Source organism: Acidaminococcus sp. (genome assembly GCA_022482815.1).
Classification (GTDB): Bacteria; Bacillota; Negativicutes; order Acidaminococcales; family Acidaminococcaceae; genus Acidaminococcus.
The window spans coordinates 1,095,760-1,211,102 of record JAKVOM010000001.1; the positions used below are offsets into that span (position 1 = coordinate 1,095,760).

Below are 115,343 nucleotides of genomic sequence, written 5' to 3' on the forward strand. Positions count from 1 at the left end.
TGTGACATTTTCTGGAATTCGGTAAATTGTCGTGAAATAGGAAAAAATTCATTTGTTATTATGATAAATTTGTTATATACTATAGGAGATTAGGGAGACTGTAGATGACGAAATCGTTCGTCATTCATAGTCATTTATCTAAGAAAGAGGGGCTTTGAACAATGTCTAAAAAGCAAATGAAGACGATGGATGGTAACACCGCCGCTGCGTATACTTCCTACGCATTCAGTGATGTTGCAGCAATCTATCCTATCACTCCTTCTTCCCCGATGGCAGAAGTCAGTGATGAATGGGCTTCCCATGGTAAGAAAAACATCTTTGGGCGTCCTGTAAAGATCATGGAAATGCAGTCCGAAGCTGGTGCTTCCGGTGCTGTACACGGCTCCCTGGCCGCTGGCGCACTGACCACCACTTATACTGCTTCTCAGGGCCTGCTGCTGATGATCCCGAACATGTACAAGATCGCCGGCGAACTGCTTCCTGGCGTATTCGATGTAGCTGCTCGTGCTCTGGCAACCAGCTCCCTGAACATTTTCGGTGACCACAGTGACGTTATGGCTTGCCGTCAGACCGGCTTCGCTATGCTCTGCGAAAGCGGCGTACAGGAAGTTATGGATTTGACTGCTGTTGCCCATCTGTCCGCTATCAAAGGCCATGTTCCTTTCCTGAACTTCTTTGATGGTTTCCGTACTTCTCATGAAATTCAGAAGATTGAACTTCTGGACTATGATGATCTGGCAAAACTGGTTGATTACGATGAACTCGAAAAGTTCCGTAAGCATGCTCTGAACCCGGATAACCCTGTTATTCGCGGTACCGCTCAGAACCCGGACATTTACTTCCAGACTCGTGAAGCTGTAAACAAATACTATGATGCACTGCCTGATATCGTTGCTGACTACATGGATAAGATCAGCAAGCTGACCGGCCGTGACTATAAGCTCTTCAACTACACTGGTGCTCCTGATGCTGAAAACGTTATCGTTATGATGGGCAGCGGCACTCAGACTGCTGAAGAAGTTGCCAAGATCCTGTGCGCACAGGGCGAAAAGGTTGGTGTCCTGAACGTTCACCTCTTCCGTCCGTTCTCCCTGAAGTACTTCATGGCTGCTATGCCTAAGACTGTTAAGAGAATTGCTGTTCTCGACAGAACGAAGGAAGCTGGCTCCGAAGGCGAACCTCTGTACCTGGATGTTCGCAGCGCTTACTACACTGCAGATGAAAAACCGATGATTATCGGCGGCCGTTACGGCTTAGGTTCCAAGGAATTCTATCCTGGCGATGCACTGGCTGTATTCGACAACCTGAAAGCTGCTGAACCGAAACCTCGCTTCACCGTTGGTATTACCGATGATGTTACCAACCTTTCCCTGCCGAAGGAAAAGACTCTGGACATCACCCCGAAGGGCACCACGAGCTGCATGTTCTGGGGCCTGGGCTCCGATGGTACCGTTGGTGCTAACAAGAGCGCTATCAAGATTATCGGTGATAAGACTGATATGTACGCTCAGGGCTACTTCGCTTATGACTCCAAGAAGTCCGGCGGCGTAACCATTTCCCACCTGCGTTTCGGACCGGAACCGATTCATATGCCGTTCCTCATCAACTTCGCTGACTATGTAGCTGTACATAACGCTTCTTATGTACGTCGTTACAACGTAGCTAACGGCCTGAAGGAAGGCGGCACCTTCCTGCTGAACTGCCCGTGGAGCGATGCAGAACTCGATAAGGAACTGCCGGGACAACTGAAACGTTATCTGGCTACCAAGAAGATTAACTTCTACACCATTGATGCTGTTAAGATTGCTGCAGGCATTGGCCTGGGCGGCCGCATCAACATGATTATGCAGTCCGCATTCTTCAAGCTGACTGAAATCATCCCTGTAGATGACGCTATCAAATATCTGAAGGAATCCATTGTTAAGTCCTATGGTAAGAAGGGCCAGAACGTTGTTGATATGAACAACAAGGCCGTTGACGAAGGTGTCAATGCTATCCATAAGGTTGAAATCCCTGCTTCCTGGGCTACGGCTGAGGACGAAGTTCTCTATCCGAAGACTGGCAATGACTGGGTTGATGAAGTAATGGTTCCGATGAACGAACAGGAAGGCGCAAAGCTGCCGATCAGCAAACTGATGGGTCAGGTAGATGGTACGTTCCCGTCCGGCACCGCTGCTTACGAAAAACGTGGTATTGCTATCAACGTTCCTGAATGGAACATTGACAAGTGCATCCAGTGCAACCAGTGCGCTATTATGTGTCCGCATGCCGCTATTCGTCCTGTTCTGCTGAGCGATGAAGAAGCTAAGGCTGCTCCTGCTGAACTGAAGACCAAACCGGCTACCGGCGCTAAGGGCCTGAACTTCCGCATTATGGTTTCCCCGATGGACTGCCAAGGCTGCAGCAACTGCGTTGATGCTTGCCCTGTAAAGGCCCTCGAAATGAAACCGTTTGCTACTCAGGAACATCTGAGAGACGCTTGGGATTATGCTCAGAAGAACGTAACTCCGAAAGTCAACCCGATGAACAAGTTCAGCGTAAAGGGTTCTCAGTTCGAACAACCGCTGCTCGAGTTCTCCGGCGCATGCGCAGGCTGCGGCGAAACTCCGTATGCTAAACTGGTAACCCAGCTGTTTGGTGATCGCATGATGGTTGCTAACGCAACGGGCTGCTCCTCCATTTGGGGTGCATCTGCTCCTTCCATGCCGTACACCAAGAACCACAAGGGTCATGGTCCTGCTTGGGCTAACTCCCTGTTCGAAGATAACGCTGAATATGGCTTAGGCATGTACCTCGGCGTTAAGGCTTGCCGCGATCGTCTGGCTGGTCTGATGGAAGCTGCTAAGGACAACTGCTCTGCAGATCTGAAGGCTGCTATGGAAGATTGGCTGGCTCATCAGGAAGATGGCGACGGCTCTCGTGAACGCGCTGATAAGCTGGTTGCTCTCCTCGAAGCTGAAAAGGCTGGTAAGCCTGAACTGGAAGAAATTTACGATGCAAAGCAATTCTTCGTAAAACGTTCTCAGTGGATCTTCGGTGGCGATGGCTGGTCCTATGATATCGGTTACGGCGGATTGGATCACGTCCTGGCTTCCGGTGACGATGTCAACGTAATGGTATTCGATACCGAAGTTTACTCCAACACCGGCGGACAGTCCTCTAAGTCCACTCCTGAAGCTGCTGTAGCTAAGTTCGCTGCCAGCGGTAAGAGAACCAAGAAGAAGGATCTGGGCATGATGGCTATGAGCTATGGTTATGTATATGTAGCTCAAATCAACCTGGGTGCAGATAAGAACCAGGCTCTGAAGGCTCTGAAGGAAGCTGAAGCTTACCATGGTCCTTCCCTGATCATCTGCTATTCTCCTTGCATCAACCACGGTATCAAACGCGGCATGCAGCACTCCTTCCTGGAAGCTAAGGCTGCCGTTGAATGCGGTTACTGGTCTTGCTACCGTTACAACCCTGAACTGAAGGCTGTTGGCAAGAAGAGCTTCTTCCTGGATTCCACGAAGACTCCGAAGTTCGATACTTTCGAAGACTTCCTGAAGGGCGAAGTTCGTTACGCTTCTCTGGCAAAATCCTTCCCGGATATTGCAGAAGAACTGTATGCTAAGACCAAGAAAGATGCTGAAGAACGTCTGGCTGGCTATGTAAAGCTGGATGCTGAATAAGCTTCTTTGAATCGGTAATTCGGTTCTCAAAGGGGCTGTCGCAAGTGACCGATTTTTAATCCCTGAAATAACTTGCTAAAGGCCCCAATTTGCCTTACTTTTTAGTTGAATATGTTTTGAGATGAAAAAAGGGCGCACGAAATTAAGCAACCCTAAGTTGCTTTTTTCGAGCGCTCTTTTTGTAGGTTCTTTTAGGCCTCTTTTTTCAGCGGATATAAGTGCAAATCCTCTTTGCCGTCTTGAACTTTGTGATGAACCTTCAGGACATTCCGTGCCATGGCACATATTCCCACTGTTACCAGGGCATTTCCTTTGCCTCGGGTTTCTAGTCTTCTGACGTTTAATGAATCCTTGAGATCCGCAAAGGCTCCTTCTGCCTGTATACTGCGGTTCATCCTCAGTTCCTTACCATATTCGGAAGTAATGTTCTTCAGGGATTCTGCCCTCAATGCAGCAAAATTCTTCGAGACCACTAATTTCTTGTTTCTTTTCTCCATGGGTGTCCTGCAATTGTTCCCATGGATGCACTGTTCCTTGTAGGGACAACCGCTGCAGTCCTTACATTCGTAATATGTTTTCTCTGACACATATCCTGACCGGTTCTTTACCTGGGTTACTTTGCTGACTTTCAGCAGTCTCCTACCTTTACAGATATACATGTCTTGCTCAGGCAAATATGTCATGTTTTCTGCTTTGCCGATGTCGTTCTTATACTTTTTCCTCTTGCTTCTTTCATAATTGTTAGGCTTGATATATGAAGTATACTGATTCTTCTTCAGCCAGACCAAGTTCTCTTCGCTTTCATAGCCTGCATCGGCTACAATGTTTGCAAATTTCTGACCGAAGTGGGCTTCAAATCCTTCAAGAAAAGGAATGAGTGTCCGCATATCTGTGGGATGCGCACTCACATCTGCAAACAAGGTAAAACCGGAATTGTTTGCATATTGGACATTGTATCCCGGCTTTAAGGTGCCATTAAGCATGGCGTCTTCTTTCATCCTCATAAAGGTAGCATCCGGGTCTGTTTTGGCAAAGCTGTTCCGTTCCCCACAGATATGAAGCTGCTTCGTATACACCTTAAGGCGTTTGAGATAGTTAGCTAAAATCTCATAGTACTTCTGTAGGATGGTCTTTCTTTTCCCACATCCGTGAACAAACTCGATTCCCTCAGCCCGCTTTATGACAAGCAGTTTTTTTAGGAGCTTCTTTAAATGACGGATGTGGAAAGTGTTTCCGTAACAGACCTTGATCCCGAAACGTTCCTCGATTTCGGGAACCAGTTGCTCCAGTTTCTCTATGAGTTTGTTCTGGCTGCCTAAGATTCTGTTTTTCCAAACAAATTTGTATTTGTTTGCCACAGATTCAATTTTTGTCCCATCGATGAACAGGCTATCCAGCGTGATGAACCCGCGAGCCAGCAGCCATTTATCCATCTGAATCATGAGCTCCTTGATACATGGTTTTAGATGGAGGGAACAAAATCTTGCAATGGTTGCATTATCCGGAGCTTTTTTCCCATCTAAGAGGAACATGAAATGAGTGTCTCTTTTACAGGATTGCTCTATCTTACGCGAACCACGAATTCCTTCCATACATGCATAAATGACGATTTCCAGCAGCTGAATTGGTGACGTTAATTTATTCTCGACATGAGAATACGTGTCATACAATGCCTTTACATCCATCCCTTCTACCATGGCACGCACCAAGCGAACAGGATCGTCATTAGGGATTTGTACTTCAAAATTTAGAGGAAGAAAAAGTTGATAAGAACTGCCAATTTTTGTATAATCCTTTTGTGTAGGTTTGTTTTTTTGCATATTTAAATTCTACACCAAGGCGCGGTCTCATTCAATGAGGCCGCGCCTTGCTTTTACCTTGTTTTTGATACAAAAGGGGCCGTCGCAAAATGCGACAGCCCCTTTTTTAATTAAGGCAAACCGACGAAGGAGGTTTGCGATTCCACTGCCACCTCCTTCCACGAAGTCGGAAGGAGGATGGACCACGAAGTGGTGGAGGAAAGTTATTTGGTAAGCCAAGCGGAGTGCTTGGCTATCCTAGAAACCGACGAAGGAGGTTTGCGATTCCACTGTCACCTCCTTCCACGAAGTCGGAAGGAGGATGGACCACGAAGTGGTGGAGGAAAGCTTCTTTTTTCTTTTAAAACCACTTTGCGGCTTCGAAGAGGGGAACCCCATGCTGTGAAAGTAATGTATCTTATTTTCTTCTTAGATTTGGCTTCGTAGCTGCGTATTTGCCCCTTAGAATGCAGATACACGTTCTTATGAAGTTTGTCTTGTCTGCCGTTGAAAATCCATTGTAAAAAAGAATATGCGGATTAAAAAAGAGCTCTCCGTCCTGAGTCGGAGAGCTCTTTTTCGTTTCAATAAAACATAATAATACAGAAAATCCTGATTCTTAACTTCACTAAACACCAAATTGTGAAATTATTTTTAAAAGGCTTGAATCTTCAACCCTTTAGATTTACAATGAATTTATAAATTTTACGAAATTTTTACATTTAATTTATCTTTTGTTTAAATTAATAAACGTAGCTAAATTGGAATTGCCAATATGAGAAAGGGCGGGGAAGAATCATGAATAAAACTCAGAATGCAATTCCTTACGTCACTCTTTCTGAGGCAGATGTCTATGGAAAGGGAAGTCATAAGAAATGCTACTTGATGCCTGACAGGAGCGAGCTTTGCGTCAAGCTTCCTTACAACGATGGCGGCGTCAAGGATCTTGGCAGGGAAATCCGTTATATTCATGTAATGCAGCACCAGCACAAGGAATCATCGCTGCTGCCTAAGTACTATGGCGCTATTCAGACAAATTATGGGGAAGGCCATGTGTACGAAAGGATTACCAACGCTGATGGAAGCGAATGCCGTACGCTGGCTGAAGTGCTGACGGACTTGAAATTACTTGAAAAGTATTTTAAAGGTATCGTAGTACTGCTGCGCAAGATGCATGATGAACTGCTGCAGAAGAGAATCATCACGATGGGATTGTACCCGGAAAATGTTCTTTTTCAGGAAATGGGGGATGGTTCGTATCGCATCCGTCTTGTGAATGATATGGGCAGCAAGACGCTGATTCCTCTCGAGTATTTCTCAGAACATTTTGCTCATCGCCGTGTGGTAGAACGCTGGAAGGAATTCTTACATACCATTGTGAGAAAATACCCTTCTGCCATGGCAGAAAAACTTGTCAAAGAGATTGCATAATCAAATACTTTTAGCGTTAGATAGATGCTCCTTTGCATTCAGCAGGAAGCATCTATTTTGTATTTATAAAATTATCAGAATGAAGAACGTTTTTATTGCGATGCTCTCTATTCTGATAGTTTTTTTATTATGCTCTTTATTATAACAGTTTTCTTTTCCTTTGAATGATATTGAGTCGCTTTTTATCTTTCAATTTTTCTATCATTTGTCTGGAACACTTTTGGATTTTTTAGATTTCACCTGCATTTGCTTATGTGAACAATGCAAAATACCCTCTTCACCGGTTTGCCCAGTGAGGAGGGTATCTTTTGTATTCTTTTATTCCTTAACGATGTCAGTCTCCAACATTAGGAAGCGGACCACCCTGATTCTTTCTCTGCCACAGATAGCAGATAACCAGAATCACAACACCAGCGATATCGGTAACGGTACCAGGAATAATCAGGCACAGGCCGCCAATGAAGAATACAATTCTTTGAATGGCATTCAGCGGATGTTCACAGAACCCGATCATAGCAAGGGACAAGCCCCACATACCGATGATAGCGGTCACCATGGCAAGGATAATGGTCGGCGCCGTAGCGTTGATCATAAGCAGCTGAGGTGCCAGTACGAAAATGTATGGTACGACGAAAGCTGCAATAGCAAGCTTGGCAGCCGTGACACCGGTCTTCATCGGGTCGGAACCTGCGATACCGGAACCAGCATACGCAGCCAGCGCAACTGGCGGGGTTACGTCGGCAACGATGCCGAAGTAGAAAGCAAACATGTGGGCGGCAAGTACCGGCACATGCATCTGAATCAGAGCAGGCGCTGCAATAGTGGACGTAATGACGTAGTTAGCCGTTGTAGGAACGCCCATACCGAGAATCAGGGAAGTGATCATCGTAAAGAACATCGCCGGAATCAACTGGCCATGTGCCAGGTCAAGCAGAGCCGTGGCAAGCTTCAGACCAACACCGGTCTTGGTCACAACACCGATAATGATGCCGGCAGAAGCGCAGGCAATCAGAACGCCCAGTACGGACTGGGAACCATTGATCAAGCCGTCAACAAACTGACGGAAGGTGATGCGCGTATTTTTTCTCAGGCAGGCGCAGACAATCGTAAGGCCGATAGCATAGAGAGCAGCACGCATTGGCGTATAACCGGTAACAAGCAGATATACGATAACGATAAGAGGAATAGCCAGATGGCCTTTTTCCTTCAGCAGAGGACCAATTTTCGGTAATTCTTCACGCGGAGTTCCTTTCAGGCCATATTTTTTGGCCTCATAGTGAACGCTCAGCCAGATGCCGGTGTAGTAGAGGATAGCCGGAATAACAGCTGCTTTAACTACATCAATGTAAGGTACACCCACAAATTCTGCCATCAGGAAAGCTGCAGCACCCATGACAGGAGGCATCAGCTGACCGCCGGTAGAAGCGGCAGCTTCTACAGCTCCGGCAAAGGAAGGACGGTAACCTAACTTCTTCATCATAGGAATGGTGAAGGAACCGGTACCGGCAACGTTTGCTACAGAAGAACCGGAAACCGTGCCCATCAGGCCGGAAGAAAGTACGGCAACTTTTGCAGGACCGCCGACTGCCCAGCCCGCAATGGCGTTTGCCAGGTCAATAAAGAATTTGCCGAGGCCCGTTGCGTCAAGGTATGCACCAAACAGGATGAAGAGGTAAATGAAGGTGGACGATACGCCCATCGGTACCCCGAAGATTCCTTCGGTTGTGAAATACAGGTGACCGACAAGTTCATCGAACCCAACGCCTCTGTGCGCCAGTACGCCCGGCATATATGGCCCCAGAAAGGCGTAGGCCAAAAAGACCAGTGCGACAGTCAGCATCGGCCAGCCAACGGTGCGGCGGGTAGCTTCAAAGACGAGCAGGATACCAATAATACCCACAATAATATCCGTCTGTGTGTTCATACCGGCACGCGTAACAAGTTCCTTATAGTTAACGACCAGGTACATTGTCGCTCCGACAGAGAGTATTGCCAGGATTACATCCAGGGGATTCATCTTCTTGCGGGACCAGGATTTTCTGGCAGGGTACAATAAATAAATTAATGCAAGGCCGAAGCAAAGGTGGATGGCACGCTGCAAATGAGCGTCCAATACACCAAAGATGGCCGTATAAAGCTGGAAGACAGCGAAGAGGATACTTATGGCAGCAATAATATAATGCCACATCCCGCCAGGATTACGCTTATCCGATTCTTTATCGAACTTCTGCATGACCTCTTCCGCGGTCATTTCTGCTGGTTTTGTTTGTTTTTTTTCTTCAGTCATAAAATCACATCCTCCCATATCGTAAAACTTTACAGCATCCAGAATTCATATCGTTTCATGACTGTGACTTCAACCTTTGTGCCCTGTCCGTAGAGGCTGCACAAATCGTACGTCCGCCCATGATATGTGATGTTCGGCATGGCTTGTACAGCAGTCCGAAAAGTAACAGACTGATAAGGACGATTCATAATCATTTTGAACTTTCCTTCTTCCTTCAGACTGATAAACTCTCCTTCTGAAGCATCGTAGGGAAGCCCCACACCGAAAGATTCATAGATTGTATGAGTCATGGTCATATCGTGCGGACCATTGATACGAAAATATTCGTCGCAGGGAGTTTGTTGTACGGAATGCTTGTAATGATAGCGCCACTCCTCCCCAGGGTGGGTCTGCAGGACAATCGGTTCGCCCTTTTCAGGCAGGATCGTCAGGACATCCTGCGTTCCGTACCAGACCGCTCCGCAAAGCACAAAAATCAATAAGATAATGAGGACAGGTTTCTGAAAAAAAGACCGAACCCCACTGGAGGGTGGCGTTCGGTCTATCTGATTCAACATGGGTATATCACTCAGGATTCTTATTTCTCGTTGAAGAACTTTTCAGCGCCGCCGTTCAGAGGAATGGACATACCTTCCTTACCGGTTTCCTTCGAGATATACTTAGCGACGTTATGAGCTGCCTTCATGCGGTCGAGGTTGCTGTACAGGGCCTTAACCACCTGATAGCCCAGGTCATCGCTCATCTTGTCGGTGGTAACGAGCATGCATTTAACTGCTACAGTATCTACATCAGCATCTACCTTGTTGTAGGTCTTTGCCGGGATCTTGAACTTGGTATAATACGGATACTTCTTGATCAGCTTGTCAGCCATCGCTGCGTCTACCGGAACCAGGACTACGTCATGCTGAGTAGCCAGATCCTGAATGGCTGCGGTCGGTGCACCAGCCGTTAAGAAGGCAACATCTACGTTACCGTCTTTCAGAGCGGAAGACGCTTCGCCGAAGGACAGGTACTGCGGTTTGATATCATCGTACGTAATGCCTGCTTCTGCCAAAATCTGACGAGCGTTGGCTTCAGCACCGGAACCGGCAGCACCTACAGCGACGCGTTTGCCTTTGATATCGGCCAGCGTCTTAACACCGGTATTCTTCGTCGTTACAATCTGAACTGTCTCCGGATACAAGGTAGCCAGACCTTTCAGATTCTTGACGTCCTTGCCTTTGAACATTTCCATGCCCTTAACGGCATAGTAGGAAATATCGTTCTGGATAAAGGCAATATCTACTTTACCCTCTTTCAGGAGGTTGACGTTTGCAACGGAAGCACCAGTAGATTGTGCCGAAGCATTGGCACCTTTGACATTCTTGTTGAGAATATCAGCCAGCGCACCGCCCAGCGGATAATAAGCACCTGATGTACCGCCGGTTGCGATGTTGATGAACTTCTGTCCACCGCCGCTGCCGCTGCCACTGCCGGAAGAACTACCGCTTCCGCCGCATCCTGCCGCCAGGGAAGCTGCTGTAGCCATGGCCATCATTGCAAACAACAATTTTTTTGCTTTCATAGAACTCTCCTCCATCTGTAAAAAATTTAGGACATGATCAGAAGACCAAAAACATTAGCCGAACAATAGATTACGAGGAATTCTGATTCGTTCGATAAGAAAAGTATATCCTGTGCGTAACATTTTGTCAAGGAAATGACACATTCTCTGTAATGTAAAATTCATATCACAATTTGAAAATTAAATACGGTATACTGTATCCAATTAGCACTAAATTAGGATAAGAAAGAAGAACAAACTGAAAATTTTAAAGCTAAATGTGCTGAAAAATCAAATACTTACGAAAAGAATAGCCTTTGTAAAATGCGATTGTATAAGGGAAAACACGGGAAAAAGCGTGAAATTACGGACAGACAGAAATGATTTCTGAAAATTCGTTCGGAATGAACAACTATAATAGCGAACAATTAAACAAAAAATAGTAAGATAACTCAGAAAACGGACAACTTAGGGAAAAACGTAAAAAAGTACTGAAAAATAGATACAAATGTCCTTTATATAAAAACATAAAATTTTCTTTTGTTTTAAAAATTTCTCTTTTTCTTTTTTAATTTGATACGAAGAAATACACAAATAAGGCACTTATTGTTCGGTATAATTTCGAATAATCTACGTCGTAGTGACGATTTAGTGTAATAATAAGGTGATTTATTGCGCATTGTAAAAATTAGGTAAAATATTTCCGTGAAAAACGCATTGATTATGGATAGTACGTGTATTTTATGTTAAAATTTACACAAACGATACAAATGCGGATACATACAAATATATATTATCTTTCTGGCACGTGCGTCATAAACGGAGGAAATCGAATTGCTTCATTTATTTCTGTTTTTAGGCGGTATTTCTCTTTTCTTGTATGGCATGCAGCTCATGGGGAACGGGCTGCAGCAAGCCGCGGGAAGTAAACTGCAGCGGATTCTCGGCAAATTGACCAAAAAAACAATCTATGGTGTGGCTTTAGGAGCTGGTGTGACGGCCATACTGCAGTCTTCCAGTGCTACTACAGTCATGACGGTTGGTTTGGTCAACGCGGGTCTGATGAATCTTCAGCAGGCCTTTGGCATTGTCATGGGTGCCAATATCGGGACGACGATAACGGCTCAGCTCATTGCTTTCAAATTAACTGATTATATTACTTTAATACTTGCTATTGGTTTCCTGATCCAAACCGTTGCCAGAAAACGCAATATCCGTGATTTAGGGCAAGTTTTGATGGGCTTCGGCATTTTGATGCTCGGTATGGCAATGATGAGTGATTCGGTGGTGCCGCTCCGTCACAATAAAGCAATTGTAGGTTTTATATCCCGTTTTTCCTCACAACCCATCCTGGGGCTTCTGGTGGGTCTCTGCATGACAGTTGTCATTCAGTCTTCCAGTGCAACAGTCGGTATTCTGATGGCTATGGCCAGCCAGGGCGTGATCCCGCTGGAAGGCGCCGTTCCGGTGCTTCTGGGTGATAACATCGGTACTTGTATCACGGCTGTACTGGCTACGCTGCAGGCGAACATCGTGGCTAAGCGGGTTGCTCTTTCCCACGTGATGTTTAACCTTATCGGAAGTATTATTGCCCTTATCTTTATGCAGCAGTTCCTGCAGGTTGTTCTGGCGGTTTCGCCGGCTCATAATATTGCCCGTCAGATAGCCAATGCTCATACTACATTTAATGTAGTGAACACACTGCTTTTCCTCCCGTTTGCAACTAAGTTTACGCATTTTATTGAACGTCTTGTTCCTAAAAAGGGAGGAGAAATTTCTTATCAGCCTAAATTCCTTAATGAGAATATGCTGGGGACACCGGCTCTTGCACTCAGCCTTGCCAAAAAGGAAGTTATCCGTATGGGCAGTCTGGCTTTGGGAAATATCCGTCGTTCCTTTGCTTGTGTAAATAAGTATGAATCCAAAAAAGCCAAGTATATAACGGAACATGAACCTGTGATTGATAATCTTGAAGAAGCGATTACGGTGTATCTGACCAAGCTCTCCGAAAAGAAAATGAGCCCTGAGCTGACAGCTATGCACACGGGACTGCTGCATTGCTGCAGCGATATCGAACGTATCGGGGACCACGCAGAAACGATTGTTAAGCGTGTCAGATCAATGAATGAAGAAGGTATGAGCTTTTCTCCTCAGGCACAGAAGGAAATGAAAGAATTGGAAGACCTCGTCCTCGAAACGGCAGAAGGGGCCCTCCAGGCACTGGAAGACAATGACTTGATCCTGGCGCAGGAGGCTCTTGATAATTCGCATAAGGTGAGAAAAATGGAAAAAGCCATGCGCAAGAGCCATGTGGACCGTCTGAACAAAGGAATTTGTACGCCGGAGACCGGGTTTGTCATGCTTGAACTTTTGATCAACATGAAGCGTGTTTCCGACCATGCCCAAAACCTCTGCGAAGTAGTATTGGGAGAATTCTAAGTTTACAATATGATTCATTCCGGAAGCGTAAAAAAATTCCGGAATTTTTTTTATGTCTTTTTTCGCGTTATTTAATGCGCCTTCTGCCTTTTTTATGGAGGTTTACACGGTCTTGACGGAAGGAAAATATCCTGCTACCATAAAACACGAGACTTATACTAAATCTAGTGTCTTGTATGTAAGACTTATACAACATATTGAAAAAAGAGGAAAGGACGGGGTACGATGGACGAAATGGACTGGCTCGGCAAGGATAACCAACTGGGCCTTGATATCTGGCATAACAAGTACAAATATGACGGGGAGACATTTGATGAATGGCTTGATCGTGTCAGCGGTCATGATGGGGACGTGGCCGAACTCCTGAAAAGCAAAAAGTTTCTTTTCGGCGGACGTATTCTGGCAAACCGCGGTTTGGAAAACAAGGGAAAGAAAATTACACTGTCCAACTGCTACGTGGTAGAACCACCCGAAGATAATATCGAAAGTATTTTTGACCGCGCCGGGAAACTGGCCCGTACGTACAGTTATGGCGGCGGCTGTGGCATTGATATCTCCGGTCTCAGCCCGAAGGGGGCCCGCATTAACAATGCGGCAAAGGAAACGAGCGGATCTATTTCCTTTATGACGCTGTATTCTCTGGTTACCGAATTGATCGGGCAGAACGGACGCCGCGGTGCCCTGATGATTTCCCTCGACTGCACGCATCCGGATCTGATTGATTTCATTAAACTGAAGACCGACCTGGAAAAGGTGACGAAAGCCAATATTTCCATCCGCATCAATGATGAATTTATGAAGGCTGTGAAGGAACATAAAAAATTCCGTCTCCATTTTACGAGAAAGGAAACCGGTCAGGTTATTGAAAATCTGGTTGATGCGGCTGATGTATTCCATTTGATTGCTGAAACCAACTGGGATTATGCCGAACCGGGTGCTTTGTTCTGGGACCGCATCTGTTCATGGAACCTCTTGTCCAACACGAAGGAATTCCATTTTGCCGGCGTCAATCCCTGTGCGGAAGAACCGCTGCCGGCCGGCGGGTCCTGCCTCCTCGGCAGTATGAACCTGTCTGAGTTTGTAAAGAATCCGTTTACGCCCGAAGCGGCCTTCGATATGGATGAGTTTAAACGCTGCGTCCGGATTGCCGTGCGCGCACTGAATGATGTGTTGGAAGAAGGGCTGCCCCTGCATCCTCTGGAAGAACAGCGTGAAAGCGTTTCTAAGTGGCGTCAAATCGGGCTTGGAATTATGGGCCTCGGTGATATGCTCCTTAAAATGGGCATGACTTACGGCAGTGATGATGCTGTGGCGTTCTGTCACGAAATCGGCTTTACGATGGCTGATACCGCAATCGCCTCGTCTGCACTGCTTGCAAAGGAACGCGGGGCATATGAGATGTGCCATACGGAAGAAATCATGGAAACGCCGTTCTTTAAAGCCAATACGACTGATGAAACAGCGGCTCTCGTCAAGCAGTATGGCCTGCGTAATTCTCAGCTCCTGACTATTGCTCCGACAGGTACGCTTTCCACGATGCTCGGTATTTCCGGCGGCATTGAACCGATTTATGCAAACTACTATGAACGCAAGACCGAATCCCTTCATGCGGCAGACGTATACTACAAAGTTTATACGCCGATTGTAGCGCAGTACATGAAGCAGCATAATATTAAAGATGACTCCAAACTGCCGCCTTATTTTGTGACGGCTATGACGCTGAATTATCGTTCCCGTATCGCCATGCAGGCTGCCTGGCAGCAGCACATCGATGCTTCCATCAGTTCCACGGTCAACGTGCCGAACAGCTTTACGGTGGAAGATACGGAGAAACTTTATATGCTCGCCTATGACAGCGGCTGCAAGGGCGTCACGATTTTCCGTGACGGCTGCAAGCGTGCCGGAATTCTGTCCACTCATGTTGACGAGAAGGATTCTGTGCCTATCGCGGGAGAAGGACTGGCCCGCGGTGAAATTGTAGCGATTGACGATGATGTTATCGGAAAGAAGAGAAAGCTTGTCACGGGCTGCGGCAGCCTGCACTGCATGGCCTTCTTTGACCCGGTGACCGGTGCTCTCTTGGAAACGTACTTGAGCAAGGGCTCTACAGGCGGCTGCAATAACTTCATGATCGGTCTGTCCAGAATGATTTCCATCAGTGCGCGTGCCGGGATTGATATCTACACGATTTATGATCAGCTGAATTCCTGCGGCAACTGCCCGAGCTATGCTGTTCGCCGCACAACCCGCGGTGATACGAGCAAAGGTTCCTGCTGCCCGATGGCTGTCGGCAATGCGTTGATTGATATGTATAACGAGGTTCAAAAGGAACTTCACGCCGATGAGGAAGAACTTGCAAAAGAACCGAAGACCAAACCCGTAAAGCCAAAAGCAACGGACAAGGTTACGGCCGAAAATATTTTCTGCCCGCAGTGCGGGGAACCGCTTGTTTTTGAAGGCGGCTGCAACATCTGCAAGAACTGCGGCTGGAGTAAGTGCTATTGATTTTTTGTAAAATCCTTGACAGATATTCAAAAAATGAGTATACTGTCTGAGTGCTGCGGAAGTAGCTCAGTGGTAGAGCATCACCTTGCCAAGGTGGGGGTCGCGAGTTCGAATCTCGTTTTCCGCTCCAATTGAATATAAGGACTGTGAAAAGAAATTTTTCACAGTCCTTTTTTGTAGCTATGTTTATGATACGGGTCGTTAAGGAATTAGCTGCTTAATGGCCTATAAACTCTGCAGGCGGCTTGGATTAATTTCACCTTAATTATACAAGTGACTTTCTGTTAAGGCCTGTTTATTGAACTCTCATTTTTCTTTTTTGCTTGTAGAAAATACACTTTCATTGTATGATAAAATGATAGAAAAAATCCTGGGGGATACGGCTATGGACGAAATCACAATCGTATTGGCATCTGATGACAATTATGCGCAGCATACGGCCGTAGCAGCTGTTTCTATGCTAACCAACCATAAAGATGAACGGCCGCTTCATTTTTATATCCTGGATGATGGTATTTCCGAAGTCAAAGAGTCCGCCATTGCGGCGACAATTACTGCAAAAAAGGGAATTGTAACTTTTCTTCCGGTGAAACAAGTGGAAGTAAAAGCTTATACGAGCGGACATATTCACCGGGCAGCTTACCTGCGTCTCCTGATTCCGTCGCTGCTGCCGGAATCGATACATAAGGCACTGTATTTTGACACAGATCTCGTCGTGAATGACGATGTGAAGGAACTTTGGGAGTATCCTTTGGAAGGTCATCCTATCGGCGCTGTGAGGGATTTTGGTATTATGGCCTCAGCCCGGATGCGCCGTCAGAAAGCTGAAACGATCGGACTGCAGCCAGGGATGCCATACTTTAATTCCGGCGTTATGGTGATGGACCTGGATGCCTGGAGGGAAAAAGATTATACCGGGCAGGTCCAGGATTGTGTAACGAAAAATGATTACAGGCATCATGATCAGGATGGGCTGAACCATGTCTTCTTGGGAAACTGGGCTTCACTTCCTCTGCGTTGGAATGTAATCCCGCCGGTATTCGGCATGCCTCTGAAGGTACTTAAGGACGCGGCTATGCGCATTGATGCGATAGAAGCTCTGAAGCGTCCGGCGGTAATCCATTGGGCCGGGCGGTATAAACCCTGGGAATTCAAGCGGTCGGAGCACTTTAATAAATCTTATTATAAATATCTGGCGGAAACTGCCTTTCGGGATGCACCTATGCCGCAGCCGGGCAATATGCAGGGAAAGTCCCTGTTTCGTCAGGAAGTGCGGCTGAAACTTGCTAAATTTTGGCAAAAAATCTACGCTAAAAAATAAGTTTTGACACAGGCTGTAAGAAGGTTTTCAATGGGGAATAAATTAGATTCATTTATACTTTTTGTCAGTAATGTATTCTTTTTCTTTTTATGCAGTACCAAGTGGATGGCTGGCTATAATATCAGCGCAGGTCTTGCCGTTCTCACGATTTTGTGGATAAGATTCAAAATGAAGAGGAAGCTTTCATTTTTTCCTGCTCTTTTTTTCGTAGGATATGTTCTCTTCATGGGTGGTCTGCTGCTGGCTTCCTACTTGTCAGGAGATGAAGCCTCCATGCGCGTCGCATCCAAGTTCGTGAAGTATTCTATTTCCCTGTGGATTTGTTTCTTTTTGCTGCAGCAGGACATTTCGCTTGTGCCGGCTGCGCAGTGGGGGATGATAGCTGGAACCAATGTACTGAATATAACAGCAGTCCATGAAGTGTGGAAAGCTCAGAGACTGCAGAGGGTTTATGGATCTTTTGGTTCTCCTAACCATCTTGCCATGGTGATGGAAATTATTTTGCCGTTTTTATTGTTAAATACTTTTTTGACTGTCAAAAAAGTAAACCGTGAATCTCCCCGGCATCAAAAACTTCTTGCGGTTTTATCGGTAATTACCAGCATTCTGGCCATTGGCAGTATTGTATTATCTCAGTCTCGCGGTGGGATTGCAGGTTTTCTCTTGGGGGCTATTGTTGCTCTTAGCGCCGTGTTTCTGAGTCGTTACGGATTAACTATTACGAAAAAAATTTCCGCACTGTTCCTGGTTTTCATTTTATCCGGGGCCGTGGTTTTTGGATTTACGACGAACTATTTGAAACGCAGCTATGATTCGGAACGCATTCTTTTGCTGACTTCTGCTTACCGTATGTGGCAGGATCATAAATTATACGGCGTGGGCATTAGCCGGTGGAATGATATTTACCGGAAAAAGTATATTTTACCGGGAGCCAAGGAACCCACACTGACTCTGCCTCATAATAATATAGCAAACTTCTTTTCAGGTTCAGGTATCCTGGGAGGCGGTGGTTTTGTCATTTTCATGCTGAGTTCCCTCGTGTACTTAATTTTGACGATTCAGAAACGGAAGGAAAACAGATATTCTTACGCTATGCTCTGGGTCTGGATTGCCATTTCAGTGCATGGTATGGTTGATAACAGTATGTTTGGCCGTTATAATGACCGTTTATTCTTTGCCATGTGGGGACTTACGTTGGCTGCTATCCAGCAGGAGAAGCTTCGCCTTGCTGCAAAAAATCATCTGAATCAGCTTTAGAGGAGAAGGCATAGGTTTAGAATTAAGACGTAATCATAATGAGATCTTTTAAAAGTTAAAAATAGCTGCAGCATTGTATGATATACTCGTGTGTTGTACAGTCTGGACAGTGAATGTGGAGAGGGAGTTAATGGCGACAATGTACCATTTTGTAATCAGTTCTGCCAAAGCACCTGAACGGCGTAAGTCCGTTGAGGCTAACTTTGCCGCCCTGGGACTGGAGCCCTGTTTTTTTGAAGCAATTATGGGGGATGAGCTTTCAAAAAGTGAACTGAATAAAGCATCTAAAGCTGAGGGACTGCTGACTCTGGGGGAGATTGGCTGTGCATTGTCCCATCTGGGGATTTATAAGGAACTGCTGAAAAGTGAAGAACCCTATGTATTTGTATTTGAAGATGATGCCCGCCTGACACCGGAATTTGTTACGGCTGTGCCTAAAATCCAGGCTTTTATGGCGAGGCAGAACGCACCGACTGTGCTGAGTCTGCATCGAATTAGGGGCCGTGCACATTGTGTTTATCAGATTGCTGGGAATCAGTGGATTATGCACGCACTGGGCGGCTCTACCGGTCATGGATATGTCCTCAACCGCCGAGCGGCAGAGAATATACTGAAGGCCCAGACACCGGTCCGGTTTGAAATCGATGCGTGGGAAATTTACCAAAAGTTGTGCTATATTTCATTTTATACAACGAATTTCGATTTTATCCTCGTTGATCATGCACTCGCTTCTCAATCCCTCATAGATGGTATTTCTCCCAAACGTCACAATCTGGATGCAAAGATTGTGAAGCGCATCAAGGGCAGTATGGTGAGTGAGTTATATAATCAGAAAAGTTTGGGCGAAAAATTGCAGTGCCAGATGCATAGGCTGGGCCGGCACGTGAAAGAATTATATTATAAAGAACTATGAATCATACTATTTTAAAATAGTACCTTAAATCAAAAAGACGGCAGAAGGGATGAACAGTCCAATCTGCCGCCTTATGCGATACGATTGCAGTACGTATTGCATTGCAAAGGAAAGAGTGAACAACAATGAACGGGCACTATAAAATTTTTCTTGACGGAATTATGCACTTGGGCGATATTTTTATGTCTGCCTCCGTCATTCCCATTTTAAGACAGCAGTATCCCCAGGCAGAAATCCATTATCTGGTGAAAGACAATCTTGCCGGTGCAGCCGGGCTCTTGAGCGGTATCGACCGCATCATTCCCTACACCTATCAAAGCGGCGGTGGATATATGGATGTGTACCGGATGGGAAGAGAACTGGCAAAAGAACATTATGATTTGGGTATTTCCCTGGATCCGCGGGAACGAGTCACTTTAATGAAATGGTTTGCTCGGATTCCTGTACGGCTCAGCATGGAACGGGCTCTTGGCTGGGAGCTTGGATGGGAAAAATATTTCTACACGAATGATTTGCGTTTCAGGAAGCCATGGGATTATCGGGAACATCGCATGAGTGAAAGTTTCCAGCGCCTTATCCGCGATTATTTCGGAGACGATTCAGAGGAGTTCATTCCGCCTTCGGTACGACCCTCGACAGAGGCAGAACTCCGTGAGGCAGACGCCCTGCTGGCTCCGCTTCGTGACCGTGCTGTCAAAGTCGCTTTCAGTGTGGAGACTACGACGAAGACAAAAGACTGGCCGACCCGGAAATTTGCTGAAGCGGCAGACTGGCTTGTGGAAAACTATGGAGCCGGAATTGTCATGACGGGCATTGCTTCCCAAAAACCGCGGATAGCCGAAATTATGCAGCAGATGAAATATCCGGAAGCAGCAATCGATGTCGCCGGTAAGACGTCCCTCACCGTGCTCATTGCTTTGTTCCGGCGCATGAAGCTGCTGCTCACGCTCGATACGGGGTCAGCTCATATTGCAGCTGTGGCCGGCTGCCCGGTCATTACTATTTTTACACATAATTCGCCTGAGATTTACCGGGCTGCCAGTGCGGTCAGCCGGGCTGTCAGCGGCCATGTGCCCTGTTCGGGGAAACATACCTGCATCGGACCTTCCCGCTGCCAGAAAATGGACTGTGTGGACTGCATCAGCACCGATATGGTGAAGAAAGAACTTAAAGAGGTTATGGAGCTGTAACATGAAAACTTTTGAAAAGGGTTATTTTGTACCCGGACGTTTTCTGAAGGACTGCCGGGATTATGATTTTCGGCAGGATGGTGACAAACGTTCTGTCCGTCATGTAGCCTATAATATCAACGACGCGTATTTTCAGATTATGGGGGCGTCTCTCGTTTCTGTATTGGAAAACAATAAAGACATGAGTCTCATTTTCCATATTTTTACAGATGGATATTCTGAAGATAATGCCCAAAAGGTATCCGAACTGGCGAAGCGGTATCACTGCTGGTGCCGGCTCTACACGCTCGATATGGAACCTTTCCAGGATTTTCATGTCAAAGTGGAGCGCTTTTCCCGCATCACTTATGGCCGGACTGTAATGCCGCTTTTGCTGGAAGCTATGACAGATCGCTTTCTCTATCTGGATGCCGATACCATGGTGGTGCGTTCCCTTGAACCGCTGTGGCAGATGGACCTTGATGGATTCGCCATGGGTGCCGTTTCGGAACGGATGCCGGATGCCAAACGGCGGGGAGACTATCTGAAGCTGAAAAATGGCCGCTACTTTAATGATGGCATTATGATTGTCAATATTCCGGAATGGCAGAGACAGCATATCACGGAAAAAGCTTTTTCCCTTCAGAGAGAACCAAAGACTCGTTTTCTGGGACAAAGTCAGGATGTGCTGAATATTGTTTTTGACGGTACGAATTATTTTCTGCCTTCCATTTATAACGAATTCGGTGGCGGGGAAGACGACACGGGAGAGGGCGTCATTATTCACTGGACCGGGCGCCGGAAACCATGGCAGATGGTTCTGGCCGATTTCGATGCCCAGTGGCGTACCTATAACAAATTGTCCCCCTGGGAAACGATTACAAATATCAAGCCGATTGCCAAACCGGAAAACTATCATGATTTCAAGCAATGGGCTAAATTCCGCAAAAAGGACAGTACTGCGGATTATGTAAAAGGGATGGCCATGTATGCATGGCTGAAAATGCGATACAAACTTTTCCATTAAGGAGAAAGGACACCCCAATGACCAATTACCTTGCAGCAGCTATCCAAATGGATACCCAGTCGGACGTTACGATGAACCTCAAGGCAGCCGCTTCTCTTATCGGGGAAGCAGCCGCTCACGGTGCTAAGCTTGCCGTACTGCCGGAAACAATGAACTATCTCGGCCGGGATTTTGTCATGAATGCAGAGCCCGTGCCGGGTGGGACCACTTTTAATACACTGGCAGAACTTGCTGAAAGACATCATATGTGGCTGGTGGGAGGCAGTATTTACGAATGGAACCCGGAAGATACGGCCCGCCCTCTGAATACAGCTTTTTTGATTAACCCGGAAGGTCAGTTTGTGGCTAAATACAGTAAACTGCATCCTTTTGATGTAGTGCTGCCATCCGGAGTGACAAGCCGGGAATCCGATCAGGTACAGCCCGGAAAAAGAATTGTGACGGCTCAGGCAGGCGATAAGGGAACGCTGGGGCTTGCTGTCTGTTATGATATCCGTTTCGGCGAGATGTTTCGTCTGATGGCACTTCAGGGAGCACAGCTCTTTACGGTTCCTGCCAATTTTACCGAGGGAACCGGAAGAATGCACTGGGAAGTCCTTTTGCGGGCGCGGGCCATCGAAAACGAGTGCTATGTGATTGCTGCCAACCAGGTGGGAGAGAAGCCCCGTTTTACGGCTTACGGACATTCGATGATTATCGACCCCAGAGGGAAGGTTCTTGCAGAAGCTGACGGAAAAACGCCTGGCGTAATTTATGCGCCTATTGATCTTGACTTAGTGACCAAGGTACGGCAGGAAACATTTACACTGGACAATCGGCGGGAAGATGTTTATCGTCTGGAAGTTGTAAAATCTTAAATATGGCATTTAGCCTCATCTGCAGCATCTTGGTAAGACTTTTGAGTCAAATAAAAAAATAAAACCTAAAATTTAGCAGAAAACCTAAATTTTAGGTTTTATTTTTATAAGTTCGTAGAAAAATACCCTGGCAATTTTGCTTCCACGGGCGGCTAGCGACTGGCGACTTGCGTAAAAAGGAGCTGTGAAATCATGCACACGCATTATTTCACAGCTCCTTTTTTAGGGGAAAATCTTCTTCTTCCCATGAAGAGTGAGTGCTTCGTCGGGCGTGAGATTATACTGAGGAGATGTAAGTTGGTAGTTTTCGGAAAGTTCGTCATGATGGATTTGGAGAAGACCGGCTATGGTATCGAAGAGAAGATCATTCGTAAAGATTGCCTCTTTGTGCTGGCTGAGAGAAGCAGTAATCTTAGGATAGGTTTTCGTATATGCAGGGGAGAGGTAGATCCAAAAAGGGATATGAACCATATCTTCATAGAAAGGGCTGGATGTATGGGTATATTTCAGATTTTCACCATGGTCGGAACAATATATCATGCTCTGCAGATTGAGATAGGATGTACCGTATTCATAGATTTTTTTGAGAAGCGTATCCGTGTAGAATAAGGAACGCCGGTACCATTCTTTTTTATGATTTTTTGATAAAGGTGTCCATCCCTGTTCATGGGCAAAACTTGGAGAGACTCTCTTTTTCACCATGGTCGGAACAATATATCATGCTCTGCAGATTGAGATAGGATGTACCGTATTCATAGATTTTTTTGAGAAGCGTATCCGTGTAGAATAAGGAACGCCGGTACCATTCTTTTTTATGATTTTTTGATAAAGGTGTCCATCCCTGTTCATGGGCAAAACTTGGAGAGACTCTCTTGTCGTAGCGGAAGTGGCTGCCCATGAGATGAAGGATGATAAAGTTGTTTTGAGAAGCAGGGACTGATTCTAATAAGGATAGAAGTCCTTCGTCATATCCTCTGGTCCAGATGGCATGGTCGGCCTGTTTGGCAATCACCGTGATGGCTGAATCAGATACGCTGTTTTGAGACTGCGTAGAAAACCAGTAGGTGGTGTAACCGGCTTTTTTTGCAAGGGTCATGATATCGACTGCGTGACTGATGGGTTCATGATTATATTGGTTGACACTGGTCAATGCCTGGGTGAGCGCCATTATGGTATTTGGAAAATTTGCATAGGAGTGAGGGAAAAAATAGAACTGACTGTCTTTTGATTTTGAACGTTCCCACGGAGTTGTGTCGCAATCCATCGAGGTGAAAGCGGACATTTCATCCCGATTGGCACTTTCACCAAGAACCAGGATCACGGTACCGGGAAGCGTGTGGGGGAGGGCCGCAGTGCCGGAAATCGAGAATTGGGTACCATTTTTATCGATATTTCTTTCCAAATCAACGAAAGCGCGGATTGCTCCTTGTTTCTGCATAAGATGGAACAATTGATCTAAGGGAAAGACATTCGCTCCAAAATTGAATGTTCCATAACAGATGATGATAAGGGAAATCGGGAGAAGTCCTTTACGATGATGGTAAAGACATTCTGTGGAACGGGTTCCCTTCTGCAGGGCAGCAGCGAGGCCGATAATGATTCCCAAAGCGATGACCGTAAGGGTTATCATTTCAGCGCAAGCGGGAAAGAGGAAAGGTAGTTCCAGGCTTCCTGCGGTGTCGTTGCAATGACGCACAGCAGTGCATATTCATCGATAGTCTGCCCGTAGGAAAAGAAATAAAAGGCTGAGGCAAGCGACGAAAATAGGTAAAAACATACATAAAGAAAAAGAATTCCCTGTCCCAAGCGCTTTATCAGTGAGTTTCTTATGACAGAAAGGATGGACAACACACATAATAAAAATGCAAACAAGAATGGGGCAAAGATAAAGTAGTAGCCGCAGTCATCCTGGAAAAAACGTGGATTTCGGGAAAAAATCCACAGGTAGGGTATTCCCCACATAGCGGTAAGCAAAACGGAAAGTCGGGTACGAGTTCGAAAGGCCTCGGGCGGCAGCGGGGACGGTATACTAAAAAACTGGTACAACACCAGGATCACAAAGAGAAAAAGGGCTCCTCTGAAAAGCCGGATAGCGGTCATATGGTGCATGGGCAGAAAGGATGACGAAAAGAATAAGGCAAATCCCAGAAATAAAAGCGCATAGACGGCTCCAGTCCGGCAGAGCGCTTTTTTTAGAACAGTTATTGTTGTTTTGGCCATTATATTTTCCCCCATTGGGATGAGTGGGACATAAAAATGCCCTCCTACCGGGGTTTCCAGCAAAGAGGACACACGAATACCGTATCTTTGCTCCAGCGGTCCTGCAAAAGTTTTGCTTTTCTCATCCACTAAAATCATTAATTATTATAATCCTTTTTATTATGACACAACTAGTACAGGAAAGACAAAAATGATTCGGCTGGATAAATCTTTCTTTTCATCTGGAAATTCGTAGAAACAATTTGACGTACAGTTTTACAAAATTTTGCAAGAGTTAAAAGAAAAGCGCTGTGAAGAAATAACTGACAGAATTTCTTCACAACGCTCCTTTTATTTTCCTGATCCCTGGTCGGGATCATCTTCTAACGTCTTTTGACCGTGCTGCGTAAGGAGATTTTGACGGGTCATGTGGTAATCAGGGGAGAAAATACTGTAGGCTGATGATGTAAAAGGTGCATTTTGGATACCCAGAAGATCTATCATAGCATCATAAAGTAAATCGTTTGTCCATGGAGATGCGACATGACTTTTTGCAGTTTCGTAAAGTACCGGACGGCTTGCGGCATTAGACGGGGGCAGATAAATCATAAGGGGGATGTGAACCATTTGGTAGGTAAATTTGTCCGGCTGATGAGTACGCCCATCTTCCGGATGTTCTCCGTGATCCGGCATATAGATGAATCCTTTGAAATTTGGATACCGGCTTGTTTTTTCAAAAACACTCTTCAGTACCGAATCGACGTAGAGTATTGAATTGTCATAACCGTCGAGGCGGCGCCCCTTTCCTTTAAATACTTCAAAATTTTTCGGATAGCGGTCCGCATATTTTCCATGGTTTCCCATGATATGGAGGACAATCAGTGTGGGTGTATCCGGTATAGAATCAGGTAAATAGGAAACAAGGTCTTTATCGGGATAATTCGCTTCTGTCGGAGAGGAGGACCTGCCGTTCAGCCAGATTTGGTGGTCAGCCGTAGAGGCCATTTCAGATACCGGAGTTTCAGCTACACTGAAACGGGCCTGATTGCTGAGCCAATATGTTTCATAGCCGGCTGCTTTAGCGATTTCGATGATGGAATAGGCATCTTCAAGATTGACGTCATTGTATTGATTTTTGCCGCTGAGGGCATAAGTGAGGGCTGGGACGGTCTGACAATAATTGGCGTACGCTTTTTTGAATAAGGTCGTACCCGGGACCTCTTTCATCCGGTCCATCCAAGGCGTATTTTCTCTTTCATAGCCATAGGCGTGCATATGATCACGGGAAGCAGATTCACCGATGATAAGCACATAGGTTCCTTTTGCTTCCGGCAGAATGGTGAGATCAGTTAAATTCCGGAGCCTGTCGAGACGCTCCTTCTGATGCTTACGATAGCTTTTGTACGAATTCAGCGAGCGACGGGTGCTGACTATTGTATTAGCAAGATAATAGGTATGGAGTCTTGGTACGGAAGATTTGATATTTAGTATGAGAAGTGCACCTGTAACGACAATAGGAAGCCATTTCTGGACCGAAGCATTTTGCAGCATCTTGTGGGAAATCTTAACTTCCAGAAACAGAAAAAGAAAAAGAGCAAAAATGGCAACAGCCCAGCGTGAGAGCGGCTGGTCTTCGAGAAAAGCAATGGCTTCCCTGGGGTTTGTCTGAAATACGGCGAGAACCAGGTCGGAAGATAACGCGTTTCCGCCGCTGATAAAACCGTACCCCAGGCCGAGAAGCGGAATACCTGCCGTGATGATCATGCCGGCATAAAAAAGAAAAAGAAATACGCCATGCGTAAATTTATGCTTTAAAGAGACAGCAGCAGTGCCTAGAAGTGCAGACAGACTGAAGAGACTCGTTCCCAGTTCAATGGCTTCACTGGCCGCCAAACCGTTATTACTAAAATCTCGGAGCAGATATACAGAAAGCAGATACAATATCAAAATGATAATAAAGTGAATCAGATAGGTTTTATGATATTTCCATAGCGCCCACGTGACTGAAAAAGCAAGGGCACCATACAGCAAAATTTCATTAAAAAGCCGCTGTTCCAGCTGACCAGTCAGGCGGAACCCGAAAGCAATCCCCATGTGACAAAACAGGGCAGCGATAAAGAAGATGAGAGAACGATGGTTGATAGAGTGATTCATGACAAAACGGTAATCCTTTCTTAAATAGAGAATGAATAGATCTAGGTAATGGACTGTAAACCTTTTTATTCTAAATTATACTGAGTGCAAAAACAAATTATCTGTACTCATTATCTCTCAAAAAATGAAGATGGGTAGGGGCAGTCCTTTCGAGGTTTGCTCGCAGCCAATGAATTTTTTATAGTTCAGTGTTATAATGAAACGAGACTGCTCAGTCAGTCTTATGAATATTCACAGTCAGAGTGAAAAGGAGTGTGTCATTTTGGAAGCTCTCGACCAGAAAAAGATTTTGATCACCGGTGCGGCCGGTTTTATCGGGTATCATCTCTCAAAACGGGTTTTGGCTCATGGCGGCAGGGTTCATGGCCTGGATAATATGAACGCCTATTATGATGTGCAGCTCAAAAAGGATCGTTTGAAGCAATTGGAAACGTATCCCGGGTTCTCCTTTACGGAAGGCGACTTGAGCCATAAGGAAACCGTAGATGAGATTTTTAAGACCTTCCAGCCGGATATCGTGGTGAATTTGGCCGCTCAGGCAGGGGTACGTTACAGCATTGATCATCCGAGAGAATACATTGACTCCAATATCATTGGCTTTTTCAACATTCTGGAGGCTTGCCGGTATGCCAAACCGGAACATCTGATTTTTGCTTCCAGTTCCTCGGTTTACGGCAATCAGCAAAAGACACCGTTTTCCACGACAGATCCGGTGGACCATCCGATCAGCCTCTATGCAGCTACCAAAAAGTCCGATGAACTGATGGCTTATACATACAGTCATTTGTATGGAATTCCGGCTACGGGACTGCGTTTCTTTACGGTTTATGGTCCGTTTGGACGTCCTGATATGGCGTATTTTAAATTTGCTAATAAAATCATGAAGGATGAGCCCATTACGATTTACAACCATGGGGATATGTACCGTGATTTCACTTTTGTAGATGATATCGTAACCGGTGTTGAGAATATGCTGCTCCATCCTCCGGTAAACGGCTTTGGGGGAGATCCGTATAAGATTTATAACATTGGTAATAATAAACCTGTGAAGCTCATGACCTTTATTGAGACTTTGGAAAAGGTACTGGGCAGGACAGCAAAGAAGGAATATCTTCCGATGCAGCCCGGCGATGTGTATCAGACGTATGCCGATGTGACGGATTTGGAAAAAGATTTTGGTTTCAAACCGGCTACGACCATTGAACAGGGCCTCAAGAAGTTTGCCCAGTGGTATAAGGCTTATTACGGGATTGAATAAAATCAACAAAAAATAGTCCGCTGGCTTTCATCGAAGAGGCACAGCGGGCTATTTTATTACAGAGGGGAATACTCTGCAGTTTTGATATAAACTGTGGAAGTGAGCGCTTTGTACAGTTTGGAAAAATAAAGCAAACTGAGATAAATGAAGAGCTCAGCAAATTCTTCAATCGTTTCATCCGCGAAACTGTGCAGTAAAAGACCTTTGTCTCCTAACAGGGTCAGGACAGCTGCAAGAATGACAAGTACCATTACGCGGCGGCTCTGCTTTACGCATTGGAGAGCAGTATGCCAGCATACAGATTTTACGAGGAGCAAGATATCCATGCACATGTATAGACCAATGCATCTGTGGATGAACCGGTAATGGGGAATCGATTTCATACTCCAGAAAACAGGCCCCCTTTTCGTAATTTCCTTCAGAAGGAAAACTCTTCCCCAGCTGATTTCCCGGCCAAAAAGGAGCAGAAAAAATCCGGCAAGAAATAGCCATATTTTATTGCGCGAAACGGAAGAAGATCGGAAGTATGTATTAAGGTTCCAAAATACACCGAAAAGAAGCACCATATTTTGCGTCATTTCAATGGGACCATTCTCCCAGGCAATGCGTTCAGGAAGAATAAAGCTCAAGGGGAGAAACACGCAAAAATAAATAAGTGCCGCTTTTGGCCAGACGGTAACGAGGTCTTTGTCTTGTAAGGTCATCCTTTTCACTTCTTTACCATAATTGAATTTAGTAGAATATTTTCTCATTAACAAATTTAAGACTCGCTAGTCACACATAATAACGTACATCAATTTATAAAAAATTTCAAGAAAGTTTAAAATTTGTTTACAATTTGCTGCTTAATAAAGGAGCATGTGAAAAAATAAAAAGCGCTTTTGGCCTATGGCATTTAGCCTCATCTGCAGCAGTGTGTTAAAGCTTTTGATTCAAATAAAATATGATATAAAACCTGAAATTTAGCAGAAAACCTAAGTTTCAGGTTTTATTTTATAAGTTCGTAGAAAAAATACCTTAGTCATTTTTTATCCACAGGCGGAATGCGGGCTGCGGACAGCAGAAAGCGACAAGGGGGCCGTGAAATAATGCACACGCATTATTTCACGGCCCCCTTGTCGCAGCTTCCTTTATCTTTTCTTTAACGAGTCATATCCGGAGCGGCTTTCTCTTCGTGTTCTTTGAGCAGCTGCTGCATGCAGGCTGCGAGCGGCCATCCGAGTTTCCGGTGGAACCGGATGCATTCTGCGCAGTGGCCATGGCGTTTGCAGTTTTCTTCGCAGGGGCAGTCATAGAGAGCATTTTCGTCGGTCATAGGATTTTCCTCATTTCTCGAAATACGTAGCGATTTATTCTGCTGTCTCGCTTAACTTCTCCAAAAGAAATTCACGCAAAACGGCAGCGTTGTTATGAATGTCATCTTTTCTGGCATAGCAAAGAATTATTGGGCCCTTGTGCAGCTGCTTCCTGCAGTACACAATGAACTTTTCTGTTTCGGGATTGGCAATGAGTTCTTTCCGGTAACGGTCGCGAAATCCGGCAAAATCGTTGTTGTGCGCTTTGTACCAGTTGTGCAGCTCACGAGAGGGTGCAATCTCTTTGGCCCAGATGGGTACGGATTCTTTTTTCACGCCGCGCGGCCAGAGCCGGTCGACCAGAATCCTGGTTTCGGAAGGATCCAGGGACGGAGCGTAGATGCGCTCCGTCCGGATTTGTACTTCAGGCGCTGTCATTCTTCTGCCTTTTCGATAGCGCCTACAGGGCAGCCTTCCATAGCTTCCTGTGCGGCAGCTTCTTCACCGGCAGGAACTGTCTCTGCGGCGACAGCCTTGCCATCAGGGCCCATGGAGAACACAGCCGGGCAGGTTCCCGTGCACAGCGTGCAGCCGATACAACTTTCATTGACATGATACTTCATAAGAATCAGCTCCTTTTCTGTATTCAGGGAACCGAAGAATTTGGTTTTTGGTTCCTTGTTTTCTTTTCTGATTCTATTGTAGCCAAACTCAAATAGAATTTATGTTGTCATAACAACAAATGCAAAGAAAATAAAAAAGCGATGCGCGATTATTTTCGCGCATCGCTTTCCGAATCTTAATGTGAATCTTTGACTGCAGGATTTACTTCCAATAGTCGAGATTGCTCTCATCCAAACCGATATTCTTTGCTTTGAAGACCGGTTTCTTTCCTTCTGCGAGCTGACGGCCATAGTCTTTCATGACGGCAAATGCCGTACCGCCGAGGGCCATGATGGAAGGAATGTTGGTCAGGCACATGAAGGCCATCGTGATATCTGCAGCAGCCCAGGCGTTATCCATGGACATTCCGGCACCGACGAAGATAACGAGAGCCGCAATAATGCGGTAAACTTTCATGAAACCGGGGGAAGGGGTCTTCCCTTTAAGGTAAGCCAGGCAGTTGTCTACGTAGAACAGGTTGCCCAGAAGGGTCGTGAACGCAAAGAGTACCATGGCTACGGTAATCAGGACAGGACCGAAGGCACCGAAGTCAACCTGTGTAGCTTGCTGCACGAACGGAGCACCGGCCAGTTCCTTGGTAGGTGTTACACCGGAGAACATGCAGATCATAGCGGTGCAGGTGCAGAGCACCGTATCGATAAATACGGAAAGCATCTGTACAAGGCCCTGCTGAGCCGGGTGGGATACATCGGCAGAAGCAGCCGCGTTAGGTGCGGAACCAACACCGGCTTCGTTGGAGTACAGGCCACGTTTTACGCCGTACATCAGGCAGGAGGCACTGACACCGCCCATAATCTTCTGGAAGTTGAAGGCATCGGAAAATACCAGTCCGAGCACGTGAGGCAGCTCGCCGATGTGCATAATAATGATGGCAAGGGAAAGCAGTACGTACAGAACACCCATGATAGGAACGAGGGTACCCGTTACGTGAACAACACGTTTGCCGCCGCCCATGATGCAGTAGCCAACCAACAGAGCCAGGATTCCGCCGATGACCCAGGGAGTCGTACCCTTGTCATAGAAACTGTAAACGGAGAACGTGGACTGCAGATTGTAGGAAGCCAGCAGGTTAAAGCCGCCCGCATAGGTTACAATCAGAGCAATTGCAAAAGCACAGGCCAGCGTCTTGTTATGCAGCGCCGTTTCAATGTAGTAGGCAGGACCGCCATAGCTGTCGCCATTGGCATCTCTCCGTTTATAGACCTGAGCCAGGGTACTTTCAATAAAGGCGGTGGCACTGCCAATCATAGCAATGACCCACATCCAGAAAACGGAACCGAAACCGCCGAGACACAGGGCTGTGGAGATGCCGACGATGTTGCCGGTACCTACACGGGATGCTGTGGAAACCATCAAGGCCTGGAAGGAAGAAATGGAACCTTCTTTTTCCGGTTTTTCCATAACGACCTTGATGCTTTGGCCGAACCAGCGGAACTGTACGAAGCCTGTTCGCAGCGTAAAGTACACACCGGCAACGAGGAGGACGATGATCAGAATAGGATAATAGAGAACATCATCCAGGGTGGTGAGAATTTGTGACATGCAAATTGCCTCCTTTGTTTTGTTTTCAAGATTCACATTAGTCATCAAGACTATCCGTGTCTAATTATACCATTATGGGAATAAAAAAACAGTATAAAATAAAAATATGACAAAAATATGAAGAATTTAAAGAAATCTCTAGAAGTTTTGAAAACATCTGTTTTAAACAAGCTGAAGGATGGTATATGCTTAATCAGGAAGATAATTAGGGATGAAAAAAGGACCATAAAAACGGTAGGAAATAAACGCAGATAAAAGAAACTTTCATTTTCTATCATTTAATATAGTACAGTAAATCTCGCATTGCAGGACTTTATGCTGCAGAAAAAAGTAAACTAAAAGCTGCAAAGCGAAAATGAATTCATCGCGGACTATTATGACGACAGTATGGCAATAACAAAGAATCAAGGTCGATTTTCTCCCTTTTATTTGCGTATTTAGACCTTTTGTGCTATGCTATATGAGCGGTTTTTTAAGTAATTACAGATGGCATGTTTAGCAAGATAAAAATAGAATTCGCTGACAGCCTGTGAGGAGGATTTTTTTAATGAGCGTCTCTGTAGAAAGAAATGGAAATGATGCAACCCTGAAGATTACCCTGACGACAGAGGAAGTTGCTGAAGGCTTTAAAAAGGCAGTTGCCAGAGTTAACAAGCAAGTAACGATCCCTGGCTTCAGAAAGGGCAAGGCTCCCCGCCGCGTCCTTGAAATCCATGTAGGTAAGGATGCTATCAAAGACGAGGCTTTCCAGATTCTGGCAAATGGAGAATATAGAAAAGCAATCGAAGAAAACAAACTGATGCCTGTTGCTGATCCTGAACTGAAGGAACAAAAGTTCGAAGAAGGCCAGCCGATGGAAGTAACGCTGCTCGTCACGCTGCGTCCGGAACCGGAACTGGGCGAATATAAGAATCTTGACGTTGCTAAGAACGTAAAGAAGATTACCGACAAGGACGTTGACGAAGCTCTGGAAGCTCTGCAAAAGCGTGCAGCTAAGCTGGTTGCCGCTCCGGAAGGTAAAAAGCTGGAAAAGGGCGACATGGCTACGATTGACTTCACCGGTACTATTGATGGGAAACCTTTTGAAGGCGGCGAAGGTAAGGGCTATCCCCTGGAAATCGGCAGCGGTGCCTTCATTCCTGGTTTCGAAGATCAGCTGATTGGTGTCGGCAAGGGCGAATCCAAGGATGTCAATGTAACCTTCCCGGAAGATTACATGGCTAAAGAACTGGCCGGCAAAGCAGCTGTTTTCAAAGTGGATGTCAAGGACATTAAGGTTCGTGAAATCCCGGAAGTTACGGACGAACTTGTTGCTGCCAACTCCGACAGCAAGACTGTTGAAGAATATCGTAAGAAGACGGCTGAACGGATGCAAAAAGCTGAAGATGACCGTGCTGAAGAGCAGTACAGACGTGACCTGCTCAACAAGGCTATCGAAAATGCTAAGTTTGAAGTTCCGCAAGTCATGGTAGATCAGAGAGCGAACCAGATGATGGATGAACTGGCTATGAACCTGGAAGCTCATAAGATGAGCCTGCCGATGTACCTGCAGTATCTGGGCAAGGATGTCAAGACCTATCGCGACGAACAGAAGCCGGCTGCTTTGGAAAACATCAAGACGGATCTGGTTCTCGATGCAATTGCTGAAAAAGAAGGCCTGAAGGTTTCCGAAGAGGAAGCTGTAGCTGAAATGCAGCAGATTGCCGATGCTCAAGGTGCTACGCTGAGACAAGTTCAGAAGATTATCAAGGACAATAACTCCGTAGGTATTCTTTTGAGCAACATTCTGCGCCGCAAAGCCGCTCAGGTTATTTTCGACAATGCCAAGGGCGCTGAAAAGAAAGAAGAAACCAAGACCGAAGAAACCAAGACTGAAGAAGCTAAGGAAGATAAGTAATTATTGAATTACAGGAGGTGGACAGCGTGAGCTATGTCCCCATTGTCGTCGAACAGACCAGCAAGGGTGAGCGGAGCTATGATATTTATTCCCGGCTCCTTAAGGACCGTATCATCTTTGTGACCGGTGAAATTGAAGATCACATGGCTGATTTGATCATTGCCCAGCTGCTGTTCCTGGAATCAGAAGACCCGGACAAGGACATCCATCTCTACATCAACAGCCCCGGCGGCAGTGTAAGCGCCGGCCTGGCTATTTATGATACCATGCAGTATATCCGGCCGGACGTATCCACGATTTGCGTGGGTATGGCTGCCTCCATGGCGTCAGTCCTGCTTGCTGCAGGTAAAAAGGGCAAACGCTTTGCTCTGCCGCATTCCCGCGTGATGATTCATCAGCCGCTGGGAGGCGCTCAGGGACAAGCTTCGGATATTGCAATCCATGCTCGTGAAATCCTGCGCATTCGGGAAGAGATGAACCAGATCCTGTCCCAGCATACGGGTCAGAGTCCGGAAAAAATTCAGGCGGATACGGAAAGGGATTATTTTATGACCGCTGAAGAAGCAAAGGCTTATGGCCTTGTGGATGAGGTTGTCATCCCCGCCGCTGTTCGCTAATTGGGGTAAGACGACCGTCCTGCCCCGACAGATAGGAGGGGTGTCAGATGGCATTCGATGATCATCAAGGGCCTCACGATCAGGACTATACTTGTTCTTTCTGCGGCAAAAAGCAGAGTCAGGTAAAGAAACTGATTGCCGGCCATAATGTCTTTATTTGTGATGAATGTGTTGCCCTGTGCAACGAGATGCTTGCTCAGGAGATGTCGAAACCGGCGGGAGGAATGATTACTGATCTTCCTAAACCGAAAGACATCAAGAAAATCCTGGATGAGTATGTCATTGGACAGGAAGAAGCCAAGATTACCCTGTCCGTGGCAGTTTACAATCACTATAAGCGAATCAACTATGAGCAGCAGGCTCATCATCAGGACGTCGAACTGCAGAAGTCCAATATCCTGATGCTGGGGCCTACGGGCAGCGGCAAGACGCTGCTGGCCCAGACCCTGGCCAAAATCCTTAAGGTTCCTTTTGCCATTGCCGACGCTACGTCCCTGACGGAAGCCGGGTACGTGGGCGAGGATGTGGAGAATATCCTGCTGCGTCTGATTCAGAACGCGGATTACGATATTGCCGCAGCTGAACGCGGCATTGTCTATATCGATGAAATTGATAAAATTTCCAGAAAGTCGGAAAATCCGTCCATTACGCGGGATGTTTCCGGTGAAGGCGTGCAGCAGGCACTCCTGAAGATTCTGGAAGGTACGGTTGCTAATGTACCTCCTCAGGGAGGCCGTAAGCATCCACATCAGGAACTGATTCAGATTGATACGACAAATATTCTGTTTATCTGCGGCGGCGCTTTTGCCGGTCTGGAAAATGTAATCAATGCACGGACCGGTAAGAAGAGCATGGGCTTTGGTGCCGACATTATCACGGAAAAACAGAAAAAATCGATCAATCCGTTTAAACAGGTACTGCCTGAAGACTTTGTAAAGTATGGGCTGATTCCTGAATTTGTAGGACGTTTACCGGTAGTAGTCACGTTGGATCAGTTGGATGAAAAAGCCTTGATCCGTATTCTGACTGAACCGAAGAATGCACTGACAAAACAGTATGAATCATTCCTGGCCATGGACAACGTGGAACTTAGTTTTGAAGATGATGCCCTCAAGGCTATTGCCCATGAGGCATTGGAAAGAAAAGCCGGTGCCAGAGGGCTGCGTGCTATCATCGAAAATATCATGAAGCACGTAATGTATGAGATTCCGTCCCGTGAGGACGTTGAGAAATGCATCGTGACGGCAGATGTGGTAAAACACCATAAAGAGCCGAAACTGGTGCTGAAGACACAAAAACAAACGGACGAACGCAAGAAGGCATAGAGAAAAGGAAAAGGGGCGGGTCCCCTTTTCCCTTTTTCTCTATTTGATTGGATGGTGATGACTATGTTAGATGAATCGACCGTGAGATTACCACTGCTGCCATTACGCGGCGTTATCGTATTTCCCGGCATGATTATAAACCTTGATGTCGGCAGGGACCGATCTATCAAGGCAGTTGAAATGGCCATGGCTTCCACGAAGCGGATTCTTCTGGTATCTCAGAAATCCGCAGAAGAAGCTGATCCTACAGCTAAGAGTCTCTTCCCGTTTGGCGTTATTGCTGAAATCAAGCAAATGCTGAAAATGCCTAACGGAGCGATGAGAATCCTGGTCGAAGGCCTTACCCGTGTGGAAATTATTTCAGTGATTGACGCAGTGGGCTCTCCTTTTGAGGCACATGCGGAAATCCATGAAGATAAAAATGGCGATAGTACAGAAGTTGAAGCACTGAAAAGAATGCTTGTTGAGACTTTCGAGCAATGGGTTCTCGCCAGCAATAAAGTCAATTCCGAAGTCATGCTGACTTTTAAGGATCAGCCGAACGCAGGCCGTATCGCCGATATGATTGCCGGATACCTGACCATTGATATCAGCGATAAGGAAAAAATCCTTGAAGCCGTAGACGTCGGTGAACGGCTGAAACTGCTCTATAGTTTCCTGTGCAAAGAACTTGAAATCGTAAAAATTGAGAAGAATATTTCCCAACAGGTGCGCAAGCAAATTGAGCAGAACCAGCGGGAATATTACCTGCGCGAGCAGATGAAAGCAATCAGCAAAGAGCTGAACGAAGGCGACGAAAAACAGTCCGAAGTGGATGACTACAAAGCTAAGATGAAGGACATGAAGCTTCCGGACAACGTCAGAAAAATCCTCGATAAGGAACTTGACCGTCTGCTCAAGATGCCGCCGATGATGGCTGAAAGTGCCGTTATCCGGAATTATCTGGATACGGTGCTGTCGTTGCCGTGGGGCAAGATGACGCAGGATAATTATGACCTTAAAAAAGCGGCAGCCGTGCTGAACAAGGATCATTATGGCCTGAAAAAAGTCAAGGAACGGATCCTTGATTATCTGGCTGTCCGCGCCCTCACGAAGAGCAACCGCGGACCGATTATTTGCCTCGTCGGTCCTCCTGGTGTCGGCAAGACAAGCCTTGCCCAGAGTATTGCCCGGGCCATCAACCGCAAGTTTACGCGCGTTTCCCTGGGCGGTATTCGTGATGAAGCTGAAATTCGCGGCCATCGCCGTACCTACGTGGGAGCTATGCCGGGGCGCCTGATTCATGGACTGATTGAATGCGGTACTGACAACCCTGTTTTCCTGCTTGATGAAGTGGACAAGATGGGTGCTGACTTCCGCGGGGATCCTGCTTCTGCCTTACTGGAAGTGCTGGACCCGGAGCAGAACAATCATTTTAGCGACCACTACATTGAATTCCCTTATGATATGTCCAATGTATTCTGGATTGTTACGGCAAATACGATTGAGACCATTCCGCCGGCTCTGCTGGACCGTCTGGAAGTCATTCAGCTGAACAGCTATACTGATGAAGAGAAAATCAAGATTGCCCAGCTGCATCTCTTGCCGAAGGAACGGAAAAACAATGGCCTGACGGCAAAGAACCTGACGATTGGTCCCAAATGTATTGAACACATCATCCGCGACTATACGCGTGAAGCCGGTGTTCGTAACCTGGAACGCAAGATTGCAACCATCTGCCGCAAGGCAGCCCGCAAGATTGTTGAGGAACATGTAGAAAAAGTACCGGTGACGGTATCAAATCTGAAGAGTTTTCTGGGGCCTGTTATTTTCCTTGAAAGTGATATGACGGCCAAAGCGGCAGTCGGCGTCTGCACTGGGCTTGCCTGGACGAGCGTCGGCGGTGAGCTGCTGAAGATTGAAGTCGTTGTCTGCGAAGGCAAAGGAAAACTGGTTCTTACCGGCCAATTGGGAGATGTGATGAAAGAGTCCGCACAGGCTGCTTTCACGTACATTCGTTCCCGTGCCAAGGAACTGGGACTTGAACCTGATTTTAATGAAAAGGTAGATATCCATATCCACGTACCGGAAGGGGCTATTCCAAAGGATGGGCCTTCTGCCGGGATTACGATGGCTACGGCCATGGAATCGGCTCTGACGAAACGTAAGGTAAAGGCCAGCCTTGCTATGACCGGTGAAATTACGTTGACCGGCCAGGTACTGCCTATTGGCGGTCTCAAGGAAAAAGTGCTGGCGGCTGCCCGGTACCATATCAAGACAATCCTGCTGCCAAAGCAGAACATGCAGGATCTGGAGGAATTGCCGGATCATGTGAAGAAAGAAATGAAGTTTATCCCTGTCGAACATATGGACCAAGTCACTAAGTTAGCGCTGGAGGCGTAAATAATGGCAACAGCACAGTGGGATATTGTCAGTGGGGAATTTATCACTTCCGCTGTCAAGGCAACACAGTATCCGCAGGATACGATTGATGAAATTGCGTTTATCGGACGCAGCAATGTGGGCAAGTCTTCGCTTCTGAATTCGCTTGCAAGAAGGAAAGGACTGGCACGCGTCAGCAGCTCTCCCGGAAAAACGCAGACCATCAATTTCTATTCTTTCAAAGCGAAACGTAATGAAGGGGATAAACCACTGTGGCATACTTTTTACGCGGTGGATTTGCCGGGATACGGATTTGCCCGGACTTCCCAGGACAAGAAAAATGAATGGTCAGCATTCATCTGCAAGTATATGGAAGACCGCCGGGATTTGAAATTGGTGTGTATCCTCATGGACATCCGGCACGCTCCGATGGAAAGTGACATTGACTGCTATCAGTGGCTGCTTTCTTTAGGACTTCCGCTTTTGGTTATCCTGACTAAGTCAGATAAGCTGAATAAAAGTGCTGTAATTACCCAGACGGCACTTTACAAAAAGACATTTGGTCTGAGCGATGATAAGCTCATCACGTACACTTCAACGGCGCATACAAACCGGAAAGAATTGATTCAGCGGATCATGGGCTTTTTGGAAAAGTAAATAAAGGCAGGACTGTGGAGAAAGGGAATACCATTCTTCACAGTCCTGTTTTTTTGTACAATCTATTTTTGAATTTCAATATTATTGAATTATTAATTTTGAAAGTTCCGTTTGAATGAAATTAAAAAATTTGTTAGCATATAAAGTACAAAGGAGAACAACAATGCTTTGTGTCGCTTTCAAGATATACCCTTGATTACTGTTGTAAGGAGGAATTTTTCAATGCAGCGATTTGAACTTCTGTTGGAGGCAGAACAGTTTTCCGATTATGGCGGCTGGGTTCTGGATTCCCAGTTCGAAAACGAAATGGGTTCCCCTTATCTGCTCGCCCATGGTATTGGCACTCCTTGTGCTGATGCGTCTACTAAAATTATAATCCCTGAAGACGGAGAATACCGCGTATGGGTTCGTGCCAAAGACTGGGTTCCCGCTTATCATCCTGGAACCTTCCAGGTACTCTTTAATGATACGCCCGTGCCGACTACCTTCGGCGCCAACGGCAAAGACTGGTCCTGGGAGCTCGTCGAACATGTCCACCTGCCGGCTGGCACAGTGCAGGTAAAACTCCATGACTTGACCGGTTTTGATGGCCGCTGTGATGCCATTTACATCACTAACACGACCATTACACCACCAGAAAAACCGGACAGTGCTGCCCGGGCATGGCGGAAACGTCTGCTTCATCTGCCGCAGGAACCCGTTAACGCCGGCAGTTATGATGTTGTTGTCGTTGGTGGTGGTATTCCCGCCTGCTGCGCTGCCTATACGGCGGCAAAATTGGGATTGCAGGTTGCTATCATTCAGAACCGTCCCTGCCTCGGCGGAAATGGCAGCAAGGAACTGGGCCTCATTCCTGAAGGTGTTGCCGGCCCTATAGTCGATGCCATTACGGAACGTCAGGAGGACGGAGATATCGGTGCCACAGCTATATTGAATCATATGCCCAACGTTTCTGTATTCCTGGAAGAGGAAGTATATAACGTCGTTCTCGACGGAAGAAAAATCGTGGCCGTTGATAGCCGCAATGCCCGTACAAGCGTGGAACACCGTTATTTTGCTCCTACCTTTATTGACGGCAGCGGCAGGGCCCTGCTGGCTCTCCTTTCCGGTGCTGCCACGATGGGCGGAGAAGAAGCAAAATCTGATTTTGGTGAAAGCCTTGCTCCGGAAAAAGCCAGTGCTATGCATCATGGAAATACTATTTTCTTCCGCACCGAAGAAATGGATCAGCCCGTCTCTTTCCCTGACGTTCCCTGGGCTGTCGAAGTTGCCAAAGACCATATGGACCTCAGTGGTCAAATCGGGCAAGTCAGCAGCTGCTGCGGTCATGGCCCTTATGAAAACAAACCGGGCCCCTATATCGGCCCTGAGAAGCAGAAACCTCGCCGCCGTGAAGATGGCAGCTGGGAAAATCCCATGAGCCTGCCGAAGACGCATTTCTGGGAATACGGACAATGGCTTGACCAATATAGTGACGGCGAAGCTATCCGCGACCACCTGCTGCAGGCTATCATCGGTACTTATGATAATGTCCGCCGTAAAGATCCGAAGAAGTATGCCAACCTTAAGCTAACTCATCTTACCTATCAAGTGGCTACAGGTGCCTTCAGAAGTTATCTTGGTGACTATGTTCTCTCAGAAAAAGATATTCGGGAGCACAAATTCTTCCCCGATGCTGTCGTCATGAACGAAAGCGCCTTCTGTCTGCACTATCCGGGAAATCCCAAGTACGACTTCCGCCTGGGAAACTGGAAGTGGGATGAACGCGACGGAAAACCCTATAGTGTTCCGTTCCGCTGCCTCTATTCAGCCGATATCGACAATCTTTTCTGCTGCGGCAAGCACATCAGCGCTACCCACATTGCTTCCTCAAATCTGAAACTCATGGGCAATGGCGGCCAGCATGGTATCGCCGTAGGGGCGGCCGCGGCATTGTGCAAAAAATATAAAACCATGGCTCGTGGTATTTTGAACAATCATCTGGAAGAATTAAAAGAAGTCATTAAAAAGGTCAACCAGTAAAAATATATCCTGTTCTAAGGTGGTTTAGAGAAAAACTGAGCCTCTTTCTCACTGGGTAAGCTGTTGAGAGGGAGACTCATTTTTGTGCCTCTCAAGTCCTGCAACTGTACAAAGAACAAAATCGTTTCACAAAAAAATCACCATTTCAATGCACAAAAAATAAAAATAGGCAATATAATACAAAAAAGGTAATTTTAATACGTTTATTATGAATATTATGCTTATGATATTCAGTTCCTCATTGGAACATGAAATCCATCTGCCAGTGGCATTCCGGAGAACTCCGCTCGTTTTGCAGATAAAATAATTCAAGACATAAAAAATATTTATTGTAAAAACGGGAAAATAGCAAGGTATTTCTTATTTTATTTTACATGTATGCACCCCATATAATGAATAACACGTTGATCAGATTCTTTTCTTGTATCTTCGGATGACTGCCTGACACGGCCATGTCGATTTAATGAAGAACCTGATTTCTGTTTTTTTTGAAGTGGGGTGAAGATGATGAATGTGCTCATCATCACAAACTGGAAACATGTAGATGAAATTACAGGAGCCAATAAGGCTTTCTGCTCGCTTGCTTCTGCGCTTTCAGCGCACCATGAGGTAACGGCCCTGGTGCTTTCGGAAACGGGAGGGAAACCCATTTTTTCGATTGCACCTGAGGTGCATTTTAAAAATATTACAGGGTGCTATCATATCAAACAAAATCTCGGACACCGGCTGCTTCGAAGTTTGAAATTCAGTTCGGAGGCGCGGCATCGATATGACCAGCAGGTACAGGACCCAATCTGGATGCAGAAAATCGACCCGGTGCTTCAAGAAGTAAAACCTGACGTGATTATTGTTTTTACGCCGGACCTTGCCAGAATCCTGCTGATCCAGGGAAAGGTGAAGCAGCCTGTCATTCTGACACTGCGTCAGGCTGCCGATGTGCTGCTGACAAACCTGACTCCCGAAGGCATAGAAGCACTGCGCAAAGCGGCCTGCATCCACGTTCTTACACCGGACAATATTTCACGGACAAAGAAATTTTGCGATCATGTGGCCTGGATTCCAAACGGAATTGTTTCTTCAGGTCTCACGAGTACGTTGGGAAATCATCTGATTCTGCACTCCGGAAGGTTCAGTAAAAATCAAAAAAGGCAGCATCTTTTAATTGAGGCTTTCCATTTGCTGCAGTCTGATTTCCTGGATTGGAAGGTGGAATTTTGGGGAGAAGGGGACCCGGAACGGGATTCCTATGCCCATGACTGTCTGGAACTTGTCAAGAAGTATCACCTGGAGAACAATATTCACTTTTGCGGCAGCACGGATCAGATGGCGCGGCAGATGGCAAGAGCTTCTGTTTTTGCTTTCCCCAGTGCGACGGAAGGAATGAGCCAGGCTATGCTGGAAGCGATGGATATCGGCCTTCCCGTGGTGGGGTATCGGAGCTGTGCCTCCGTCAGCAGTTTGATTCAGGACGGCGTCAACGGAATTCTCTGTGAAGACGGTGTGGAACCTCTGGCAGAGGCGTTGCGGAAACTTATGAAGGACCCTGAACTGCGCAAGCGCATAGGGGCCGAGGCCCAGAAAGTCCGCGAGCAGTATGCAGCTGAGCAGAGCTGGGCAAAGTGGGAAAAACTGCTGGAGGATGTAGTAAAGCAGGGATAAAGTAAAATGGGCTGTGAAAAAATAAAAAGGCGCTTTTAATTTTTAGTTTATGCCATTTAGCATCGTCTGCAGCAGTGTGGTAAGATTTTTGATTCAAATAAAAAATAAAACCTGAAATTTAGCAGTTGATCTAAATTTCAGGTTTTATTTTTATAAGTTCAAAGAAAAATGCCCTGGCAATTTTTCTTCCACAAGCGGGATGCGGACGGCGGGCTGCGGAAAGCGTAAAAAGGAGCTGTGAAATCATGCACACGCATATTTCACAGCCTCTTTGTTCAATCTTCAATAATCTTAGTCGACCCTATCGGACAAGCAATCGTAGTTTTGATGCCCTGTTTTGCCGGGATGGTCGGGTCAGGGGAAACATGCACCATGCAGTGTTTGACGTTTGGGAAATTCTGTTCGATGGTATCGTGGACTTCGTCCGCCACGAGGTGAGCCTGGAACAAGGTCAGGTTACCGTCTGCCACAATATCGATATCGACATACATCTTGGCACCAAACATACGGGTACGAAGCGAATCAATGCCGGTAACACCGCATTGAGCCATGACAAGAGATTTCATACGTTCTTCTTCTTCCTGGCTGCAGGCATGGTCAACCAGTTTGTCAGAGGCATCATGGAAGATGCCAATGGAGGCATGAATGATCATAATACAGATAATGACGGAAGCCAGCGGATCCATGATTGGATATCCTGAACGGGCAGCAAAAATACCTACAAAGGAACCGATGGAGGAGAGAGCATCGCTTCTATGGTGCCAGGCCTCGGCGCGCAGAGCACCGGAGTTGATCTTTTTGGCAGCTTTGATGGTATACCAGAACATTCCTTCTTTAGTGACAATGGAAACGACAGCGGCAATCATGGCGATAAGCCCCGGTGCGGCTTTGGTCTTGTAACTGCCCGTCAGCATGGAGTCAACGCCTTCATAACCGATATAAAGACCGGTAAAGAGTAAAATAAAGGCCAGAAAGAGGGTAGCAATGTATTCTTGCTTTTCATGGCCGTACTGATGGTCCTCATCGGAAGAACGGCTGGAGAGGATGACTCCGAACATGGCAATCACAGTACCGAAGACATCCGATGCCGAATGGATGGCATCGGAAATCATAGCACTGGAACGCCCCAGGATACCGGCGATAAATTTACCGACGCTGAGAAATAGATTGATGACGATACTTACGTTGGAAACGTGCATCGCCAGATGGCTGTCATCATTGCCATAAAGCTTGCGCGTGATTTTCATATTCATAATGATTCCTCATTTCTATGGCAGTATTGTATAAAAAATGACACCCGTGGAAGATTGGTCCCACAGGTGTCATCATCATTCATCATCCTGTTGCCTATTCGGCCCGGTTCCTTTCGGAACTTGCTTTTAGTTTCCTATTATGATAAGGCTTTGCGTCTGCTTTGTCAAGAAAAAACTAATAAAATCCACTGCAGGTGGTATTTAGTTCGTACCATATGGAACGCTATTTGGCAGACGTAACTTACTTTTCAGTTAAAATTTCCCTCTATTCTCTTCTTAGTCAAATAGTGTAAAATAAGAACATCAACGATGAGGAGAATATCATATGGCAGAAAAGTATAAGGAAATTGGGCGCTTTGAGACGCTCTGGAAAGATCAGGAGCTGCGGCCTGACCGCAGTCTTCCCATTTGGGAATCAGCCGTGCTTTTGCCGCTCCTGAAGGGCAAAAACGGCTGGGAAATTCTTTTTGAAGTTCGTTCCCGTAAATTAAATTGGCAGCCCGGTGATATTTGTTTTCCCGGCGGGCACCGCGACGAGGGCGACCCCAGTCGGGAAGCAACGGCTGTGCGGGAAACACGGGAAGAACTCGGCCTTGCACGGGAGGATATCCAGGTGCTTGGGCCTTTGGAGTATTTTTATGCCCCTATGGGGCCCATCATTTTTCCCTATGCCGGAATCATCGCGGCAAAGTCCTCTTACCAGCTTAGTACGGGTGAAGTAGATGAAATTTTTACAGCACCTGTCAGGGAGCTGCTTGCCATCCAGCCCAGTACTGCAAAATCAACGATGGGTATCAAGTACGGGTCTGGATTTCCACCGCAGCTTGGTCATAAGGAAAATACAAATTGGCGGGAAACCTACCAGTATGACCTGCTTTTTTACCCCTACGAGGGTCATGTTATCTGGGGAATCACGGCGCGGGTGCTGCATAATTTTTTGAAGCGCCTGCAAGAGGCTGGTTTCTGATTTTATAAGAAGAGTCCTTTGATGAGGGCTCTTTTTTTTGTAATGTCTCCGGCATCCGGTAAAGTGTCGGAGAGGTACCGGGCTCACTAAGATAGGGGGTGAGAAAGATACAGACTTCCGTGCGGTTTTTATTGTGGGAACGAAATTTGAAAAGTTCTCCGAGCAGAGGAAGTTTGCTCAGGAGCGGAACCGCTTCAAAACGCTGCTGCTCTTCTTCACTGATAAGCCCGCCGATAACGAGAGTTTCTCGTTCTTTGAGACGAACATGAGTGTCAGCCGTGCGGCTTGTAATCCGGTAATTTTTTAGTTCGGAAATCAGGGTCGGCGTACTGACTTCTGTATGAACTTCGGCAGAAATGATGCCGTCATGGCTCACAAGCGGCTTACAGGCAAGACGGATGCCGGCATCGACGTATTCGGTGGAATACGTCGAACTGCCGCTGGTGATTTTTTCAGTGACTACAGGAATATGATCTCCAATAAAAATACTGCCTTCCTGCCCGGGGAGGGTGATGATACTCGGGGTTGCCAGCACTTTAGCCTTTCCCTCCTGGCAAAGGGCACTGAGCGCAGCCTGAAAATGAGTCCGGTACCCGTGTCCCAGATGGATAAGGCCTGCGTAACCGCTCTTAGCTTCGGAATCTGCCGGCAGGGTATCCCAGTTCCAGGTGAGCCCCAGTTCCCGGGAAGCCTCGTCCCGCAGGGAGAGAATGCAGGCTTCAAAGGTAACTTGTTTGGTGGGACGATCCATGGCGGTCAGAGCCTTTTTGATCTGGGCTTGTTCCCCTGGTGAACCGGTGACAAAGAGGGTGTTGCTCAGCGCATCAAAGGTAAGCGGCGATGTTGTCAGCGGCTTCAGTACGTTAGCCGCTGTTTCGGCACGGATATAATTTAACGGGTATACGGATAAAGTTCCAAAACTGCGGCTCATTTGCTCGGGAACCGCGGCATACAGTATGGTACCTTCGGTATGAATGGCTAATCCTTCGCTTTGGGCAATCAGCCGGACGGCTTTTTCAAAAGGAACGTCTGTCAGGGTCAGTGTGATTGGAGTATTTCCGCCCTGCGGCATCACGAGGCTGTAGCCGTTTGTATCGGCGAGTGTCTGCAATACGCTGCGGACCGTGGCATTTTGTACTGAAAACGAAACGGGAGCTGCCCATGCCTGAATCACAAAATTAAAAAAACAGCAGAAACAAAGGAAAGTTTTCAATGGAAGGTTCCTCCCAATTGAATTCTACCGGAATCAAGCATGATTTCTTTTAGAGTGATTTCCTGTATCGTTTTCCCGGAGATTACATCTCCTGTCTGGACAAGACGGGACGAGGTCCCGCTATGGAGAAGAGCCCTTCTGCCGCCCGGTGTCTCAAAAATGCCGACAAGCTGGAGTACAGGCTGGGATGAAGGAGCAGAAGGCTTGACGGGAACCGGATGCGTTGCAGATGCTACGGGCTTTCCCGGGATTTCTTTCGGATGCTGACTGAAATTGCGGAAGGGATCCCTGCGGGGATTTTTTAAGGTAAGGCGTGAAGCAGCCCCGCTTTCAGGAGTGGGAAGGAGCGGAGGTACTTCCGGGAGAGTCTTTGGGGATGGCGGCGTTTTGTCGCAGAACCATCCGGCCAGCAAAGAAATCAAGCCGAGGAAGAGCAGGATTAGGGGCTGTTTTCGGTGCTTTAGAAAAAATGGAATTGAGGGACGCTGCATAGCAAGTTTTCCTCCTCTGAAAAATGCAGATACTCCTTTACTATCATAAAAAGTCCATTCACGGTAGGGGGGACTAGTGTGAATGGACTTTTTATGATAGTAAAAGAGAAGAGGAGGCAAATTGGCATGGATTTTTCGTATCGGGATTATCTTCGGGAAGAGCCGGCGGGAATTGTGGCACAGCAGAAACGTAAAGATGAGGGACCGGTGATTCCGCTTGCCCGGCAGATTTTGCAGCAGTCCTTTGCCCTCGGTGCGAGTGATATCCATCTCGAACCCGGAAAGGAGCAGATGATGGTACGCTGCCGTGTAGACGGAGTGCTGCAGCAGCTTCTTAAAGTGCCCCGCAATTTGCAGGATAGTCTTATTTCCCGTTTTAAAATTATGGCGGCCATGGATATCGGAGAAAGGCGGCTGCCACAGGATGGCCGCATTCAGTCTCAGTGGGAGAACAGGCAGATTGATATCCGCGTTTCCTCTCTGCCGACGCTCTATGGAGAAAAGCTGGTTATGCGGCTGCTGGATCAGGAAAAAAGTAATTTCACTCTGGATGAAATGGGCTTCAGCACCAAAAATCGAAAGTGTCTTGAAAATATGATTCGGCAGCCTTATGGGCTCATCCTCATTACAGGGCCGACAGGGTCCGGAAAAACATCTACGCTGTATGCACTGATGCGGACGCTGCAGGACCCGGGGAAGAATATCATCACGGTGGAAGACCCGATTGAATATCAGATGGAAGGCGTCAGCCAGGTAGCCGTTCAGCCAAAAATCGGGCTGACTTTTGCACGGTGTCTGCGAACTATCCTGCGGCAGGATCCGGACCTCATTATGGTCGGGGAAATTCGTGACGGACAGACAGCGGCCATGAGCGTTCACGCAGCGCTGACCGGACACTTGGTACTGAGTACGCTTCATACCAATACAGCGGCAGGTGCCGTAAGCCGTCTGCTGGATCTCGGAACGGATCCTCATCTTTTGGCGGCAGCACTGCGCGGTGTGGTAGCTCAGCGGCTGGTACGAAGGCTTTGTGCAAAGTGCCGCCAGGCCTATCGTATTGATTCGGAATCCTGGGAAAGCAAATATTTTCTGAATTCTGGGGAAACACAGTTTACCTTATATCGGGCAGGAAAATGTGGGGCCTGCCGTCATTCCGGATATCATGGGCGGACTGCCATTCACGAAGTCCTTCCCTTCACGGAAAGCTGCAGACAGGCTGTTTCTCACGGAGCAGGGGAGTGGGAACTGACGCAATTGGCACGGAAAGAAGGCGTCCCTTCCTTGTTTCAGGACGGCCGGGAAAAGGTTCGGCTCGGCATCACTTCCGTCCGGGAATTGCTCCGTGTCTACGGACCTTTTGAATGATTTCATGAGGCAAGCAGGAGAAATAAAAAATTAAGATATCAGTTGCTCAAGAATGTTATTGTCTTTCCTCAGTGGATTCGTTATCATAGAGGAAGTGAAATCTTGAAGTCATAACAGAGGTAAAACAAAAGTAAGGAGATACACCCATGTGGCTATTCTGGAACTTATTCGATCTTGCAGGCACCCTTTCTTTTGCTGTGTCCGGTGCTATTGTCGGCACTTTGAGACATATGGATATTTTTGGAATATCCGTTCTTGCCGTGCTTACAGCCGTCGGCGGCGGAATTATCCGTGACGTCCTGGCAGGACGGATACCGCCGGTAGCCCTGAGAGACCCGACTGCCTTACTGCTGTCGGTAGCAACGGCACTGCTGCTTGCGGTCTATGTATCGCTCTACCGGATGCGCGGCATGAAGAAAAAACTGCTTTCAACGCTGTATGTAGCGGCTGATACTATCGGACTTGCTTCTTTTACCGTAACAGGAACTCTCGTCGGCCTGTCCAGCGGCGAACCGGATTCTTATGTCTTTCCCATTGTGCTGGGACTCCTTACTGCAGTGGGCGGAGGTGTCCTTCGGGATTTGATGGCCCAGCGCATTCCTGTTGTCCTCGTAGCCGATGTATACGCGACGGCTTCGATTTTTGGCAGCATGGTATTATGCGTATGCTGGCGCCTTGGTGCCCGGGACGCAGCCCCTTTTGTAGGTGCAGGTGTGGTCATCATTCTCCGGATATTAGCGCTGAAATATAAATGGCAGCTTTATCGGCCGTTATCCAGCAACGGGCGGAAGAGACATTAAAAAAGACTGTGGAACAGTGATTGTTCATTGTTTCACAGTCTTTTTTGCAGGTCGCTGACCTCGCGTTGCCAGTACTTTCTTACTTTTTATAGATAGCTGAGGTAAGTTGTATTAGTTTATTCTCTCCATTCTACAGCTTCTTCCAGCGATTTGCGCGGCCTTCTTGCCGGTGCTTCCGCCGGATAACCGAGTGCTAATGCAGCAACGAGTTCTCCCTTGGAATGGAGATAAGTACATAATTCCGGATAGGCAAAATAAGTGTTGGCTACCCAGAGACTTCCAAGCCCCAGATCAGTTGCCGCCAGTGTCATGTTTTCGATAGCAGCACCAATGGATTCGGCATTGCAAATCTCGGAAACGTGCTCATCCCGCGTGAGTGTTTTATTCAGACTATAACCCAGCTCATTCATGACAAAGATGAGGACCGGGGCCTGTTCCATGATCCGGACGGTAAAGAGCGCATCGCGAATATAGGGAGCACTTGCCGGCAGGTATGGCGTTTTGCGTTCCCGGTCAATTCCCGTCTTCATCGTCCGTACAGCTTCTTTTCTGGCTTCTCCGGTAACAACGATAAATTTCCAGGGCTGACGGTTTTTGGAGGAAGGGGCAAGGATGCCAGCCTTCAGGACTTCCTCAATCAGGGAGCGGGGAATGGGGTCTTGTTTATATTTGCGTATGCTTCGCCGGCGTAATATTGCATCAATCACTGAGATATGGCTCCTTTCAGTAAAAAATAGTTGGAAATGAAAAAAGACAGCAAAAGAGCGCTGCCCCGGATGACCGGCGCAGCGCTTTTCAATTTAGCGCATATTAATGAACTGCACGTCGATACCAAAATCCTGACTGCGGACAAGCTGAATGACAGCCTGCAGGTCATCTTTTTTAGGACCTGACACGCGAATCTGGTTATCCATTTGCTGCGTTGTAACCTTGATCTTGGAGGCTTTGATAGCACCAATAATTTTCTTTGCTGTTTCTCTGTCAATACCTTGCTTCAGGGCTACAGATTGGCGTACCGTGCCTTTGGCAGCCGGCTCAATCTTGCCTGGCTCAAGGCAGCGCAGGGAAAGGCCGCGTTTTGCCATCCGCTGACGCAGCATATCCAGAATGGCACCGAGCTTGTAATCGTCTTCGGCAGTGAGTTTCAGTGCGTCATCCACCAGTTCGATGCTGGCAGATGAACCACGAAAATCATAGCGTTGGGAAATTTCTTTGCGTGTTTGGTTCAGGGCGTTATCCAGTTCCTGCATGTCGATTTGCGATACGATGTCGAATGAGCTGTTCTTTGCCATAGCGTCCTCCTTAACGTACCCGGACGTCGACTTCAAACATCCGGTTCCAGGGAAATTCGAGAGTATATTTTACATTTCTGATGTCCGGTTCATCCGCGACATACTGCTTGAAGAGGCGATTTGTCCTCCCCAGGATTCGATTATAATATTTTCCCATATCATATTTCAACTTCCAATTGTAGCGGTCCATCTCAAGGGAGACACGGTACCGTACATTGGATTGGTAAATCCAGTCATCGAGGAGGCGGACACGAAGCAGACGATCACGATCCGCATCACTCATATATTTTGCAAGGATACCTTGGGAAAGAGCAAAACCGATGCTGTTATCCGCCGTGTTCCAGCCGGAGTAGGCGGTCAGCGGCAGCAGGGCCTTATTCATGGAAAGAGCCAGGATAAATCCGTTATCAGCACCGTTTGCGTAAGCAATATCTGCCAGAGCCACAGGTTTCTCCGTCTCGAGGCGGGCAATCTGGCGGGCAAATTGTTTATTGGCTTTGTTGCTGTAAGGAGCATTTTCATTATCCGTTGAATCCAGCGTTACGCCGTTATCCGGAGTATTGACGGCAAGTATGAGGTCTGCCTTGTCTTCGGAATTGGCGATGCGTCCGCCTACGGCTATAACCTGATTCTTGACGGAAGTGGCAGCAGTTTCGTCCGTGTAGAGGGGCACCGTGCTGCCGCCGACTCCAGGTGCGAAAATCGGATAAATTTCCGGCTTTTCGCCTTTTAATTCGTTAATGGCACGCGTTACAAGGAGCAGGCCAAGCTGATCTACACCGGGGATGATCTGGAATTGTTTCTTGCTCATGCCGCGGCCCAGAGCTTCGAGCTGACGAGCTTCCATGTGCGTACGGGAGTACGGTGCATTATCGTCTTTGCCCAGAGCAAGGAAATGGAAGTTGTCGCGCTGTGCCATGCGGATGAGACGGCGGTTGACCTGCAGGTTGACGAGCCGGCGGTTGCGCCAGTCCTGAAGGTATTCCGAAGGAATGGAAAGGGTCAGCCTGTTTTTTTCCATGTTTTCCTCTGCACTCAGACCGTCCATATCTTCTTTATCCATTAGTTGGGAGAGACGGAAAATCTGCGGGCCGTACGTTTCGTAGTATGCGGGTTCTACGGTTGCTACGCTTTGCTGGGGTGTCCGCATGATGGTACTGAAAGCGTAGATTTTAAGTCCCGGATTATTCTTTTTTAACGTATCCAGACGGAAAACCTGGCGCCTCAGGTATTTTTCCAGGTGATGATGCTTGCGGGAAGCTACGAGGCCGCCGTAATTCAGGCTGTCTGTGGCAATGATGGCTGCGTCGGCGTGCGGAGCTTCTTTTTCAAACCATTCCCATAGTTTTTCGTTGTTGCCGGTAGTTTTTGCTCCGGACAGGTATTCCCTCGGGGGAACTGTCAGGGGAAAACCGGCGGACTTGGCCGTATCTGTTGTATATTCCAGATTGACCGGCCGATTATCCAGAGGAATATAAATAATTTTGGAAGAAGCTGCGGCTGTGCCCATCCACAAAGATAATGCCGCGACACTCCCCACGAGCAGGGTCTTGAGAAACATTCTTCCTTAATCCTTTCTATAATTACTACTGCAAGTTAATATTATAAACGATTTTGCAACATTTTTGTGTAGAATTGAAGAGAAAAGTGAAATATTTTTTGTGAATTTGACTTTGCAGTCTATAAGTACCAAAAAATGTCACATTTTCAACAGGTGAAAATAAAAGTATAGTATTTTTGTGTGAATGCCGGCAGCCATCGGCAGTAAGCGATGAATCATCGTTTACGCGGGTATGATATAATAGTGCAAAACACTGTAAAGAGGAGGGGCATATGGAATTTCAACTGGAAGCGCCTTTTCAGCCTTCAGGCGATCAGCCGGAGGCAATTGAGGCTTTGACCGATGGGGTAAAAAAAGGCATGCGGACCCAGGTCCTTTTGGGAGCCACGGGAACCGGTAAAACCTATACCATTGCCCAGGTCATACAAAAAGTGCAGAAGCCAACCCTTGTCATTGCGCACAACAAGACACTGGCAGCTCAGCTCTGCAGTGAATTTAAAGCTTTTTTCCCGCATAACGCGGTCGAATATTTTGTTTCTTACTATGATTACTATCAGCCCGAGGCCTACATTCCGGCCACGGACACCTATATTGAAAAAGATTCCTCGATTAACGACGAAATCGATAAACTTCGCCACTCGGCTACGAGTGCCCTTTTTGAACGGCGTGATGTCATCATTGTGTCGTCCGTGTCCTGCATCTATGGTTTAGGTGCGCCGAAGGATTACTATGACAGCGTCCTTTCTCTGCGCGTAGGGCAGCAGGCCGATCGTGATGAAATCCTGAAAAAGCTGGTCAAGATTCGTTATACCCGCAACGACCTTGTCCTGGAGCGCGGCACGTTCCGGGCACGGGGAGACGTGATTGAAGTTATTCCTTCCAGTTACGGGGAAAAGGGAATCCGGATTGAACTTTTCGGGGACGAAGTGGACAGCATCATGGAAATTGATGTCCTGACCGGTGCAGTACTGGACCGGAGGACTCATGTCGCTATTTTCCCGGCGAGTCATTATGTGACGAGCGATGAAAATATGGAGCGCGCCAGAAATGACATCCGCAAGGAGCTGAAGGAGCGCCTCGACGAACTTAAAAAAGAAGGTAAGCTGCTTGAAGCGGAACGTTTGGAACAGCGGACGCGGTATGACCTCGAAATGATGGAAGAAATGGGGTACTGCAGCGGCATCGAAAATTATTCCCGCCATCTGACTGGACGTAAACCCGGGGAACCGCCGTTTACGCTCGTCAATTATTTCCCGAAAGATTTTCTTACCGTCGTGGATGAAAGTCACGTGACCCTGCCGCAGCTGCGGGCCATGTACGCCGGCGACCGGTCCCGCAAGGAACAGCTCGTGAAATACGGATTCCGCCTGCCGTCCGCCCTGGACAACCGCCCGCTGACATTTGATGAATTCCAAAAGGAACGCGGGCAGATTATCTATGTGTCCGCTACACCGGCCGAGTACGAACTGGGAGAAGCGGACCAGGTCGTAGAACAGATTATTCGTCCGACGGGCCTTCTGGATCCTAAAATCGAAGTGCGTCCCATTGCCGGACAGATTGATGATCTGATGGGTGAAATCCATAAAGTAACGGCCAACCATGAGCGTGTTCTTGTAACGACGCTGACGAAGAAGATGGCCGAAGATCTGACGGAATATCTGGCGTCCGAAGGCATCCGGGTGCGCTATCTCCATTCCGATATTGCGACCATTGACCGTGCGGAAATTATCCACGACCTGCGGGCCGGGGAATTTGACGTGCTCGTCGGAATCAACCTGCTGCGTGAAGGTCTCGATATGCCGGAAGTATCCCTTGTGGCCATTCTTGATGCCGATAAGGAAGGATTCCTGCGCAGTGACACGGCCATGATTCAGACTATTGGGCGTGCAGCCCGCAATGCGCACGGACGCGTCATTATGTATGCCGATGTGATTACGGGTTCCATGCAGCGGGCCATCGAGGAAACTGAACGGCGCCGCAAGAAACAGGAAGCCTATAATAAAGAGCACGGTATTGTACCGAAGACGATTCAGAAGAAGGTCGTGGACCTCATTAAATTGACAAAGCTCGACGACGATAAGGAACCGGCTAAGGCTGCTACCGGCAAGACGGCGAAGAAGATGAGCGACAAGGCACTGCAGAAGCAGATTAAACTTGTCGAAAAGAACATGAAAGCGGCTGCCAAGGAACTCGACTTCGAGCTTGCGGCAGAATACCGCGATCAGATGATTTTACTTAAAGGAGAGCTCAGCAAACGTCATGAACGAAGATGATATTGTCATTCAGGGTGCGCGTCAGCACAACCTCAAAAATATTTCTCTCCGTATTCCCCGCAACAAGCTTGTCGTGATTACGGGGCTTTCCGGGAGCGGAAAATCCTCCCTTGCTTTTGATACGATTTACGCGGAAGGACAGCGGCGCTATGTGGAATCCCTGTCAGCGTATGCCCGCCAGTTCCTGGGGCAGATGGACAAACCGGATGTAGATTATATTGGCGGTCTCAGCCCGGCTATTTCCATCGACCAGAAGACGACGAGCCATAACCCGCGTTCTACCGTCGGAACAGTTACGGAAATCTACGATTATCTGCGTCTGCTTTTTGCCCGCATCGGGATTCCGCACTGCCCGAACTGCGGCAAAGTCATTCAGCGGCAAAGCCCGCAGCAGATTGCTGATAAGATCATGGAACTGCCGGAAAGAACTAAATTTATGGTTATGGCACCCGTCATCTGGGGCCGCAAGGGCGAACACAAGGGCATTTTTGACCAGGCAAGGAAGAACGGGTTCGTCCGTGTGAAAGTAGATGGGGAAATCCATACACTTGATGAAGATATTGTCCTTGAAAAGAATAAGAAACATTATATTTCTGTGATCGTAGACCGCCTCGTAACGCGCCCCGGCATTGAGACCCGGCTTTCGGAATCTCTCGAAACGGCTCTGCGTCTCGGTGACGGCCGCGTGGAGGTAGAACAGATCGGGGGACCGACAGAGGTCTTCAGTGAAAAATTTGCCTGTCCGGACTGCGGCATCTCCCTTCCAGAAATCGAGCCGCGGCTTTTTTCCTTTAACGCTCCTTATGGCGCCTGCCCGGATTGTATGGGGCTGGGGATGCACATGGAATTTGATCCCGACCTTATTATTCCGGACAAAAAACGGCGCTTTGACGATGGGGCCATTGCTGCCGTAAGTTCCAATGTCAAATCATATTTTCTCTGCCAGTTTGCCGCAGTGCTGAAGGCCCGCGGACTGAGCTTGAAAAATTGCTGGAACGATGTGCCGAAAAAGGTGCAGAAGGAACTACTTGAAGGCATTCCGGATGAGCTTTTTACTTTTTCCTATGAAAATCTTATGGGCGAGACCCATTCCCATACGACGCCCTTTGAAGGTATCATTCCTATTTTGAAGCATCGTCTGAAGGACGCTATGAGTGAAGCTCAGCGCCTCGATTATGAGTCGTTTATGACAGCTATCGAATGCCCGACCTGCCATGGCGCCCGGCTGCGTCCGGAAGTACTTGCCATTACGGTAGGAGGCAAGAACATTAAGGAAGTCTGTGACCTGCCGGTACGGGAGTGCCTGGCTTTTTTTGAAAATCTGAAGCTTTCTGACCGGGAAGCTTTTATCGGCAAACAAATTCTGAAAGAAATCCGGGCCCGCCTGACGTTTCTCAATAACGTCGGTCTGGACTACCTGACTCTTAGTCGTTCTGCTACGACACTTTCGGGCGGCGAGGCCCAGCGCATCCGTTTGGCAACACAGATTGGGTCCGGCCTTGTCGGTGTGATTTATATTCTCGATGAACCGAGTATCGGGCTGCATCAGCGGGATAACGATAAATTGCTGGCAACTTTGAAGAATCTGCGCGATATGGGTAATACCCTCCTTGTGGTGGAACATGATGAGGACACTATGTATGCGGCGGACCAGATTATCGATATCGGTCCCGGTGCCGGCGAAAACGGGGGCCGCGTAGTCGCTCAGGGCACTGCGGAAGAAATCAAGAAAATTCCTGAATCCGTGACAGGTCAGTATTTGAGCGGACGCCGTAAGATTGAAATACCAAAGACGCGCCGCAAAGGCTCCGGGAAAAAGATTACCATCAAAGGTGCGGCCGAAAATAACTTAAAACATATCAATGTATCCATTCCGCTTGGTACACTTACCGTTGTCACCGGCGTAAGCGGCAGCGGCAAGAGTACCCTTGTCAACGATATTTTGTACCGGGCCCTGGCCAAGAAACTGATGGGTTCCCGGTTCCGGCCCGGTAAATATGATAAAATCCTGGGCGTGTCCAATATCGATAAGATTATTGATATCGATCAGAGCCCAATCGGCCGTACGCCGCGTTCCAATCCGGCTACCTATACAGGTGTGTTTGATCTCATTCGGACGCTCTTCAGCACGACGAATGAAGCTAAAGTGCGCGGATACAAACCGGGCCGCTTCAGCTTCAACGTGAAGGGCGGACGGTGCGAGGCCTGCCACGGAGACGGGCTGCTCAAGATTGAGATGAACTTCCTGCCCGATGTCTACGTGCCCTGTGAGGTTTGCCACGGCACGCGCTACAACCGGGATACGCTCGAAGTCAGATATAAAGGAAAGAACATTGCCGATGTGCTCAATATGACGGTCACGGAGGCCTGTGAATATTTCCGCAACCATCAGCGGATTCTTAAAAAACTGCAGGTCCTTGAAGATGTGGGGCTTGGTTACATCCGGCTGGGACAGGCTGCCACGACGCTTTCGGGCGGCGAAGCCCAACGCGTCAAATTGGCTGCGGAACTGTCGAAAGTCAATACGGGCCGTACTTTATACATCCTCGATGAACCAACGACGGGGCTGCATATGGCCGATGTTGACAAGCTCCTCCAGGTGCTGCAGCGTCTTGTCGATACGGGCAGTACCGTGGTTGTCATTGAACACAATCTCGATGTCATCAAGTCCGCTGATTATTTGATTGACCTGGGTCCGGAAGGCGGGGACCGCGGCGGTACCGTTATTGCCTGCGGAACACCGGAAGAAATTGCGGACGTTCCCGAATCCTATACGGGCCAGTATTTGAAAAAGGTGCTAGCAAAATGAATGAAAAGATTGCAGAAACCCTGAAAATCCTGCCTGACGCGCCGGGTGTGTACATTATGCATGACAAGACTGGCCGCGTCATTTACGTAGGCAAGGCGGTGATTTTGAAGAACCGGGTGCGCAGTTATTTCCGGCAGTCCAGTCAGGCTTCGCCGAAAGTGCGGGCCATCAATGCCCATGTGGATTCCATTGAAACCATCGTGACGGCAAGCGAGATGGAGGCCCTGATCCTCGAATGCAATCTCATCAAAAAATATAAGCCGCGGTACAACATCGACCTGAAGGATGATAAGACGTATCCGTATCTTAAAATCACAGTCGACGAAGCTTTTCCGCGGATGTATATTACGCGCCGCGTCCTGCACGACGGGGCAAAGTATTACGGACCTTATGCCGATGTGGGGGCCCTGCGGGATACAATGAAACTGATTCGTTCCATGTTTCCGCTCCGCCACTGCCGCAGCATGAAGGTGAAGCGCCCTTGTCTGCAGTATCACATGCATCGCTGCCTGGCGCCGTGCACAGGAAAGGTAAAACCTTCCGAGTACCGGCCGCTCGTGGATCAGGTACTCATGCTGATGGACGGTAAAATCGGGGATCTCGTCAAGGATTTGACCCGCAAAATGAATGAGGCATCCGAGCAGCTTGCTTACGAGAAAGCTGCTCACTACAGGGACCTCATTCGCAGCGTACGCAAGTTGGAGCAGGCCCAGAAGGCGACGACGGACAGCGGGGACCGTGATGTCATCGGACTCGTATCCAATGACACCGGTGTCTGTGTTCAGGTCTTCTTTATTCGCGGCGGCAAGATTCTGGGACGAGACAGCTTTTTCCTCGACAGCGAAAAAGGCGAGCCGGAAGGAGAAATCCTGGAGGGTTTCCTGAAACAGTATTACAACGAAATGCATCGCCCGCCGCGGGAAATCCTTGTGAGCCGTTCGCTTTCGGACAGCGAGCGCGTGCTTTTGGAAAAGTATCTGAGTACGCAGAGTGAAAAGAATGTGGCTCTTCTCGTGCCTCAGCGCGGGCTGAAACATGACCTTGTGCTGATGGCTGAAAACAATGCCCGCAAGAACCTTGATGAGCGGCTCAGACGCGGGCAGCTTTCCGCAAAAACAGACGAAGAAGCCGCCGAAGAGCTGCAGAAGGCGCTGGGACTTACGGAACCGCTCGACCGGATGGACTGCTTTGATATTTCTCATAACCAGGGCAGCGAGACAGTGGCTTCCATGGTTGTTTTCTGCAACGGGCGCCCGAGCAAGAAGGATTATCGGCGCTATAAACTGCGGTCTACCGAGGGCAAGCCCGACGATTTCAAGTCCATGCAGGAAGTAGTGTACCGGCGCTATAAGGACGCCGAGGATCTTCCGAGCCTTATCATCATCGATGGCGGCAAAGGACAACTTAGTTCGGCCCTGGAGGTCATCCGGGGACTTGGCCTTGCGGAGATTCCCGTGATCGGGCTCGCTAAGCGCGAAGAAGAAATCTTCAAGGAAGGTGCTCATACGAGTATTCTCCTGGACAAAACGTCGGCAGCGCTGCATTTGATTCAGCATATCCGGGATGAAGCACACCGCTTTGCTATTACGTATCACCGCAAGCGTCTGGCCAAGAAAAATCTGGTTTCCGTGCTTGACCATTTGGAGGGCGTGGGACCGGCCCGCAGGACAGCACTTTGGAAGCATTTTGCTTCACTGGACGAAATGAAAGCCGCCAGCATTGAGGAGCTGGCTTCGGTAGACGGCATGAACCATGCAGTAGCAGAACACGTCTTTGATTTCTTCCACGCACCGGAACAAGATAAAGAAAAATTCTTAAAATAAAATTTTTATTAAAAAGTTTCAAAAAACTATTGCATAGTGGTGTACGGTTTGTTATAATTCGCGTGTTGAATGATTCTATTTTTTTATGAGCGTAGAAAGAGGGATAAATCTAATGAAAAAATACGTTTGCAAGATTTGCGGATATGTGTATGACGAAGCTGCCGGTGATCCGGAACATAACATTGCACCGGGCACCAAGTTTGAAGACCTGCCTGATGATTGGACCTGCCCCCTGTGCGGCGTAGGCAAGGATCAGTTCGAAGAACAAGCTTAAGTGAAATAGAAAAAGGGGCTGTGAAACGATATTTCACAGTCTTTTTTTTGGTTCTTCACGGAAATTTGTGGACTAGAAGACATTTGACTATTGAAAAAGGACATTAACTCCTCCAAAATATAAGCGACGAAACCATACCTTGGGAGGAGAAAATGTCCTTTACTAATTACACTATTCAAAATAATGCAGAATGTCAAGATGTCTTTTACAATGTCTTCATGCCGGAAGACCCTTTTGATGACAGCCAGGAGATTGTTATTTGCAGTGAAAAGAAATATACCGACTTCCGTTGTCCTAAATGTGGTCAGAAAATGTATTCTTACGAGCCATTTTCTACCTACTTGAAAAGTTTTCCTGCGTATCCTGAGCATACCAGGATGATCCGCTTTGAAGGGCATCGCTTCCGTTGCTCCTGCTGCCATGCAACCATCACTGAGCCTATTCCCTTTAAATATCCCGGGACTCGCATTACCATGAGGGCTTCCCTTTGGATTGAGACGCTGCTTCGTAATGGAATCCCTGCCAATGCAATTGCCAAGATGTCAGGAATTCACTGGAGCACGATTCGCTATGTCCACAAACAGCTCATGGATGAATCTCTCGATAAATATGAAATGGAATTGGAGCTGACCTCTTACAAGCCCCGTTTTCTGGCCATCGATGAGTTTGCTATCCATAAGGGACACACTTATGCCACTTGCGTCATGGATTTAGCGACAGGTTATATTCTCTGGGTCGGCAGAGGTCGGGCGATAGCTGACTTCGAGCATTTCTTCAAGGAATATGATCAGACAAAGCTGACAGAGGTCAAGGCAGTCGCCATGGATATGAACGCTTCCTACAACAAGCTGGTACAAGAACATCTGCCGCAAGCTAAGGTCGTGTATGATCGTTACCACATGCAGGCTCAATTCGGGAAGGAAGTATTAGGTGTAGTAAGACTTGATGAGGCCAGAATGCATAGGGATAAAGCCAGAAACATGCAAGAAGCATTAAAAGACGCAAGCAATGAAGACAAGCCGGCTTTGAAAGAGCAGATATTCAATGAAAAGAAGAGCTACCACAAATTGAAGAAAGTCCGCTGGCCGTTACTCACCAATGAAGATAGGCTGAATCCTAAGAACAAAGAAGCGTTGCAGGCCATCTTTGCAGAGCACGAGGATCTGGCAATATGTTATTCCATGAAGGAAGAGATGGTAGCCCTCTATGAATTAAGGGACTATGACAAGGCTCTTGCAGGATGGAAGCGCTGGTTTAAAGCTGCACTAGGCAGCGGGATTCCGGCCCTGGTTAGGTTTGCTAAGATTAAGCTGCCAAGGATAGACGGTCTGGTGAACCATGCCCTGTACCCGATAAACACAGGGAAGCTTGAGGGTTTCAACAACAAGATTAAAGTGGCCAAAAGAAGAGCGTACGGATACAGAGATGATGAGTACTTTTTCACGTTAATTCGCTACCTCTCAATTCCGACCGTAAGAGGTATACTCCCGAAAAAAACGTGAAGAACCTTTTTTTTATGGCTTCGCCTGTTTTTCATATTTTTTTTCAAAATTATTCAGAAACTGGTACAATAGGGGCAGCATTCTGCAGCAAACAGGATGCTGTCTTTGATATTTATCTTGCGGGAGGTTTTACGCATGCCGATTAAAATGATTGCGATGGATCTTGATGGGACATTGCTGGACAGCGAAAAGAATATTGCTCCGGCGGATCTGGAGGCTGTGAAAAAAGCGGTGGCAGCAGGCTACGAAGTAACCCTTGCTACCGGAAGAATGTTTCGTTCTGCACTTCCCTATGCAAAGGAGCTGACCATCAAGAATCCTCTCATTGTATATAATGGCGCGTGGATTAAAGATCCTGTTACGGGCGATGAATTGGGAGAATGGTCCGTGCCGGTTGACGCCGCTCAGGCTGTCATTGACGAATGTATGGAGCGCGGCTTCTATATTCAGGCCTATATTGACGATACGCTGTGGGTGTATCAGGACTGTGAGGAAGCACGGTTTTATTCTCATTTTTCCCGTGTGCCCTACGAAATAAAGGGCGAACTTATGCATCATCTGCCCAAGGGTCCGCACAAGCTTCTTGTGATTGCCAAGGAAACGGGAGAATTGCGGAAAATCCTGGAAACGAAATTTGCAGGGCGCGTCAAGATCATGTCTTCTTCCAGCGGTTTCCTGGAAATTACGGCGCCTGAGGCAAGTAAATGGAAGGCTGTTCAATGCCTGGCTGCGAAAAAGGGGATTCGTGCCGAAGAAATTATGTGCGTCGGTGATTCTGAAAACGACCTGGAAATGATACAAAACTGCGGCTTCGGGGTAGCTATGGGTAATGCCAAGGATTTTGTCCTGAAGGCAGCTCGTGTCGTTACAGCACCAAATTCCCGGCAGGGAATCAGTGTGATTTTAAACAGCATCCTGACCCAACAGATCGAAGTGCCGGAAGAGTAAAATCTTGTACGATGGAGCCATGTCTTTTACGGCTGTATCTATTGCTGCGGTTGTAATGGATTTTATCCATGAACAAGGGACAACTACACATTATCTTTTAAAAACGATATAATAAAATAATATCGTTTACTATCTATCTAACGGGAGGCGAAGTAAATGACAAAAACGTTATTGATTACTGGAATGTCCGGCGCGGGGAAGACTCAGGTCATGAGAACCCTGGAGGATCTGGGGTATTTCTGCGTTGATAACCTGCCTCCGACCTTCATTCCGAAATTTATCGAGCTGTGCATGAAGAAGCAGGACGAATCGGATAAACTGGCACTTGCCGTTGATACCCGGGGAGGCAAGTTCTTCGGGGCTTTTGACGAGGTGCTGGACCAGCTGACCCAGGAAAAGATTCCTTACGAACTGCTTTTCCTGGATGCCAATGACAATACGTTGATTCGGCGTTATAAGGAAACACGCAGACGGCATCCGCTCGATGGAAAAAATGGGCTGAATGCCGATATTCAGCAGGAACGGGAAATCCTGAGTAAAGTCCGGACCCGTGCCACGACAATTATTGATACGAGTTCCACGACAACAAAGCAGCTGCGCAATAAAATCATTTCTCTTTACGGGACAAACGGCAGCCTGCCTGCAATGACCATCGTTGTGCAGTCATTCGGCTTCAAATTCGGACTGCCTATGGACTGTGACATGGTCTTTGATGTCAGGTTCCTGCCCAATCCTTTTTATTTGCCGGAACTTAAGGAGCAGTGTGGGAATGACCCCGATGTCGTCGCTTATCTGCAGAGCAAACCTGTGACGGGAAAATTTGAGAAAAAGCTGTACGATTTGATTCAATTCCTTCTCCCGCAATATGTGCAGGAAGGAAAGAGTCAGCTCATGATTGGCGTGGGCTGCACCGGTGGACGGCACCGTTCAGTCTATATCGCCAACAGCTTGGGGAGATTCATCGAATCCTGCGGGTATAAGGCACAAGTGATGCACAGGGATCTTCTTAAAAAATAAACAACGCATTGTTTCAGGAAAACATTCTGAAAGTAAGCAATGCTGTTATACTGGCGAAGGAGTTTTGTTATGAAATGGATTAAGTGGTTATATCCAGGCCTGAACCTGAAGCGGTGGCTCTTTCTTTTTGGGCTCGGCACGGTGCTGGCATGTGTTGGCGTCACTTTAATCTTCAACTATCAGTTTGTTGGTTTGATCGAGTCGCTGGTCTTTAACTTTATTGCCTATGTGGGCGGAGAGTACTACCAGTCAACGATTACGGCACTGGGACTGTTTAATGTCATTATTGGTATTGTCTTTATGTGCCTGGGGGCTGCCCATGTTGTAAAGACTGTTATCAATTCGGTCATGCCCGGGGAGAAGGAATCTCTCCGTGAATTGATTTTTACCCAGCAGAAATTGGACAAAGGCCCTTCCGTCGTAGTCATCGGGGGCGGTACCGGCCTTTCTGTGCTGCTGCGGGGAATCAAACTCATTACGAATAACTGCACGGCTGTTGTGACTACAGCCGATGACGGCGGATCTTCGGGACGACTGCGCCGTGAGATGGGCATCATTCCGCCGGGAGATATGCGTAACTGCCTCGTGGCGCTTGCAGATACAGAACCTGTCATGGAACGTGCCATGCAGTATCGTTTTCATGATAGTGAATCCTTGACCGGTCACAGTTTGGGAAACCTTTTTATTGCTGCCATGAGCGACTTGGAAGGCAGCGTGGAAGATGGACTGGCTTCCATCAGCCAGATTCTGAAGGTACATGGCCGTGTCTGGCCCAATACTTCGGAAAATATCCAGCTGAAAGCAATTATGGATGACGGAAGTACAGTTATTGGCGAATCGGCCATCACGGCATCTCCGCACAAAATTGTACGGCTCATGACGGAACCGGAAAATCCCAAGGCATCCCAGCGTGCTGTCGATGCTATTATGCATGCGGATGCTATTATCCTGGGACCGGGATCCCTTTATACGAGTGTCCTGGCAAGTCTTGTGGTACCGGGCATTCGTGACGCTGTAGTAAAATCCAAGGCAGTCAAGATTTATGTCTGCAATGTCATGACCCAGCCGGGCGAAACCGATGGCTACGGTGCCTATGAGCATGTGAAAGCGATTGTGGACCATATGGGTGTCCAGTGCCTTGACTACGTTGTGGTCAATGTGCAGAAGGCAACGCCGGATCAGATTGCCAAGTATAAAGAAGAAGGCGCTGAACTGATTTCTCCTGATATTGAAAAGATTGAAAAACTGGGTATTGAAGCTGTTCCGGCCAAACTTCTGAATGACAGTGACCTGGTTCGGCACGACCCACAGAAACTGGCGAAGACCATTATCGCGCTGATTTATCGGCTGCGTCTTTTTGGCAAAGGGATGCACTTCTTTGACTATTTCTTTGCGCGCCAGACAATGCAGGAGCTGCATAAAAAGAATAAAAAGAAAGGAGCCTAGTCATGTCGTTTTCCAGTGATGTGAAGAATGAAGTTGCTCGCTTGGAAGGCGAAGACCAGGAAACAGAATGCGCTGAATTGTTTGGACTGCTGCGTATCAGCGGATCCGTGTCCCTGAGCGGGCAGCGGGTGGGACTGCATTTTGCTACTGAAAATGCGGCTTTGGCCCGCCGTGTACTGCGCCTTCTGAAGAATAATTTTGCTGTTCAGACGGAAGTTATTGTTACGCGGTCCACGCGGCTCAAAAAGAACAACCGCTACCAAGTCCACGTGGTGCCTTCTGAGGAAGCGCGGGCGGCACTCAGCAAACTGCATATTTTGTCTCCCATTGCGGAAGCCGGAGCAGAACTGCTCAAAAAGAATGCCAGCCGCCGATCTTTCCTGCGCGGTGTTTTTTTGGCAGGCGGATCTGTCAGTAAGCCAATTGGCGACTATCATTTGGAAATTATCAGCGATAACCTTGACATGAGCCGGTATATTTGTAAAATAATGAAGGGATTTGATTTGCCGGCGCGGATTGTTGACCGTAAAAAGAACTTTATTGTGTACCTTAAAGAAGGAAATGCCATTGCAACGTTTCTTTCTCTCATTGGAGCGCACGGTTCCTACCTAGAATTTGAAAATGTACGGGTGCTGAAGGATATGCGCAATCAGGTCAATCGGGTTGTGAACTGTGAAACGGCTAACTTGAACAAAACTGTTCAGGCGGCGGTACGTCAGATAGCAGCTATCCGGGTCATTGAGCAGAAGAAGGGACTGGAAGCTCTGCCGGAGGCCCTGCAGGAAGCAGCGCGTCTGCGTCTCAATCATCAGGAGCTGTCAGTTGGGGAATTGGCAGCCTTGACCGAAGACCATATTGGTAAATCGGGCTTAAATCACCGGTTGAAAAAATTAGAAGAGTTAGCGGGAAAATTAAGAAAGGAAACCAATGAGTAAACACAAGTTTTGGAAAGTATTGGGAATCATCTGCGTCGTTTTAGTGGCATTCTGCGTCTGGGCATATCAGGACTTCAAGCAGTTCTGTGTCACGTCGGTGCCTATTTTTGCGTACCACCGGGTAGAGGAAAAAAAAGACCTGTACTCCATGCCGCCCGAGGATTTCAGGCAGCAGATGGCTTATCTCAAGGAAAAAGGTTATAAGACCCTTAAATTGGGAGAATATGCACAGCGCCGCAAAAAAGGTGATACCTTCCATAATGAGTGTGTACTCATTTTTGATGATGGATATGAAGACAACCTGACCATTGCCGCTCCCATCATGAAGGAATTTGGCTATATAGGCAACATGTACATGGCGGGAATGTACGAAGGATGGCCCGGTTATCTTACGTGGGACCAGGAAGTCGAATTGGCAAAGTGGGGCTGGGAACTGGGTTCCCATACGTTCATCCATAAGCCGATGACGACGCTGGAACCTGCCGAAAGACTGGCTGATCTTAAGAAATCCCACGACCACATGCTGGGACTTTATTATTCTAATAACGGAGTTACTCTGTCCTATCCTAACGGTGCCTGCAACGATGCCGTAGCAGAGGATGTAAAAAAAGCAGGATACGTGGCAGCCGTGACCGGTAAGATCGGTGTCAATACGGATGCTGATCCTCTTTTGCAGTTGCGTCGTGTCAATGTCTTCCATTTGAAGAGCAAGAATCTCGAACATTTTAAAAAGGGCCTTCTGAAAGCACAGCTGATCAGTTGGTTCTATTCAAAAACCGGTTATGATATGAACAAGTTCCTTATTTGGTACTATAGCAAAAAATAAAAATAAGAGGGCTTAGCCGCTTTTTTGGCAAACGTTCGGATTTTAACGTAAAATTTCCGTATTCTTGTTCCATTGCCCTTGCGTTATGAGGGAAAAACAGCTACAATAAAACGTAATCAAATATTTTATGATAAGTCAGGAGGGAATTTAACATGGCAAAGAGAATCAAGACTGTAAATAAAGAAATGCTGAAAAAGACCCTGCGCTGCGGCGGCTGCGGCGAATGCCCGGCTTCCTGCCAATCCGCTTGCAAGACTTCCTGCACGGTGGGCAATCAGGTCTGCGAAAAGGCTTAAGTTTTTTGAAGTTCGGCTCCCTGCTTCGCGGGGAGCTCTTTTCATGTAAATACATATACGAAAGGCGGAAGAATATTGTTGATTCATAGAATGCACCTGGACGACAATTACGTTGTCCTCGATGTCAACAGCGGAGCCGTTCACATCATTGATAAAATGATTTATGATCTGCTCGGCTTCTACGACGGAACGAATGCTGAAGCTACGAAAGCACATTTCAAGGGAAAATATCCTGATGCGGACATCGCAGAGGCACTGGATGAACTGAAGGAACTGCAGGATCAGGGACTGCTCTTCTCACCGGAATTTCCGGTACCTGAAACATTTAAGGAAGAACCGGTTTTGAAGTCGTTGTGTCTCCATGTGGCCCATGACTGTAACCTGCGCTGCGGCTACTGTTTTGCCGATACGGGCGATTTTGGGGGACATCGTGCCCTGATGAGCAAAGAAGTTGCTCAAAAGGCCATCGAATTTGCTATTAAAGGCAGTAAGAACCGCCATAACCTGGAACTTGATCTGTTTGGCGGCGAGCCGCTCATGAATATGCCCGTTGTGAAGTTTATCGTAGATTATGTCCGTAAACGCGAAAAAGAAACGGGGAAGAACATCAAACTGACGCTGACCACTAACGGGACGCTGCTTACCGATGAAATCATCAAGTACCTGAATGATAATCATGTCATGCTTGTCCTGAGCCTCGACGGCAGCAAGGAAACACACGACCGGATGCGTCCGTATCCCGGCCATGTAGGTTCTTACGATAAGGCCGTGGAAGGATTCCGGAAAGTTATTTCCTCCCGTCATAACCAGAATTATTATCTTCGCGGCACCTATACCCATTACAATACGCACTTTGTCGATGACGTGCTGGCCATGCTCGAGGTTGGTTCCGAGATTTCCATGGAGCCGGTGGTCGGGACCAATGAACCGTATGTTTTAACGGAAGATGACTGGAATGTTTTGGATAAAGAATATGAAAAATTAGCACGAATTTATTTGGAGAAAAGAAGAAAAGGGATTCCTTTTGATTTCTTCCATTTCAACGTGGCGCTCGATAACGGACCTTGTGTTGCCAAAAGACTCGCTGGCTGCGGTGCGGGCCATGAGTATTTTGCCATTACTCCGGAAGGGGATATCTATCCGTGCCACCAGTTTGTCGGCCGGGAAAAGTACAAGATGGGCACCCTTGACACGGGCATCGTGAAAAAAGATATGGTGCAGTATTTCCGTCAGATGCACGTGATGAAGAAACCAGACTGCAGGGAATGCTGGGCCCGTTTCTTCTGCAGCGGCGGCTGCCACGCTAATGCAGATCTGGCTAATGGAACAATAGAAAAGCCATATGCCTATGGCTGCCGTATCCAGAAGAAACGTCTGGAAATGGCAATCATCGTTCAGGCCCTCCTGACAGAAGATGTCAAAGAGGGTAAAAAGGACGAACGTCCGATCATCGATAACTTTAAATATCGTGTAGAAGAATAAGTTTTTCTGTACTGGCTGTGCAGTGATGAACAATCATGTGCCGCAGCCAGTTTTTTTAGTAGTGTACAGACCAGAGGATTTTTTGATGCTGCCTGGATAAAACGTGAGAAGTTGGCCAACCTGCAGGCAGAAATAAAAAAAGCTAATACTTTTTTTAAAAAGAGCTTGCAAAACAAATTCGAATCTGCTATAGTATATATCCGTCAGCGCTACGGAGTCCTTATTCCGGAGACAAGAGAACCAAAGGCCGGTGCCTTGTGGGACGTCTTCGAAAAAAGAATTTCAAAAAGGTGTTGACAGCACTTTTTAAAAGTGCTATATTATGAAAGTCGCCAATAGCGAAGAGCTAAAGGCGAAGGCAGAACCTTGAAAACTGAATATTGATTGACAGATGTGCGGGTCAAGTCACTTTTAGTGACGCGACCGAGTCACTTCGAGAAAACGAAGTAAAAAAACAAGAAGCTAGTATTTTAAGAGCCAAGCGGCTCTTCAAAATAATCCTATTTTGGAGAGTTTGATCCTGGCTCAGGACGAACGCTGGCGGCGTGCTTAACACATGCAAGTCGAACGAAGAACTTATTTCGGTAAGTTCTTAGTGGCGAACGGGTGAGTAACGCGTGGGTAACCTGCCCTCCAGTTGGGGACAACATTCCGAAAGGGATGCTAATACCGAATACGATCCCTCCACCGCATGGAGGAGGGATGAAAGATGGCCTCTGCTTGCAAGCTATCGCTGGAAGATGGACCCGCGTCTGATTAGCTAGTTGGTAAGGTAACGGCCTACCAAGGCGATGATCAGTAGCCGGTCTGAGAGGATGAACGGCCACATTGGGACTGAGACACGGCCCAAACTCCTACGGGAGGCAGCAGTGGGGAATCTTCCGCAATGGGCGAAAGCCTGACGGAGCAACGCCGCGTGAGTGATGAAGGTCTTCGGATTGTAAAACTCTGTTGTCAGGGACGAATGCACAGCGGATCAACAAGACATTGTGTTGACGGTACCTGACGAGGAAGCCACGGCTAACTACGTGCCAGCAGCCGCGGTAATACGTAGGTGGCAAGCGTTGTCCGGAATTATTGGGCGTAAAGAGCATGTAGGCGGGCTCTTAAGTCCGACGTGAAAATGCGGGGCTTAACCCCGTATGGCGTTGGATACTGGGAGTCTTGAGTGCAGGAGAGGAAAGGGGAATTCCCAGTGTAGCGGTGAAATGCGTAGATATTGGGAGGAACACCAGTGGCGAAGGCGCCTTTCTGGACTGTGTCTGACGCTGAGATGCGAAAGCCAGGGTAGCAAACGGGATTAGATACCCCGGTAGTCCTGGCCGTAAACGATGGATACTAGGTGTAGGAGGTATCGACCCCTTCTGTGCCGGAGTTAACGCAATAAGTATCCCGCCTGGGGACTACGATCGCAAGATTGAAACTCAAAGGAATTGACGGGGGCCCGCACAAGCGGTGGAGTATGTGGTTTAATTCGACGCAACGCGAAGAACCTTACCAAGGCTTGACATTGAGTGAAAGACTTAGAGATAAGTCCCTCCCTTCGGGGACACGAAAACAGGTGGTGCATGGCTGTCGTCAGCTCGTGTCGTGAGATATTGGGTTAAGTCCCGCAACGAGCGCAACCCTTATCCTATGTTACCAGCGCGTAATGGTGGGGACTCATAGGAGACTGCCAGGGATAACTTGGAGGAAGGCGGGGATGACGTCAAGTCATCATGCCCCTTATGTCTTGGGCTACACACGTACTACAATGGTCGGCAACAAAGGGCAGCGATACCGCGAGGTGGAGCAAATCCCATAAACCCGACCCCAGTTCGGATCGCAGGCTGCAACCCGCCTACGTGAAGTTGGAATCGCTAGTAATCGCAGGTCAGCATACTGCGGTGAATACGTTCCCGGGCCTTGTACACACCGCCCGTCACACCACGAAAGTTGGTAACACCCGAAGCCGGTGAGATAACCTTTTAGGAGTCAGCTGTCTAAGGTGGGGCCGATGATTGGGGTGAAGTCGTAACAAGGTAGCCGTTCGAGAACGAGCGGCTGGATCACCTCCTTTCTATGGAGAACCAATCAGGACGGAGGTCCTGGTTCAATCTCTCGTCGACGCACATCTGTCATAATCAATATTTGGTTTTGAGGGTTTCTGCCCTCACAATCAATGGGCCTATAGCTCAGCTGGTTAGAGCGCACGCCTGATAAGCGTGAGGTCAGAGGTCCGAGTCCTCTTAGGCCCACCAATTATTTTAATTGGACATTGATTGTATGTAATGCTGGGGGCGTAGCTCAGCTGGGAGAGCACCTGCCTTGCAAGCAGGGGGTCAGGAGTTCGATTCTCCTCGTCTCCACCACATTTCATGAACCCTGAAAACTTCATAGAAGAGACAAAAAAGTCTTGTATGTTGTGATGAACATGCAAGCACCTCTGATCTAAATGCGAATTTAGAAATGAGTTTAACGAGAAAAGAACCAAGGAACTGAAGTTCCTTAGTACTTGAACTCGCAAGAGAAATCTAGCGAGTTTTGCGAAGAGAAATCGATTCAATCCGCGAAGCGCGGGAGTGAGACGGATGAGATAATACCTTAGTATATCGATTCCGGCGAACGACCAAGCGACAAAGGAGTGAACGATTTATCGAAGCAAAAAAATAAGTCAAGCTACTAAGGGCATACGGTGGATGCCTTGGCACTAAGAGCCGATGAAGGACGCGGTAAGCTGCGAAAAGCCACGGGGAACCGCAAGCAGGTCTTGATCCGTGGATGTCCGAATGGGGAAACCCACCAGCCGTCATGGGCTGGTATCCTTCGGGAGGGGAACCCGGTGAACTGAAACATCTAAGTAGCCGGAGGAAGAGAAATCAAACGAGATGCCCACAGTAGCGGCGAGCGAAGAGGGCAGAGCCTAAACCGGTCATCTTCGGATGACCGGGGTTACGGACCTGCACAAACCGAGTCAGGCCCAGCCGAACTACCTGGAAAGGTAGGCCAGAGAGCATAAGAGCTGCGTAGGCGAAGGGCAGAGCGAGGCGGCAGGTATCCAGAGTACCACGAAGCACGAGGAATTTTGTGGGAAGTCGGGGGGACCACCCTCCAAGGCTAAACACTTCTTAGTGACCGATAGCGTATAGTACCGTGAGGGAAAGGTGAAAAGAACCGCGGGAGCGGAGTGAAAGAGAACCTGAAACCGTATGTCTACAAGCAGTCGGAGCGCAAGCGACGGCGTGCCTATTGAAGAATGAGCCAACGAGTTGCGGGCACTAGCGAGGTTAAGCAGGAAATGCGGAGCCGAAGCGAAAGCGAGTCTGAACAGGGCGGCTAGTTAGTGTTCGCAGACCCGAAACTGTAGTGATCTACCCATGATCAGGTTGAAACGCAGGTAAAAATGCGCGGAGGACCGCACCGGTGAGTGTTGAAAAACTTTCGGATGAATCGTGGGTAGCGGTGAAATTCCAATCGAACGCAGAGATAGCTGGTTCTCCTCGAAATAGCTTTAGGGCTAGCCTCAGGCAGTAAGCACAGGCGGTAGAGCACTGATCGGGATAGGGACCATAAAGGTTACCGAACCCTGTCAAACTACGAATGGTTGTGCTGCAGAGCCTGGGAGTCAGACTACGAGAGATAAGTCCCGTTGTCAAAAGGGAAACAGCCCAGACCATCAGCTAAGGTCCCCAATGCCATACTAAGTGGAAAAGGATGTGGGGTCTCACAAACAACCAGGATGTTGGCTCAGAAGCAGCCACCATTTAAAGAGTGCGTAATAGCTCACTGGTCGAGAGGCCCTGCGCCGAAGATTCCCGGGGCTAAAGTATGGAACCGAAGCTATGGATGCGGTACTTGTACCGCGTGGTAGAGGAGCGTTCCCATCGGGCTGAAGTCGTACTGTAAGGTACGGTGGACTGGTGGGAAGTGAGAATGTTGGCATGAGTAGCGAAAAGATAGGTGAGAATCCTATCCACCGAAAGCATAAGGATTCCTGAGCAACGATCGTCGTCTCAGGGTAAGTCGGGACCTAATCCGAGGCAAAAGGCGTAGGAGATGGACAACTGGTTGATATTCCAGTACCGGCTGCGATTGTTTGAGCAATGGAGTGACGCAGGAAGGCAGGTCCGCGCGAGAATGGTAGATCGCGTGCAAGCGTGCAGGCTGGTGCACAGGCAAATCCGTGCACTGAGGCCAAGGCGTGATGCGGAGGGAACTTGTTCCCGAAGGGGCTGGGCCTACGCTGCCGAGAAAAGCTTCTAGTGAGAGAGCAGCCGCCCGTACCGTAAACCGACACAGGTATGCGGGGAGAGGATCCTAAGGTGCGCGGGAGAACCCTCGTTAAGGAACTCGGCAAAATGTACCCGTAACTTCGGGATAAGGGTAGCCACAAGCGTGAAGCGACTTGCTCGCGGAGCGCGGTGTGGTCGCAGAGAAGAGGCCCAAGCGACTGTTAACCAGAAACACAGGTGCCTGCGAAAGAGAAATCTGATGTATAGGTGCTGACACCTGCCCAGTGCTGGAAGGTTAAAGAAGGATGTCCGGGTTCGACCCAAAGCATTTGACTGAAGCCCCAGTGAACGGCGGCCGTAACTATAACGGTCCTAAGGTAGCGAAATTCCTTGTCGGGTAAGTTCCGACCCGCACGAAAGGTGTAACGATTTGGGCACTGTCTCAACGAGGGACCCGGTGAAATTGAAATACCTGTGAAGATGCAGGTTACCCGCGACTGGACAGAAAGACCCCATGGAGCTTTACTGTAACCTAATATTGGGTTCTGATATTCGACGCACAGGATAGGTGGGAGACATGGATGCATGCCCTCCGGGGTATGCGGAGTCACCGTTGGGATACCACCCTTTGAATATCGGGATTCTAACCGCAGGAGCAACGATCCTCGGGACAGTGTTAGGCGGGCAGTTTGACTGGGGCGGTCGCCTCCTAAAGAGTAACGGAGGCGCCCAAAGGTTCCCTCAGCGCGGACGGAAACCGCGCGGCGAGTGTAAAGGCAGAAGGGAGCTTGACTGCGAGCCAAACACGGCGAGCAGGTACGAAAGTAGGGCTTAGTGATCCGGTGGCATCCTTGTGGAAGGGCCATCGCTCAACGGATAAAAGCTACCCTGGGGATAACAGGCTAATCTCTCCCAAGAGTCCATATCGACGGGGAGGTTTGGCACCTCGATGTCGGCTCATCACATCCTGGGGCTGAAGTCGGTCCCAAGGGCTGGGCTGTTCGCCCATTAAAGTGGTACGTGAGCTGGGTTCAGAACGTCGTGAGACAGTTCGGTCCCTATCCATCGCGGGCGTAAGAGATTTGAAGGGGGCTGCTCCTAGTACGAGAGGACCGGAGTGGACGGACCGCTGGTGTACCAATTATCCCGCCAGGGGTATAGTTGGGTAGCTACGTCCGGAACGGATAAACGCTGAAAGCATCTAAGCGTGAAACCATCCCTGAGATGAGATCTCTCACGGAGTGATCCGGTAAGACACCTTGAAGATTACAAGGTTGATAGGCAGGATGTGGAAGCACAGCAATGTGTTAAGCTGACCTGTACTAATATGTCGAGGGCTTGACTTAAGCTCGAGATAGAAGATGTGAAAGTCTCTTCATGAAGTTTTGAGGGCTCATGCCTTCAGAGAATCCGGTGATGATAGCCAAGGGGATCCACCTGTTCCCATGCCGAACACAGTAGTTAAGCCCTTGTACGCCGAAAGTACTCGACTGGAAACGGTCCGGGAGGATAGGGCGTTGCCGGTTGGATTGACTCCTGAATGACGTAATGTCGTTCAGGAGTTTTTCTTTTGCCTGCAAGATTCCGTAAATTTTGGTTCTTCACGTTTTTTTTCGGGAGTATACCTCTTACGGTTGGAATTGAGAGGTAGCGAATTAACGTGAAAAAGTACTCATCATCTCTGTATCCGTAAGCTCTTCTTTTGGCCACTTAATCTTAGCAAACCTAACCAGAGCTTCCATCCTGCAAGAGCCTTGTTATAGTCCCTTAATTCATAGAGGGCTGCCATCTCTTCCTTCATGTACGAAGCAGCGTCTCGATCCAAAGGGAAGCCCTCATGGTAATGCGAGTGCCAGGATATTTAAAGGGAATAAGCTTAGTGATGGTTGCATGGCAGCAGGAGCAGCGGAAGCGATGCCCTTCAAAGCGGATCATCCTGGTGTGCTCGGAATACGCAGGGAAGCTTTTCAAGTAGGTGGAAAATGGCTCGTAAGAATACATTTTCTGACCACATTTAGGACAACGGAAGTCGGTATATTTCTTTTCACTGCAAACAACTATTTCCTGGCTGTCATCAAAAGGGTCTTCCGGCATGAAGACTTTGTAAAAGGCATCTTGACATTCTGCACTATTTTGAATAATGTAATTAGTAAAGGACATTTTCTCCTCCCAAGGTATGGTTTCGACGATTATATTTTGGAGGAGTTAATGTCCTTTTTCAATCGTCAAATGTCTTTTAGTCCACAAATTTCCGTGAAGAATCTGTATTTCAACGACCACTTTTTATTCCTGGCAGCAGTCTTATCTCAACAGTTTTATACTCTGCTGTGATTGATCCGAAGAACGCCTCAAAATAGATTGCAATCGGGAAGCGGATAGTCTAGAAAATGGCTGCTGCATGATTATCCTATTCCCGTCGGTGAATCCTTGTGCCGCACATATAATAATCGTCATTCATAACCCAGGTCATGCTGCGGCAAGTAATCTACTTTCGTACTAGGATCTTGCATCGTTGTTTTTTTCTTTGAATCAATCACATATAAGCGTTTTCTAAGTGATATCTTTTTTCGTTCTCGGCATGTGCTGCCGAGTATTCCAATCTATTTTTCAAGTGTAGTACAAGTTATCTAGAGCTGTAGCGTTCAAATGTACCTGTTTCCCGTACGTTTAAGTAATAAAATTTATAATCCTTCGATATAAAAATTATTTTGTCCATTCCAAAAGTACATTTTTTTGAAGAATTGGCCGCTTTTACGCATAGATTGCTTGATTTCTCTTTTTTAGTGAAACCATGAAGGAATGCGAAACAACGTCATCATTATTAAAAATTCAGGCGTTTAAGATTAAATTTAAATGGGGTATTTTTTTACCACTTTTCTAAAAATAATTCTTTTAAAATTTAACGTTTTGAATAAATTTCCAGCTTATATTATCAAAACTTGTATTACATTTGTAAAATATGTCCATTTTTCTAATTTAAATTTTTTCCCCCGACTTGTGTGATAAGTGCTATAATAAACGCGTATGGGGACGTATTTCTTTTGCTTTTTTGCTCCCTTCAGGTTGTCTGATTTGGACTAAATTGAATATTTTTAATTAATATGTTCATTTTGTTACATTAATCGGATTTTATTCGTCTGTATTGGACTGAAAAAGGGAAATATTCGGAAAAAGCTTGCAAAAATTTTTAGTTGTATGATAATTAGAGGCGAGCGGTAATACAAGTAGAGACGAAAGAATACAGGATAGTAAATTCTAAAGAATCTAAAATTTCTACTTAATTAGAAAATAACCGCTTTTGTTGGAGAAAGTTGATTTACTTGCTCTCCAGCAAAGTATTGGGATGGTAGAATATGAACCTTGCTAAGACGAAAGAGAAGGTGTCCTTAACTGAAAGAATTACGCAAAAGCTACTTTCCATGATTAATGGTAAGGAGCTGTTAGTTGGGGAGAAATTACCATCCGAAAATGAACTTTGTGCGATGTTCGGAGCAAGCCGGACAAGCGTTCGGGCGGCGCTGCAGAAGCTCCAGGGCAGGGGCGTGATTTCCACGATTCAAGGTGTGGGTTCCTTTGTAAAGAGGGCTGATGATTTGCAGTACTCTGAACAGGGGCCTCACGAGACCAGCAGGAAGGTAACCCTGTCGAGCGAGGAATTCAAAGAATTTTTTGAGTTCAGACAAGCCATAGAGTTCCGTTCGATAGATTTCTTCGTACGACGTGCAAGTGCTGAAGATAAACAGCAGCTGCAGGCGGCCATTGATGGAATTCGGCTGGCCGGGAAAAAAGGCGATCGGGATCTCTTCAACAAGATGGATTACGAGTTCCATATGGCGGTGATCAAAGGCTCCCGCAACCACCTGTTTTATAATACGATGCAGGAACACGGAGTGATGTTCCGGCACTACTTATCCGAAATTACGAATGTGACAGATAAGCACTTGACAGTTTTGGTGAAGGAACACGAAAAGCTCTTCAATCTCTTGATGGACAAGAAAGCGAAGGAAGCAAAAGAATTCCTCTTTGCTGACAACATGTACTATTGGCTGGCCTATTTCAATAAATGGCTGGACGAGGTAAAGTAGCAGAAAAGACGGAATTCACTGAGGATTGGTTATTCATGAACTATTCATAATTCATGGACTAATAAAATTCATACATATCAGATGTAAGAATTCAAAGGAGGAGTTTAGAGATGAAGAAAAAAATGTTAGTGAGTGCTGCGTGCATGGCTCTGGCTGCTGCAACAGTTGCAGGGTGCGGCGGTAAGAGTGGTTCCGGCAGCGGGAGCAGCAGCAAGCCTGTTACGCTGAAAATGAACGTAACGACGAGTGAAAACTCCGTATGGCACGTAGCTGCTAAGGAATTCAAGAAGGAAGTTGAAGAGAAGACCAAAGGTAAGTACAAGATCAACATCTACGGCAACGAACAGCTCTCTTCCGGTGACCAGGCAAAGGGTGTTGAAATGGTCTTCAACGGCGCTACCGACTGCGACCTGCACTCCACGATGATCATTTCCAACGTAGTTCCTAAACTCGGTGTTGTTTCCATGCCTTGGCTGTTCCCGAACGGCTACAAGAGCGTAGATGAATATATCTTCAAAGATGGCAGCACTGGTTTCAAACTGATTCAGAAAGAAATGGAAGCTAAGGGTGTACATGCTCTGGCTGCTGGTGAAAACGGTTTCCGTCAGATTACCAACAACATTCGTCCGATTACCAAACCGGAAGACCTGAAGGGCATGAAGATCAGAATTCCGGCTATTTCCGTCCTGATGGATGTATTCAGAGCTTTGGATACCGACCCGACCCAGATGCCTTGGAGCGAATGCTTCACTGCACTGCAGCAGGGTGCTATTGATGGTCAGGAAAACCCGTACGATACCATTCGTTCCGCAAAGGTTAACGAAGTTCAGAAGTACATGACGATTTGGAACTATTCTTATGACCCGATTATCCTGAGCGTCAGCGACAAGACTTGGAAGAGACTGACTGATGACGAAAAGAAGATCTTCACGGAAGCAGCTAAGAATGCCTGCAAGAAACAGGTTGCTGAATCCCGTAAGCTCGATGCTTCTATCATTCAACAGTTCAAGGATGGCGGTATGCAGGTCAACGAACTGTCTCCTGAAGCTATCAACCAGATGAAGGAAGCTATGAAGCCGGTTTATGCTAAGTATAAGGATAAATTCGGTGCTGAGACCTTTGAAGCTTTCGGCTATAAGTTCTAATTTTTGAAGTGGCTGCATGAGAGGATAATGGAGGTGTTATCCTCTCATGCATCTGAATCTTTCAGCAGTGATGTTGATTGAGCGGGGTGAGGCAAGGTGAAGTTTTTATTGAATATCATCTCCCATATTGAGGAGATCCTGGTAGTCATTATGATGGCTTATATGACCATCATGAACTTCCTGAACGTAGTGTTTAGATCCGTCGCATCCATGTCGTTCTCCTTCACGGAAGAATTGACGGTAACGGTCTTCGTATGGGTTACCATGTTTGGTATCGCATTAGGGTTCAGGAAGAATGCTCATCTGGGCATGAGCTATTTTGTGGACCATTTTCATGGTAAAGCTAAAGCCATCCTGGTTATTTTCTCTGGTATTTGTTCTCTGGCTTTGATGGCTGGCCTGGTTTATTACGGTATCGAAATGGTTGAAGGTCAGGTAAAGATGGGTTCTACGACCCCTGTGCTGGGTATGCCTCAGTACGTACAGGGCCTTTCCATTCCTGTTGGTGCTTTCTTCGTTTGTATCCACGTTCTGGAAGCTACCATCATTGAAGCCAAAAAACTTTGGGGCGAGAATGGGGGTAGTGAAAAATGATGACATTGATTCTGTTCGGGTTATTCTTCCTGATGGTAATCCTGAACGTACCTATCGGTGCCGCATTGGGGATCGCTGCTTCGGCAGGTTTGATTTACGCGGACTTCCCGCTTTCCATTATTCCTGGCATCATGTATTCCGGCACTGCTAAATTTGCACTGCTCGCTATTCCGTTCTTCATTCTGGCCGGTGTCATTATGGAACACGCCGGTATTTCCAGACGTTTGGTTGATTTCGCAAATGCCTGCGTGGGCCACAGAAAAGGCGGCCTGATCGCAGTTGTAGTTATTGTAGCTTGCTTCTTTGCTGCTATTTCCGGTTCCGGTCCTGCAACCGTAGCCGCTATCGGGCCTATCCTGATTCCTGCAATGACTCAGGTTGGTTATGGCAAGAGCATGCCGTCCGCACTTGTTGCCGCGGCTGGTGCTATCGGTATCATTATTCCTCCGAGCATCGCGTTCGTTGTGTATGCATCTATCGCCGATGCTTCTGTTGGTAAGCTGTTCACCGCTGGTATCATTCCTGGTATCATCGTTGGTATCGCTTACTACTATGCAGCTAAATGGGAAAGCAGAAACAACCCGAATATTAAACTGCAGCCTCCTATGCCGATGAACCTTAGAATCAAAGCTTTTAAAGAAGCTGCGTGGGGCCTGTTTACTCCTGTTATCATCCTCGGCGGTATCTACGGCGGTATCTTTATTCCGACCGAAGCTGCTGGTGTAGCTGTTGTGTACGGCTTGTTTGTTGGTATGTTTGTCTACAAGGAAATCAAGTTTAAGGATTTGAAGGATATTTTCATTGAGTCCGCAATTTCTTCTGCAACGGTTATGTTCATTGTAGCAGCTGCAGCAGTCTATGCATGGATCCTGACGACTTCCAGCGTGGCTAAGGACCTGTCCGAATCCCTGCTGGCTGTCAGCGACAGTAAGACCGTCCTTCTGCTCCTCATCAACATCATTTTCCTGGTTGCAGGCTGCTTCCTGGATGCAAACTCTGCATACTTCATCCTGCTGCCGATTATCATTCCGGTACTGAAAGCACTGCATGTAGACCTGATTCACGCCGGTGTATTCCTGACCGTTAACATGGCTATCGGTCAGATTACCCCGCCTGTCGGCGTCAACCTCTATGTAGGATGTAACGTCGGCGGTGTATCTGTAACGGAAATCTGCAGAAAGATTGTTCCGTTCATTGTTGCTGGTATCGTTGCCTTGGCGGTTGTTACATATGTTCCTCAGCTTTCGCTGTTCCTGCCGAGCTTCATGAAGAAATAAGCTGATTATCTTCTCCCCCAATCGGGGGAGAGGATCATTTTGGAAGCGCGTGGCGAGGACAACCCAAAGGAAGGGTGTATGTTAGCATAGTTTTTTAAAACACTTGGGAGGGTGATTTAAGTGGCTGAAACGAAATTCACGAAAAAGATGCTTCTTGATCTGTATACCACGATGGTGCGTATCAGAGACTTCGAAGAAGCAGCTGCCGACTGCTTCATGAAGGGCATGCTCGCTGGTAACATCCATCTGAGCATTGGTCAGGAAGCCGTAGCAAGTGGTGCTTGCTATGCTATGGATAAGGAAGATTACATGACCACGACACACAGAGGCCATGGTCATTGCATCGCTAAAGGCGGCGACATGAATAAGATGTTCGCTGAACTGATGGGTAAAAAAACTGGTTACTGCAAAGGCAAGGGCGGTTCTATGCACATTGCTGATGTAGCAGGCCTGCATCACCTGGGCGCCAACGGTATCGTAGGCGGCGGTCTTGCTATCGCTACCGGTTCCGCACTGGCTTCCAAGATTTGGAAAGATAACCATGTTACGGTTTGCTTCTTCGGTGATGGCGCTTCCAACCAGGGCGTATTCCATGAATCTCTCAACATGGCTGCCGCCTGGAAGCTGCCGGTTGTCTATGTAATCGAAAGCAACCGCTATGCAGTATCTACTGAAGTTCATCGTGTAACCAATACGAAGTATTTGTCCGTACGTGCAAAGGCTTATGATATTCCGGGCGAAACCTTCGACGGCAACGATCCTACGATTGTTTACTCTGCTGTCAAGAAAGCTCTGGACTATGCTAGAAGCGGCAAGGGTCCGTATCTCCTTGAATTCGAAACCTACCGTCATCAGGGCCATTACTGCGGCGACCCTGCAACTTATCGTCCTGCTTCCTACATGGAAGAAGCTCACAAGAAGGATTGTATCGTTAATATGAGAGCTAAGCTCCTCAAAGATGGTACAGCTACGGAAGACGAACTGAAGGGCATTGAAGATGCAGCTAAGAATGAAGTTGCAGCTGCTTTGAAGTTTGCCGAGGATTCCGATTGGCCTGATCCTAGCGAAGCTACTACAGAAATGTACAGCTCTGATAATGAAAGGAGTGTAGCACGGTGAGCAAGAAATTAAGTGTAAGTAAAGCCATTGGTGAAGCCCTGCACGAGGAAATGGAAAGAGACAAGAACGTCATCATCCTCGGCGAAGATATGGGCGTTATGGGTAACGTTTTCGGTATTACCCGTGGTTTCCGTGATGAATTCGGTGCTGATAGAGTTATTGATACTCCTATTTCCGAATCTGGTTTTATCGGCATGTCCGTCGGCGCTGCTATGAGAGGTATGCGTCCGGTTGCTGAATTGATGTACAACGACTTCATGACCGTCTGCGCAGACCCGATCCTGAACCAGGCTGCTAAGATGCGTTACATGACCGGTGGTCAGCTGACCATTCCTATGGTTATCAGAATGCCTATGGGCTCCGGCAGAAGAAACGCCGGCCAGCATTCTCAGTCCCTGGAAAATATCTTCTGCCATATGCCTGGCCTGAAGGTTATTGCTCCGTGCTCCGCTAAGGATGCAAAGGGCCTGCTGAAGTCTGCTATCCGTGACAATGACCCGGTTATCTTCATGGAACATAAACTGCTTTATGCTCATAAAGAAGAGATTCCTGACGGCGAATATACGATTCCTATCGGTGAAGCCGAAGTGAAACGCGAAGGTACCGACCTGACCATTATTACCTGGTCCAGAGAAGTTAACTTCGCCCTGGAAGCTGCTGAAACCCTGGCTAAGGAAGGCATCAATGTAGAAGTTCTGGATCTGCGTACTCTGGTTCCTCTGGATTGGGATGCTATTGTGAAGTCCGTAAGCAAGACCCACAATGCAATCGTTGTATCCGAAGAATGCAAGAGAGGCAGCTATGCCGGTGAAATTTCCGCACAGATTGCAGAAGACCTGTTCGATGAACTGGATGCTCCTGTTAAACGTGTCTGCGGCCTGAATATTACCTCTCCGTTCAGCCCACCTCTGGAAGACGTGAACTTCCCTCATCCTGAAGATATCGTCAAAGCAGTCAAGGCTGTTCTGAATAAGTAATCTAGGAGGAGGAGAAAACATGGCTTACGAGGTAAGAATGCCCCAACTGGGTTTAACCATGGAAGAAGGTACTGTAACCACCTGGTTAAAGCATGAAGGGGACAAAGTTGAAGTTGGTGAACCTATCGTTGAGATCACCACGGATAAATTGACGAATGAAGTTAACAGTGAAGCTGCCGGCGTTCTCCTGAAGATTGTTGCTCAGGAAGGCGAAGATGTCCCTGTAAAGGGCCTGCTGGCTTATATTGGTGAACCGGGCGAAAAAGTTGGCGATGGCGCTGCTGCCGCAGCTCCTGCCGCTGAAGCTGCTCCTGCAGCTGCTGCTCCGGCCGCTGCTGAACCGGCTGCTCCGGCACCGGCTCCGAAGACGGTCAACGGTAAGAGAATCCGCATTTCTCCGCTGGCTAGAAAGACCGCTGCCAAGATGGGTGTAGACTACACCAATATCAAAGGTTCCGGTCCGCAGGGCCGTATCATCCAAAAGGATATCCTGGCTGCTGCCAAGAACCCGGCTCCTGCTGCCAAGAAGGAAGCGGCTGCCGCTCCTGCACCTGCTCCGGTAGTAGAACATACTGGTGCAGTGGAACTGATGGACGGCGATGTCGTCGAAAAGCTGACCGGCATGAGAAAAGTCGTTGGCAAGAGAATGCTGCAGTCTGTAACGGAATGCCCGACTGTTACTCAGAACGTCAAAGTCGATGTTACGGAACTGTTCAAGCTGCGTAAAGAAATCAATGAAAAAATGGGCGTGAAGTACTCCGTCAACGATTTCGTTCTGAAGGCAGTTGCCAAGGCTCTGAAGAACAACCGCTACATGCTGGTAGCTATTGATGGCCAGAACGTCATCAAGAGAGCTCATATCAACCTTGGTATGGCTGTAGCTCTGGATGATGGCCTGCTGACGCCGGTAATTCGTGACGCTGATAAGATGAGCCTGAGCGAAATCCATGATTGCGCTAAGGACCTCGCAACCCGCGCTAGAAACGGCAAGCTGGCTGTAGAAGAATATAAAGGCTCCACCTTTACGGTTTCCAACCTGGGTATGTTCGGTGTAGAAACGTTCAACCCGATTATTAATCAGCCTGACTCCAGTATCCTTGGTGTTTGCGCCGCTCAAGATGAATTGTACATGGACGACGACGGCAAGATTTCCAAGCACAAGGTAATGAGAATTTCCCATACCTTTGATCACAGATTGATTGATGGATCTGTGGCTGCTAAGTTTGAATGTGCTGTAAGAGACCTGCTGCAGAACCCGATGGAGATCCTGCTCTAAGCTGAGATCCAAAGACCTTCTTAGTTGGTGATCTTCTAAGAAGGTCTTTTTTAAAGAGTTGCCTGCAAGATAAATTTGTATTGGAGGAATTGTAGATGGCTTCTGAAATTATTATGCCTCAACTTGGTCTGACCATGGAGGAAGGCGAAGTTACGAAATGGCTGAAAAAAGAAGGGGACGCTGTCAAGGCCGGCGAACCGATTGTTGAAATCACGACCGATAAGCTGACGAACGAAGTCAACGCTGAAGTTGATGGTACCCTGATTAAGATTGTTGCCCAGGAAGGGGAAGATGTTCCTGTAAAGGGTCTGCTGGGCTACATTGGTAAACCGGGTGAAACTGTCGGCGGTGCTGCTGCCGCCGCTCCTGCTGCTGCACCGGCTGCTGCACCGGCTGCTGCCGCTGCTGCTCCGACTCAGCCCAAGAAGGATACGTCCATCGTGGTTATCGGCGCCGGCCCTGGCGGCTATGTAGCTGCTATTCGTGCTTCTCAGCTCGGTGCCAAGGTTACTGTTATTGATGAAAAGTATCTTGGCGGTACCTGCCTCAATATCGGCTGCATTCCGACCAAATGCCTGCTGCATTCTGCAGAATTGATTTCTGAAATTCAGGATCAAGGCAAGGAAATTGGTGTAGATGTAGATGGCGTGAAGGTCAACTTCCCGCAGGTTATTAAACATAAGAACGATATTTCCCATAAGCTGACTTCCGGTATCGGCGGTCTGTTCAAGGCCAATAAGATTAAACACATCGAAGGTTCTGCAAGCTTCGTGGACAGCAAGACGCTGGCTGTGAAGACCCCTGATGGCAAGACCGAGAACATGACGGCAGATGCTTTTGTCGTAGCTACGGGTTCTATTAACGCAGTTCCTCCGATTCCTGGTCTGAAAGAAAACCCGAACTGCATCGATTCTACCGGTGCTCTGTCTCTTGAAAAACTGCCGAAGTCCATGGTGGTTATCGGCGGCGGCGTAATTGGTCTGGAAATTGCCTGCGCTTATGCAGCATTCGGCACGAAGATTACTGTTGTTGAAGCTCTGGATCACGTACTGCCGATGCTCGATGGCGACCTGACCAAGATTGGTGTAGCTCATATGAAGAAGATGGGCATCGAATTCCATCTGGAATGCCCTGTCCAGTCTGTTGAGAACTCTCCTGTTGGCGCCAAGGTTGTATGCCTCGATAAGAAGACCAATAAGGAAGTTTCCTTCGAAGCTGAAAAGGTTCTGGTGGCTGTAGGCCGTCGTCCTAACACGAAGTCCATCAACCTGGAAGCTGCCGGCATTGAAAATCAGAAGGGCCGCATTGTGGTCAACGACCAAATGCAGACCAACGTTCCGAACATTTATGCTATCGGCGACTGTGTTCTGGGTAAGGCTCAGCTGGCCCATACGGCATCTGCCATGGGCGAAGTTGCTGTTGAAAACATCATGGGCATTCCTTCCGTCTATGATGAAAGAACGAACCCGACCTGCGTTTACATTGAACCGGAAGCTGCATCTGTCGGCCTGACCGAAGAAAAAGCCAAGGAAATGGGAATTGACTATATCGTCGGCAAGTTCCCGATGAGCGGCAACGGCAAGGCATTGATTATGAACGGCGGCGAAGGCATTGTCAAGATTATTGCCGGCAAGGAATACAATGAAGTCCTCGGCATGCACATCATTGGGCCACGTGCTTCCGACCTCATCTGCGAAGGTGCTCTGGCTATTGAAGCTGAACTGACGCTGGATGACCTGGTTGCTACGATTCACTCTCATCCGACTGTGACCGAAGCTATGAGAGAAGCTGCCCTGGATGGACTTGGCAGATGCATCCATATGCCGAACAAGAAAAAGAGAAAGTAAGCTTTTAGAAGTACAATGAGAAATACTGATTCAGCCCAGTTTTACGGTTGAATCAGTATTTCATCATGAAGAAGAAGGGGGCATTCGTATGAAGTATACTGTTGGATTCATTGGTCTTGGAAATATGGGCTTGCCGATGGCTGTCAATATACTTAAAAAGAGTGGTGGTCCGGTGCTGGGTGCGGATGTCATTCCCGCTTCTTTGGACAAATTCGAGAAAGCCGGCGGTACTCGTACCAAAGGAAATCAGGAAATTTACGAAAAATGTAATTTGATTTTCCTTTCTTTGCCGAAAAATGAAATCGTTGAATCGGTGATTAACGAAATCATTGCTGTAAAGAAGGAACATTGCATCATCGTGGATACGAGTTCTACTGCACCCTCGATTATCCGGAAGCTTTTCCCCAAAGCGAAAGCAAAGGGAATTGACATCCTTGATTCTCCGGTCAGCGGCGGTGTGTCAGGCGCTGAAGGCGGGACACTGGCCATCATGGTCGGAGGTGATAAGGCTGTATTTGATGATGTCAAGCCTTATCTGGAGTATATGGGTTCCAGTGTCACGTACATGGGAAGTACCGGCTGCGGCGATATTGCCAAACTGGCCAACAACATGATCGTGGGGATTCATCTGATTGCCATGGGTGAAGCTTTTGCTTTTGCCAAGAAAGCCGGGCTTGATCCGACAACGCTGTATAATGCCATTAAGGGCGGATTTGCACAAAGTGCAGTCCTTGACGGTAAGGCAATGAAGATGATCCACCGTGACTTTACGGCTTCGGCCCGCATTGCCGTCCACTATAAGGACATTAAGAACGCGAAAGCGCTTGCCGACGAGATGGGCGTTCCTGTCCCGGCTACGGATATTGTCCTGGACTATATGCGCCGCATGGACAAAGCAGGACTCATTAATGAGGACCAATGTGCCCTGGTCAAGGTTCCGGAAAAAGATATGAATGTAGTTGTGAAATGAAAAGGAGAGATCAACATGATTAGTATGGCATCAGGCGGTAAAATTAGCAGAGTAGTAGCAGCCAGAATGTCTCCCGGTGAAGATGTCCTGAAAGGTCTTGAAAGAATCTGTGCCGAAAACCATATCAATAACGGTTTTATCCTGAGCGGTATGGGCTCTCTGGCAAAAGTTGCTTTCTATGATCCGGTTGCTCTGCCTGATAAGAAGGCTGGATATGGCTACAGCACCCCGATTACCATGGACGGTCCGATTGAACTGCTCGGTATGACGGGTATGATTTGCCACAATACCAAAGGTGAATGCCTGCTGCATGTTCATTTCACCCTGTCTGACCAAAAAGGCAATGCCTTTGGCGGTCACGTCATTGAAGGCTGCAAGGTGCTTCTGACGACGGACATTCTGATTGGTGAAATCGAAGGCCTTGAAATGGGCCGTGAATATGATAAAGACTTGGAAGTCTTCATCTTTGGACCTAAGAACATTGAAAAGAAGTAATTTGTGATTTGTTATTACCACCCAAAGGTGTTCCCTTGGGTGGTAATTTTCTCATTTTCAGGAGCATGAACTATGGATGAAGGTAAGGCCGTATTATTAGGAAACTGCGGCGTTTATATACAATATGAGGGAACCCGCTTTCTGTTCGACGGTCTCTACAAAGATCTCAGCCACAGCTTTGTGCAGCTGCCGGATACCGTCTGGCGTGCCATGGCAGAAGGCAGGGGCTATCTTTCTAATATAGATTATCTGCTCTTTTCCCATTCTCATTTCGATCATTATTTCAGCAATTATTTATTTACCTACATGGCCCACAATCAGGTAAAGGGACTGGTATTGCCGGTACTGGACCAGACGACGGGCCTGAAGAGAGCGTATGAGGAATTTGGCGGTAAACTGCTTCACTTTAAGGAAGGGGAGGCAGAATTGGGAGAAGATATCAGACTGCGGCTTATTCGGACGCATCACCTGGATCCCCGGCACTTTTCTCTTCCCGTTTACGCGTATCTTCTGGCGTTAGGGAGAAAAAAACTCCTTGTCATGGCAGATGCCGATTATCAGGAAGCGGATTTTCGCTGCCTGGAAGGAATTGACATCGATTATGCCTTTGTGACACCTGTCTTTTATAACAATGCGGCAGGGCGCCGCATCCTTTTTGAGCAGCTGTCTATTCGTCAGCTTGTGCTCTATCATTTGCCGGATCCGGATAACGACCGTTTCCAGTATGGCCGTATGGCAGAAAATGATGTAAGAAAATATGGTCGGGAAAAACCGACTTTTATCTGGCGTGAATATGGCCAGTCGATTATACTGTAATTTGTAGAAATCCAGGAAGAAAGCACGGCAGACGACAGTGCTTCTTCACACGTTGGGAGAGATGATTCATGATTTATATCGAAAGTCCGAGTTTTAATCCGTATTTTAACCTCGCTTTGGAGCAGTACGTGTTTGACTGCATGGACCGCAGTCAGGAGTATTTTATGCTTTGGCGGAATGATAACACCATCGTGGTGGGCAAGAACCAGAACACGATTGCTGAAATCAACCAGGACTTTGTTGAGGAGCACCATATCAACGTTGTGCGTCGGCTTTCCGGCGGCGGGGCTGTATATCATGACCTGGGCAACCTGAACTTCACGATTATCGTTTCAAAGACCAACGATATGAGTGACTTTGATTTTTCCCGTTTTAACAAGCCCGTTGTGCGTGCACTTGCAAAACTCGGTGTTAAGGCGGAAATTTCCGGCCGCAATGATATTACCATCGACGGCAAGAAGTTTTCCGGCAACGCTCAGTACATCAAACAAGGACGTATCATGGATCATGGAGCTATTTTGTACAATGTCGACCTTACCGTGCTTTCCAAGGCCCTCAAGGTTTCCAAGGATAAAATTGAATCTAAGGGTGTCAAATCTGTCCGTGCCCATGTAACCAACGTACTGGACTGCATGGAAAAGAAGGTTCCCCTCGAAACTTTCATGAAGATGCTCGTGGAAGAAATGGCCGGATCCGAAGAGATTGTGCCGCATACGCTGACTGACGAGGAAATTGCGGCCGTTAAGAAACTGGAAGCTGAACGCTACGATAAATGGGAATGGAACTACGGATATTCTCCGAAGTATGATATCCAGAAGGAACGGTATCTGCCGGGCTGCGGCAAGTTCCAGATCCATATGAACGTCAAGGATGGACGCATTACTGACTTTGATATCTTTGGGGATTATTTTGGCAACAAGGAAAAGGATGAACTGAAACCGTATCTCATTGGTGCGCAGGTGAATAGGGAGGATCTGAATCGTGCATTGAAGGATGTCGATATTGAAGAATTCTTCCATAATCTGTCAAAGGATACGTTCATCGATATGCTGGTGAAGTAAGAAATTCATAGAGACTGGAAAACGTCCCGCTGCAGCGGCAGCAGGGTAATGTGGGTAATCAGGGTACACGCAGACAAAACAGCATGTACCCTGATTTTTGTATATTAGTATATGCTAATAGAGTGCGCGTTAATAAAATTCTCTCAAAATTTTCCTAATATTTACCATTCTGTCAACCTATCACTCGGGGCAGAAATAAGTACCCACTCTCAAGCATAAATTCACTGTTTGTGTGATATTTATTATTTTGTTTCACATGAACCGCTTTTATACAATAAATACAGAAATTAGAAAAAATAAAGGCAATTTTCAAAATTTTACAATCGCTTGACGGGAATTGTAGTATACTATTTTGTGACAGAGCACAAGGAGGGATTGTGCTCACAATTATATAAATATGGAAGGGAGTGAGTAAATTGACCGGATTTCCTCTTATGATTGCGTTCGTTATTGCTATCATTGTCATGATTGTCGCAATCTCCAAGTATCATGTGCATCCGTTCCTGTCAATTTTAGGTGTTTCTGTAATCTTTGGGCTGATTGGTGGTATTTCTCTCGTCAAGACGGGGAAGACGCTGGGCATTGCCGACGTCGTCAGCGCCGGCTTTTCCGGAACCTTCAACAGCATCGGTATTGTTATCATCATGGGTGCCCTTATCGGGACCCTGCTTGAAAAAACCGGTGCGGCTCTCAAGATGGCAGACTGTGTTGTCAAACTTGTGGGGAAGAACAATACGTCCCTGGCTGTCCTGATTATGGGCTGGATTGTTTCTATCCCTGTATTCTGCGACAGTGGGTTCGTTATTTTGAACCCGATTCGTAAAGCTCTGGTTCGCCGGACCCATGCTTCGGGTGTGGCTACGGCGGTAGCTATGTCCATGGGCCTTTACATTACCCACTGCTTCATTCCGCCTACACCGGGACCGATTGCGGCTGCTAACACGCTGTACGAAGGGCTGCACATGGAAACGAACCTGATTCTCGTTATTGCCATGGGTGCATGCGCTTCCATCCTGCCGATGATTGCGGCTTACTTCTATGCTAACTATATTGGTTCCCGCATCCAGACGAAGGAAGAAAAGAAAATGGCAGCAGAAGGGGCAGAAGCTACGGAACAGTCCTATGAAGAACTGATGGCAAGCTACGGCGAACTGCCGAGTGCGTTCATGAGCTTTGCTCCTATCATTGTCCCGATCATCCTGATGGCTCTCTCCAGTGCCATGAACATGGCTGGAAACAAGATTCCTATTATCACGTTCCTCGGCACTCCGATCATTGCTATCACGGTCGGTGTCATTCTCGGTGCAATGCTGTTCTTCTCCCGTCCGATGGAAGACAAGGTAAAGGTCTTCTATGAAATTACGAACGAAACGCTGAAGATTTGCGGCCCGATTCTTTTCATTACGGCTGCCGGCGGTGTACTTGGTAAGGTCATTGCTTCGACCAATATGGTGGCCTTCATCAAGGCCAATTCTTCCACACTGGCAGGACTCGGTATCTTCTTCCCGTTCCTGCTTTCGGCAATCCTCAAGACGGCTCAGGGCTCTTCCACCGTTGCCATTACGACGACGGCCGGTATTATGGCTCCGCTCATGACGACGCTGGGTCTGGGAACTCCGATCCTGGCTGCCGTGACCGTTATTGCTATCGGTGCCGGTGCCATGACCGTATCTCACGCCAACGACTCTTACTTCTGGGTTGTTACGAACTTTGGTGATATGGAAGTGGAAGACGGCTACAAGGCCCAGACGATGGGTACCCTCGTTACCGGTATTGCCGCCATTATCAACGTCTTCATTATTTACATGATCGTTAAATAAAAATAGCGTGTATTAAAGTAAGAGACTGTGAAACTACGATTGTCCGTCGTTTCACAGTCTCTTTTTTTCGCAGTCTGCCTTCCACTGTGCGGTGGGTGGCCAGTAGGATAACAGGAATTAGTTCGATAGAAACGCTGTTAAATCCACACCAATACCCCCAATAGGGGCAGTAGAGACCCTCTTCGACGTCGCTACGCGACCTTGAAGAGGGGGAACCGCAGGAAGGCCCGATGGTATCGGGACTTCCGGAAAGCGGTGGGTGATGGCCCATTCTGCCGAAGGCTGGCTGTCTTGAATACCCGCTGCAATCTTCCTCAAGAATCCGCCAAGAAAACTGCCCGCACGACAGTAGTGACCACTCTGTCCACTACCCACCAGCCACTCAGTCGTAGGCGAGGCCAAAAGCTAAATGCTATCTGCTAACAGCTACCTGCTTTGAGAATGCAAGTAACGAGGGTAAATTATCCTTCCAAACGTAAGTGCAAATTTCAGCTTATGATATTTCATAAAATACCCTTGTACTTTACTATGAAATTGACTATAATAATCCATGGCAATTAAGTAGGAAATTGAACTATGAAAAGATTTCCTGCCGAGCGTGTTTGTGACTGTCCATCAACTGTAATTATTCAATTGACAGATAAAAACAAACTGACTATAATAAATCATAGTAAAAAGCTAATAATTAGTCACTTCAGTATTAAGAGATTATAGGAGAGGATACCATGAGTGAACTGTTACGTGTCGAAGGCTTGAAAGTAGCTGTAGAAGGAAAAGAAATTTTAAAGGGCGTGGATCTTGTCATTAATAAAGGCGAAACTCACGTCATTATGGGCTCCAACGGGGCTGGTAAATCGACTTTGTTCAATGCGATAATGGGCAATCCTAAGTACGTAGTCACTGGCGGCAAGATTTATTTCGAAGGCCGTGAAATTACCGGAGAACCCGTTAACGAGCGGGCCAAAGCCGGTATTTTTATGGCCTTTCAGAACCCGATTTCCGTTCAGGGCATTACGGTCGAGAACTTCATCCGCAACGCCAAGAGCACCGTATCCGGATCAACGCAGCGCATCATGCCGTTCCGCAGAAAGCTTCACGCTATGATGGATACGCTGAAGATGGATCGCTCCTATGCACAGCGGTATGTCAATGAAGGGTTTTCCGGCGGCGAACGCAAGAAGAACGAAATTCTGCAGATGTGCATGCTGGAACCGAAACTGACCATGCTTGACGAAATCGACTCCGGCCTGGATGTCGACGCTGTCCGCATCGTATCGGAAGCAGTCAACAAATACCATAATGAAGAAAACGCACTGCTCATCATTACGCACCATAGCGAAATTCTGCAAAAACTGCATCCGGATGTGGTACATGTCTTGATTAAAGGCCGCATTGTAAAGACCGGAGATGCTTCCCTGATTGATGAAATCGAGAAGAACGGCTACGATTCCTTCCAGGAATAATTAGGCAGGTGATGACAATGACGGAAGATATGAAAGCAAAGGAGCGGAAGCTTAAAACGGAACAGGTCATTGATTCTCTGGATGATCTGCACAATATGTATGACTTTCGCAACGATTTTAAATATTCCTATCGTACGGATGCTGGCCTGACACCGGACATTGTCCGCGAGATTTCTGCCAAGAAGGACGAACCGAAGTGGATGCTGGATTTCCGGCTGAAGTCTCTGGACATTTTTAATAAGATGCCTTATCCGGAATGGGGTCCCGATATCAGCGGGCTCGATATGGATAACATCATCACGTATGTACGGCCGAATACCCAGATGCGTGCCAGTTGGGATGAAGTACCGGATGATATCAAGAATACCTTCGATCGTCTGGGCATTCCCGAAGCGGAAAAGAAATCTCTCGCCGGCGTCGGAGCGCAGTACGACTCCGAAGTCGTGTACCACAGCATCCAGGAAGACCTGGTCAAGCAGGGCGTTATCTACACGGATTTTGATACGGCCCTGAAACAATATGAAGACGTGGTACGGTCTCATTTCATGAAACTCGTGCCGCCGACAGATCACAAATTCGCGGCACTTCACGGCGCTGTCTGGTCCGGCGGTTCCTTCGTGTACGTACCGGAAGGCGTGGATGTCTCCATTCCGCTGCAAAGTTACTTCCGTTTGAACGCACCGGGGGCCGGCCAGTTTGAACATACCCTTATCATCGTGGAAAAAGGTGCTAAGGTGCATTTTATCGAAGGCTGCAGTGCTCCGAAATATAACGTGGCTAACCTTCATGCGGGCTGCGTGGAGCTCTTCGTCGGTGATGACGCAACGCTGACCTATTCGACGATTGAAAACTGGTCCAAGAACATGTATAACCTCAATACCAAGCGTGCCCTCGTCGGAAAGAACGGTACCATTAACTGGGTCACCGGTTCTTTCGGTTCCCACACGTCCTGCCTCTATCCGATGAGTATCCTGAACGGCGAAGGCGCCCACTGCGAATTTACGGGCGTAACGTTTGCCGGCAAGGGACAGTATCTTGATACGGGTTCCAAGGTCGTGCACAACGCACCGAATACGACGAGCAATATCAATTCCAAGTCCATCTCCAAGGACGGCGGCGTCTGCATCTACCGCGGCAGTGTCGTCATCAGCGAAAAAGCAGAGGGCTCCAAGGCCACCGTCAGCTGCGAATCCCTGATGCTGGACGAACAGTCCCAGTCCGATACGATTCCGGCTATCATTATCAAAAACGATAACGTCGACCTCGGACATGAAGCCAAGATCGGCCGCATTTCCGATGAGGCCATCTTCTACCTCATGAGCCGCGGCCTGAGCGAGGACGAAGCGAGAGCCATGCTGGTACGCGGTTTCGTCGACCCGGTATCCAAGGCTCTGCCGCTCGAATATGCCGTTGAAATGAACAACTTGATCAATCTGGAACTCAAGGGTTCCATTTAAGGAGGCGAGAGCAATGAAACAACAATTTAATGAACTCCCGCGTCCGACGTTTAAATGGATGAAAGTCAATCACCAGGAACTGGATGCACAGAAAGACGTCAAGCTCCAATCGACTATGATGCGGGAACGGCACGAAGGCGCTGCCGTGGTCCAATTCTATAACGGAAACCAGCTTCCGGACCTGGGGGATTTCCCCGGTGCCAATAAGGAGGTGCTGGCACAGGCCGTGAAGGGCGGCAATGTGAACTGCAAAATCACGGTTCCGGACGGCAAGAAGGGTGCCGTCTGGCTGGAATATCAGGTCACGGAGGCAGCTCCGAACCTTGTCGGGCAGCTTTATATCGAGACCGGCAAAAACAGTGATCTCCGCGTCTACACGCTCTTTGAAGGGGATGCACCGCACGGTTCCATCAATATCCTTCATTATGTAGCAGCCGGCGAGAAGTCCAACGTGACCGTGAGCAAGGTACAGGTCCAGGGTAGCCGCATCCGTCATATCGATCAGCGCCTCGTAAAGGATGGTGCGGGCAGCCATGTAAAATTTGTATCGGCTGAAATCGGCGGTCATGAAACCTTGATTTATGTAAAGGCTGACCTCGATCACGATGACTCCGAGTTCAAGAGCCAGTCTATGTATCTGGGCGCCGGTGAGCAGCTTGTCGACTATTCCTACTGGGTACCGACAAAGGGCTGCCGGACGAATACGGATATCCTGACGACAGGTGCCCTGATGGATCGTTCCAGGAAGTATTTCCGCGGAACTATCGACTTCCTGCGCGGCGGCAAGAAAGCCGTTGGCAGTGAATCCGATACGTGTCTGCTCCTCAATAAAGGAGTCCATTCGATTTCCATTCCGCTGCTTCTGTGCAAGGAAGATGATGTCGAAGGCAACCATGCTTCCAGTTCCGGCCAGGTAGATCCGGATATGCTGTTCTATCTGATGAGCCGCGGCTTCAGCGAAGCGGGTGCCCGCCTTATCATCGTGGAATCGAATATTCGCCCGGTCATCGACCAGTTAGGGGATGACAAGCTGGAAAACCGGGCATTGCAGGCTGTTCGTGAAAAGATGCAGGTCTGCTATCAGGAAGGAGATTGTCATGATCAATGTGCGAAAAGATTTCCCAATATTGACTAAGATGCATAATGGGCATCAGATCGTTTATTTTGATAATGCCGCTACCACGCAGAAACCGTATCAGGTCATTCACGCTATCGTCGACTTTCTGGAAAACCACAACGGGAATCCGCACCGCGGTGCCCACATTCTGAGCATCGAAGCCACGGAAGCCTATGACGCGGCCAAAAAAGCCGTGGCCCGTTTTATCAATGCCAAATCTCCCGATGAGATTATCTTTGTCCGCAATACGACGGAAGCGCTGAACCTTGTGGCCCGCAGCTACGGTGAAGCAAACCTTCACGCCGGCGACAAGATTGTCATTCCGATTTCCGAACACCATTCCGACCTCGTGCCCTGGCAGCGCGTGGCCGCAAAGACCGGGGCCAAACTGGTCTATATGTATCTGGACGATACCGGTCATTTTACGGATGAAGACCTGGCAAAGATTGACGAACACACGAAAATTGTCGCTTTTGCCGCAGTAAGCAACGTCCTCGGCATGAAGCGCCCGATTGAAAAAATTATTCAAAAGGCCCATTCCGTCGGTGCCATTGCCGTTCTCGACGGGGCTCAGTCGGCACCGCATATGAAGTCCGATGTGCAAAAGTGGGACTGCGATTTTTACGCCTTCTCCGGTCACAAGATGCTTGCTTCGGCAGGCACCGGTGTCCTCTACGGCAAGATGGAGCTCCTGAAGTCCATGGAACCCTTCCTTTCTGGCGGCGATATGATAGAATATGTACAGGAACAATCGACAACGTTTGCGGAAGTTCCTTATAAATTTGAAGCCGGTACGGAAAACGTAGAAGGCGCCGTGGCGCTGCATGCTGCCATTGACTACCTGGAAGATATCGGGTTCGACGCTATCGAAGCTCATGAATACGAACTGACAAAGCGGTGCCTCGAAGGCATGAAGAAGCTGCCGTACATCCATATTCTGGGCAGCACGGACCCGGAAGAAAAGGTAGGGGTTATTTCCTTTACCATCGACGGCGTCCATCCGCATGACGCGGCGACTATCCTCGACAGCTACGGTATTGCTGTCCGCTCCGGCCATCACTGTGCGCAGCCGCTGGGACATCATCTGCACGTGGAAGCGTCCAACCGGGCCAGCTTCTATATTTACAACACGGTAGAGGAAGTGGATTACTTCCTCAGCATGCTGCCCAAGGTCCGCAAACAAATGGGACTTAATGCATAAGGGGTGTTTGTAATGAGTATGGACATGGGGTCGTTATATTCTGATATCATTCTGGAACACAACCAGAACCTGGAAAACAAGCATGAGCTGGATCACTGCACAGTATCCGAGCACGGTCATAACCCGAGCTGCGGCGATGACCTGACGCTTCAGGCCGATATCGAAAACGGCATTATCAAGGACGCGGCCTATACAGGTCATGGCTGTGCCATCAGTCAGGCTTCCGCCGATATTATGGTGGACCTGATGAAGGGTAAATCAGTGAAGGAAGCGCTGCGCCTGATTGATCTCTTTCTCAGCATGATCAAACGTGAAGTGACGGATGATGATAAGCTGGAAGAACTGGAAGACGCCATTGCACTGAAAAATATTTCCAATATGCCGGCGCGTGTAAAATGTGCCGTACTGGCATGGCATACGCTGAAAGAAGCTTTGGAAAGAGAAAATAATAAATAATTAAAGAAAAACTGACCCTGTACGGTCTCTGAGGAGTCTCAGGAACGTGCAGGGTCGTTTTTTATTAAACGCTGGTCGCGGGCCGCAGGTCGCTGGTCGCCACGGTGGGTGGTCAGTTGGAAAACAGGAATTGGTTCGATAGAAACGCTGTGAAATCCACGCCAACACCCCAATCGGGGTAGTAGAGTAGAGACCCTCTTCGACGTCGCTTCGCGACATTGAAGAGGGGGAACCGCAGGAAGGCCCGATGGTATCGGACCTTCCTGAAAGCGGTGGGTGATGGACATTTCTGCCGAAGGCTATTAATCGCAATGTATCTCAAGAATCCGCCAAATTATCTGCCCGCACTACAGTACTAACCACTATTCACTACCCACTACCCCCGTCCTGCGCGAAGCGCACCGGCTCTTTTCCTACCTTTTTGCAAAATATCTATACAAAAATTTACAGTTTGTAGTATAATTGTTTCGTACTTTTACCGAACGACATATAAGGAGGATGCAGAGGATGCATACATACAGCACAGAGTTGGGGGGAAGAACCCTCACCATTGAAACCGGTAAGATTGCTAAGCAGGCCAATGGCGCAGTCCTGGTCCGCTATGGCGAAACGGCTGTCATTGTGGCCGTAACCGGTACAGATACGCCTCGGGAAGGCGTGGACTTTTTCCCATTGACGGTTGATTTTGAAGAGAAGATGTACGCCTGCGGCAAGATCCCTGGAGGGTTCCTGCGCAGAGAAGGACGTCCGGCCGAAACGGCTATTCTGACGTCCCGCCTGATTGACCGGCCGATTCGTCCGATGTTCCCGGAAGGGTACCACAACGATGTGCAGATCGTAGCAACGGCAGTTTCCGTAGACCCGGATAACGCTCCGGATATTCCTGCTATGATTGGTGCTTCCTGCGCCCTGTCCATTTCCGATATTCCTTTTGAAGGTCCGATTGCCGGTGTCCGCGTCGGTCTTGTCGATGGCAAGTTTGTCATCAACCCGACGGTGGCCCAGGCTGAAGTGAGTGAACTGAACCTTGCCGTGGCCGGCACGAAGGATGCTATCCTGATGATTGAAGCCGGTGCCAAGGAAGTGCCTGAAAGCACGATGCTGGATGCCATTTTCTTCGGTCATGAAGAAATCAAGAAGCTCGTCGCTTTCCAGGAAAAGATTCAGGCAGAAGTCGGCAAACCCAAGATGGAATTTACCGTTTATACGCCGCCGGAAGATCTGGCCAAAGAAATCGACGATTACGGCGAACCGAAGATTCATGACGCCCTGATGGATCCTGACAAGCTCCACCGCGATAAGATGGTGGAAGAAGCCAAGGAAGAAATCATGGCTCACTTCGTGGAACTGTATCCGGATAATGAAGTAGATATTGCCCATGTGGTACAAAAGCTCGTGAAGAGAGTCTTCCGCCACATTATTACCGTAGATAAGATCCGTCCTGATGGCCGTGCCCTCGACGAAATCCGTCCGATCAGCTGTGAAGTAGGGCTTCTGGCCCGTCCGCACGGCAGTGCCCTCTTTACGAGAGGTCAGACTCAGGTACTGAACTGCCTGGCTCTTGCTCCGCTGCGTGAAGCTCAGACGCTCGAAACGCTGTCCGGTGATGTGACGAAGCGCTACATCCACCATTACAATTTCCCGCCTTACAGCGTCGGTGAAACCAAGCCGCTGCGCAGCCCGGGCCGTCGTGAAATCGGTCATGGTGCCCTGGCTGAAAGAGCACTGCTGCCGGTTATCCCGTCCGTAGAAGAATTCCCGTATACGATCCGCCTCGTTTCCGAAGTGCTGGAATCCAACGGCTCTTCTTCCATGGCTTCTACCTGCGCCAGCACGCTGTCCCTCATGGACGCCGGTGTACCTATCAAGGCTCCGGTTTCCGGCGTGGCTATGGGTCTTGTTAAGGAAGGGGACGATTTCACCATCCTTACCGATATCCAGGGCCTGGAAGATGCTAACGGCGATATGGACTTTAAGGTTGCCGGTACGGCTAAAGGCATTACGGCAATGCAGATGGATATCAAGATTGACGGTATCAACCGTGCAATCTTCGAGCAGGCATTGGAACAAGCCAAGAGGGGCCGTGCCTACATCCTCGGCAAGATGCTGGAATGCATCCCTGAACCGCGTAAGGAACTGAAGAAATACGCTCCGAAGATTACGACCCTTAAGGTCAATGTCGATAAAATTAAAGATATCATTGGACCTGGCGGCAAGATTATCAAGAAAATCACCGAAGAATCCGGTGCCAAGATCGATATCGAAGAAGACGGTACGGTTTATGTGGCTGCTGACAGTGCATCCGCCGATAAGGCTATTGCAGCCATCAACGCAATTACGGCAGAACCGGAAGTCGGTAAGATCTATACCGGTAAGGTTACCCGGATTATGAACTTCGGGGCTTTTGTAGAATTCATGCCCGGTCACGAAGGACTGGTTCATATCTCCCAGCTGGCACCGCAGCGTGTAGAAAAGGTGGAAGATGTAGTGAGCGTGGGCGATGAGATTGTGGTTAAATTGGTCGAAATCGACTCTAAGGGCCGCATGAATCTTTCCCGTAAAGCTGCACTGCAGGCCAGATAAAATTGAGTAAAAATCAGGGTGTGTTCTGAGAAATGTCACGAACATGCCCTGATTTTTTTAGATTTTCCTGTTACAATGAGAAGGAGTTTAGCAAAAGGAGTGTTTTCCCATGGGATGGTTCAGCCGCAAAAAAGAAATCACATTAGTTACCCCTGTTTCTGGAAAAGTCGTTTCGCTTTCAGAGGTTCCCGATGCGACGTTTGCTCAGCTTACCATGGGGGACGGGCTTGCGGTACAGCCTGCAGACAATAAGATTGTGGCTCCCTGTGATGCTGCGGTGACTTATATCGCCGATACGGGCCATGCCATAGCGCTGACCTCAAAGGACGGAATCGAAATCCTGATTCATATTGGTATCGATACGGTGAAGCTAAAGGGTGAAGGATTTGCGGCGAGTGTCACAAACGGCAGTCAGGTTAAGACAGGCGATACACTGGTAACCTTTGATCGTGAAGGCATTGAAGCTAAAGGATATAATCTGGTGACACCTGTCATAATTTCAGGCGGCGGCACCATTAAGGTAAAAAAGGTACAGTCCGGTGCGGATGTATCGGCCGGATGCGATGCACTTCTGACAGTCTCGCCGGGTAAGTAAGGAGAAGAAGCAGGTATGGAAATTAACGGCAGCGGCGGCAGCCTCGTAGAAAAAGAATATAATTTGCCACTGGAAGTACTCTGGAAGCTGGGACTTGAAGTCCTGGAAGACATGCATGTCGAAGTGTCGAGCCGGGATGACGGGGAGCATTTGCTGAATGGAACGCTGGTTTCGGAAGAAAAATCTTTTCTTTTCGGCCATCCCAAAATCAAAGAAGTTGCCTTTGCCGTGCAGCCCCTTACGGAAGGCTGTCAGGTGATTATCGATATTCATAAGAAACGCCTGGAAGTCTACAGCTTCCGCGTGCAGAATAAAGAAACAGAACGCTTTATGAAGCTTTTTGATGCCAAAATTGCTGCTTACCGGGCACACCGGATTTGTCCTTCCTGCGGGAGGACGATTCAGGCCGATGCGGCTTTTTGTCCGTACTGCGGCGCGGCCGTCAAAAAGTAAGAAAGCTTTTTTGCATGAAGTTTTGAAGCAATAAAAAAGGACCAAACACCTTGCGGTATTTGATCCTTTTAAATAGTAAGCTTATAGCTTAGATGGCGCGGGTCACCTTGCCGGAACGTAAGCAGCGAGTGCAAACGTTGAGGTTCTTTACTTCGCCGTTTACAACTGCCTTTACCTTCTGAACGTTAGGTTTCCAAGAACGTTTTACATGTCTATTGGAACGGCTGACGTTGTTGCCGGACAGCTCACCTTTTTTGCAGATATCACAGATGCATGCCATGGTCCCACCTCCTTCAAGTTATAGGCAATGCTTTTAAACTCAATGTAAGTATTCTAACACAAATGAGTAACAAGTTGCAAGTAAAAAATAGGAAGAGGGAGTAGAGGCTGGCAGGGGGTAGTAGCGAGGGTGGTTAGTACTGTAGAGCCCCAATTAGAGAATTGGTTTGGATTTAACAGGCGTTCTATCTGACCAATCCCTGTTATCCTACTGAATACCCACCGCAAAGCGGTCTCCCCTCTTATTTTCCAAAACCAGGAAAACAAGAGGGCAGGAGCTTCTATTTTTCTTTCGGTGGTGGACAGCGACCCGCGGCCGGCGTCTTTTAATATATTTGTCAGGAGATGAAGCTATGTGGTGGAAGGAACCGGTGACTTCATTAAAAGGAATCGGACCTAAGAAAGCACAGGAATTTAAAAGTTTAAATATCGAAACAGTCGGAGATGTACTTAATCATTACCCTCGTGAAGGCTGCTATCTTGATTATTCCAGAATCAAACCGATTGCATCACTTTCCCTCGATGGAAGCATGCAGCTCTTCAAGGGCAAGGTAGTTCGTGTGACGCAGCGGCGGAGCGCTCATGGAGCCGCTTATGCGACGCTCGTCGTCGGTGATGAGACGGCTTTTGCAGAGATTTTTCTCTTCGGAGCGCAGCGTTACGCGGCCCGTTACTATAAGAACGGCGATGAAATCATGGTTATCGGCAGGGTGGCACCGGGCCGGACGGCGAAGTCCGTAACAGGTGTTGTGATTACCCGGCTGAATGGAGACAAAGAGGCCCAGGCACCTGGCATTCTGCCGACATATGCGCTCGGCGGCGGTCTTTCCCAGAAGGATATGCGCAATGCCGTGCGGCAGGCTTTGAAACTGGCTTCCGAGGAGCTGCCCGAGTGTCTGCCGGAGTGGATCATCCGTCAGAAGCAGTTCCCGGGACGCTACGAGGCGCTGAAGAATATTCACTTTCCCGAAAGTTTTGAGAAAATGGAAGCAGCGCGGCGGCGTTTTATTTTTGAAGAATTGTATTTTATCCAGTGCGGCCTGTTGTATCACAGGGCGCAAATCAAGCAGGACAACCGGGGCATTAAGATGGCGCACAGCGGGGCTATGGTCGCTGCCGTCAAAAAGCAGCTTGGCTTTACCCTGACGCCGAGCCAGCAGAAAGCCTGGCAGGAAATCGAGGACGATATGGAAAGTCCCGAGCCTATGAACCGCCTGCTGCAGGGCGATGTTGGTTCCGGCAAGACAGCCATTGCCATGCTGGCCCTTGCCAAGACCGCGGAAAACGGTTACCAGGGATGCATGATGGCACCGACGGAAATCCTGGCTGAGCAGCATTATCAGGAAATGCAGAAAGTACTGGAACCGGCCGGCATCCACGTGGCGCTCCTTACGGGAAGTCTTACCCAGCCGCAGCGGCGGGACGTACTGGAAGGCCTCGCGGACGGGACGGTACAGGCCGTCGTAGGGACGTATGCCCTTATTCAGGACAAGGTCGTTTTTCATTCGCTGGCGCTTGCCATTACGGATGAGCAGCACCGTTTCGGTGTGGAGCAGAGGGCAGCGCTTTCGGCTAAATCCCAGTATGCTCCACACGTTCTTGTTATGACGGCAACGCCGATTCCCCGGACTCTGGCTCTTACGGTGTACGGCGACCTTGACGTATCGCTGATGAAGGGGCTGCCGCCGGGACGTAAACCAATCCAAACGCTTTGTTATACTGATGATAAGCGGCCTGCCGTTTATAAAGGTCTGATTCATCAAGTACAGCAGGGTCACCAGGCCTACGTGGTAGCGCCGCTCATCGAGGAATCGGGCATGGTCGATGCCAAGGCGGCAACCGACCTTTATGATGAACTCACCCGGACCTACCTCAAGGGCATTCCCTGCGGCCTCCTCCACGGACGGCTCAAAACAGAGGAAAAGGACCAGGTTATGGCTGATTTTGTCAGCGGCAAGACGAAGGTCCTCATAGCGACAACAGTCATCGAAGTCGGTGTGAACGTACCGAATGCCACGCTGATGATTATTGAAGGGGCAGACCGCTTCGGCCTTGCCCAGATGCACCAGCTCAGAGGCCGTGTCGGACGCGGCAGCAGTCAGTCCTACTGCGTACTGCTCACAGGTTCCTCTAATCCGCAGACGCTGGAACGGCTGCAGATCATGAGAACGTGCAGCGACGGCTTTGTGCTTGCTGAGAAAGATATGGAACTGCGCGGTGCCGGACAGCTTTTCGGCCTGCGTCAGCATGGCCTGCCGGATCTCTATATCGCCAATATCCTGCGGGATACGGATACGCTTGTCGAAGCCCGCTGGTTTGCGAAAAAGACTATGGAAAATCCTCAGGAAGCGCGCTTCATTGAGGATGGTGTAGCGACCACGCAGTTCGATGGCCGCTTTGAACGCATTTTTAATTCCTGAAAAAGGATGGATGATATCATGAACCGAACGAAAGTCAACTGGACAGGCAAGCACTTCAAACTCCTTGCCTTCCTGCTCCTTGTGGGGCTGCTGCTTTGCGTCCATTACTGTGCTCCCGACTTGTCGCGGACGTTGTTCCGTCTGGCTAAGGGAGGAAGTATGGAAGAGACTACGGCTTATCTGCGCAGTTTCGGCCCCTGGGCTATTTTGGTCAGCTTTCTTCTGGATGTACTCATCAATGCGCTGGGATTCCTGCCGTCCATTTTTCTGTCGACGGCTAACGGCGTAATTTTCGGTTTGCCCATTGGCATTACTGTGTCATGGCTCGCCGAGACGGTGGGAGTCGTTTTAAATTTCCTTGTGCTGCGCTTTTTCCTGCGGGATGAAGCCGAAAAAATTATTGCCAAGAGCCATAGTTTGAAACGTCTCGATGAAATGAGCAGCGAAAAAGGCCTGACGGCCATGGCGCTTGCAAGAACGCTTCCATATTTCCCGTCAGGAATTCTGACGGCTCTCGGTGCCGTGAGCCGCATGAGCGTCAGGGATTATATCATTGCCAACCTTCTCGGCAAATTCCCATCAACAGCTCTCGAAGTCGTGGTCGGTCATGATGTGGTCAACTTTCACAACCATATGCACCGACTGGCCATCCTCATGACCGCCGTAATCATCGTTTATGGAACCATGCTCTATGTTCGGCATAAGAAGGATAAAAAGGACAAAGAGAAGAAGGAGCAGGGGCATTCGTAAACATTTCAGGCTCCTTTTTTCCTGATGATTTCAGCATGAGTAAATTTCTCTATTCTGTATCTTACGTTACAGAATAGAGATTTTTTTCGCGTTCATTAGAAAATACGATGGAAAAGAAGGAAAATTTCAAGAATTTGGCGAAAATAAGTATCGTGGGATTAATGATTAATCGTTAAATTATTGAAGATAAAGGGGGCTCTAATGTGAAAGAGTACACAGGTGATTTAATCAGAAACGTAGCGATTGTCGGGCACGGTGGTGCTGGCACCACGTCGCTGACAGAAGCATTGCTTTATCGCAGCCATACCATTAGTCGTATGTGCAAGGTAGAGGATGGGCAGACAACAACGGATTTTGAACCGGAAGAAATCAAGCGTGGTGTTTCTGTAAGTGCTACGCTGGCCCCTCTGGAATGGCAAGGTGTCAAGATTAATATCATTGATACCCCGGGCTTTGCAGACTTTGTAGCCGAAGTTAAGGGTGCCTTCCGTGCTGTTGACAGTGTGCTGATTGTTGTCAGTGCGACGAGCGGTGTCCAGATCGGTACGGAACAATGCTGGAAACTCGCCGAAGAAGTTGGTCTGCCGCGTCTTATTTTTGTGAATAAGATGGACCGTGAAAACGCTGACTATGATAATATCCTGGATAATCTGCGCGCCAAGATCGGCGGCAAGAAAATCCTGCCGCTTGAACTGCCGCTCGGCAAAGAGGAAAATTTCTGCGGCGTTATTGATGTATTCAATCAGAAGGCTTACCGCGGCAATGGCAACGGTGCCGATGAAATCGAAGTGCCGGATGACCTGAAGGCCTGGGTGGAAGATGCCCATACCAAGATGGTGGAAGCCGCTGTAGAAGCGGATGACGATGTCATGGAAAAATATCTCGAAGGCGAGGAAATTTCCGATGACGTCATTATGAAGTGCCTTGTCAAAGGTATCCGTGAAGGTATTATCTTCCCGGTGCTCTGCGGCAGTGCTTATAAGAATATTGGTCTCGGCCGCTGCCTCAACGCTATCGTCAACTATACGTTCCCGGCTGTCCTGAACGAATTCGAAGTCATTAATCCGGCTACGGGCAAGACAGAAAAACGCGACTCCAACGCCCCGATGGCTGCTCTCGTCTTTAAGACCACGGCAGACCCGTTTGTCGGCCGCCTGAGCTTTGTGCGTGTGTTCTCCGGTACCATTAACAGCGATAGTCTGATTTATAACTCCAGCCGTGATGAAGCAGAAAAAGTAGGGTCTGTCTTTACGATGCGCGGGAAGACGCAAATCCCGATGGATAAGATTGTCGCCGGCGATATCGGCGTAATTTCCCGCCTGCAGTATACTGCCACGGGCGATACCTTGAGCGACAGCAAGAACCCTGTACTTTTCAAACCGATTAATTTCCCGCTGCCGATGTACAGCCGGGCCATCTATCCGAAGAAGAAGGGTGACGAAGAAAAGATTACTGCGGCCCTGAATCGTCTGACGGACGAAGATCCGACCATCATCGTAACCCGTAACCCTGTGACGAAGGAAATGCTGATTACCGGCATGGGCGACCAGCACCTTGAAATCATCATGGAACGTATGACTCGTAAGTTCGGTGTGGAGGCCGAATTACGTCCGCCGATGATTGAATATAAGGAAACCATTCGCGGCACTGTGGAAGTCGAAGGCAAATATAAGAAACAGACCGGCGGTCACGGCCAGTATGGTCACGTTGTCATTCGGATGGAACCGCTGCCTCCTGGATCCGGATTTGTCTTTGAAGATAAAATCTTTGGCGGCGCCGTACCGCGTCAGTATATCCCTGCCGTAGAAAAGGGTATGAGAGAAGCCATTCAGGAAGGTGTGCTGGCTGGCTATCCGGTTGTGGACATCAAGATTACGCTGCTCGATGGTTCTTACCATCCTGTTGACTCTTCCGAAATGGCCTTTAAGGTGGCATCCCATATGGCCTTCCAGAAGGGCTGCGAACAGGCTAAACCGGTACTCATGGAGCCGTATTATAATCTCGACGTTTACTGCGATGATCGCGTAACCGGTGATATCATCTCCGACCTCAACAGTAAACGCGGCCGTATCCTCGGCATGCAGACCGAAGATGATGGACGGGCCTGCGTCAAAGCACAGGTTCCGTATGCCGAAATTCTTGACTATTCCGTCGATCTGCGCGCCCTGACTCAGGGCACCGGTACCTACGAAATGAAATTTGACCATTACGAAGACGTACCGCCCAGAACAGCAGAACAGATTATTGAAGAACGGAAGAATAGAAAGAAAGCATAAAAAGCAGAAAAGAAATGTCCCCTGCAGCGTGGTGCTGCAGGGGATATTTTCCTTTTCGCTGGTCGCAGGCCGCAGGTCGCCACTGGAAGAAGCAAACTGACAAGCAGTTTGCAGTAAATGAAAAATCTTCCTGCTATTTGCATTCTATCTCAAAATCCACAAAGGCAGATGCCCGAAGGATTGTACTAATCTATCTATACACTAACCACTTTGGGCTAACTGCTAACGGCAATCTGCCTCGCACTTGTATCCTTTTCCCTAATAGGTGTAGAATGTCGTTGTATTTGTTACTGTAATTTACATTGTAGAGGAGGAACAAATTATGGGGATTTTAGATACGATGAAAGATTTAGCAGCCGAAGGCGCGGCGAGCGGAGCAGGTCAGATGCGGCCCAGTCCCGCTCGTGAATTCCTGGGGCAGGAGCTCTATGCCATCGACTGCCGGGGCGCTAATTTGTACGTTCATGAACACGCTGTGGTTATTGATAGAACCGGAGGCGGGCTGTGGAACGTCGGGGACAATAACTTCAAGGTCATTCCTTTTAAATCCATTGTAGCCATCCAGGCTAAACTGAAATCTACTGTCTTGAACGGCTATATTGAATTTGAAACGGCCAATAGTCCGCTGAGCACGGGCAGTGATAAGGCAGAACGCGGCAGTGAAAACAGCGTAATCCTGAGCGGCACGGATCAGCGCTATGCCGAGGCTAAGCAAGCCCTGCAGTATATCTTTGATCAAATCTGCAAATAATCGGTGGCGCCTGGGAAAATAAAGGCGCTTTTAGCCTCGCTTACGGCTGAGTGGTTAGTGGGTAGTGAGTAGTGGTTAGTACCGTAGTGCGGGCAGTTCAGGCTGTTTCCTGAGGAAGATTGCCGAGGCAGCTAGTTTTTGATTACTGCAAATTGCTTGTCAGTTTGCTTCCTCAAGGGGCGACATGCGACCAGCGACCTGCGTATAAGAGGCAGTGAAGAGATGCGTCAGCATTTTTTCACTGCCTCTTTTGTGTTATGTCATATTTAATCATGAATCTGTGAGACCATAGTCGGCAATCCAAGGCTGGCCTCGATAGATTCAGATGTTTCTCCGTAATGATGTTACAATCGTCGGCTCCATCAGCCTTGAAAGCCTCAATCTGGCGAGCAAGGTTCTGACTGTTGGATGACACTCTTGCGTAATAAAAGGTTTTGGTTTGCATAGTTATCCCTCCTGATAAGGAAATAATTATCCTTCATCAAGGTGATAATATATGTCTAAAAGAAGCTACTCTGAACGTGATTCAGACAGGAAAACCTCCCTAGGCCTAGTAATGGCATAGGGAGTTAAAGTAACAATAAAAACTAAAATTACAGATAAAATGATAGCTTGAAAGTCGTTTGTTACAATGAGTCCGTTTTCTGAACCTATTCAATTTAATAAAATGAGCTTTCATGATACAATGATTACAATAATTATTGTTTGTTCTTTTTTATTGAAGAAAACTGTATTTATTAATTAACTATTTAAGACCCGTGTGCTTTTTGGTAAAGGGGTGTCTGTTTAGATGGATAATCAAGAATACAACGCTATCGTAAGTTTTATTTGGGGAATTGCTGATGACTGCCTGCGGGATGTATACGTTCGCGGCAAATATCGTGATGTAATCCTTCCGATGACCGTCATTCGTCGTTTGGATGCTGTTCTTGAAAACACGAAAGCAGACGTCCTGGCCATGAAGAAAAAACTCGATGACAATCACTTTACGAATCAGTGGGAAATCCTATGCAATGCTGCGGGGCAAGCTTTCTGCAATGCTTCTCCTTTTACATTAAAGGATCTGACCAGCCGCTCCAAAAAGCAAACGCTGGAAGCAGATTTCAGGGCCTATCTGGACGGCTTCTCTCCTAATGTCCAAAGTATTCTTGAAAAATTTAAATTCCGCGATCAAATTAAAACAATGATGGATGCAGACGTTTTAGGGGCGGTTATCGAAAAATTCACCTCTTCCGATATTAATCTGAGTCCCTATCCCGTCTACAAAGATGCCGAAAAGAAGATTGTCAAATTACCTGGTCTTGATAACCATGGTATGGGCACGATTTTTGAAGAACTGCTGCGCCGGTTTAATGAAGAAAATAACGAGGAAGCCGGTGAGCACTGGACACCTCGTGATGTTGTGGAACTGATGGCTGACCTGGCATTCTATCCTGTGCAGGACAAAATCAAAGATGCTAGTTATTCCTGCTATGACGGAGCCTGTGGTACTGGTGGGATGCTTACCGTTGCCCAGAAACGGCTCCAGGAACTGGCTAAAGCTCGGGGAAAGAAGGTCTCCATTCATTTATTTGGCCAGGAAATCAACCCGGAAACCTATGCCATCTGCAAAGCCGATATGCTGTTAAAGGGCGATGGAGAAGAAGCGGAGCATATTACGTATGGTTCGACACTTTCTTCTGATAGTAATCCGTCCAGGCAGTTTGATTTTATGCTGTCCAATCCCCCTTATGGCAAGAGCTGGAAAACCGATGCCGATAAGATGGGCGGAAAGAATGAAATTCTTGATACAAGATTTAATGTTTATTTGAATAATGAGGAATTGGCCATGATTCCTCGTACCAGTGATGGGCAGCTCCTGTTTTTATTGAATAATATTTCTAAAATGAAGAAAGATACGGAAATTGGCAGCCGTATCATCGAAGTCCATAACGGTTCTTCTCTCTTTACAGGCGATGCTGGCAGCGGCGAAAGCAATGCCAGAAGGTACATGATTGAGAATGATCTTGTAGAGGCCATTATTGCTTTGCCTGAAAACATGTTCTATAACACGGGAATCGGCACTTATATCTGGGTACTTTCAAATAAAAAAGATGAGCGGAGAAAAGGAAATATTCAACTGATAGATGCAACGAACATGAAATCCCCGCTGCGTAAAAACATGGGTAACAAAAATTGTGAATTTACACCTGAAATTCGCAAAGAAATCGTTCGTATCTTCATCAATATGGAAGAAAATGAAGTCAGCAAATTATTTGACAACAAAGAATTCGGCTACTGGAATGTCACGGTAGAACGGCCTCTGAGACTGCATGTACACCCGGAACGAGAGATTCCCAACGGAACTTTTAAAAAATCGGAAGAATTAGAGGCTGTAAAAGAAGCTATTAGCAATGTTGCTCCTGATGTACCTCTTGACGACTGGGACAGTTTTGCTAAAGCGACAAAACTGAAAAAAGCGCAGCTCAAAAAAATTCGTCCGTTCATTACCGAACCAGATTCAAATGCCAAAATCGTGGCAGGTGAGGCAGATCCGGAACTTCGTGACACCGAAAATATTCCTCTTAACTATGAAGGTGGCATCAATACCTTTATAGAGAAGGAAGTTAAGCCTTATGCCCCAGATGCCTATATCGATGAAAGTAAAACGAAAATTGGCTATGAAATCAGCTTCACAAAATATTTCTATAAACCTGTAGAATTGCGTAACATGAAAGATATTCTTGCATCGCTTAATGAATTAGAAAAAGAATCGTATGGCCTTATGGATGAAATCACAAAGGGGCTGGAGTAAATGTATCGATATAAAAGGTTTATAAATTCCGAGGAAGCTTGGCTGCCTCAGATTCCAGAACATTGGGGATTCAGAAAAATAAAATATTCCTTCAATGAGAGAAACGAGAAAAATCATCCTGAAGCACCATTACTCGTTGCATCTCAAAATATGGGTGTTGTTCCTAAAGACGTATACGGACAACGAACAGTTGTTGCGCAGACAAATTTAGAAACATTGAAGTTTGTTCATACTGGAGATTATGTTATTAGTCTGAGATCTTTTCAAGGAGGTATTGAATACGCATACTATCAGGGAATAATTAGTCCTGCTTATACAGTGATGAACCCCAAAAATGACTTCAAGAGCAGATATTATACTTATTTATTTAAGTCAAAACCTTTTATCGCATTATTGCAAACCTGCGTGACGGGAATTAGAGAAGGTCAGAATATCGATTACAGGAAATTAAAAAACCATTATATTCCCGTTCCACCACTCTCCGAACAGAATCAGATAGTTCGTTTTCTTGATTGGAAAGTTTCGGAAATTAATAAATTAGTCAATATATATATAAAAGAAATTACAGACTTAGAAAAAATTAAAAATCAAATTATTTTAAAGGCCATCACGGGTGGACTCCACAAAAATACTCCTACGACTGATAGTGGAAACACATGGATTGGAAAAATTCCAAAGGAATGGAAGACTGCACAAATAAGAAGAGTTGCTAATGTTACTCTTGGAAAGATGCTAGCTCCTGTTCCATCTTCTAACTTAGACACGTATGAAGAATATATTTGCGCGAAAGACGTCCATTTCGGTAAAGTTAATTTAACCAACTTAAAAAAGATGTGGTTTTCTCCTTCTGATAAAAGAGCATATCAAATACAAGCAGGCGATTTGCTAATTGTGGAAGGAGGGGCTGGTGCTGGAAATGCAGCAGTAGTAGAATCTACAGCAAATAAAAGGTTATATATCCAAAATTCTATCCACATTGTGAGACCCATTAAAAATCGTATTTCTACTAAATTTCTATGTTTTTGGATGCAAACTTTAGTAAACCTTGGTTATATGAAATATATTTGCAGCGTAGCTACGATTCCACATTTTACAAAAGACAAAGTGTTATCAACTGTGATGCCTTTGCCGCCGATTGAAGAACAGTTAGAGATAGTCAAATATCTTGAGTCTTTAACAAATAAAATTGATAATTTGAGTCTCAATAAGCGTGAACAGATTTCTTGTTTAAATGAACTAAAATCTACAACCATCTCCGATGTAATCACTGGAAAAGTTGACATTAGAGATATTATCATTCCCCAATATGAACACTTTGATGATGTAGTAGATGAGAATTTTAAAGAAAATATCGAAGACATGTCCGATGTTGATAAGGAGGAATGACCATGGCCTTCACTGATAAGAGTGAAAAGGGATTTGAAACTTTGATTGTGAATAGTCTGGTTAATGACAATGGGTATGAAGAAGGAACCAACAACGATTACAATAAAGAATACGCTGTTGATGAAACTCGTCTCTTTCGGTTTTTGAACGATACACAGCCAAGAGAAATGACCAAGCTTCGGGTCAATCAAAGTGACCAAAAGAAGCAGCAATTTCTGAACCGCTTGTCTGGAGAAATTACAAAGCGCGGCGTCGTAGACGTACTTCGTAATGGCGTGAAGGTCTATCCTGCCGACCTTATTATGTTTTATGTCACCCCGACTGAAAACAATGAGGAAGCCAAAAAGATGTTCAAGAAAAACATCTTTAGTGTCACGAGGCAATTAGAATATTCTTCTGATAAATCAAATTTAGCATTAGATTTGAGTATCTTTATCAATGGTCTTCCTGTATTGACGATAGAGCTAAAGAATCATCTCACAGGGCAGGATACAGCTGATGCTATTGAACAATATAAAACGGACCGCAGCCCTAAAGATCTGCTTTTCTCATTTAAACGGTGTGCTGTTCACTTTGCCGTGGATGATCAAACGATTGCCTTCTGCACAAAACTAGCAGGCAAGAATAGCTGGTTTCTCCCATTCAACAAAGGGTACAACGACGGAGCCGGCAATCCTCCTAACCCTGAAGGCATCATGACGGATTATCTTTGGAAAGACATTTTAACCAAAGAAAAACTGTCCCGCATTATTGAGAACTATGCCCAAGTAGTCGTTGAAGAAAATCCCAAGACGAAAAAGAAAACTGTCAAACAAATATGGCCACGGTATCATCAGCTTGATTGTGTAGAAAAACTGCTTGCGGATGTGAAGAAAAATGGAGTAGGGCATAGATACTTGATTCAGCATAGTGCCGGATCAGGCAAGTCTAATTCTATTGCCTGGCTGGCACACCAGCTTACCGGGTTACAAAATGCTGACGGACATCCTATGTTTGATTCTGTTTTGGTTGTAACCAATCGGCGTATTCTTGATAAACAGATTAAAGATACAGTCAAACAATTTGCGCAGGTAAAGAGTACCTTAGCTTGGGCAAAACATTCTGGTGACTTAAAAAAGGCAATTGCAGATAAAAAGCGGATTATCATTACGACGGTTGAAAAATTTCCTTTTATTTCTCAGGAAATGGGAGAAGAGCATACGGGGAATCACTTTGCCATTATCATTGATGAGGCTCATTCCGGACAGAGCGGTAAAGATGCTGCCAACATGAACATTGCCATTTCTGGCGGTCTTTCTAATAAAAATGAAGATATAGAAGATAAAATCAATGAAATGGTAGAAGGCAGAAAGATGGCAAAAAATGCCAGCTATTTTGCTTTTACTGCTACCCCGAAAAACAAAACAGAAGAAGTCTTTGGAACTCCTTACGAAGAAGATGGTGTGATTAAGCACCGGCCTTTCCATGTGTATACAATGAAACAAGCTATCCAGGAGGGGTTTATCCTGGATGTATTGAAAAATTACGTTACCATAGACAGTTGGTATAAGATTGCCAAAAAGGTCGAAAATGATCCTCAGTTTGATAAAAAACGTGCCCAGAAAAAACTCCGGGCATTCGTAGAGGGTCATCCTGATGTCGTGGCCAAGAAAGCAGCTATCATTGTAGAACACTTCCACGAGCAGATTATCAATAAGCATAAACTGAATGGGAAGTCTCGGGCAATGGTGGTAACGGCCAGTATTCCGCGCTGCATCGAATATTATTATGCCATTAATAAATGCCTGGCAGACCGTCATAGTCCTTATAAGACAATAATTGCTTTTTCAGGAGATTATAAATACAACGGTATGGAACCGGCACTGACTTCTGCTGATATGAATGGATTTTCTGATAAGGAAATTCCTGACAAATTGGAAGAAGATCCGTACCGAATTCTAGTCGTGGCTGATATGTTCCAGACCGGATTCGATGAACCTCTGCTGCAGACCATGTATGTTGATAAGCCGTTATATGATGTGGCAGCCGTACAAACCTTGTCTCGACTGAATCGTGCATGTCCCGGCAAAGACGAAGTGTATGTACTTGACTTTGCCAATAAAACGGAAGATATTGAAAAAGCCTTCTCCAGATTTTACAGGACTACGATTCTTTCCGGAGAAACAGACCCCAATAAGCTCTATGATTTGATTAAAATAATGGAAGACCTGCAAGTTTATAGTTCTGAAGATGTAAATAAGATTGTTGAGCTTTTCTTAAACGGTGCAGCAAGAGATAGACTTGATCCGATTCTTGATCCGTGTGTAGCAACTTACAAGCAGCTCGAAGTAGATGACCAGATTCAATTTAAGAGTGCAGCTAAAGCATTTATTCGTACTTATGGATTTTTAGGATCAATTCTGCCATACGGTAATGTGGAATGGGAGAAACTATCGATATTTCTGACATTGCTTGTTCCCAAACTTCCATCTCCTAAACAGGATGATTTGACCAAAGGAATTTTGTCTGCAATTAATTTGGAGAGTTATCGCAATCAGGAGCAACAAGCAATTGCTATAAAACTTGAAGATGAAGATTCAACTATTTCTCCGGTACCGACCGGCGGGGAGGTTCATATCGTAAACCCTGAACTAAGTCCATTGTCTAAAATTGTAAGCGAGTTCAATGACCTGTTTGGTAATATCCAATGGGATGATAAAGACAATGTAGCCGAGCAGATTCGCCGTATTCCTGTCATGGTTTCACAAAATGAAAGTTACCGGCATGCCATGAAGAATTCCGATGAGCAGGAAGCTCGTACGGAAAGTGAAAGTGCCTTACAAAAGGTAATGTTCAGCATCATGAAAGATAATGTGGAACTCATGAAGCAGTATATGGATAATCCCCGGTTTAAAAAATGGCTGGAGGATATGGTCTTTAACCTGACTTATAATAAAGAGGGGAAACCATATGAACTTCCTCAAGACAGCAATTCCAATCAATGAGCTATATTCTTAAGAATCAGAGCCGGTAGGAAGACTATATTCCTACCGACTATAATTTTTATTTTTCATCTGTATCGTATACGGCAACTACTGAAACTGGACAAAATGATTACCAACTTAAAACTCTATCGCTACAAATTATCCCTAATATTTTTTATGTTTTATTTGAGTGTTAGGACCAGGTGAAATCGCCATTTTTGCTTTTCGTACGGTTTTGCCGATGGCCGGGCTAAAAGCTGAATGCCAAATGCCAAAAGCGCCTTTTTATTTTTTCACAGTGTTAGAGCCCAGGTGAAATCGCCAAAAACAGTCCAACTGAAATGACCAGGTACAATAATTTTATAACAATTGTAATACTTTTTCTCTATGATTTTGTCCGTAGTATGGTATAATCAAACTAGTTGTTTATGACCTGAATTAGATTTTTATGATGCGGAGGAGAATAACTTCCATGAAAAAAATTGATGAAGAGAGCATCCAAACGCTGCGTTTCCTGTCCATCGATGAAATACAGGCTGCCAATTCCGGACATCCTGGCCTGCCGCTTGGAACGGCACCTCTGATGTACACCCTGTGGGATCGTTTTATGCACTACAACCCGGAAAATCCGGCCTGGTTCAATCGTGACCGCTTCATCCTGTCACCGGGTCATGGTTCGGCACTGCTGTATGCGATGCTGCATCTGGCCGGCTATGGTGTTTCCCTGGATGACTTGAAACAATTCCGTCAGTGGGGTTCCCTGACTCCGGGACATCCTGAATATGGTCTGACGCCCGGCGTTGATCTTTCTACGGGTCCTCTTGGTCATGGTTTCGCCATGGGTGTAGGCATGGCTATGGCAGAAGCAATGCTGGCTGCCCGCTACAACAAGAAGGGGTATCCTGTCGTTGACCATTATACCTATGGTATTACGTCCGACGGTGATCAGATGGAAGGCGTAGCTTCCGAAGCGGCTTCGCTTGCCGGTACGCTGGGCCTTGGCAAGTTGATTTTCCTCTATGATGATAACCACATCACGATTGAAGGCGACACGAAGGGTGCTTTCCGCGAAGATGTCGGTGCCCGTTTTGAAGCTTACGGCTGGCAGGTGCTCCGCGTTTCCACGTCGGAGGATGTGGATGAACTGGCAAAAGCCATCGAAGAAGCCAAGAAGGACACGAAGCATCCGTCCCTTATTATTGTACCGACCCATATCGGTTTCGGCAGCCCGCGCCAGGACATGGCGAAGGCTCACGGCGAACCGCTCGGCGTAGATAACGTGGCCGCTACGAAGAAGGCAGCCGGCTGGAATCCGGAACGCTCCTTCTATGTACCTGCTAAGGTAAAGAAACACTTTGAAAGCAAACTGACGGCCTGCCGCAAGGCAGAAGCCGATTGGAATAAGCTCATGAAGGGCTATGCTGCCGCTTATCCTGATCTTGCGGCAGAACTGAATGACCGTCTTTCCGGCAAGATTGAACTGAACCTTAAGGAACTGATGAAGGCCTTTGACGGCGTCGACAGTGTCGCTACGCGCGGCGCTTCCGGCACGCTGCTGCAGGTCCTGGCCGACAAGATTCCGGCCCTCACGGGCGGCAGCGCCGACCTTGGTCCTTCCAACAAGACCGTACTGAAAAATTCGACGTTCTTCTCTGCAGAGGACCGTCTGGGACGCAACATTCATTTTGGTATCCGCGAACACGCTATGGGCTGCATCGTCAATGGTATGGCCCTGCACGGCGGCTTCGTTCCCTATGGTGCCACGTTCCTGGTCTTTGCCGACTTTATGCGTCCGGCAATCCGGATGGCAGCCCTCATGGGAATCGGCAGCAAGTTTGTCTTCACGCACGACAGCATCTTTGTCGGCGAAGATGGTCCGACGCACCAGCCGATTGAACAGACTATGAGCCTGCGTCTTATTCCGAACGTATCCGTCATTCGTCCGGCCGATGCCCTCGAAACGGCAGCTGCCTGGAAGATTGCCTGCGAAACGACGAATAAACCGACGTGCCTGCTCCTTACTCGTCAGGGTCTGCCTGTGCTGCATGACTATGCCAAGGTCATTGCCAAGGGCGTGGAAAAGGGCGCTTACATCCTGAGTCCTTCTCCGAAGGAAAAGATGAAGGCTGTTATCATCGCTACGGGCAGCGAAGTTCATCTGGCGCTCGAAGCCCAGAAGGCACTGGCCGCTCGCCGTATCGGTGTACAAGTTGTCTCCATGCCGAGCTGGGATCTGTTTGAAGCCCAGAGTGCTGCTTATAAGCGCAGAGTCCTGCCGAAAGGCGTGCCCTGCATTGCCATCGAAGCAGGCGTCAAGATGGGCTGGAGCCGCTATACGGGCAGTGACAGCAGAGTACTTGGCATTGAGCGCTTCGGTGCTTCCGCTCCGGGTAAGAAAGTCTATGCGGAGTTTGGCTTCACTGTCGAGCATGTAGTGGATATGGTTCGTAAACTGAAATAAAAGTGTACCAGCGCTCTGTCCGGCAGTAGGGCAGGGCGCTTTTTTCTTAGGAAGAAAGGACATCAAGAAATGAAACATCTGCTTACTATCGCCGGTTCCGACTCCTCAGGCGGTGCCGGAATCCAGGCTGATTTAAAAACTTTTGCTGCGCACGGCTGCTATGGGATGAGTGTCATTACAGCGGTAACGGCCCAGAACACGACGGGCGTTACGGCTATTCAGAATATAACGCCTGACGTGGTGGCGGCGCAGATTGACGCCGTCTTTTCGGACATCCGCGTCGATGCGGTCAAGGTAGGTATGGTCTCTACGGCCTCCACAATCCGCGTCATTGCCGAAAAAATGAAAGAGTGGAAACCGCGTTTTCTCGTCGTGGATCCTGTCATGGTGGCTACCAGCGGCGCCTATCTTCTTGAGGAGGACGCCCGCAGTGTCCTGATGGAGGAACTGCTCCCGCTTGCTACGGTAATTACGCCGAACCTCATGGAAGGGGAAGTCCTTTCGGGGATGAAGATTCGTTCCAAGGCGGACATGGAAAAGGCCGCCAATGCGATTCTTTCCCGGGGCATCCAAAGCGTGCTTCTGAAGGGCGGGCACCTCGCCGATACGGCAGACGACATGCTGGCCGAAAAGGGCGAGGTTACCTGGTTTGCCGGTAAGCGCATTGATAACCCGAATACCCACGGTACGGGCTGCAGCCTTTCCTCGGCCGTTGCCAGTGAACTGGCTGCCGGCTGCACGCTGGAAGAAGCGGTCCGCAAAGCGAAGGCGTATGTCGCGTTAGGCATTGCCAACGGTCTTCCCGTGGGACACGGCCATGGCCCGATTCATCATTTTGTCGACCTGTACAAAAAGGGAGGCCTTTTCTGATGGAAGGCCTGACTGCAGTCTTCACTGAAATCAGTGATGCCATCCGTAAGCGCCGGCCTCTGGTGCACCATATTACGAATTATGTGACGGCAGGCTTTTGTGCCGATGCGACGCTCGCTGTCGGGGCGTCTCCCATGATGGCGGATGAACCGGCAGAAATGGATGAAATCGCGCCAGGTGCCGACGCCCTGGTGTGCAACTTGGGAACGCTTCATCTGCAGGCACAGAAGGCGCTTTTGAAGGCGGCCGCCCTCGCTAAAAAGTCGGGCATTCCCGTGATTTTGGATCCTGTCGGCGTCATGTCATCGTCGCTGCGTCTTGATACGGCAAAAGCAATCCTTGCGACCGGGTGTGTGGCCATCCTTAAAGGCAACGCGGCAGAAAGTGAAGCCTTGCTTTCCCTTAATGGGGCAGACGGCCGCGGTGTCGACTCGAAATCGGCGGCTCATCCCGAAACGCTGGCGCAGGCCCTTGCCGAAAAATACCATTGCATTGCCGTGGTCACAGGGGCAGCCGATGCCATAAGTGATGGCAGACGCGTGGTGCTTGCCCGCAACGGGACGCCGTACCTTTCCCGCATTACCGGCGCGGGATGCATGACAGGCTCTCTCATGGGAGCGGCCGCAGCCGTGACGGAAGATGCGATGCATGCCGCACTCTGGGCCCTGACCTGTATGAATGTCGGCGCCGAAAAGGCAGAGACCCTTTGCCACGGACCGGGTACTTTCAGGGCGTATCTTATGGATGAACTGAGCCGCCATGACGGGAAAGACCTGGCAGAACGGTTCAGAGGAGAAGAAGTAAAGCGCTGACGGCACCGGGGATTTGGCAGAAGGCAGCCTGTAAAGGAGAGTATCTTTATGAATATAGACTATAGTGTATATCTGGTGACAAACCGTGAAGTGACGGAAAA

General features: G+C 47.7%; 86 protein-coding genes, 3 tRNA genes and 3 rRNA genes (1 of these 92 running past the window's edge). 71 read left to right on the forward strand and 21 right to left on the reverse strand.

All coding sequences use genetic code 11. The features are described 5' to 3' along the window. The first annotated feature begins 161 nt into the window (after positions 1 to 161). Complete coding sequence (nifJ, locus tag LKE33_04840) at positions 162 to 3,671, forward strand: pyruvate:ferredoxin (flavodoxin) oxidoreductase (GenBank protein MCH3950252.1); 3,510 nt, start codon at positions 162 to 164, stop codon at positions 3,669 to 3,671. A 191-nt stretch (positions 3,672 to 3,862) separates the two neighbouring features. On the opposite strand, the gene LKE33_04845 is transcribed toward nifJ, so the two are convergent. Then, positions 3,863 to 5,491, reverse strand: coding sequence for an IS1182 family transposase (locus LKE33_04845; protein MCH3950253.1), 1,629 nt, complete (start codon positions 5,489 to 5,491; stop codon positions 3,863 to 3,865). 777 nt (positions 5,492 to 6,268) lie between these two features. On the opposite strand from LKE33_04845, the gene LKE33_04850 reads away from it, so the two are divergent. Beyond that, positions 6,269 to 6,901 carry a YrbL family protein gene (locus tag LKE33_04850; protein ID MCH3950254.1) on the forward strand — a complete coding sequence of 211 codons (633 nt, stop codon included), beginning with the start codon at positions 6,269 to 6,271 and terminating at the stop codon, positions 6,899 to 6,901. 334 nt (positions 6,902 to 7,235) lie between these two features. Here LKE33_04850 and LKE33_04855 read toward each other — a convergent pair whose 3' ends face one another. The 3 genes from LKE33_04855 to LKE33_04865 are packed head-to-tail and all read right to left on the reverse strand — an operon-like array spanning position 7,236 to position 10,752. Beyond that, positions 7,236 to 9,188, reverse strand: coding sequence for a TRAP transporter permease (locus LKE33_04855; GenBank protein MCH3950255.1), 1,953 nt, complete (start codon positions 9,186 to 9,188; stop codon positions 7,236 to 7,238). A gap of 29 nt (positions 9,189 to 9,217) precedes the next feature. Next, positions 9,218 to 9,745: a DUF1850 domain-containing protein gene (locus LKE33_04860; GenBank protein MCH3950256.1), complete on the reverse strand. Its 528-nt coding sequence runs from the start codon at positions 9,743 to 9,745 to the stop codon at positions 9,218 to 9,220. A gap of 20 nt (positions 9,746 to 9,765) precedes the next feature. Next, the gene (locus LKE33_04865; protein MCH3950257.1) at positions 9,766 to 10,752 is read right to left on the reverse strand and encodes a TAXI family TRAP transporter solute-binding subunit; all 987 of its coding nucleotides are present in this window, start codon (positions 10,750 to 10,752) and stop codon (positions 9,766 to 9,768) included. Between the two features lie 813 nt (positions 10,753 to 11,565). Between LKE33_04865 and LKE33_04870 the strand changes: the two genes are divergently transcribed. The 9 genes from LKE33_04870 (at position 11,566) to LKE33_04910 (ending at position 22,219) form a co-directional block, all read left to right on the forward strand. Next, positions 11,566 to 13,170 carry a Na/Pi cotransporter family protein gene (locus LKE33_04870; protein ID MCH3950258.1) on the forward strand — a complete coding sequence of 535 codons (1,605 nt, stop codon included), beginning with the start codon at positions 11,566 to 11,568 and terminating at the stop codon, positions 13,168 to 13,170. Between the two features lie 225 nt (positions 13,171 to 13,395). Beyond that, a complete protein-coding gene (locus LKE33_04875) occupies positions 13,396 to 15,675 on the forward strand; it encodes an adenosylcobalamin-dependent ribonucleoside-diphosphate reductase (GenBank protein ID MCH3950259.1) in 2,280 nt (759 codons plus the stop codon). 55 nt (positions 15,676 to 15,730) lie between these two features. After that, positions 15,731 to 15,805 (forward strand) — tRNA-Gly (locus LKE33_04880). Positions 15,806 to 16,060: 255 nt separating this feature from the next. Next, the gene (locus LKE33_04885) at positions 16,061 to 16,996 is read left to right on the forward strand and encodes a glycosyltransferase family 8 protein (GenBank protein MCH3950260.1); all 936 of its coding nucleotides are present in this window, start codon (positions 16,061 to 16,063) and stop codon (positions 16,994 to 16,996) included. 225 nt (positions 16,997 to 17,221) lie between these two features. After that, entirely contained in the window at positions 17,222 to 18,253 is a 1,032-nt protein-coding gene (locus tag LKE33_04890; GenBank protein ID MCH3950261.1) for an O-antigen ligase family protein, read from the forward strand. Between the two features lie 139 nt (positions 18,254 to 18,392). Further along, complete coding sequence (locus tag LKE33_04895) at positions 18,393 to 19,166, forward strand: glycosyltransferase family 25 protein (GenBank protein ID MCH3950262.1); 774 nt, start codon at positions 18,393 to 18,395, stop codon at positions 19,164 to 19,166. Positions 19,167 to 19,291: 125 nt separating this feature from the next. Continuing rightward, positions 19,292 to 20,356: a glycosyltransferase family 9 protein gene (locus LKE33_04900; protein ID MCH3950263.1), complete on the forward strand. Its 1,065-nt coding sequence runs from the start codon at positions 19,292 to 19,294 to the stop codon at positions 20,354 to 20,356. 1 nt (position 20,357) lies between these two features. After that, entirely contained in the window at positions 20,358 to 21,362 is a 1,005-nt protein-coding gene (locus LKE33_04905; protein MCH3950264.1) for a glycosyltransferase family 8 protein, read from the forward strand. 17 nt (positions 21,363 to 21,379) lie between these two features. Beyond that, positions 21,380 to 22,219, forward strand: a complete 840-nt coding sequence (locus LKE33_04910) for a carbon-nitrogen hydrolase family protein (protein ID MCH3950265.1) — start codon at positions 21,380 to 21,382, stop codon at positions 22,217 to 22,219. A 222-nt stretch (positions 22,220 to 22,441) separates the two neighbouring features. Here the strand turns inward: LKE33_04910 and LKE33_04915 are convergent, their stop codons facing one another. From LKE33_04915 to LKE33_04930, 4 genes are all read right to left on the reverse strand, one after another. Beyond that, the gene (locus LKE33_04915) at positions 22,442 to 22,921 is read right to left on the reverse strand and encodes a sulfatase-like hydrolase/transferase (GenBank protein ID MCH3950266.1); all 480 of its coding nucleotides are present in this window, start codon (positions 22,919 to 22,921) and stop codon (positions 22,442 to 22,444) included. Continuing rightward, positions 22,884 to 23,849 (reverse strand): phosphoethanolamine transferase, encoded by a 966-nt coding sequence (locus tag LKE33_04920; GenBank protein ID MCH3950267.1) that lies wholly within the window; start codon positions 23,847 to 23,849, stop codon positions 22,884 to 22,886. Before LKE33_04920 ends, LKE33_04915 begins: the two co-directional genes overlap by 38 nt. Next, a complete protein-coding gene (locus LKE33_04925; protein ID MCH3950268.1) occupies positions 23,846 to 24,577 on the reverse strand; it encodes a hypothetical protein in 732 nt (243 codons plus the stop codon). The genes LKE33_04920 and LKE33_04925 overlap by 4 nt, the downstream gene beginning before the upstream one ends. Positions 24,578 to 24,769: 192 nt before the next feature. Next, a complete protein-coding gene (locus tag LKE33_04930; protein ID MCH3950269.1) occupies positions 24,770 to 26,572 on the reverse strand; it encodes a phosphoethanolamine transferase in 1,803 nt (600 codons plus the stop codon). A 223-nt stretch (positions 26,573 to 26,795) separates the two neighbouring features. Here LKE33_04930 and LKE33_04935 point away from each other — a divergent pair, with 223 nt between their 5' ends. Further along, a complete protein-coding gene (locus LKE33_04935; protein ID MCH3950270.1) occupies positions 26,796 to 27,830 on the forward strand; it encodes an NAD-dependent epimerase in 1,035 nt (344 codons plus the stop codon). A 56-nt stretch (positions 27,831 to 27,886) separates the two neighbouring features. Here the strand turns inward: LKE33_04935 and LKE33_04940 are convergent, their stop codons facing one another. From LKE33_04940 to LKE33_04960, 5 genes are all read right to left on the reverse strand, one after another. Then, positions 27,887 to 28,534, reverse strand: coding sequence for a hypothetical protein (locus LKE33_04940; protein ID MCH3950271.1), 648 nt, complete (start codon positions 28,532 to 28,534; stop codon positions 27,887 to 27,889). 437 nt (positions 28,535 to 28,971) lie between these two features. Continuing rightward, complete coding sequence (locus tag LKE33_04945; protein ID MCH3950272.1) at positions 28,972 to 29,145, reverse strand: hypothetical protein; 174 nt, start codon at positions 29,143 to 29,145, stop codon at positions 28,972 to 28,974. Positions 29,146 to 29,179: 34 nt separating this feature from the next. Then, on the reverse strand, positions 29,180 to 29,563 hold the full coding sequence (locus LKE33_04950; protein ID MCH3950273.1) for a DUF488 family protein: 384 nt from the start codon (positions 29,561 to 29,563) through the stop codon (positions 29,180 to 29,182). After that, positions 29,560 to 29,748 carry a ferredoxin gene (locus LKE33_04955; GenBank protein ID MCH3950274.1) on the reverse strand — a complete coding sequence of 63 codons (189 nt, stop codon included), beginning with the start codon at positions 29,746 to 29,748 and terminating at the stop codon, positions 29,560 to 29,562. Before LKE33_04955 ends, LKE33_04950 begins: the two co-directional genes overlap by 4 nt. A 202-nt stretch (positions 29,749 to 29,950) precedes the next feature. Further along, positions 29,951 to 31,351 carry an alanine:cation symporter family protein gene (locus LKE33_04960; GenBank protein ID MCH3950275.1) on the reverse strand — a complete coding sequence of 467 codons (1,401 nt, stop codon included), beginning with the start codon at positions 31,349 to 31,351 and terminating at the stop codon, positions 29,951 to 29,953. A 547-nt stretch (positions 31,352 to 31,898) separates the two neighbouring features. Here LKE33_04960 and tig point away from each other — a divergent pair. The 7 genes from tig (at position 31,899) to LKE33_04995 (ending at position 41,889) form a co-directional block, all read left to right on the forward strand. After that, the gene (gene tig / locus LKE33_04965) at positions 31,899 to 33,248 is read left to right on the forward strand and encodes a trigger factor (protein ID MCH3950276.1); all 1,350 of its coding nucleotides are present in this window, start codon (positions 31,899 to 31,901) and stop codon (positions 33,246 to 33,248) included. Positions 33,249 to 33,274: 26 nt separating this feature from the next. Next, positions 33,275 to 33,865 (forward strand): ATP-dependent Clp endopeptidase proteolytic subunit ClpP, encoded by a 591-nt coding sequence (gene clpP / locus LKE33_04970; protein ID MCH3950277.1) that lies wholly within the window; start codon positions 33,275 to 33,277, stop codon positions 33,863 to 33,865. Positions 33,866 to 33,912: 47 nt separating this feature from the next. Then, the gene (gene clpX / locus LKE33_04975) at positions 33,913 to 35,190 is read left to right on the forward strand and encodes an ATP-dependent Clp protease ATP-binding subunit ClpX (GenBank protein ID MCH3950278.1); all 1,278 of its coding nucleotides are present in this window, start codon (positions 33,913 to 33,915) and stop codon (positions 35,188 to 35,190) included. A gap of 63 nt (positions 35,191 to 35,253) precedes the next feature. Beyond that, the gene (gene lon / locus LKE33_04980; protein MCH3950279.1) at positions 35,254 to 37,572 is read left to right on the forward strand and encodes an endopeptidase La; all 2,319 of its coding nucleotides are present in this window, start codon (positions 35,254 to 35,256) and stop codon (positions 37,570 to 37,572) included. A gap of 3 nt (positions 37,573 to 37,575) precedes the next feature. Next, a complete protein-coding gene (yihA, locus tag LKE33_04985; protein MCH3950280.1) occupies positions 37,576 to 38,208 on the forward strand; it encodes a ribosome biogenesis GTP-binding protein YihA/YsxC in 633 nt (210 codons plus the stop codon). 222 nt (positions 38,209 to 38,430) lie between these two features. Next, complete coding sequence (locus LKE33_04990) at positions 38,431 to 40,230, forward strand: FAD-dependent oxidoreductase (GenBank protein MCH3950281.1); 1,800 nt, start codon at positions 38,431 to 38,433, stop codon at positions 40,228 to 40,230. Positions 40,231 to 40,734: 504 nt separating this feature from the next. Further along, a complete protein-coding gene (locus LKE33_04995) occupies positions 40,735 to 41,889 on the forward strand; it encodes a glycosyltransferase (GenBank protein MCH3950282.1) in 1,155 nt (384 codons plus the stop codon). 275 nt (positions 41,890 to 42,164) lie between these two features. Here LKE33_04995 and LKE33_05000 read toward each other — a convergent pair whose 3' ends face one another. Continuing rightward, on the reverse strand, positions 42,165 to 43,142 hold the full coding sequence (locus LKE33_05000) for a cation diffusion facilitator family transporter (protein MCH3950283.1): 978 nt from the start codon (positions 43,140 to 43,142) through the stop codon (positions 42,165 to 42,167). Between the two features lie 325 nt (positions 43,143 to 43,467). Here LKE33_05000 and LKE33_05005 point away from each other — a divergent pair, with 325 nt between their 5' ends. Next, on the forward strand, positions 43,468 to 44,109 hold the full coding sequence (locus LKE33_05005) for a CoA pyrophosphatase (protein MCH3950284.1): 642 nt from the start codon (positions 43,468 to 43,470) through the stop codon (positions 44,107 to 44,109). Here the strand turns inward: LKE33_05005 and LKE33_05010 are convergent. Both LKE33_05010 and LKE33_05015 read right to left on the reverse strand, forming a co-directional pair. Beyond that, on the reverse strand, positions 44,054 to 45,322 hold the full coding sequence (locus tag LKE33_05010) for a type II and III secretion system protein (GenBank protein MCH3950285.1): 1,269 nt from the start codon (positions 45,320 to 45,322) through the stop codon (positions 44,054 to 44,056). The genes LKE33_05005 and LKE33_05010 overlap by 56 nt on opposite strands. Beyond that, a complete protein-coding gene (locus tag LKE33_05015) occupies positions 45,319 to 45,813 on the reverse strand; it encodes a hypothetical protein (GenBank protein MCH3950286.1) in 495 nt (164 codons plus the stop codon). Before LKE33_05015 ends, LKE33_05010 begins: the two co-directional genes overlap by 4 nt. A gap of 126 nt (positions 45,814 to 45,939) precedes the next feature. On the opposite strand from LKE33_05015, the gene LKE33_05020 reads away from it, so the two are divergent. Both LKE33_05020 and LKE33_05025 read left to right on the forward strand, forming a co-directional pair. Continuing rightward, the gene (locus tag LKE33_05020) at positions 45,940 to 47,178 is read left to right on the forward strand and encodes a GspE/PulE family protein (protein MCH3950287.1); all 1,239 of its coding nucleotides are present in this window, start codon (positions 45,940 to 45,942) and stop codon (positions 47,176 to 47,178) included. A 146-nt stretch (positions 47,179 to 47,324) separates the two neighbouring features. After that, positions 47,325 to 47,978, forward strand: coding sequence for a trimeric intracellular cation channel family protein (locus LKE33_05025; protein ID MCH3950288.1), 654 nt, complete (start codon positions 47,325 to 47,327; stop codon positions 47,976 to 47,978). A gap of 116 nt (positions 47,979 to 48,094) precedes the next feature. On the opposite strand, the gene LKE33_05030 is transcribed toward LKE33_05025, so the two are convergent. The 3 genes from LKE33_05030 to LKE33_05040 all read right to left on the reverse strand — a co-directional run bounded on the left by LKE33_05030 (position 48,095) and on the right by LKE33_05040 (position 50,831). Then, complete coding sequence (locus LKE33_05030; GenBank protein ID MCH3950289.1) at positions 48,095 to 48,685, reverse strand: nitroreductase family protein; 591 nt, start codon at positions 48,683 to 48,685, stop codon at positions 48,095 to 48,097. Between the two features lie 93 nt (positions 48,686 to 48,778). Further along, positions 48,779 to 49,270: a YajQ family cyclic di-GMP-binding protein gene (locus tag LKE33_05035; protein ID MCH3950290.1), complete on the reverse strand. Its 492-nt coding sequence runs from the start codon at positions 49,268 to 49,270 to the stop codon at positions 48,779 to 48,781. Between the two features lie 10 nt (positions 49,271 to 49,280). Continuing rightward, entirely contained in the window at positions 49,281 to 50,831 is a 1,551-nt protein-coding gene (locus LKE33_05040; protein MCH3950291.1) for a DUF4127 family protein, read from the reverse strand. 272 nt (positions 50,832 to 51,103) lie between these two features. Between LKE33_05040 and uvrB the strand changes: the two genes are divergently transcribed. The 17 genes from uvrB to rrf all read left to right on the forward strand — a co-directional run bounded on the left by uvrB (position 51,104) and on the right by rrf (position 72,199). Further along, the gene (uvrB, locus tag LKE33_05045) at positions 51,104 to 53,104 is read left to right on the forward strand and encodes an excinuclease ABC subunit UvrB (protein MCH3950292.1); all 2,001 of its coding nucleotides are present in this window, start codon (positions 51,104 to 51,106) and stop codon (positions 53,102 to 53,104) included. Beyond that, the gene (gene uvrA, locus LKE33_05050) at positions 53,091 to 55,913 is read left to right on the forward strand and encodes an excinuclease ABC subunit UvrA (protein ID MCH3950293.1); all 2,823 of its coding nucleotides are present in this window, start codon (positions 53,091 to 53,093) and stop codon (positions 55,911 to 55,913) included. Before uvrB ends, uvrA begins: the two co-directional genes overlap by 14 nt. Continuing rightward, on the forward strand, positions 55,910 to 57,736 hold the full coding sequence (gene uvrC / locus LKE33_05055; GenBank protein MCH3950294.1) for an excinuclease ABC subunit UvrC: 1,827 nt from the start codon (positions 55,910 to 55,912) through the stop codon (positions 57,734 to 57,736). Before uvrA ends, uvrC begins: the two co-directional genes overlap by 4 nt. Before the next feature lie 112 nt (positions 57,737 to 57,848). Then, positions 57,849 to 58,010, forward strand: coding sequence for a rubredoxin (locus LKE33_05060; GenBank protein ID MCH3950295.1), 162 nt, complete (start codon positions 57,849 to 57,851; stop codon positions 58,008 to 58,010). A 152-nt stretch (positions 58,011 to 58,162) separates the two neighbouring features. Further along, positions 58,163 to 59,512, forward strand: coding sequence for an ISL3 family transposase (locus LKE33_05065; GenBank protein MCH3950296.1), 1,350 nt, complete (start codon positions 58,163 to 58,165; stop codon positions 59,510 to 59,512). Positions 59,513 to 59,647: 135 nt separating this feature from the next. Continuing rightward, entirely contained in the window at positions 59,648 to 60,460 is an 813-nt protein-coding gene (locus tag LKE33_05070) for a Cof-type HAD-IIB family hydrolase (GenBank protein ID MCH3950297.1), read from the forward strand. A gap of 156 nt (positions 60,461 to 60,616) precedes the next feature. Beyond that, on the forward strand, positions 60,617 to 61,477 hold the full coding sequence (rapZ, locus tag LKE33_05075; protein MCH3950298.1) for an RNase adapter RapZ: 861 nt from the start codon (positions 60,617 to 60,619) through the stop codon (positions 61,475 to 61,477). Between the two features lie 69 nt (positions 61,478 to 61,546). Continuing rightward, positions 61,547 to 62,923: a YvcK family protein gene (locus LKE33_05080; GenBank protein MCH3950299.1), complete on the forward strand. Its 1,377-nt coding sequence runs from the start codon at positions 61,547 to 61,549 to the stop codon at positions 62,921 to 62,923. A gap of 2 nt (positions 62,924 to 62,925) precedes the next feature. Next, positions 62,926 to 63,858, forward strand: coding sequence for a DNA-binding protein WhiA (gene whiA / locus LKE33_05085; GenBank protein ID MCH3950300.1), 933 nt, complete (start codon positions 62,926 to 62,928; stop codon positions 63,856 to 63,858). Then, positions 63,851 to 64,684, forward strand: a complete 834-nt coding sequence (locus LKE33_05090) for a polysaccharide deacetylase family protein (GenBank protein ID MCH3950301.1) — start codon at positions 63,851 to 63,853, stop codon at positions 64,682 to 64,684. The genes whiA and LKE33_05090 overlap by 8 nt, the downstream gene beginning before the upstream one ends. Before the next feature lie 152 nt (positions 64,685 to 64,836). After that, entirely contained in the window at positions 64,837 to 64,980 is a 144-nt protein-coding gene (gene scfA, locus LKE33_05095) for a six-cysteine ranthipeptide SCIFF (protein ID MCH3950302.1), read from the forward strand. A 75-nt stretch (positions 64,981 to 65,055) separates the two neighbouring features. After that, entirely contained in the window at positions 65,056 to 66,462 is a 1,407-nt protein-coding gene (scfB, locus tag LKE33_05100; GenBank protein MCH3950303.1) for a thioether cross-link-forming SCIFF peptide maturase, read from the forward strand. 502 nt (positions 66,463 to 66,964) lie between these two features. Next, positions 66,965 to 68,521: ribosomal RNA gene (locus LKE33_05105) — 16S ribosomal RNA — on the forward strand. Positions 68,522 to 68,625: 104 nt separating this feature from the next. Beyond that, a tRNA-Ile gene (locus LKE33_05110) sits at positions 68,626 to 68,702 on the forward strand. A 35-nt stretch (positions 68,703 to 68,737) separates the two neighbouring features. Then, positions 68,738 to 68,813 (forward strand) — tRNA-Ala (locus tag LKE33_05115). A 300-nt stretch (positions 68,814 to 69,113) separates the two neighbouring features. Continuing rightward, a 23S ribosomal RNA gene (locus LKE33_05120) occupies positions 69,114 to 72,019 on the forward strand. Positions 72,020 to 72,082: 63 nt separating this feature from the next. Continuing rightward, positions 72,083 to 72,199 (forward strand): 5S ribosomal RNA (gene rrf / locus LKE33_05125). The 16S, 23S and 5S rRNA genes sit together here with 2 tRNA genes alongside, the layout of an rRNA operon. Before the next feature lie 271 nt (positions 72,200 to 72,470). On the opposite strand, the gene LKE33_05130 is transcribed toward rrf, so the two are convergent. Then, a complete protein-coding gene (locus tag LKE33_05130) occupies positions 72,471 to 72,833 on the reverse strand; it encodes a hypothetical protein (GenBank protein ID MCH3950304.1) in 363 nt (120 codons plus the stop codon). A 1,193-nt stretch (positions 72,834 to 74,026) separates the two neighbouring features. Between LKE33_05130 and LKE33_05135 the strand changes: the two genes are divergently transcribed. The 21 genes from LKE33_05135 to LKE33_05235 all read left to right on the forward strand — a co-directional run bounded on the left by LKE33_05135 (position 74,027) and on the right by LKE33_05235 (position 97,480). Continuing rightward, on the forward strand, positions 74,027 to 74,758 hold the full coding sequence (locus LKE33_05135; protein ID MCH3950305.1) for a GntR family transcriptional regulator: 732 nt from the start codon (positions 74,027 to 74,029) through the stop codon (positions 74,756 to 74,758). Positions 74,759 to 74,868: 110 nt separating this feature from the next. Further along, a complete protein-coding gene (locus tag LKE33_05140) occupies positions 74,869 to 75,903 on the forward strand; it encodes a DctP family TRAP transporter solute-binding subunit (protein ID MCH3950306.1) in 1,035 nt (344 codons plus the stop codon). A gap of 96 nt (positions 75,904 to 75,999) precedes the next feature. Beyond that, a complete protein-coding gene (locus tag LKE33_05145) occupies positions 76,000 to 76,497 on the forward strand; it encodes a TRAP transporter small permease (protein MCH3950307.1) in 498 nt (165 codons plus the stop codon). Beyond that, positions 76,494 to 77,774: a TRAP transporter large permease gene (locus LKE33_05150; GenBank protein MCH3950308.1), complete on the forward strand. Its 1,281-nt coding sequence runs from the start codon at positions 76,494 to 76,496 to the stop codon at positions 77,772 to 77,774. Before LKE33_05145 ends, LKE33_05150 begins: the two co-directional genes overlap by 4 nt. Before the next feature lie 120 nt (positions 77,775 to 77,894). Continuing rightward, entirely contained in the window at positions 77,895 to 78,893 is a 999-nt protein-coding gene (locus LKE33_05155) for a thiamine pyrophosphate-dependent dehydrogenase E1 component subunit alpha (protein MCH3950309.1), read from the forward strand. Continuing rightward, entirely contained in the window at positions 78,890 to 79,870 is a 981-nt protein-coding gene (locus tag LKE33_05160) for an alpha-ketoacid dehydrogenase subunit beta (protein ID MCH3950310.1), read from the forward strand. Before LKE33_05155 ends, LKE33_05160 begins: the two co-directional genes overlap by 4 nt. Before the next feature lie 19 nt (positions 79,871 to 79,889). Further along, positions 79,890 to 81,146: a 2-oxo acid dehydrogenase subunit E2 gene (locus LKE33_05165; GenBank protein ID MCH3950311.1), complete on the forward strand. Its 1,257-nt coding sequence runs from the start codon at positions 79,890 to 79,892 to the stop codon at positions 81,144 to 81,146. 95 nt (positions 81,147 to 81,241) lie between these two features. Beyond that, complete coding sequence (lpdA, locus tag LKE33_05170; protein ID MCH3950312.1) at positions 81,242 to 82,993, forward strand: dihydrolipoyl dehydrogenase; 1,752 nt, start codon at positions 81,242 to 81,244, stop codon at positions 82,991 to 82,993. Positions 82,994 to 83,081: 88 nt separating this feature from the next. Further along, positions 83,082 to 83,963 (forward strand): NAD(P)-binding domain-containing protein, encoded by an 882-nt coding sequence (locus LKE33_05175; protein MCH3950313.1) that lies wholly within the window; start codon positions 83,082 to 83,084, stop codon positions 83,961 to 83,963. Between the two features lie 15 nt (positions 83,964 to 83,978). Continuing rightward, the gene (locus tag LKE33_05180) at positions 83,979 to 84,458 is read left to right on the forward strand and encodes a DNA-binding protein (protein ID MCH3950314.1); all 480 of its coding nucleotides are present in this window, start codon (positions 83,979 to 83,981) and stop codon (positions 84,456 to 84,458) included. 72 nt (positions 84,459 to 84,530) lie between these two features. Next, complete coding sequence (locus LKE33_05185) at positions 84,531 to 85,274, forward strand: MBL fold metallo-hydrolase (GenBank protein MCH3950315.1); 744 nt, start codon at positions 84,531 to 84,533, stop codon at positions 85,272 to 85,274. 68 nt (positions 85,275 to 85,342) lie between these two features. After that, entirely contained in the window at positions 85,343 to 86,335 is a 993-nt protein-coding gene (locus tag LKE33_05190; protein MCH3950316.1) for a lipoate--protein ligase, read from the forward strand. Positions 86,336 to 86,769: 434 nt separating this feature from the next. Beyond that, on the forward strand, positions 86,770 to 88,155 hold the full coding sequence (locus tag LKE33_05195; protein ID MCH3950317.1) for a GntP family permease: 1,386 nt from the start codon (positions 86,770 to 86,772) through the stop codon (positions 88,153 to 88,155). Positions 88,156 to 88,880: 725 nt separating this feature from the next. After that, positions 88,881 to 89,618, forward strand: coding sequence for a Fe-S cluster assembly ATPase SufC (sufC, locus tag LKE33_05200; protein ID MCH3950318.1), 738 nt, complete (start codon positions 88,881 to 88,883; stop codon positions 89,616 to 89,618). A gap of 11 nt (positions 89,619 to 89,629) precedes the next feature. Next, positions 89,630 to 91,075, forward strand: coding sequence for a Fe-S cluster assembly protein SufB (gene sufB / locus LKE33_05205; protein MCH3950319.1), 1,446 nt, complete (start codon positions 89,630 to 89,632; stop codon positions 91,073 to 91,075). A gap of 13 nt (positions 91,076 to 91,088) precedes the next feature. Then, positions 91,089 to 92,210, forward strand: a complete 1,122-nt coding sequence (locus tag LKE33_05210; GenBank protein ID MCH3950320.1) for a SufD family Fe-S cluster assembly protein — start codon at positions 91,089 to 91,091, stop codon at positions 92,208 to 92,210. Further along, positions 92,167 to 93,393 carry a SufS family cysteine desulfurase gene (locus tag LKE33_05215; GenBank protein ID MCH3950321.1) on the forward strand — a complete coding sequence of 409 codons (1,227 nt, stop codon included), beginning with the start codon at positions 92,167 to 92,169 and terminating at the stop codon, positions 93,391 to 93,393. The genes LKE33_05210 and LKE33_05215 overlap by 44 nt, the downstream gene beginning before the upstream one ends. A gap of 12 nt (positions 93,394 to 93,405) precedes the next feature. After that, positions 93,406 to 93,849, forward strand: coding sequence for an SUF system NifU family Fe-S cluster assembly protein (locus tag LKE33_05220; GenBank protein MCH3950322.1), 444 nt, complete (start codon positions 93,406 to 93,408; stop codon positions 93,847 to 93,849). Between the two features lie 507 nt (positions 93,850 to 94,356). Continuing rightward, positions 94,357 to 96,432 (forward strand): polyribonucleotide nucleotidyltransferase, encoded by a 2,076-nt coding sequence (locus LKE33_05225; protein MCH3950323.1) that lies wholly within the window; start codon positions 94,357 to 94,359, stop codon positions 96,430 to 96,432. A 109-nt stretch (positions 96,433 to 96,541) separates the two neighbouring features. After that, positions 96,542 to 97,027 carry a PTS glucose transporter subunit IIA gene (locus LKE33_05230; protein MCH3950324.1) on the forward strand — a complete coding sequence of 162 codons (486 nt, stop codon included), beginning with the start codon at positions 96,542 to 96,544 and terminating at the stop codon, positions 97,025 to 97,027. A 15-nt stretch (positions 97,028 to 97,042) separates the two neighbouring features. Continuing rightward, positions 97,043 to 97,480: a zinc ribbon domain-containing protein gene (locus tag LKE33_05235; protein ID MCH3950325.1), complete on the forward strand. Its 438-nt coding sequence runs from the start codon at positions 97,043 to 97,045 to the stop codon at positions 97,478 to 97,480. A gap of 88 nt (positions 97,481 to 97,568) precedes the next feature. Here the strand turns inward: LKE33_05235 and rpmB are convergent, their stop codons facing one another. Beyond that, complete coding sequence (gene rpmB / locus LKE33_05240; protein MCH3950326.1) at positions 97,569 to 97,760, reverse strand: 50S ribosomal protein L28; 192 nt, start codon at positions 97,758 to 97,760, stop codon at positions 97,569 to 97,571. 352 nt (positions 97,761 to 98,112) lie between these two features. On the opposite strand from rpmB, the gene recG reads away from it, so the two are divergent. The 11 genes from recG to thiE all read left to right on the forward strand — a co-directional run. Continuing rightward, on the forward strand, positions 98,113 to 100,179 hold the full coding sequence (gene recG / locus LKE33_05245; protein ID MCH3950327.1) for an ATP-dependent DNA helicase RecG: 2,067 nt from the start codon (positions 98,113 to 98,115) through the stop codon (positions 100,177 to 100,179). Between the two features lie 18 nt (positions 100,180 to 100,197). Beyond that, the gene (locus LKE33_05250) at positions 100,198 to 100,929 is read left to right on the forward strand and encodes a TVP38/TMEM64 family protein (GenBank protein ID MCH3950328.1); all 732 of its coding nucleotides are present in this window, start codon (positions 100,198 to 100,200) and stop codon (positions 100,927 to 100,929) included. Positions 100,930 to 101,132: 203 nt separating this feature from the next. Further along, positions 101,133 to 103,205 carry an elongation factor G gene (gene fusA / locus LKE33_05255; protein MCH3950329.1) on the forward strand — a complete coding sequence of 691 codons (2,073 nt, stop codon included), beginning with the start codon at positions 101,133 to 101,135 and terminating at the stop codon, positions 103,203 to 103,205. A gap of 322 nt (positions 103,206 to 103,527) precedes the next feature. Beyond that, positions 103,528 to 103,956, forward strand: a complete 429-nt coding sequence (locus LKE33_05260; GenBank protein ID MCH3950330.1) for a hypothetical protein — start codon at positions 103,528 to 103,530, stop codon at positions 103,954 to 103,956. Positions 103,957 to 104,746: 790 nt separating this feature from the next. Further along, on the forward strand, positions 104,747 to 106,750 hold the full coding sequence (locus LKE33_05265) for a type I restriction-modification system subunit M (GenBank protein ID MCH3950331.1): 2,004 nt from the start codon (positions 104,747 to 104,749) through the stop codon (positions 106,748 to 106,750). After that, complete coding sequence (locus tag LKE33_05270) at positions 106,751 to 108,136, forward strand: restriction endonuclease subunit S (protein ID MCH3950332.1); 1,386 nt, start codon at positions 106,751 to 106,753, stop codon at positions 108,134 to 108,136. A gap of 2 nt (positions 108,137 to 108,138) precedes the next feature. After that, positions 108,139 to 111,120, forward strand: coding sequence for a DEAD/DEAH box helicase family protein (locus LKE33_05275; protein ID MCH3950333.1), 2,982 nt, complete (start codon positions 108,139 to 108,141; stop codon positions 111,118 to 111,120). A 451-nt stretch (positions 111,121 to 111,571) separates the two neighbouring features. Beyond that, positions 111,572 to 113,560, forward strand: a complete 1,989-nt coding sequence (gene tkt, locus LKE33_05280) for a transketolase (protein MCH3950334.1) — start codon at positions 111,572 to 111,574, stop codon at positions 113,558 to 113,560. Between the two features lie 69 nt (positions 113,561 to 113,629). Beyond that, positions 113,630 to 114,430, forward strand: coding sequence for a bifunctional hydroxymethylpyrimidine kinase/phosphomethylpyrimidine kinase (thiD, locus tag LKE33_05285; GenBank protein ID MCH3950335.1), 801 nt, complete (start codon positions 113,630 to 113,632; stop codon positions 114,428 to 114,430). Further along, positions 114,430 to 115,242: a hydroxyethylthiazole kinase gene (gene thiM, locus LKE33_05290; GenBank protein ID MCH3950336.1), complete on the forward strand. Its 813-nt coding sequence runs from the start codon at positions 114,430 to 114,432 to the stop codon at positions 115,240 to 115,242. The genes thiD and thiM overlap by 1 nt, the downstream gene beginning before the upstream one ends. Positions 115,243 to 115,290: 48 nt before the next feature. Beyond that, on the forward strand, positions 115,291 to 115,343 hold the 5' portion of the coding sequence (gene thiE / locus LKE33_05295) for a thiamine phosphate synthase (GenBank protein MCH3950337.1). Its footprint extends 586 nt past the window's final position; 53 of the gene's 639 nt are visible here — the first part of the coding sequence; it begins with the start codon at positions 115,291 to 115,293; its stop codon lies off the right edge, out of view.

Bases quoted from the DNA above. Each gene is read 5' to 3' on its own strand.
- LKE33_05140 (MCH3950306.1), top strand. From the start codon at position 74,869: ATGAAGAAAAAAATGTTAGTGAGTGCTGCGTGCATGGCTCTGGCTGCT.
- LKE33_04930 (MCH3950269.1), bottom strand. From the start codon at position 26,572: ATGAATCACTCTATCAACCATCGTTCTCTCATCTTCTTTATCGCTGCC.
- LKE33_05265 (MCH3950331.1), top strand. From the start codon at position 104,747: ATGGATAATCAAGAATACAACGCTATCGTAAGTTTTATTTGGGGAATT.
- LKE33_05210 (MCH3950320.1), top strand. From the start codon at position 91,089: ATGAAACAACAATTTAATGAACTCCCGCGTCCGACGTTTAAATGGATG.
- LKE33_05185 (MCH3950315.1), top strand. From the start codon at position 84,531: ATGGATGAAGGTAAGGCCGTATTATTAGGAAACTGCGGCGTTTATATA.
- LKE33_05220 (MCH3950322.1), top strand. From the start codon at position 93,406: ATGAGTATGGACATGGGGTCGTTATATTCTGATATCATTCTGGAACAC.
- lpdA (MCH3950312.1), top strand. From the start codon at position 81,242: ATGGCTTCTGAAATTATTATGCCTCAACTTGGTCTGACCATGGAGGAA.
- LKE33_04960 (MCH3950275.1), bottom strand. From the start codon at position 31,351: ATGTCACAAATTCTCACCACCCTGGATGATGTTCTCTATTATCCTATT.
- LKE33_04910 (MCH3950265.1), top strand. From the start codon at position 21,380: ATGACCAATTACCTTGCAGCAGCTATCCAAATGGATACCCAGTCGGAC.
- LKE33_05070 (MCH3950297.1), top strand. From the start codon at position 59,648: ATGCCGATTAAAATGATTGCGATGGATCTTGATGGGACATTGCTGGAC.
- LKE33_05000 (MCH3950283.1), bottom strand. From the start codon at position 43,142: ATGAATATGAAAATCACGCGCAAGCTTTATGGCAATGATGACAGCCAT.
- LKE33_05090 (MCH3950301.1), top strand. From the start codon at position 63,851: ATGAGTAAACACAAGTTTTGGAAAGTATTGGGAATCATCTGCGTCGTT.
- LKE33_05250 (MCH3950328.1), top strand. From the start codon at position 100,198: ATGAACCGAACGAAAGTCAACTGGACAGGCAAGCACTTCAAACTCCTT.
- lon (MCH3950279.1), top strand. From the start codon at position 35,254: ATGTTAGATGAATCGACCGTGAGATTACCACTGCTGCCATTACGCGGC.
- rpmB (MCH3950326.1), bottom strand. From the start codon at position 97,760: ATGGCATGCATCTGTGATATCTGCAAAAAAGGTGAGCTGTCCGGCAAC.
- LKE33_05035 (MCH3950290.1), bottom strand. From the start codon at position 49,270: ATGGCAAAGAACAGCTCATTCGACATCGTATCGCAAATCGACATGCAG.
- recG (MCH3950327.1), top strand. From the start codon at position 98,113: ATGTGGTGGAAGGAACCGGTGACTTCATTAAAAGGAATCGGACCTAAG.
- LKE33_04855 (MCH3950255.1), bottom strand. From the start codon at position 9,188: ATGACTGAAGAAAAAAAACAAACAAAACCAGCAGAAATGACCGCGGAA.
- LKE33_05020 (MCH3950287.1), top strand. From the start codon at position 45,940: ATGGATTTTTCGTATCGGGATTATCTTCGGGAAGAGCCGGCGGGAATT.
- LKE33_04890 (MCH3950261.1), top strand. From the start codon at position 17,222: ATGGGTGGTCTGCTGCTGGCTTCCTACTTGTCAGGAGATGAAGCCTCC.
- LKE33_04915 (MCH3950266.1), bottom strand. From the start codon at position 22,921: ATGGTGAAAAAGAGAGTCTCTCCAAGTTTTGCCCATGAACAGGGATGG.
- sufB (MCH3950319.1), top strand. From the start codon at position 89,630: ATGACAATGACGGAAGATATGAAAGCAAAGGAGCGGAAGCTTAAAACG.
- LKE33_04935 (MCH3950270.1), top strand. From the start codon at position 26,796: ATGAATATTCACAGTCAGAGTGAAAAGGAGTGTGTCATTTTGGAAGCT.
- LKE33_05225 (MCH3950323.1), top strand. From the start codon at position 94,357: ATGCATACATACAGCACAGAGTTGGGGGGAAGAACCCTCACCATTGAA.
- LKE33_04920 (MCH3950267.1), bottom strand. From the start codon at position 23,849: ATGATAACCCTTACGGTCATCGCTTTGGGAATCATTATCGGCCTCGCT.
- LKE33_04950 (MCH3950273.1), bottom strand. From the start codon at position 29,563: ATGACAGCGCCTGAAGTACAAATCCGGACGGAGCGCATCTACGCTCCG.
- LKE33_05195 (MCH3950317.1), top strand. From the start codon at position 86,770: ATGATTGCGTTCGTTATTGCTATCATTGTCATGATTGTCGCAATCTCC.
- LKE33_05015 (MCH3950286.1), bottom strand. From the start codon at position 45,813: ATGCAGCGTCCCTCAATTCCATTTTTTCTAAAGCACCGAAAACAGCCC.
- LKE33_05135 (MCH3950305.1), top strand. From the start codon at position 74,027: ATGAACCTTGCTAAGACGAAAGAGAAGGTGTCCTTAACTGAAAGAATT.
- sufC (MCH3950318.1), top strand. From the start codon at position 88,881: ATGAGTGAACTGTTACGTGTCGAAGGCTTGAAAGTAGCTGTAGAAGGA.
- LKE33_05190 (MCH3950316.1), top strand. From the start codon at position 85,343: ATGATTTATATCGAAAGTCCGAGTTTTAATCCGTATTTTAACCTCGCT.
- LKE33_04895 (MCH3950262.1), top strand. From the start codon at position 18,393: ATGTACCATTTTGTAATCAGTTCTGCCAAAGCACCTGAACGGCGTAAG.
- LKE33_05040 (MCH3950291.1), bottom strand. From the start codon at position 50,831: ATGTTTCTCAAGACCCTGCTCGTGGGGAGTGTCGCGGCATTATCTTTG.
- LKE33_04945 (MCH3950272.1), bottom strand. From the start codon at position 29,145: ATGACCGACGAAAATGCTCTCTATGACTGCCCCTGCGAAGAAAACTGC.
- LKE33_04850 (MCH3950254.1), top strand. From the start codon at position 6,269: ATGAATAAAACTCAGAATGCAATTCCTTACGTCACTCTTTCTGAGGCA.
- LKE33_05230 (MCH3950324.1), top strand. From the start codon at position 96,542: ATGGGATGGTTCAGCCGCAAAAAAGAAATCACATTAGTTACCCCTGTT.
- uvrB (MCH3950292.1), top strand. From the start codon at position 51,104: ATGGAATTTCAACTGGAAGCGCCTTTTCAGCCTTCAGGCGATCAGCCG.
- LKE33_05060 (MCH3950295.1), top strand. From the start codon at position 57,849: ATGAAAAAATACGTTTGCAAGATTTGCGGATATGTGTATGACGAAGCT.
- LKE33_05130 (MCH3950304.1), bottom strand. From the start codon at position 72,833: ATGTCCTTTACTAATTACATTATTCAAAATAGTGCAGAATGTCAAGAT.
- LKE33_04905 (MCH3950264.1), top strand. From the start codon at position 20,358: ATGAAAACTTTTGAAAAGGGTTATTTTGTACCCGGACGTTTTCTGAAG.
- LKE33_05005 (MCH3950284.1), top strand. From the start codon at position 43,468: ATGGCAGAAAAGTATAAGGAAATTGGGCGCTTTGAGACGCTCTGGAAA.
- LKE33_04860 (MCH3950256.1), bottom strand. From the start codon at position 9,745: ATGTTGAATCAGATAGACCGAACGCCACCCTCCAGTGGGGTTCGGTCT.
- LKE33_04875 (MCH3950259.1), top strand. From the start codon at position 13,396: ATGGACGAAATGGACTGGCTCGGCAAGGATAACCAACTGGGCCTTGAT.
- LKE33_05065 (MCH3950296.1), top strand. From the start codon at position 58,163: ATGTCCTTTACTAATTACACTATTCAAAATAATGCAGAATGTCAAGAT.
- LKE33_04885 (MCH3950260.1), top strand. From the start codon at position 16,061: ATGGACGAAATCACAATCGTATTGGCATCTGATGACAATTATGCGCAG.
- LKE33_05260 (MCH3950330.1), top strand. From the start codon at position 103,528: ATGGGGATTTTAGATACGATGAAAGATTTAGCAGCCGAAGGCGCGGCG.
- thiM (MCH3950336.1), top strand. From the start codon at position 114,430: ATGGAAGGCCTGACTGCAGTCTTCACTGAAATCAGTGATGCCATCCGT.
- LKE33_04940 (MCH3950271.1), bottom strand. From the start codon at position 28,534: ATGACCTTACAAGACAAAGACCTCGTTACCGTCTGGCCAAAAGCGGCA.
- LKE33_05165 (MCH3950311.1), top strand. From the start codon at position 79,890: ATGGCTTACGAGGTAAGAATGCCCCAACTGGGTTTAACCATGGAAGAA.
- uvrC (MCH3950294.1), top strand. From the start codon at position 55,910: ATGAATGAAAAGATTGCAGAAACCCTGAAAATCCTGCCTGACGCGCCG.
- LKE33_05175 (MCH3950313.1), top strand. From the start codon at position 83,082: ATGAAGTATACTGTTGGATTCATTGGTCTTGGAAATATGGGCTTGCCG.
- LKE33_05235 (MCH3950325.1), top strand. From the start codon at position 97,043: ATGGAAATTAACGGCAGCGGCGGCAGCCTCGTAGAAAAAGAATATAAT.
- LKE33_05180 (MCH3950314.1), top strand. From the start codon at position 83,979: ATGATTAGTATGGCATCAGGCGGTAAAATTAGCAGAGTAGTAGCAGCC.
- LKE33_04955 (MCH3950274.1), bottom strand. From the start codon at position 29,748: ATGAAGTATCATGTCAATGAAAGTTGTATCGGCTGCACGCTGTGCACG.
- LKE33_04845 (MCH3950253.1), bottom strand. From the start codon at position 5,491: ATGCAAAAAAACAAACCTACACAAAAGGATTATACAAAAATTGGCAGT.
- LKE33_04995 (MCH3950282.1), top strand. From the start codon at position 40,735: ATGATGAATGTGCTCATCATCACAAACTGGAAACATGTAGATGAAATT.
- uvrA (MCH3950293.1), top strand. From the start codon at position 53,091: ATGAACGAAGATGATATTGTCATTCAGGGTGCGCGTCAGCACAACCTC.
- LKE33_05270 (MCH3950332.1), top strand. From the start codon at position 106,751: ATGTATCGATATAAAAGGTTTATAAATTCCGAGGAAGCTTGGCTGCCT.
- LKE33_05025 (MCH3950288.1), top strand. From the start codon at position 47,325: ATGTGGCTATTCTGGAACTTATTCGATCTTGCAGGCACCCTTTCTTTT.
- scfA (MCH3950302.1), top strand. From the start codon at position 64,837: ATGGCAAAGAGAATCAAGACTGTAAATAAAGAAATGCTGAAAAAGACC.
- LKE33_05080 (MCH3950299.1), top strand. From the start codon at position 61,547: ATGAAATGGATTAAGTGGTTATATCCAGGCCTGAACCTGAAGCGGTGG.
- tig (MCH3950276.1), top strand. From the start codon at position 31,899: ATGAGCGTCTCTGTAGAAAGAAATGGAAATGATGCAACCCTGAAGATT.
- LKE33_05150 (MCH3950308.1), top strand. From the start codon at position 76,494: ATGATGACATTGATTCTGTTCGGGTTATTCTTCCTGATGGTAATCCTG.
- LKE33_04900 (MCH3950263.1), top strand. From the start codon at position 19,292: ATGAACGGGCACTATAAAATTTTTCTTGACGGAATTATGCACTTGGGC.
- clpX (MCH3950278.1), top strand. From the start codon at position 33,913: ATGGCATTCGATGATCATCAAGGGCCTCACGATCAGGACTATACTTGT.
- LKE33_05275 (MCH3950333.1), top strand. From the start codon at position 108,139: ATGGCCTTCACTGATAAGAGTGAAAAGGGATTTGAAACTTTGATTGTG.
- nifJ (MCH3950252.1), top strand. From the start codon at position 162: ATGTCTAAAAAGCAAATGAAGACGATGGATGGTAACACCGCCGCTGCG.
- rapZ (MCH3950298.1), top strand. From the start codon at position 60,617: ATGACAAAAACGTTATTGATTACTGGAATGTCCGGCGCGGGGAAGACT.
- LKE33_04925 (MCH3950268.1), bottom strand. From the start codon at position 24,577: ATGATTTTAGTGGATGAGAAAAGCAAAACTTTTGCAGGACCGCTGGAG.
- whiA (MCH3950300.1), top strand. From the start codon at position 62,926: ATGTCGTTTTCCAGTGATGTGAAGAATGAAGTTGCTCGCTTGGAAGGC.
- tkt (MCH3950334.1), top strand. From the start codon at position 111,572: ATGAAAAAAATTGATGAAGAGAGCATCCAAACGCTGCGTTTCCTGTCC.
- yihA (MCH3950280.1), top strand. From the start codon at position 37,576: ATGGCAACAGCACAGTGGGATATTGTCAGTGGGGAATTTATCACTTCC.
- LKE33_04990 (MCH3950281.1), top strand. From the start codon at position 38,431: ATGCAGCGATTTGAACTTCTGTTGGAGGCAGAACAGTTTTCCGATTAT.
- thiD (MCH3950335.1), top strand. From the start codon at position 113,630: ATGAAACATCTGCTTACTATCGCCGGTTCCGACTCCTCAGGCGGTGCC.
- LKE33_04865 (MCH3950257.1), bottom strand. From the start codon at position 10,752: ATGAAAGCAAAAAAATTGTTGTTTGCAATGATGGCCATGGCTACAGCA.